Genomic DNA, 83,612 nt, shown 5'->3' with positions numbered 1-83,612 from the left:
GCGCGCTGCGCCCGCCGCCCGGCTGCCGCTTCCACCCGCGCTGCCCGCACGCCACCGCCACCGCAACCTCAGCCGCCACAGCGCGAGGATCGTCCCAAGGGGAAAGACTAGCGGACCGAACCCCTCCCCATTTGGGGAGGGGTTCGTTTTGTCACGTTGCCGGCAGCACCGTGCCGGAGCAGGCACCGAAGCCGATGCGGGCGCGACCCTCGGCAGTGCACGAGGCGCGGAAGGTGATGGTGTCGCCGTCCTCGACGAAGGTCCGGGTCTCGCCGTTGGCGAGCGTCACCGGCTCCTTGCCGCCCTTGGAGAGCTCGAGCAGGGCACCACCTTCCTCGGGCCGCGGGCCTGACTGCGTGCCGCTGCCGAACAGGTCACCGGGCGCGAGGTTGCAGCCGTTGGAGGCGTGGTGCGCCATCATCTGGGCCCAGGTCCAGTAGGAGTCGCGGAAGTTCGAGCGCGACAGCAGCGCAGGCCCGCTGTTCTCGCGCCGCATGCGCTCGCTTTCGAGCCACACCTCCAGCCCGATATCGATGGCGCCACGTGAGCGATTGTCGGTCGAGTCCAGGTGCGGCAAGGGCTGCGGATCGTCCGCGGGCCGGGTCCATGCCGCGCGGTACGGTTCCAGCGCTTCCAGGGTCACGATCCAGGGCGAGATGGTGGTGGCAAAGCTCTTGGCGAGGAACGGGCCCAGCGGCTGGTATTCCCACGCCTGGATATCGCGCGCCGACCAGTCGTTGAGCAGCACCACGCCGAACAGGTGCTGCTCGGCGCTCTCCATGGCCACGGTGGTGCCCATCGTGGTGCCGACGCCGACGAAGGCACCCAGTTCCAGTTCGTAATCGAGCCGCTTGCAGGGCCCGTAGGATGGCGTGTTGCCGCCGGGCGGCGTCGTCTGGCCCTTGGGGCGGTGGAAGCGCTGGCCGCTCGTGGCGATGGACGAAGCGCGGCCGTGATAGGCGATGGGCAGCCACTTGTAGTTGGGCAGCAGCGGATTGTCGGGGCGGAACAGCTTGCCGACAGCGGTGGCATGATAGATCGAAGTATAGAAATCGGTGAAGTCGCCGATGCTGGCCGGCACTGCCATCTCGGCGTCGCGCTGTGCCACCAGCGCGCCGGCGAGCTTGGCTTGTGCCGGCGCACCGTCGCGCAGGGCGCGCGACAATGCCAGGCGCAGCGCCGACCACGCCTGTGGGCCCATCGCCATGAACGCATTCAGCGTCGCGCCGCTGGCGGCGCGCAGTGCGTTGGCTGCCACGGTGCTGCGGATGGCGCGCGCAACCCGCACGGCCGCGAGATCCAGGATCTGATCGCCGATTGCGACACCGCCGCGGAACGGCTCGTCGCTGCCGGCGCGGCGGAAGACGCCGAACGGCAGGTTCTGGATCGGAAAGTCGGTGTCGCCGGTGTTCGCCGAGTCGACCCAGCTCTTGAGCGCGGGATCATGCGTTTCGTTGAGCGCTGCCATCGATATGTCGTCCATGTGTGAGAGGGAGAGTTCTCCCCACGCCGTGGGGAGATGTGAAAGGACCTCGTTGGATCCCTGTCGGCGCCAAGCGCCGCCCGTTCCCGCAAAGAATGCGGCGGGCTTATGCCTTGAACCGCGCGGTGAGGCTGTCCCAGGTCTTGTAATACTCGAGCTGCCGCTCCGGCGATTCCATCGCGAAGCGTGTCGGCTTCAGCGGGTAGCGGGTCTCGAACATGAAGGCGAGCGTGTTGTCGATCTTGTGCGGCGCCAGTGCTGCGTTGCTCGCCGTCTCGAAGGTCGACGCATCGGGCCCGTGCGCAGTGAAGGCGTTGTGCAGCGACGTGCCACCAGGCGTAAAGCCCTCGGCGCGCGCATCGTACTGGCCATGGATCAGGCCCATGAACTCACTCATCACGTTGCGGTGGAACCAGGGCGGCCGGAACGTGTCCTCGGCCACCATCCAGCGCGGCGGGAAGATCACGAAGTCGATGTTGGCCCAGCCCGGCGTGTCGGACGGCGCCGTCAGCACCGTGTAGATCGACGGGTCGGGGTGGTCGTAGCTCACCGTGCCCATCGTGTTGAAGCGCGCGAGGTCGTAACGATAGGGCGCCAGGGTGCCGTGCCAGGCCACGACGTCGAGCGGCGATCGATCGACGTCGCAGACCCACAGCCGGCCGCCTGTCTTCACCACCATCTCGAAATCGCCGGTGCGATCCTCGTAGGCCGCCACCGGTGTCTCGAAATCGCGTGGGTTGGCCAGACCATTGGAACCCAGCGGCCCGAGATCGGGCAGTCGCAGATGCATGCCGTAATTCTCGCCGACGAAGCCGTAGGACGGCCCGTCGGGCAGATCGATGCGGCAGCGCACGCCGCGCGGCAACACGGCAATCTCGCCGGGCTTGGCCTCGACGATGCCCATCTCGCTGGCCAGCCGCAGCCGGCCGGTCTGCGGCACGAACAGCATCTCGCCGTCGTGGTTGGCGAAGAAGCGGTCGGTCATCGACGCATTGGCGCGATAGACATGCACGGCGATACCAGCCTGCATGCCGGCATCGCCATTGACGGCGAGAGTCGCCAGGCCGTCGATGAAATCGGTGCCGGCCTTGGGCATCGCGAAGCGGTTCCAGCGCAGGCGGTCCGCCGGCATTGGTACCTCTTCCACCGGTCCGCTGCGCCACAGGTGGGTCGCGTAGGGCCTGAACGGCGCGTTCTTCGCCGACGGGCGGATGCGATAGAGCCATGACCGGCGACCAACGGCGCGCGGCGCCAGGAACGACGTGCCCGACAGCAGCTCGGTGTAGAGGCCGTAGGCTGGCTTCTGTGGCGAGTTGCGTCCGACAGGCAGCGCACCGGGCAGCGCCTCGGTCGCGAACTCGTTGCCGAAACCCGTCTGGTAGACCAGCGTCGTGGTGCTGGACGCGGCTGCCGTGCGGCCGTCGGCGATATCGGAAACCGGCATGCTTTGCCTCCCGCAGATCCTGCGCCTGACTACCGCCGGGGGAGGACGATGGCAACCCGGGCTGTCCGCACCCGGGCGACGGTGCGCTCACATATCAGGATGTAACCGTTTCACCGTCGTGAAGGCGTACGGCATGCGAACGCGCCAGGGCCTCGATCTCGCCGTCGCGGTAGCCCACCTCGCGCAGGATCTCGCGCGTGTGCTCGCCCAGTTGCGGTCCCAGGCGACGCACCTCGACTGGCGAGTCGGAGAGCCGCAGCGGGTTGTTGGCGCTCATCACCTTGCCCAGCCCTGGGTAATCCATGGCGACGAAGCTCTGTCGCGCGATGGCGTGCGGATCATGCAGCATGTCGCTGACCGACTTCACCGGTGCGCACGGCACGCCGGCGGGGATCAGGCGCCCCAGCAAGGTCTCGCAGGTTTCGGCGGCAAAGGCTGCTTCCAGCAGCGGCTCGAGCTCGGCCCGGTTGGCGACCCGATCGGTGTTGGTCTTGAACCGCGGGTCGCTCTTCAGCCGCGACAGCCCCACGGCTTCGAGCAGCTTGAGCCAGAACGCGTCCTGCGTGCAGGCTACGTAGAGCGGCTGGGTTTGCGTCGCGAATGTCCGCAGCGGCACCAGCAGAGTATGCGACATGCCCATGCGCCGGGGATCCTCCCCGGTGCGGCCGTAGTTGGTGATCCAATGGCTCATCAGCTGCACGCCGACGTCGTACAGCGCCAGGTCGATGTGCTGGCCGCGGCCGGTGCGGTGGCGTGCCAGCAGCGCGACGGCGACGCCCAGCGCGCCGTACGTGCCGGTGCCCTGATCGATCGGCGCGGTGCCGACCCGGGCCGGCGGTCCGTCCAGATCACCGGTCGCTTCCATGATGCCGGTCTCGGCCTGGATGCAGGGATCATAGCCGCCGCGGCCGCGATAGGGGCCGGTCTGGCCGTAGCCCGAGATCGACAGGTAGACCAGGCCGGGATTGACGGCACTCACGGCGGGATAGCCGAAGCCCAGCTTGGTGATGACGCCGGGGACGAAGGCTTCCATGAACACGTCGGCCTTCTGCACCAGCCGCCACATCACCTGCTTGCCGCCTTCGGACGTCAGGTCGACCGCAAGGCCGCGCTTGTTGCGATTGAGCGAGGGAACCCAGGCGCCACCCAGTTGCGGCCGGAAATGCTCGCCGCCCATCGGCTCGACCTTGATCACGTCGGCGCCCATGTCGCCCAGGATCTGGCCGGCCATCGGGCCCGCCATCGCCTGCGTCAGGTCGAGTACAGAGATTCCCTGCAACGGCAGCATGCATACCTCGCGTTGTCTGTATTTCCGGCCACTGGAGCGTTAGGCTTGCGCCAGTCAACGCAAGACAGCAAGTGTTGCGCGAGATTGCCGTCGCTGGTCCGCTATGCACGATAGAAAGACCTGGTGTCGCTGAGCAAAAAAGAAGACGCGGGAGGGTGACATGAATATCGGAAGGCGTCGTGCCGTGGCGGCGATGACGTCGCTGCTGTGTGCCGGTTCATCCGCCGGATCGCGGGCGCAGGGCCTGTCGGATCGGCCGATCACCATCGTCGTGCCCTTCACGGCCGGTACCGGTATCGACATCCTGGCGCGCCTGGTGGGCGAGCATCTGCGGCAGCGCTGGGACCAGCCGGTGGTGATCGACAACAAGCCCGGCGCGAGCGGCAGCATCGGCACCCAGACGGTGGCGCGTGCCACGCCGGATGGCCACACGCTGATGATGACGGCCAACACGTTCGTCACCAACGTGCCGCTCTATCCTAACATCGGCTACGACCCCGTGGCGGATTTCACGCCGATCGCCAAGGCCGCGACCGGCGATCTGGTGCTGACGGTGAACCCAGCGCTCAAGATCAATGCGGTCGCGGGCTTCCTGCAGCGTGCCCGCGCCGAGCCCGGGACGATGAAGTACGCCTCGCCGGGTGTCGGCACGCCGCAGCATCTCTTCATGGAACTGTTCAAGCTCGCTACCAAGATCGATGTCGTCCACGTGCCTTATCGCGGATCGGCCGGCGCCGTGCAGGACGTCGTTGCGGGTCATGTCGGCACGATGGTGATGCCGCTGCACACGGCGCTGCCGCTGGAGCGCACCGCCAAGATCAAGCTGCTGGCGATCGGCAGCGACAAGCGCTCGCCGCAGGCCAACGACGTGCCGACCTTGATGGAGGAGGGGATCACCGGCTTCAACGTCGATCTCTGGTACGGCCTGTTCGCGCCGGCGCGCATGCCGGCCGATCTCGTGGCCCGGCTCAACAGCGAGGTGAACGCCATCCTGGCGCTGGACCCGGTCAAGGCGGCGCTGCGCGAGCAGGGGCTGGTCCCTGCCGGCGGCCCACCGCAGCCGCTGGCGGCTTTGGTGCGCGCCGATCTCGCCAAGTGGCAAAAGGTCATCCGTGATGCCAACATCAAGCCGGAGTGATGAAGCATGGATGACGTGATCATCGTCGGTGCCGGCATCGGCGGATTGACGCTGGCACTGACCCTGCATCGGGCCGGCATTGCGTGCCGCGTCTATGAAGCCGCCGATGCGATCCGGCCGGTCGGCGTCGGGGTGAACCTGTTGCCGCATGCCGTGCGCGTGCTGAGCGACCTCGGTTTGCGGGACGCACTGGCGCGCGTTGCCGTCACCACGCAGGAGGCGGTCTTCTTCAATCGCTTCGGCCAGTTGATCTACCGCGAGGCGCTCGGCCGCTTTGCCGGTTTCGACTGGCCGCAGTTCTCGATCCACCGCGGCGATCTGCAGGCCGTGCTGCTCGATGCGTTCAAGGTCCGTGTCGGCGCCGATCGCCTGCACCTGGGCTGGCGGTGCGTCGGTGCTGACCAGGATGCGGATGGCGTTTCGGTGCGGTTCTGCCGCGCGGGTGACGATGGCGACCTGCCGGCGCAGCGCGGCGCGGCGCTCATTGCCTGCGACGGCATCCACTCGGTGATCCGCAAGCAGTTCTATCCCGGCGAAGGCGATCCGGTTTATTCCGGTTACAACATGTGGCGCGGCGTCACGCGCTGGCCGCCGTTCCTGTCGGGCGCCAGCATGGTGCGTGCCGGCTGGCTGGCGACCGGCAAGATGGTGATCTACCCCATCCGCGATGCCATCGATGCCGACGGGCGCCAACTCGTGAACTGGGTGGTCGAGATCGAGACGCCGCACTACAAGCGGCGTGACTGGAACCGGCCCGGCCGTCTCGATGACTTCATCGGCGCCGTTGCCGACTGGCATTTCGACTGGCTCGATGTGCCGGCGTTCCTGCGCGCGTCCGACGTCGTGCTTGAATTCCCGATGATCGATCAGGATCCGCTGCCGCGCTGGAGCTTCGATCGCATCACCGTGCTGGGGGACGCCGCGCACCCCATGGTGCCGCGCGGTTCCAACGGCGCCGGTCAGGCGATCCTCGACGCCCAGGTGCTGGCCGACATGCTGGTTGCGCACACCGACCCGGTGCGGGCCTTGCTGGACTACGAGGCGCAGCGCCGCGAGGTGACATCGAACATCGTGCTGACCAACCGGAAGAACCCGCCCGACGCCATCCTGCGCGAGGTCTTCTTGCGTACCGGCGACAAGCCGTTCGAGCGCATCGAGGACGTCATTGCCCGCGAGGAACTGGTGGCGCTGTCGGATGGCTACAAGCGTGTCAGCGGATCGAGCAAGGAGGCGTTGGCCGGATCGGGAAGACCATGATGCCCCCGGCAGCACGGTATGACACCATCGGTGGAGTGAGGTTTCCATGAAGTATGTTGTCCAGCTTCTGGTCATCGCGGGCGCGGCCCTGGTCCTTTCGGCCTGCTCGGCGCCCACCGATCGGCCCACCACATCGGCCGAGACACTGACCGTGCGCGGCGCCCTGACCTACCGCGAGAGGATTGCTGTGCCGCCCGGCAGCGTGGCCGAGGTGACATTGTCCGACGTCTCGCTTGCCGACGCGCCAGCGCGGGTCATCACGCGGCAGACCATCGCCATGGAGGGACGCCAGGTTCCCGTGCCATTCAGCCTGACGGTCGATCGCGCGCAATTGAAGCCGCGGATGCGCTACAGCGTCAGCGGCACGATCCGCGACAGTCGCGGCAACCTGCTGTGGACCACCGATACGATGCATTCGGTGGACCCCGTGTCGCCGGCCAGTGACATGGGCGCGCTGACCATGGTGCGCGTGAGTGCGCCGCCACCGACGGGAACGTCCCCGCTGCAGGGTGCCGAATGGGTGGTCGAGGACATCGGCGGCGGCGGCATCATCGACAATTCGCGGGTGACGATCCGGTTCGGCAATGACGGGCGCCTGAGCGGCCGGGGCGGGTGCAATTCGTACGGCGCGCCCTATACGCTGGATGGCAACAGCCTCAAGATTGGCCGTGGTGTCGCGACCATGATGGCGTGCGCGCCGGCCTTGATGCGGCAGGAGGGGACATTCATACGCCTGTTGGAGCAGGTGCAGCGGTTTGACAGAACGGCCGATGGTGGGCTGGTCTTGGTGGCCGCCGACGGCCGCCGGATTGTCGCTCGACGCTAATGAGAGGAAGAAGTCATGAGCCAGCAGGATGTCACCAACCTGAAGATCAACAGTGACCGGCTGTGGGACAGCCTGATGGAAATGGCGAAGATCGGCGGCACCGACAAAGGCGGCGTCTGCCGTATCGCGCTCACCGACCTCGACCGCCAGGGGCGTGATCTCTTCGTGCGCTGGTGCCGGGACGCCGGCTGCGACATCCGCATCGACCAGGTCGGCAACATCTTCGCGCGCCGGCCGGGCCGGGATAACAGCAAGGCGCCGATCATGACCGGCAGCCATCTCGATACGCAGCCGACCGGCGGCAAGTTCGACGGCTGCTATGGCGTGCTGGCCGGCCTCGAGGTGATCCGCGCGCTCAATGACCATGGCTACGAGACCGAGGCGCCGGTCGAGGTCTCGGTGTGGACCAACGAGGAAGGCTGCCGCTTCGCGCCGGCGATGACGGCGTCGGGCGTGTTCGGCGGCGTATTCACCGTCGACTACGCACTGTCGCGCACCGACCCCGATGGCGTCACCTTCGGCCAGGCGCTGAAGCAGATCGGCTACGATGGTCCGGAGGCGGTCGGCGGCCGGCCGGTCGGCGCCTTCTTCGAGGCGCATATCGAGCAGGGACCGATCCTCGAGCGTGAGGAGAAGACCATCGGTGTCGTGACGGCAGCGCAAGGCCAGCGTTGGTACGAGATCCAATGGACCGGTATGGAGAGCCACGCCGGTACGACGCCGATGGAAGGCCGCCGCGATGCACTGCTGGGGGCTGCGCTGCTGATCGCCGAGGTGCGCAAGATCGGGGCACGTCCCAACGGCCGTTCGACCGTGGGCGTGATCGAGAGCAAGCCGCAGTCGCGCAACACGATTCCCGGCCGCGTGTTCATGACGCTCGATTTTCGCCATCCCGACGACGCAGAACTCTCCCGCATGGATGCGGAGATGCGGGCGGCGGCCGCGCGTATCGCGGCCGAGCATCGGCTTGACGTGAAGATCGAGCAGATCTGGTACTTCCCACCCACACCGTTCGATGCCAAGTGCGTTGCGGCCGTACGCGCCGCGGCAGGGAAGGCGGGCATGCCGCACATGGATATCGTGAGCGGCGCCGGCCACGACGCCTGCTATGTCGCCAAGGTGGCGCCCACCGGCATGATCTTCGTGCCCTGCAAGGATGGCATCAGCCACAACGAGATCGAGGACGCACGCAAGGAGGACATCGCCGCCGGCTGCCAGATCCTGTTGCAGGCCATGGTCGAGCGCGCCAACGCGTAGGCGCTGTTATCTCAGCGTCGTGCTGTCATCCCGAGCGCAGCGAGGGATCTTCTGCGAATGGAGTCTCCGTTCCCGGGAGATCCCTCGCTGCGCTCGGGATGACGGTAGTTACAATCCGGTGCGCTGCACACCGATGCGAGCGTCACATGTCGGTGTGACGGTGTCGGCCGATGTTCGTCGATCGGCCGGCATAGAGGAGAGTGGCGCGTCCCAAGACAAAGGAGGGAGCCATGATGCGTTGGGGTGCGCTGGTTGCGGGCGCCGTCATAGCGATGTTGTCGGCCGAGGTGGTGGCGCAGACACAGAGCCCGCCGCCGCCGGTGCGCGAGATCACCAAGATCGCGGGCGACGTCTATCGTTTCCGCAACAACTTCCACTACTCGGTCTTCGCCGTGACGCCAGCCGGCGTGATCGCCACCGACCCGATCAACGCCGATGCCGCCAAGTGGCTGAAGGCTGAAATCAAGACCCGCTTCAATCAGCCCATCAAGTACGTGATCTATAGCCACGACCATGCCGACCATGTCTCGGGCGGCGAGGAATGGGCCGACACCGCGACCGTGATCGCGCATGCCAACGCCAAGGACATCATCATCGGCGAGAAGCGGCCGACGGCGGTACCGCACGTCACCTTCAGTGATCGCATGGAGCTGGAGCTGGGTGGCACGGTGGTCGAGCTGATCTATGTCGGGCGCAATCACTCGAACAATTCGCTGGTGGTGCGCTTTCCCAAGGAGAAGCTGATCTTCGCCGTCGATTTCATCCCGGTCGGCGCCGTCGCCTTCCGCGATTTTCCCGACGCCTATCTCACCGACTGGATCGAGTCGTTGCGCCGGGTAGAGGCCATGGAGTTCGACACCTTGGCGCCAGGCCATGGGCCGCTGGGCAACAAGCAGAGCGTCGTCAACTATCGCACCTACATGGAAGATCTCTACACGCAGGTTCTGGCCGCCGTGCGCGCCGGCAAATCGGTCGAGGAGATCAAGGCAGCGGTGAACCTGTCGAAGTACGAGAGCTGGGCCGGCTACAAGGACATGGCGGCGCTCAACATCGTCGGCATGTACCGCATGGTGACGTCCAACCGGCGGCCGAACTGAGAATGCCGTCATCCCGAGCGCAGCGAGGAATCTTGCGTTGGCGCAAAGATCCCTCGCTGCGCTCGGGATGACAGGGCCTACGTCACTTCAGGAACGGATTGTCCCCGCCACGACCCTTGCGGCGGGGCGGAAAGTTTTCGGCGAGATAGTCGATGATCAACGCCCGGTCGGCATCGTCGGGTTTGGCCATGCCATGGCGATCGATCATCAGCTGGAACGAGGCCTCCCACAGTTCCCGGCTCATGCCTTGCTGCTTGATCAGCGCGGTGCCGTGGCAGGCGGCGCACATGTAGAACGTCTCCTCCTGTCCCTTGCCCGGCGGCAGAGTGTCGACCGTGTCCTGGTGGCTGGCATCGGGCGGCAGGCTGCGCGGGATCGTCCCTTTGGCCAGGGTGCCGCCGCGTGTCGTGGCGGCCTGTGGCGCCGAGGATGCGGGTGTCGGGCTGGCCGGTGCGGCTTGCGGGATCTCGACACGCGGCCGCAGGCCGGCACCGCGGTCCACCAGCAACGCCACGGCCAGTGCCAGGATCGAGACAGAGACGGCGGTGATCGGCTTCATAAGCTCAATCCTCCCCAACGAAGTTGGGGAGGTGCCCCGAAGGGGCGGAGGGGAGCCGACGTGGTCTCAGTAGTAACGAGACTACGTCGGTTCCCCCTCCGGCCTTCGGCCACCTCCCCCAGCGAAGCTGGGGGAGAGATCACGTTTCGACCAGCACGGCGACGCGGCTGACCGGGTTGCCGCCATAGCCTTGCGGATTCCAGTGGCCGGCCTGGAACGGTTGCGTGGCGCCCTTGCTGTCGGTGGCCTTGCTCCAGATCTCGTAGTAGCCGGCGCTGGGCAGATCGATCGACGCCGTGAAGCGCTGCCAAGCGAATTTGTTGGCCGGCGCCTTGACATCGGCCTTCTTCCACGTGGCGCCATAGTCGATCGAAATCTCGACCGATTGCACGGTGTTGTCGCCGGCCCAGGCATGACCGCGCAGGTCGATCTTGCGCGTGCCGCCGGCCAGGCGTGTGCCGTGCGCCGGGAACGTGACGATCGAGCGCACCGGCATCGACTCGAGGATGACCGTGTCCTTCTCGTCGCCCTTGCTGCCCGGCACGATCGGCTTCTTGCTCATGCGGTATGAGAAGCCGCCCATGCCCGGCCCATCATGTTCCTTGTCGCGCACCCAGATGCGGTTCAGCCACTTGGCCGATGTCGAGCCGGCCCAACCCGGCACGATCAGCCGCGCCGGCGCGCCGTGGATCAGCGGGATGTCCTTGCCGTTCATCTTGAAGGCGATGATGGTGTGTTCCTCCATCGCCTTCTCCAGGCGCACGCCGCGCGAGATCGAGGGCTTGGTGGCATCGCCCGACAGATGCGGATCGGCGCCGTAGTGGCCGGTGTAGACCGCGGTCGACTTCAGGCCGGCCGCCTTCAGCACGTCGGCCAGTCGCACGCCGGTCCACTCGGCACAGCCCGCCCCGCCATTGGTCCACTGGTTGCCGCGCGCTTCGGGCACGAAGAACGACCGGCCGTTGCCGCCGCATTCCAGCATCAGCTTGTGCGTGACCTGCGGGAAGCGCGTCATGAGATCGCCGAGCGTGATGTCCAGCGGCGTGTTCACCTCGCCGTCGATCTTGATCTTCCACGCCTTGGGGTCGCTCGGCATCGATGCCGGATCGGGTGTCAGCCCGTTGTTGCGGACGAAGAACTTCTCGGTCGGCGTCACCTCGTCGTCCAGCAGGTGGGCGGGCGTCTCGGCCACCACGGGCTTGTCACCCAGGACGACCAGGTCAGCCTTGCCGTCCATCTTGAGGATCTTGGGGCCCTTCTCGGCCGGCGGCCCGGCCTGCGCCTGCTGAACGGGCTGTGCCATCGCCGCCGGCACCAGGCCGGCCGGCATGGTGCCGGCGAAGGGAATGGTGCCACCCACGGCCGCCCCCATGCCGGCCAATCCGGCGCCGCGCAGGAAACCACGGCGCGAGGCATCAGCGCGACGATCGAAGACCAGCGCGTCGGCGCGCTCCGGATCGTCGGCATAGAGCTCATGAAGCCCGCGTTCGCGTTTGCCCGTCATCCTGTTCCCTCCCTTGGTATGGCGACGTCACCGCTGCGCACTATAGAGGAAATCGTGCCGTCAATCAGAGCGCGGCGAAAGGCCCAGGGTTCCGTTGCCAACGGGGATCAACTTACTTTCCGTACCTGGAACAAAAACAAAGTCATGCGGCGCGTGCGGCGGCCTGCACATCGCGCATCTGCCGCTGGCGCGTACGGTTCATCAGCCAGCCGGCGATCACGACGGCAATCGCCACCACGGTCACGATGATCGTGGCCAGAACGTTGACCTGCGGGCTGACCCCTAGGCGCACGCTGGAATAGATCAGCATCGGCAGGGTCTGCGACTGTGGCCCGGCCACGAACTGCGTCAGGATCAGATCGTCCATCGACAGGGTGAAGGCGAGCAGCCAGCCCGAGACCAGGGCGGGTGCGATCAGCGGCAGGGTGATGGTGCGAAACACCGTGAATGGCCGCGCGCCGAGGTCCATGGCCGCCTCCTCGACGGAGCGATCGAAGTCGGCGAGCCGCGACTGCACCACGACGGCCACAAAGGCCAGCGAGAACGTGATATGGGCGATGGCAATGGTGGTGAAACCGCGCTCGGGCCAGCCCAGCAGCTGATCCAGGGCAACGAAGAGCAGCAGGGTCGCGATGCCCATGATCACCTCGGGCATCACCAGGGGCGCCGCGATCAGGCCGGCGAACGCCGTGCGGCCGGCAAACCGCGGATAGCGCGCCAGGGCGAAGCCGGCCATGGTGCCCAGCACGGTCGCGACGCAGGCGTTGACCAGCGCGATCTGGAACGACAACAGCGCCGCATCGAGCATGGTCTCGTTGCGCAGCAACTCGCCCCACCATTTGAGCGAGAAGCCGCTCCACACCGTGACCAGCCGCGACTCGTTGAACGAATATACGATCAAGGTGAGGATCGGCACGTAGAGGAACGCGTAGCCGAAGGCCAGAGCGACGAACAGCAGGCGGGGCATGCGGTCGGTCATCGCGCGCCTTCGACTCCGTCATCCCGAGCGCAGCGAGGGATCTCCTGCGATTGACGCACGTGCGCCCTTTGCGGGAGATCCCTCGCTGCGCTCGGGATGACAGTGTGCAGCATCGTCATCATCATCGCGCCATCTCGCGGGCACGGGCACGTTGGAACAGCACGATGGGCGCCACCAGCACCACCAGCATGACCATCGCCACGGCCGACGCCGCCGGCCAGTCGCTGTTGGAGAAGAATTCATCCCACAGCACCTTGCCGATCATCAACGTTTCGGTGCCGCCCAGCAGGTCGGGGATCACGAACTCGCCCACCGCCGGGATGAACACCAGCAGGCAGCCGCCCATGATGCCGGGCAGCGACAGCGGCAGCGTGACGGTGAGGAATGCACGCTCCGGCCGGGCACCGAGATCGGCCGCCGCCTCGAGCAGCGATCGGTCGAGCTTCTCCAGCACGGCGTAGAGCGGCAGCACCATGAACGGCAGATAGGCGTAGGCGATACCGAGATAGATCGCCCATTCCGTGCCCAGCAGGGTGCCCGGGTCCTCGACCAGGCCGCTGCCGCGCAGCACCTGATTCAGCAAGCCGTTCTCCGACAGGATGCCCTTCCAGGCATAGATGCGGATCAGGAATGACGTCCAGAACGGCAGGATCACCGCCATCAGCAAAGGCCCGCGCCAGCCGGCCGGAGCCCGCGCGATTCCGTAGGCCATCGGATAGCCGATCAGCAGCGTGATCAGCGTGGCGATGGCCGCGATCCGCAGGGAGTTCAGGTAGGCGGCGGGATAGAGCGCGTCGGCCGCCAGTTGGGTGTAACTCCTGCCCGAGCCGGACAACGTTACCGGCGGCACCGTGTCGGGCGTGTTGTCGGCGAAGCTGATGGCGGCAACGATGATGAAGGGTGCCGCGAAGAACAGCAGCAGCCAGAGATAGGGCAGGGCAATGACGATCCGCCGACCCCAGTCGGCGCGGGATACGCCGATCGTGCTCATCGCGGCATCACCACGACGGCTTCGGGCGCCCAGCCGACCCGCACAGGATCGCCGCGGCCGATCGCACCCGCGGCGCGCCGGTCGGCGTTCATGCGCGTGATCTGTATGGCGGCACCTGACTGCAGTTGGACATGGAAGATCGACTCGTCGCCGAGATAGACGATATTGCGCACCGTCCCGGCCAGGCCGCTGCCGACATCGCTCGTGGACAGCGACAGCTTCTCCGGGCGGATGACGATGGCGACCGGACCCGCCGCTGGGCCCTCGCTCGCCGTGGCACTGATCTCGCCGCCCAGCGGTTCGCAGCGGATGCGCAGCCGATCATCGGCGCGGCCGACGATCTCGCCGTCGAAGATGTTGGCCAGCCCGATGAAGTCGGCGACGAAGCGGCTGTTGGGCTGCTCGTAGATTTCGGCCGGTGCGCCGACCTGCACGATGCGGCCGTGGTCCATGACGGCGATGCGGCTGGCCATGGTCATCGCTTCATCCTGGTCGTGCGTCACCATGACGAAGGTGATGCCCAGCCGCCGCTGCAGCTCGACCAGTTCCAGCTGCGTGCGCTCGCGCAGCTTGCGGTCGAGCGCGGCCAGCGGCTCGTCGAGCAGCAGCACCTTGGGCCGCTTCACGATGGCACGTGCCAGCGCCACGCGCTGGCGCTGGCCGCCGGACAGCTGGTGCGGCTTGCGCTGGGCCTGGGTGCGCAGCTCGACCAGATCCAGGGCCTGCGCCACGCGTTCCTCGATCTCGGCCCTGGGCAGGCCCTCGCGCTCCAACCCATAGGCGACGTTGCGCGCCACGCTCATGTGCGGGAAGAGCGCATAGGACTGGAACATCATGTTGACGGGCCGCGCATAGGGCGGCACGGCGGTCATGTCGACGCCGTCGATCACGATGCGTCCCTCGGTCGGCACCTCGAAGCCGGCCAGCATGCGCAGCAAGGTGGTCTTGCCGCAGCCCGAACCGCCCAGCAGGGCGAACAGCTCGCCGGCGCCGATCTCGAGATCGACACCCGCCACGGCCGTGACGTTACCGAAGCGTTTGACGACACTCTCGATGCGGATGAAAGGAGACGTGGTCACGATGCGGACGTCGTCCAGGGCGCTCGCTCTGTCATTCCGAGCGTAGCGCGGGGTCTTTCAGCGGTGCGCAGACGATTCATGGGGAAAGATCCCTCGCTGCGCTCGGGATGACGGTGAAGACGCCGTTCGTACCATCATCGACCCGTCTTGATGTTGGTCCACAGCCGCGTGCGCAGCCTGGTCTGCTCCTGGTCACCCGGGCTGATGGTGAACAGCTTGGCGCGCACGGCTTCGGGCGGATAGATCAGCGGATCGCCCGATACGTCCTTCTTCATCAGCGGCACGGCGGCCTTGTTGCCGTTGGCGTAGCCGACGGCATCGCTGGAGGCGGCGGCGACCTTGGGGTCCAGGAGATAGTCGATCCAGCGGTGCGCCTCGTCGACGTTCTTGGAGTCTTTGGGGATCGCCATCACGTCGATCCACAGCTGCGAGCCTTCCCTGGGGATGCTGTAGGTGACTTTGACCGCCTCGGGCTTGGCCTTGGCGCCGCGGTCGCGTGCCTGAAGGATGTCGCCGGAGAAGCTGAAGGCGACACAGATGTCGCCGCGCGCCAGCGAGTCGATCATCTCGGCGCTGGTGAATTTGCGGATCGAGGGGCGCACCTTACGCACGACGTCGGCCGCCTTCTCCAGATCCTCAGGCTTCTTGCTGTCGGGATCGAGGCCGAGATAGAGCAGCGCCGCCGGCAGCACGTCCGTCGGGCTGTCGAGCAGCATCACACCACAGTCCTTGAACTTCGCCACGATCTCGGGGTCGAAGATCAGCTTCAGGCTGTCGACCGGCGCGTCGGGCATGCGCTTCTTGACGGCCTCGACGTTGTAGCCGATGCCGGTGGTGCCCCACATCCAGGGCACGCCGAAGGCGTTGCCGGTATCGTACTTGGCCAACGCCTTCATGATGTCGGGATCGAGATTGCCGTAGTTCTTCAGCTTCGCCTTGTCGAGCGGCCGGAACAGGCCGGTGGCCATCTGGCGCGCGAAGTGCGGCGACATGGTCGGCGTCACGACGTCATAGCCGGACCGGCCGGTCTTGAGCTTCGCGTCGAGAATCTCGTTGGTGTCGTAGGTCGTGTAGTTGGCCTTGATGCCGGTCGCCTGCTGAAACGCCTTGGGCGCATCCTCGGCGATGTAGTCCGTCCAGTTGTAGACGTTCACCACCTTGCCCTGCGACCAGCCGTCGGTAGCGACCAGCGCCAGCGCGAGCGCGGTCGCGAGGGAAAGGAAGCCATGCCTCATTTTCGGGAGCACTCCTCTGGCGACAACCGGATCCAGCCGATGTTTGCGACGCAACGCAGCGAAACGCAACACCGCTCTTCGCCGCTCTGTCCCTTCTCCCGCGAGCGGGAGAAGGTGGCCGCTACGCAGTGGCGGCCGGATGAGGGTTACCGGACTCCGCCCGCCGCATCTGTAGTCCCTCGCGGGCGAGGGGAATGCGCTCTCACACCCCGAGATATCGGTGCTGCAGTGCCTCGTCGCCGGCCAATGCGGCGGAGGTGCCGCTCCAGACGACGCGGCCTTTCTCGACGATGTAGTGCCGATCGGCGAGCGCGATCAGGGCGCCGACATTCTTGTCGATCACCAGGATGGCTTGGCCGTCCTCCTTCAGGCGGCGCAGGCAGTTCCAGATCTCCTGGCGGATCAGCGGCGCCAGACCCTCGGTCGCCTCGTCGAGGATCAGCAGCCGTGGGTTGGTCATCAGCGCGCGGCCGATGGCCAGCATCTGCTGCTCGCCGCCGGAGAGCTGGTTGCCCATGTTGGTCTGCCGCTCGGCCAGCCGCGGGAAGAATTCGAAGACGCGCGGCAGGGTCCATGGGCTGGGGCGCGCGTCGCGATTGGCTGCCGCCGCCACCAGGTTCTCGCGCACGGTGAGGTTGGGAAAGATCTGCCGGCCTTCCGGTACCAGCCCAAGGCCCAGCCGGGCGATGCGATGTGATGGCAGGCCGGCGATGTCCTGCGCGCCCAGCCGGATCATGCCCGAGCGGGGCGCCACGATGCCCATGATGGAATGCACCGTCGTCGTCTTGCCCATGCCGTTGCGGCCCATGAGCGTGACCACTTCGCCGGCGCCGATCGCAAACTCCATGCCGAACAGTACCTGGCTCTCGCCGTACGCCGTGGCAAGTCCGCTCACCGTCAGCATGGCCGGCTCCTGAACCATCACGTGCCCTCCGACTCGCCGAGATAGGCCGTGCGCACCTCGGGATTGGCGCGGATCTCGGCCGGTGTGCCGGTGGCGATGGCGCGGCCGTAGACCAGCACGGTGATGCGATCGGCCAGCGCGAACACGGCATCCATGTCGTGCTCGATCAGCAGCATCGTGCGCTGCCCGCGCAGGCCGCGCAGCAGGTCGACCATGCGTGCCGACTCCTCGGGCCCCATGCCGGCCATCGGTTCATCCAGCAACAGCAGGCGCGGGTCGCACGCCAGCGCCATCGCCACTTCGAGCTGGCGCTGCTCGCCGTGCGACAGGCTGGCAGCGGGATCGTCGGCCCGATGCGCCAAGCCGACCGCCTCCAGCGCCGCGCTTGCCGGTCCGCGCAGCGAGCGATCGGACCGCGCCGGCTGCCAGAACCGGAACGAGTGGCCCTGGCGCGCCTGCTCGGCCAGCGCCACGTTGTCCAGTGCCGTGAAATCGCGCAGCACGCTGGTGATCTGGAATGACCGGGCCAGTCCCAATCGTACCCGCGCCGCCGCCGGCAGCGCGGTGATGTCGCGATCGGTGAATGTGATGCGACCGGCATCGGGACGCAGGAAGCCCGAGAGCTGCGCGATGAGCGTTGTCTTGCCGGCACCGTTGGGGCCGATCAGGGCATGCACTTCACCGTCGCGCACGTCGAGCGACAGGTTGTCGGTGGCCACCAGCCCGCCAAAGCGCTTCACCAGGCCCTCGACCTTCAGCATGGCCTCAGCCATGGCGGGGCCTCCCGAACAGGCTGTCGATGCCGCCGCGGGCGTAGAGCACCACCAGGATCAGGATCGCGCCCAGCGCGATCTGCCAGTACTCGGCAAGCCGCAGCCAGGACTCCAGGGCGCCGGCACCGGGGCCCAGGACGGCGGCCACGCCGTCATGCAGCCAGGTGAGGACGACCTTCAGCAGGCCGGGCAGGAACTCCTCCAGCAGCAGGAAGGCGACGGCGCCATAGACCGGGCCGAGCAGGCTGCCCATGCCGCCCAGCACCACCATGACGATCAGGTCGCCCGAGCGTGTCCAGTGCATCATGGCCGGCGAGATGAACTCGGTGTGGTTGGCGAGCAAGGCACCGGCCAGGCCGCAGATGGCGCCGGCGATCACAAACGCGGTCAGCCGATAGCGGAACGTGGGCATGCCCAACGCCTGCATGCGCTGTTCGTTGGACTTGGCGCCGCGCAGCGCCATGCCGAAGCGCGAGTTCACCAGCCGGTGCACCAGGCCGAGCACCAGCAGCAGCACGACGAACGAGACGACATAGAAGGCGGTGGTCTTGTCCGGGCCGCGCGTGGGCAGCAGGCCGGCAAAGTCGCTGCGCCGGTTGATGGTGAGCCCGTCGTCGCCGCCGTAGGGTTCGAGGCCGACGCCGACATAGTAGACCAGCTGTGCGAAGGCGAGCGTGATCATGATGAAATAGACGCCGCGCGTGCGCAGCGACAGCGCACCGATGGCGAGTGCGAACAGGGCCGACAGTCCGATCGCGACCGGGAACTGCAGGAAGCCGTTGGTCACGCCATGATGCGCCATGATGCCGACCGCGTAGCCGCCTAGTCCGATATAGACGGCGTGGCCGAAGCTCACGATGCCGCCATAGCCCAGGATCAGGTTCAGGCTGATGGCGGCGATCGCCAGGATCAGCACGCGCGTCATCAGGGTGAGCGCGAATTTCTGGCTGATGATGCCGGCGGCATCCAGCCACGGCGCGTACAACGGCAGCAGCCCCAGCAGCACCAGAACGAGTGCCGCGATGCGCCCGCGCCAGGTCGCGAACGGCGTCAGGAGCTCGGTCATGCTCAGCCGCGCGCCCCGAACAGGCCGGTGGGGCGCCAGACCAGCACGCCAGCCATCAGCAGGTAGATCGCCATCGAGGACAGCGCCGGCGCCGCCGTATTGGCCGCCGTCACCGACAGGAAGCTCTTCAGCAGATCAGGCAGCAGCGCGCGGCCCAGGGTGTCGATCATGCCCACGATCATGGCGGCGATGAAGGCGCCCTTGATCGAGCCGATACCGCCGATGACGATGATGACGAAGGCCAGGATCAGGATGTTGTCGCCCATGCCGATCGACACGGTCACGATCGGTCCCGCCATCAACCCGGCCAGCGCCGCCAGTACCGCGCCCAGGCCGAACACCAGGGTGAACAGCGCCTCGACGTTGATGCCGAGCGCGCCGATCATGGTGCGATTGGAGGCGCCGGCGCGGATCCACATGCCGGTGCGGGTGCGTGTCACCAGCCAGTACAGGAACAGCGCCACGGCGGCGCCGACCACGATCACCGCGAAGCGGTAGGTCGGGTAGGGCAGGTCAGGCGTCAGATAGATCGGCTGGTTGAGCCAGGCCGGCAGCGGGATGCGCCGTCCGTCCGGCCCCCACACCGCCCGCACCAGGTCGTTGGCGATCAGGATCAGCCCGAAGGTGGCCAGCACATGGTCCAGGTGGTCGCGTCGGTAGAGCTTGCGCACGACGACGATCTCGACCACGACGCCCAGCAACAGGGCAGCCGGCAGCGCCAGCAATGCGCCCAGAACGAAGGAGTCGGTCCAGGCAGTGAAGCTGGCGCAAAAATAGGCACCGAACATGTAGAGCGAGCCGTGCGCCAGGTTCACGAGATCCATGATCCCGAACACCAGCGTCAGTCCCGCTGCCAGCAGGAACATCAGCAGGCCGAGCTGGATGCCGTTGAGCGTCTGTTCGATCAGTAGGGTCATGGCTCTTCCACCTCCCCCCTTGTGGGGGAGGTCGGCGGCGCGCAGCGCCGACGGGCGGGGGGTGTGCAAACAGGATGCCGCATACGGCGACCCCCCTCCCTATCCCTCCCCCACAAGGGGGGAGGGGACATGAGGTGCGCGTCGTCGATCGCGATACGCCTCACTTCATCTTGCACTTGTCGCCGTAGGCGTCCTTGGCGTCCTTCATGGCAACGCCCACCGTCTTCAGCGTGAAGTTGCCTTCGGCGTCCTTCACCGTGTCCTGGATGTAGAAGTTCTGGATCGGGAACTGGTTGTTGTTGAACTTGAAGTCGCCGCGCAGCGACTTGAAGTTCGCCTTCTTCACCTCGGCGCGGACCTTGTCCTTGTTGGACAAGTCACCCTTCACCGCCTCGACCGCCGAGGCGATCAGCATGATCGTGTCGTAGCTCTGGGCGCCGTAGAAGGACGGATAGACGCCGTGCTTCTTCTTGAAGTCGGCGACGAACTTCTTGTTCTGCTCGTTGGGCAGGTCGTTGACCCAGGACTGCGCACCGGGCACGCCGAGCGCCAGGTCCTTGAGCTGCGGCAGCGACAGCGCGTCGATCACGAACGCGGTGTACAGCGGGATCGTGCCCTTGAGCCCGGTCTGGGCGTACTGCGACAGGAACTGCACGCCGTGCGCGCCGGGGAAGAACGTGAAGACCGCATCGGGCTTGGCGGCGCGCATCTTCGACATCTCGGCCGAGAAATCGAGCTGGTCAGGCCACTTGGTGAGGTCCTCGCCGACGATCTCGCCTTTGAAATAGCGCTTGAAGCCGGCCAGCATGTCCTTGCCGGCGGCGTAGTTGGCGCTGATCAGGTAGACCTTCTTGATGCCCTTGTCCTGGACGAACTGGCCCATGGCGCTGGGCGTCTGGTCGTTCTGCCAGGAGGTCGAGAAGTAGTTGGGATTGCACAGTTCGCCCGCGATCTGCGACGGGCCGGCGTTGGAGCTGATCAGGATGGTGTCGCCGTCGTCCGTCACCGTCTTCAGCGAGGCCAGCAGCACGTTCGACCAGATATAGCCGCCGACGAAGTGCACCTTGTCCTGTTGGACCAGCTTCTCGGACTTCTGCTTGCCGACCTCGGGCTTGAACTGGTCGTCTTCGTAGATCACCTCGATCGGCTTGCCGGCCATCTTGCCGCCCAGGTGCTCGACCGCCAGCTCGACCGAGCGACGCATGTCCTGGCCGATCGAGGCCTGCGGGCCGGAGTAGGTCGAGACAAAGCCGATCTTGATCGATTGCTGGCCCCAGGCCGGAGCCGACAGCACACCCAACAGCGCCGCCGAGGCGAAAAGCCTGCTCTTCATGGCGGAAGTCTCCCTTCAATGCGTGACACATGTCCCGCCACGTGACGCGGGCGGGTTTGGCTGGGCGGTATAGAAGCGGAAAACCAGTGGGGTAACAAACATTTTCGCGTCTCAGTGCAAGGCAAACACCTAAGGCTGCGTGCAGCCCCAGCCTTCCGTCAAACGTCGGCCGGAAAGGTAACGATGGTTTGGCATGTGAAGCGCGCCACGGGACCCTATATTGCATAGGATGGCGGCAGCGCGACCGACTGGTCGGGTCTGTCCAGTGTCGGCGCCGCGCGCTGTCCTTGAGGCCACCCATGCGTATTCAGGCCGGATTCGAGCTGATCTACGATTGCCCGAAGCCCACGCCGATGCTGCTGACGCTGAGCGTGCACCCCTCGCGCGTGGCCGACCTCGCCAACCCGGACCAACTGGCGTGCGCGCCCTCCCTGCCGCTGCGTGAATATGTCGACGGTTTCGGCAACCGATGTCATCGTATCGTGGCGCCGGCCGGCCGGCTGAGTCTTGCGGGCAACTTCGTTATTCACGACACCGGCCTGCCGGACGCCGTTGTGCCCCATGCCCGGCAGAGCGAAGTCGCCGATCTGCCCGACGAGACGCTGATCTTCCTGCTCGGCAGCCGCTACTGTGAAACCGATCGCCTGTCAGATGCGGCCTGGTCGTTGTTCGCCGCGACGCCGATGGGCTGGACCAAGGTCCAGGCGATCTGCGATTTCGTGCACCGGCACATCGCCTTCGACTATGCCCAAGCACGGTCCAACAAGAGTGCGCTCGACGTGTTCCGTGAACGCACCGGCGTATGCCGTGACTTCGCCCACCTCGCGATCACGCTGTGCCGCTGCATGAACATTCCGGCGCGCTACTGCACGGGCTACCTCGGCGACATCGGCGTTCCCCGGGATCCGGCGCCTATGGATTTCAGCGCCTGGTTCGAAGCCTGGCTCGACGGCAGCTGGTACACCTTTGATGCCCGCCACAACAGACCGCGTATCGGCCGCGTCCTCATGGGCCGCGGTCGCGACGCGACCGATGTGCCGATCAGCAATGCCTTTGGTGCCAACATCCTGGCCGGGTTCAGGGTATGGACGGATGAAGTGGCGGGGTAGGATCATCGTCTGGATTGGTCGCGAAAGGACGTCCAGCTGCACCGTTTCGTAGTACCATTGGGCCATGTTCATCCGTTCCGACCAGGCCGGCCCGATCTATCAGCAGCTCTACCGCCGCATGCGCGAGGCGATCCTGCGCGGCGAGCTGCAGCCGGGTGCACGGCTGCCGGCGACCCGGACCCTGGCCGAGGATGCCGGTGTGTCGCGCAACACCATTCTGCTGGTCTATGACCAGCTGCGCGCCGAAGGCTATGTCGAGGGCCATGTCGGTGCCGGCACGTTCGTGGCGCGCGAGCTGCCTGACGACGTGCTGCGGCCGGCGCCGCGGACGGCCCGCGTCGACGAGGCGGCGCCGCCGCCTCTGGGAATCTCGGCCTATGCCAACCGGGCCCGGATCATCCTGTCGCCGGTGGCGGCGCCGTCGGCGGCCAACCTGCGCTACGATTTCCGTTACGGGCTCCCCGGGGTGGCGGAATTCCCACGCGACATCTGGCGCCGGCTGCTGGCGCGGCAGGCCAAGCGCTTTTCGTCCGAGACGTCGCGCTATGCCGACCCGGCCGGACTGCCGCGCCTGCGCCAGGTGATCGCTGAATATCTGCGCCGCGCCCGGGCGGTCGACTGCGACGAGAGCCGGGTGATCGTCGTCAACGGCTCGCAGCAGGCGCTCGACCTGATCGCCCGCACGCTGATCGATCCCGGCAATCGGGTTTTGGTCGAGGATCCGCATTATCTCGGCGCCCGCGAGGTGTTCCAGGCCGCCGGTGCACGCCTGGTACCCTGTCCGATCGACGACGACGGCCTCGATATCGAGCGGGCGCCCAAGGCCGCGGGCCAGGCCCGGCTGGCGTACGTCACGCCCTCGCATCAATTCCCGACCGGCGCCGTGATGCCGCTGGCGCGCCGCCTCGCCCTGCTGGCGTGGGCGCGCAAATCCGGCGCCTACGTGATCGAGGACGATTACGACAGCGAATTCCGCTATGGCGGGCGGCCGGTCGAGGCGGTGCAGGCGCTCGATACCACCGGCCAGGTGATCTATGTCGGCACTATGTCCAAGACGCTGTTCCCGGCGTTGCGGATCGGCTTCCTGGTGCTGCCGTCGCCCCTGGTGAAGCCGGTGCTGGCCATCAAGCACCTGTCGGACCGTCACACGGCCACACTGCAGCAGTCGATCTTGGCCGACTTCATCGGCGAGGGGTACTTCGAGCGCCACGTGCGCCGCGCCCGCACCCAGAACGCGCGCCGGCGCGCGGCGCTGCTCGATGCCCTGGCCCGCATCTTCGGCGACAAGGTGGTCGTACAAGGCTCTAACGCCGGCCTGCATCTGGTGGCGTGGTTTCGCGATCGGCCGGCAGTGGATACCGCCAGGATCGTCGACGCGGCCGCGGCGGGTGGCATCGGTGTCTATCCGATCAACCCGTACTACCTGAGCGAGCCACCCTCGGCCGGCCTGCTGCTGGGCTACGCCGCCATGAGCGAGCGCGAGATCGACGCCGGCATCCGCCTGCTGGGTCGCGTGCTGGGGTAGGGAGGCGAACAGTGGGGGCGTTCTTGCATATGGTGGTGCAGGCACACTATATACGACTACAGTAGTCATATGTCAGGTGCCGCGATGCGCGAGATCCAGTTGCGTGACGCTAAGGCCACTCTGTCGGCTGTCGTCGACGAGGCCAAACAGGGAAAACCCGCGGTCATCACGCGCCACGGAAAGCCGCAGGCGGTGATCATGAGCTATGAGGAATGGCGTCGGCTGTCCGATGTGCCGTCGTTTGGCCGGCTGCTGATGGCGGCGCCCGTCGAGAAGGGCGACCTGCCGACCCGCAACCGCAGTCGTCTGCGTTCGGCCGACCTTTGAGTCCGTATGTATCTGGTCGACACCAACGTCATATCGGCCGCAGCGCCCGGACGGGTGGCGGCGTCCGACGTGCAGGACTGGATGGATGCGCAGTCGGCAGCCTTGTTCCTGTCCGTGATAACAATTGCCGAGATCGAAGACGGAATTGCCAAGGTCCGGCGCGAGGGAGCAACGCGCAAGAGCGCACGTCTGACCGCATGGTTGGAGACAGTCCTGCATCTCTACGGCGATCGAATCCTACCCTTTGATACAGCAACGGCACGGATTGCCGGCGCACTGTCCGACCGTGCGCATGGCAAAGGTCAAGCGCCGGGCTTCGCCGATATCGTGATCGCCGCTACTGCGCGCCGCCACGGGCTGACGGTCCTCACGCGCAACCTCAGGCATTTCGGACCTTTGGGCGTACCGGCCATCGACCCGTTTGCCGCATTGCCCTCACCGTGATGGGCGTCATCGGCATGGGGGTTTATGCCAGCGCCGCCACGTCCACCTGATTGGTGTTGTAGGTCGTGGCGCCGCACGGGGCCGAGCGGTCGGCGGTCACCGCATTGGCGCAGCCGCTGCGGTCGGTGCCGTCGCCATCGGGCGCGAACCAGGCGCCTTCCTTGATCGACACCACACCGGGCGCCATGCGGCTGGTGACCTTCGCCGGCAGCACGGTGGCACCATACGCGCTGAAGACCCGCACCAACTGGCCATCCTTGATGCCGCGCGCCTTGGCGTCGGCCGGGTTCAGCCACACGTCGTCGGGGTCGACCCGCGCCAGGTCGGTCTGGTTGCCGTGGATCGAGTGGGTGCGCGCCCGCGACTTGGGGCTGCACAGGCTGAGCGGATAGCGCGCGTCAGGCTCGACCGGCGGGATCCAGGTCGGGATCGGCGGCATGGCGCCCAGCCCATAGGGATCGGGGTTGGCCGCCATCGCCATCGAGTAGACCTCGATCTTGCCCGAGGGCGTCGAGAATTTGTGGTTGTCGGGATCGCGGATCTGCTTGGCGAAGGCGACGGCGTCCTCGGGCGCCGCGAACCGCGCCACGCCCTTGTCCATGAACGCCTCGAAATCGTCGACGGCGTCCTTGGTGAGTTCGCGCAGCCAGTCGATCTCGTCGGTGTCGTTGTAGCCTTCGATGCCGACGCGGTGTGCGAGGTCGGCAAAGATGTCGATATCGTTGCGGCATTCATACATCGGCGCGATCGCCTGCTTCATGAAGATCGCGTAATGCCCGGCGCCGGCCCACGGCGTGTGCACGTCGTTGCGTTCCCAGAAGGTGGTGGCGGGCAGCACGATGTCGGCATGTTGTGCCGTGGGCGTCAGGAAGTGGTCCTGCGCCACGATGAACTCGACGCCATCCAGCGCCGCCGCCATCTTGCCGGCATTGGGCGCCTGGTTGAAGAGGTTGCCGCCCACCGAGTAGATCAGCTTGATGTCGGCGGGATAGCCGCCGGCCTTGCCGCGCGCCAGCAGGTCGGCGAGCAACGGTGAGGAGACCCGGGCGTCGATCGGGTTGTTGCCCGTCGGCAGGCTGCGGATGCCGGCCCGACCGGTGGCGCCATTGCTGACGCCGGAATTGCCGCCGACAACGCCGGTATTGCCGGTGATCGCTGCGAGCGCGTAGGCGGCGCGGTGGAACTGCTCGCCAAAGGCCGTGCGTCCCGGCGCGTAGCCGCACTGCAGGGCCGCCGGCTTGGTGGTGCCGAACTCGATGGCCAGACGCCGGATCGTCTCGGCCGGTATGCCGGTGATCTCGGCGGCCCATTCCGGCGTCTTGGGAACGCCGTCGTTCAGGCCCAACAGGTAGGAGCGGTATGAAGCGCCCACCGGCGCGCCTTCAGGCAGGTGTTCCTCGTCGAAGCCCAGCACGTAGCGATCGCAGTAGGCCTGGTCGTGCAGGCCTTCGCTCACGATCACGTAGGCCATGGCGATCAGTGCCGCGGCATCGGTCGAGGGTCGGATGAAGATGTGCTCGTCGGCCAGCGCGCTGCTGCTGCGGGTCCGCCGCGGATCGACGCAGACGATGCGCGCGCCCTTGTCCTTGGCCCATTTCAGGTAGCGCTGCGTGCCGGTGCCGAACGTGCCGTCAGCGGGGCTCCAGCCCCACATCAGGATCAGCTTGGAGTTGACGTAATCGGTCGGCTCGCGGCCCGACGACTTGTAGTCGGCCTTGGCGCCGAACGTCATGTGCACGGCAAAGACCTCGGCCTCCGCCGACATGTTGGACCACAAATCGGTGTAGCCGCCGAACATGTTGAGGAAGCGCTTGGCGGCGCCGCGGCCGTGCAGCATCGAGAGGCTGCCCGAGCGCGAGCCGTCGAGGATGGCAGCGTTGCCGTACTGCGCCCGCACCCGCAGCATCTCGCGTGCCACGGTATCGAGTGCCTCGTCCCACGAGATGCGCTCGAACTGGCCCGAGCCGCGCGGGCCCGTACGCCGCATCGGGTACTGCAGGCGGTCGGGATGGTAGGTGCGCTCGATCTGGCCGACACCACGGGCGCAGGCCGGCAGCGGCGGCAGCTCGGGATTCCATCGGCCGGGATCGGTCGAGATCTTCACGATCTTGCCGTCGGCGACGTGCGCGTTGACCACGCAGCGTCCACCGCAATTGTGACCGCAGGTGCTGGTGACGATGGTCTCGCCTGGCCGCGGCTTCAGCCGCGGTTGCTGGTAGAGGGTGGTCGCCTGTGTCATGGGCCTACCTTAACACCATCTCGTCGGCCGTCGAACCGTTCAAGGTTCGATGGCTGCCGAAGCATTTCCTCCCCACGCAGTGGGGAGGTGCCCCGAAGGGGCGGAGGGGACCTGACGTGGTCCCTTGTAACTGAGACCACGTCGGGCCCCATCCGGTCTTCGGCCACCTTCCTCACTTGCGTGGGGAAGGGAACTACTCTGCCGCCACCTTGCGCGGCGCGGCCGTCACGTCGCCCAGCTCGGTCATCAGCGTCTCGAGCTTCTTTGCATCCTCGCGCGAGAGCATGCTGATCGGTGGTCGCGGCTTGCCGACCGGGCGGCCCAGGATCTCGAATGCGGTGTGGCTGGCGCGCACGAGGCCCTTGTCGCGCGTGAAGGTGGCGATCGGTGCCAGGCGGTACCACAGGGCGCGCGCGGCATCGATGTTGCCGGCGCGCACCAACCGGAACAGCTCCACGCAATGGCGCGGCGTGATGTTGGCCAGACCCGACGTCCAGCCCTCGGCGCCGATCATCAGCATCTCGAACGCCGCCGCATCACGGCCGGCGAAGATGCGCAGGCGGCCGGGTAGCATCTGCGCCAGGATGCTGGTGCGCAGCAGGTCCGGCGACGCCTCCTTGATGCCGAAGATGTTGGGCGTCTCGACCAGCTGCGCCACGACATGCGGCTGGATGTCGACACCGCTCAGCCGTGGATTGTTGTACAGCATCAGCGGCAGGCGCATCGAGCCGGCGATGGTGCGGTAGTGCGCCAGCAGCTCCTCGTCGTTCAGCAGCCAGTAGGTGATCGGCACCACCAGGACGGCATCGGCGCCCACCTGCTCGGCATGGCGCGACAGCCGCACGGCCTCCGCCGTGGTGATGGCGCCGGTGCCGACCATCACCGGGACGCGGCCGGCGACGTGGCGCACCAGCACTTCGGCCGCCATGCGCCGCTCGTCCTCGGCGAACGAGCCGATGGCGCCGGTGCTGCCGAACAGGGTGAGGCCGTCGATGCCGGCGGCGATCTGCTCGTCGGCCAGGCTGCACAGCCGCGCGCCGTCGATCGAACCGTCCGCCGTCGTCGGTGTCAGCAGGAAGCTGACGACGCCGGTGATGGGCTTGGTCATGGGTGTCTCCTTCAAATCAGCGCAGGGGTGAGAAGGGTGCCGGCACCATCAGCCGGTTTTCCTGGTGCACGATCATCGGCCGCACCTGGCGGGCATAGGCTTCCCACGCCGGGTCGGCCCGCAAGGCGGTGCGCCGGCGCGTGCGGTCGGCGAGGTCGTCGAACGCAACCATGTGGACGACCTGGTTCAAGGTGCCGACCTCGGTGGCGAAAATGCCCACCACGCGGCCCATGGTCTTCAGGTAGATGTCGGCGCCGTGTTCCGCCTCGATGCGGAAGTAGTCGGCAACCTTGCCGGGTTGCAGGGTGTAGATGCGTTCCTCGACGATCATGCCGTGTGGCCTCGATCCGGCTCTGGTTCAGGGAACGCCAGCGTCCCTGGATCGGCGCCACGGACCAAGAACCAATGCCGTGAAAGTACGCCGGGCCATTGGCGGTCGCCGGCCCGGGCCGGGACGGGCGATCCAGTCGCGGGCGGATGCAATTTGCCTTGTCGAGCCCGCCGCAGGGCACTTATCGTCGGTTGCAGTCGAAGAGAATCGTGCAGTCGATGGGAGCGCCGTGATGTACAAGACCTACACTGTGGCCCTGGGCGGCGGCGGGGCTGCACCCAAGATCGATGACACGGTCCCCGCCATTGTGCAGGGGCCGCTGATCCGGTTGAACCAGCAGGATGTCGTCAGCGGGCGGTGGTTCGCCGGCGCGGGCCATTCGAAAACGGGTGCGTTCTCGCACCTGGGGTCGATCGGCACGGCCGGACTGTCGCATTGCATCGGCGTCTGCGCGGTCTGGAACAAGATTGGAAACACGTTCTCGCAAGGCTACTGCGCCCACCTGAGCTCGGTGAACGGTACGGCCTACAATGCCTGCCTCGCCGACCTTCAGGGCTTTGCCCAGCACGATCCCTGGGTCGCGGTCTCGTTTGGCAACACCGGCAATTGGGCCAGGAGGCTCGCCGACGCGTTGAATCAACGCGGCATCGACGACGACCACATCTGGGTCTACCAGCGTGCCCACGGCTCGAACACCTTCGGTGTCGATAAGTTCGGCAATTTCGGCGAGATGTAGGATCAGTCCCGCAGCGTGATCAGCACCGGCTGGTGGTCGGAGACCTGCGTCTGCGTATCGTAGACGACGTCGGTGACACGCGGCGCGAGGTCGTCCGTCACGAAGATGAAATCGCAACAGTGTGGCTGGCCTGCGACCTGCTCGTAGATGCAGAACGACAATGGATGCGCTGCGCCGGGGTTGCGTAGCGTCCAGGCATCAACGAAAGACGGTATTCCGTCGCTGAACGGTACTGACAGACGCCCATAGGACGGATCGCTCGTCTGCATGTTGAAGTCGGCGGTCAGGATCGCGGAGCGGGTCGCCGGATAGGGCCGGAACATGCTGTCGGCCGGCAGCGGCGGCTGCGCGGCGCGGGCTGACGCCTGCCGGTGGATGTCGCGAATGCCCTCGACCGAGGCGGCCCGTAGCTTGGGCGAGTAGTATTCGAGATGCGTCGTCATCACCCGCACCGGTCCGAACGGTGCCATGACGACGGCCTCGATCAGCATGCGCGGCATGCTGCGGGTGGCGTCGGCCTCCCACGGCAGGATGTGGCGCAGCACCTGGCCCACCGGCAGGCGGGAGAGCACCATGTTGCCGAACCGCTTGCGCCGCCCATCGGAGGCCGGCACGTCGACGCCGATTCCGTCGATCGCGGTATAGCCCGGCAGCAGGCGCGCGATCTCCGCGAACTGGTCCTCGCCGCGGTTGGCCTTCAACTCGGGGAAGTTGTCGGCGACCTCCTGCAGGCACAGCACGTCGAAGTCAGCGATGCGCCGGGCGTCGGCGATGATGCGCGCCAGATCGTTGCGGCCATCGATGCCGACGCCGAACTGGATGTTCCAGGTGATGAGTTTCATGTCCGCGTTCTATCGAATGCCGGCGCGCATGAAGCTCTGCACGAACTGGCGCTGGAACAGCAGGAAGGCCAGCAACAGCGGCGCCGAGGTGAGCAGCGTGGCGGCGCAGATCACCGACCAGTCGATGCCCTGGTCGCCCGACGAGAAGACCTGCAGGCCGACCGTGAGCGGGCGGGATTCGACGGAGTTGGTGACGATCAGTGGCCACAGGAAATTGTTCCAGTGGTAGCTCACCGACACCAGGCCGTAGGCGATATAGACCGGCCGCGCCAGCGGCACGTAGACCTTGAGCAGGACCTGCACCGCGTTGGCGCCTTCGACCCGGGCCGCATCGTCCAGTTCCCTGGGCACGGTCTTGAACGTCTGGCGCAGCAGGAACACGCCGAACGCCGAGGCGATGTAGGGGAGCGCGATCGCCGGGATCGAGTCGAGGATGCCGAGCCGGCTCATGGTGCGGTAGTTCTCGACGATCAGCACGTCCGGCATGATCATCAGCTGCACCAGCACCAGCATGAAGGCGATCTCGCGGCCGGGAAATTCGTAACGCGCGAAGGCGTAGGCGGCCAAGGTGCAGAGCACGAACTGGCTGACCAGGATCAGGGTCACCAGCAGGAACGAGTTCAGGAAGTAGCGTGCGAAGGGGGCTGCTGCCCAGGCGCGCGCGAAGTTCTCCAGGCTGAGCGGCGCATCGAGCGTGAAGCGGGCCGAGAATTCGGACGGATGGAATGCCGTCCACAGCGCGTAGAGCAGGGGCAGGACCCAGAGGAACGCCAGCAGGCCGGCGCCGGCGCTCTCGACGAGACGGGCAAAGCCCCGCGGTTCGTAGGGATCGATGCGCATGGGGCCGCTCATCGGTAGTGCACCCGGCGCTCGAGGAAGAAGTACTGGCCGAAGGCCAGCGCGGCGAGGATCGCCAGGAGCACTGCCGTGATCGCCGCGGCGTAGCCGGTGTCCCAGAAGCTGAAGCCGACCTGATAGAGGTGGTACAGCAGCAGCGACGTGGCATTGTCGGGGCCGCCGCGGGTCATGACCACGATGTGGTCGATCGTACGGAAGGCGCCGATCACGGCGTTGACCAGCACGAACAAGGTCGTGGGCATCAGCAGCGGGAACTGCACCCGGCGGAAATAGGTCCAGCGCGAGGCGCCTTCCAGCGCCGCGGCTTCGGCCAGATGCGGCGGGATCTGCTGCAGCGCGGCCAGGTAGAAGATCATGAAGAAGCCGGCCTCTTTCCAGATCGCCACCACGATCACGCAGAGCAGGGCCGTGCTGGGGCTGCCGAGCCAGTTGTGCGAGGGCGCACCGAAGGTGCCCAGGACCTGCTCCAGCAGGCCGTATTGCGGCGTGTAGAAGAACAGCCAGATGTTGGCGACCGCGATCATCGGCAGGATGGTCGGCGTGAAGAACGCCATGCGCACCAGCGTGCGCCCCACGATGCGGTCGTTGACCCATACCGCCATCAGGATGGCGAGCGCGATCGACAGCGGAATAGTGCCCACCGCGAACCACAGGCTGTTGACCAGCGAGGTCCAGAACACCGGGTCCTCGACCATGACCTGGTAGTTGTCGAGCCCGACGAACACCGAGCCGCGCGCACCGCGTGGCGTCGACCAGAAGCTGTCGATCAACGTCGCGACGGCGGGAAAGTGCGTGAACAGCACCAGCAGCGCCATGGCCGGCAACAGCAGCAACCAGCCATGGATGGCGGCCATTCCCTTCTCCCCGCGTAGGCGGGGAGAAGGTGCCCCGGAGGGGCGGATGAGGGGCTTGTCTGTGGATGAAGCGGACACGGCTCTGATTGCTTGTGCGAGATTGTGGAAACGCCGCGAAGCCCCTCATCCGGCGCTTCGCGCCACCTTCTCCCCGCCGGCGCGGGGAGAAGGGATTCACTTCTTGTACGGCCGCAGGATGCGGGTGGCCTCGGCCTGGGCATCCTTCATCGCCTGCTCCGGCGTCTTGGCACCGGTCAGCGCCGCCTGCAGGCCATCGTTGAGCGCCTTCGTCACGCGCTGGTTCTCGTGCGTCGACAGCTCGGCGACCGCGTGCGGCAGCTGATCGCGGGCCACGGCGGCGGCCGGAAAGCCCTCGACATACTTTTTCATCACAGGCGTGTCCCAGGCATCGGGACGTACCGCGACGTAGCCGGTATCGATGCCCCATTGCGCGGCGCGTTCGGGCGTGGTGATCCACTTGATGAAGGCCAGCGCCGCGTCGCGCTGCTGCGGCGTCGATTTCTTGAAGACGTAGAAATTGCCGCCGCCGGTCGGGCTGCCGCGCCGCTTGCCGGCCGGCAGCATGGCCACACCGAAATCGAACTTGGCATTGTTGCGCACGTTGGTGAGGTTGCCGGTGGTGGTCCACATCATCGCCGTCTTGCGCTCGAAGAAGTCCTTGGGCGTCGTGCCCCACTCGACGATGCTGGGCGGATGGACCTTCTGTTTGCGGCTGAGGTCGACCCAGTACTGCAGCGCCTGCGCCACCTCGGGCTTGTCGTAGTAGGTGGTGTCGCCGGCCTGGTTCATCAGCTCGACGCCGTTCTGGGTGGTGAAACCCTGGAACAGCCAGTAGGGGAAGCCCGACGACGGCACCTGGATGCCCCATTGGCTGGTATTGCCGGCGGCGTCGCGCTTGGTGAGCTTCTCCGCCATGACAGCCTGCTCGGCCCAGGTCGCCGGCGGCTTCTCGGGATCGAGCCCGGCTTCCTTGAACAGTTCCTTGTTCCAGTACAGCACCACGGTCGAGCGCTGGAACGGGATGCCCCAGGTCTTGCCGCCGGTCTGGCTGTTGAACATGAAGGCGGGGTAGAAGCTCTTGATCCAGGCCGCGTCGGTGGCGCCCTTGGCCAGGTCGTCGAACGGGACGATGGCATCCTCGTCGATCAGGGTGAACATGTCGGTCGACAGCAGCACCGATGTCACCGGCGGCGTACCGCTCTTGTGCGCGGTCAATGCCTTGACGATGGTCTCCTGGTAGGTGCCGGCATAGATCGGCTTGACCTTGATGCCGGCGTGCTCCTTCTCGAAATCGGCGGCCAGGCCGTCGATGATCTTGGTGATCGGGCCGCCGACGGCGACGGGATAGAAGAACGAGACCTCGACCGTCCCCTGCGCGGTGGCTGGTGCCGCGACCAAGCCGCCGGCGACCGCGGCTGATCCGCCGATGAATGAACGTCTGCGCATGTGTGCCTCCGTTGTTCGCTCTTTCGTTATTCCACCCGTAGTCCCGACACCGCATCGAACCAGTGCCGGCTGCCGGGTTGCCAGTCCAGCCGGACGGCGGCGCCCGGTGCCAGGTCGATCCGGCCCGGCAGGCGGGCCATCATCTCGCTGCTGCCGACGCGGGTCTGCACCAGCGTGTCGGCGCCGAGATACTCCGTCGCGGTCACGCTTGCCGGCACGCCGCCGCTCTCGACCAGGCGCACATGCTCGGGGCGCACGCCCAGCATCAGGCTCGAACCGGCCGGCGCTCCCTGGAGCGGGTCAGCGCTACCGGCCGCGGCGATGGCGTCGGCGGGAATCACGTTCATTGGCGGCGTGCCCACGAAACGCGCGGTGAAGATGGTGGCCGGCCGTTCGTAGAGCGCCGCGGGCGCCCCGTCCTGCTCGATGCGGCCGTCCTTCATCAGGATCACCTGGTCGGCCATGGTCATCGCCTCGACCTGGTCGTGCGTGACATAGGCCATGGTGATGCCCAGCCGCTGCTGCAGGGCGCGGATCTCGCGGCGCATCTCGGCCCGCAGCTGCGCATCGAGGTTCGACAGCGGCTCGTCCATCAGGCAGACCGGTGTCTGGGCCACGATGGCGCGGCCCAGTGCCACGCGCTGCTGCTGGCCGCCCGACAGCTGCGAGGGCTTGCGGTCGAGCAGTGCCGCCAGGCCCAGCATGTCGGCCGCCCGCTTCAGGCGGGCGGCGCGCTCGCTGGCCGGCACGTGGCGCACCTTCAGGCCGAAGATGATGTTTTCGGCGACGCTCAGGTGCGGAAAGAGGGCGTAGGACTGGAATACCATCGACACGTTGCGGGCTGCCGGCGGCAGGTTGGTGACATCGCGTCCCAGGATTTCGATCTGGCCGGAACTGGCGCTGTCGAGGCCCGCGATCAGCCGCAGGGTCGTCGACTTGCCGCAGCCCGATGGGCCCAGCAGCACCAGCAACTGCCCTTCCCGGGTCGTGAAAGTGGCATCATCGAGCGCCCGGACGGTGCCCCAGACCTTGCTGACCTCACGCAACGTGATTGCCGACAACCCATCCCCCGCCGCCGGCGTTGTTCGCCCGCTTGCCCGTGACCGCGTTGACGCTCACCCTAGCGCACCCGGTGCCGGCGGCAAGGGGAGGCTGTCGAGGAACCTGCAGGCCGTCCGCGCGTTGATAATGTCCAGAGTCATGATTGTTCGTCACCGCCGTCTCAATTTCTGTCGCGAACCCGCTGTAAGCGCGCTCCTTCTCCTGTTGCCGGTATCGTTTGTGGCCGTGCCCGGTGCGTGGGCGGCCGATGGCGGCACGGGCTCGGAGCACACGGTCGCGATCTTCATCGCCCAGATCATCGTGCTGCTGCTGGTCGGCCGTCTGCTGGGTGAGGCGGCCCAGCGGATCGGCCAGCCCGCGGTCATGGGCCAGCTCATTGCCGGCATCCTGTTGGGCCCGTCGTTATTCGGCGCCGTCCTGCCCGACCTGCAGCAGGCGCTGTTTCCCAAGACCGTCGAGCAGAAGAGCATGCTCGATGCCGTCTCGCAGCTGGGTATCCTGCTGCTGCTGCTGGTCACCGGCATGGAAACCGACATGTCGCTGATCCGCCAGGTGCGGCGCGCGGCGTTCAGCGTGTCGGTCGCCGGCATCACCGTGCCGTTCGCCTGCGGCTTCGCGCTGGGTGAACTGTTGCCGGATGCCATGGTGCCCGATCCCGGCAAGCGCCTGCTGACCTCGCTCTTTCTCGGTGTTGCGCTCTCCATCTCGTCGGTGAAGATCGTGGCGGTGGTCGTGCGCGAGATGAACTTCATGCGCCGCAACGTGGGGCAGGTGATCCTGGCCGCGGCCATCATCGACGACACCATCGGCTGGATCATCATGGCGATGGTGTTCGGCCTGGCGCTGCACGGCGGTGTCGACGCAACGACCCTGGCCCGCAGCGTGGTCGGCACCCTGATCTTCCTGGCGGCCAGCTTCACCTTGGGCCGGCGCCTGGTGGCCTTCCTGATCCGGTGGACCAACGACAATTTCGTGAGCGACGCACCCGTGATCACGATGATCATCATCGTCATGGGCCTGATGGCGCTGGCAACGCACTTCATCGGCGTGCACACGGTGCTGGGCGCCTTTGTCGCCGGCATCCTGGTCGGCCAGTCACCCATCCTGACACGCCATATCGACGAGCAGCTGCGCGGGCTGATCACGGCGCTGTTCATGCCGATCTTCTTCGGTTTGGCCGGGCTGAGCGCCGACCTGTCGATCCTGCGGGATCCGGCGCTGGTGGCACTCGGCCTGGGGCTGGTCGGGATCGCGAGCCTGGGCAAGTTCGCCGGCGCCTTCATCGGCGGCACGATCGGCGGCCTCAGCCTGCGCGAATCGCTGGCGCTGGCCTGCGGCATGAATGCGCGCGGATCGACCGAGGTCATCGTTGCCACCATCGGCCTGTCGATCGGCGTGCTGGACCGCACCCTGTTCAGCCTGATCGTGGCGATGGCCGTCATCACCACCATGGCCATGCCGCCCATGCTGCGGTGGGCGCTGGCGCGCCTGCCGTTGAAACCGGACGAGGCCGAGCGCCTGGAGCGCGAAGCCCGCGAGGCGCGCGGATTCGTGCCGCGGCTCGAGCGGCTGCTGGTGGCGGCCGACGACAGCGCCAGCGGCAAGCTCGCCTCGCGCCTGACCGGCCTGCTGGCCAGCGCCCGCCGCGTGCCGGTGACGATCGTGAAAGTGCCGGCTGCCGTGGCACCGGAGCAGCCGGAGCCGGCGGACAGCGTGAAGGCGATCGCACAGGAGGCGGCGGACAACGCGCCGCCGCCGGTCCCGGACGACAAGCCGGTGGTTCCCGCCGACATCACGACGCGCACGATCACGGTACCGGCGGCTGAAGGGATCGCTGCCGAAGCGAAGAAGGGCTACGACCTGCTGGCGCTCGGCATCGATGAGGCGCTGCAGGAAGACGGCGAGATCAACCCGCTGGTCGGTGCGATCGCCGCCGGCTTCGAGGGGCCGACCGCGATCGTGGCGGCGCGGGGGCCGCACGCGCAGGATCCGGCCGGCTACCACCTCAACATCCTGGTGCCGATCAACGGCACATCGTACGCCGCGCGCGCCAGCGAGGTGGCGCTGGCCATCGCCCGCGCCCAGCGCACCTCGGTCACGGTGCTCTTCGTCTCCCAGCAACCGCAAGGATTATCGCGTCAGCAGCGCCTGGGCCGGCACCTGGGCACCGACAACGCCGAAGACGCCATCCTGCGGCATTTCGTCGAACTGGCCGAGCAGTACGAGGTGCCGGTGCGCACCGCGGTGCGCGGCGGCGTGCCGCCGGCGGCCGCCATCCTGCAGCAGATCCGCCGCGGCGATCACAATCTTGTCGTGCTGGGCGTGAGCCCGCGCACGGGTGATGCGCTGTCCTTCGGGCCGATCGTCGCGGCGCTGTCGGCGCAGTGCCAGCGCTCGGTAATGTTCGTGTCGAGCTGAGCGTTATCCCTCGAGCAGCTCCGCGCGCAGCCGCGCCCGGCCGGCGCTGTCGAGGCCCAGCGCCGTTTCGAGGAAGGTCTCGACCTCGCCGTGGTTCTCGCGTAGGGCGGCGAAGGCGGCCTCGAGGTAGTCGATGCGCGCCTCGATCAGGGCGGCCCGCGTGGCCGCGTCGAGCTCGGGGTAGCGGCCGACATGGCCGGTCCAGACGGCGTTGGTGTGGAGATAGTCCTCGATCACGGTGTCCCACGGCACGCCCAGCGCCGTCAGCAGCAGGGCGGCGGCGAAGCCGGTGCGGTCCTTGCCGGCGGTGCAGTGGAACACCAGCGGCCGGCGCGTGCCGTCAGACAGGGCCGCGAACAAGGTGCGGAAGGCGACAGCGGCGCGTTGCGGATAGTCGCGATAGTGCGACGTCATCAGCCCAATGATCAGCTCGGGCGTGGCGCGACCCTCATCCAGGGCGAGGCGCAGATATTCCCCCACCCGCGGCTCGATGGCGGCGGCCAGAATCTCGGCCGGCAGGCCGGCGATCGCGTGCGGCGTCTCGGCCGCTTCATTGAGGCCGCGCAGATCCACGATCGTGCGTACACCCAATGTACCCAGCGTCTGGCGATCTGCCGCCGTCAGGCCACCCAGATGCGCCGAGCGGAAGACCAGGCCATGCCGCACGCGGCGGCCGTCCACGGTGCGATAGCCGCCGAGGTCGCGGAAATTGGTGCAGCCTTCGAGCGTGACGATGCGGGGCAGGGAAGCGATGTCGGTCATGACGACACCTTGTGCCACACGGGTTGCCGTGCGGTAGCGCCGGTCATGCAAGTCTGTCACCCGCGAGGCGGGGATGACGTGTGCCGGCTGAACACAAATCTGAAACCGTCGGCTGGCACACTGCCGGGTTATGGCTTTGGCTCGGATGGCGTCGTGGGGCCGAAAAAGCCGATCACGCGGCGCAAGGTGTGGTCGTCGGCGAATTCGACGATGTCGATGCCCTCGACCCGCACCGATCCATCGGCCAGCACGCGTTTCCAGTCGAACCGCAGCACGTCGTGATGCACATCCAGTGCCGTCGTGCGCACCACGACCGAGCCGGGCAGGCGGGCCAGCACGCCCTCGATGTGATTGCTGAGCGCCTGGCGGCCGACCGCATGCACCGTCGGGTCGGTGTATTGCGTCGCGTCGGTCCAGATCGGCGTGAGCATGTCCTGCCGCCGCGCGGCCTGTGGCTCGTTCCAGGCGGCGCAATAGAGGTCGATGCAGTCGTCGAGTGTCATGGTGCGTCTGTGCCATAGATGCGCGTGCAGGCCAATCGCGAAGGCGGGCTGCTTCTGGATGCGGTGCGGGCGGCGCGATATCGTGCGTGAACCACAAATCGAGCGGGAGACACGGATGATCGGCAGGTTGAAGGGGCTGCTTGTCCTGGCGCTGCTTTGCGGCACCGCAATCGGCGCGCTGCCGGCGGGCGCGCAGTCCGAACCGGAGGTCAACGCCAGGCTCGACAGCCTGTTCGGCGATCACAAGCCCTATCGCGCATTCTTCATCGATCTGAAGGCGGCGGTCGTGGCGGGCAACAAGCCGGCGGTCGCCGCCATGATCGCCTATCCGCTGACCATCAGGAGCGGCGGCAAGGACGTCGCCTTGCGCGCCGCGCCGGATCTGCTCGCCCGCTACGACCAGATCGTCACGGCCCGGGTTGTCGCGGCAGTGCGCAAGCAGACCTACGAGACTCTGTTCGCCCGCGACACCGGCGTGATGATCGGCGACGGGGAGGTCTGGTTCAGCGGCATCTGCAATGACAACGCCTGCCAGCGGCAGACGGTCAAGGTCATCGCCATCGCCCCCTGACCCGGCGCCGGTTGCGGCGTGCGCGGCCGTGGCCTACACCTGCGATGTCGCGGCTGGCGGACGGCGCGCGCGAGGCGTCGACCCCGGAACCATTCAGGGAGGCGGCGATGAAGTTCACGGTCGGGCTCAAGGACAAAGGCAGGGCGAACCACGTCGCGGTCGACGCCGAGGACGCGCTGATCGCAGCCCTGAAGGCTAAGACAGAACATCCCGATGCCCGTATCACTTACGTGCGGCCGCAGAACCGCCGCGGCGATACGCGCCACCCGCCGGAGACGCAAGCAGCCGACAAGCATTGAGCGATTGCTGCGGCGCACGCGGGTGACGAGGCGTGTCCGTAATGACGGCAGCTTCGGAAATAGTCATGCCTTTGGCATGTACTATGCGACGACTTTTTCGATTCTCATAAATTACTGCGCAACCACTTTTAATGCTTAATAAGGCACTTCCTGGCTTTTCCTATCTATTTTCCATCAACCTGATACGGTGCTGAACAGCGGGCGAACATGTTGTCCCGCTTGTCAACAGGAGGCTATCAATATGGCTGGTCAAGCCAAGAAGGTATGGGAGAATCCGATAGCGAAAGAGCACATGGTCGGCCTTGGTATCGGCATCATCGCCACGGCCATCTTCTGCTTTGGTTATCCCGGTTGGTTCATGTCACGCAGTGCTGCTGCGGACCACCGCAAGGCGGACGGCGACAAGATCCGGGCGGAATATTGCCTCGCGTCGTACCTCAGCTCGGGTGTCTCGGCGGCCGACGCGGCCAAGGTCAGGAGCAAGGGCGGCGGGGAGCAGGCCGAGATCTTCGTCAATGCCGGTCATGCGCCTGACGTGGATGCCGGCAGGGCCTGTGGCAGGGCGCTGGATCAGCTCTCCACCGAAGCGCAGATCGACGGCGCCATCAAATCGGCCATGGCAGCCGCCGAGGCGCGCACGGCAAGGATCGCCGCCGCCAAGGAAAGCGGCAGCAAGAAGAACTGACGGGTGACGTGTCGAGGGCTCTGAGCGCGAGTGTTCGGAGCCTTTTCTTTGTCCGCGGATCCTCCTGGATCGCTCCAGCACCGCGGCGCCGTTGTCAAACGCGGTCGCAATCAGATGTCGAGATCGACGAAAATCGCGGCGTGGTCGGACGCGCCTTCCGATGATTGCGTGATCTCCGGGTAGGTCTCCCACGCGGTTGGCCGTGTGACCCGGCTGCCCCACAGTCCTTTGCGGAAGACGCCGCCGCCGCTGACGTGCGGCAGCAGGCTTTTCGAGACCAGGACGTAGTCGAGCCGGTTACGCAGGCCGCACGCGTCGAACGTGCCCGGTCGGCTGCCGACATCGAAGCTGTCCAGCGTGTAGCAGGGGATCAGCGGGCTGTTGGCGTTGACCAGGGGGCGCAGGTTCGCGGCGAACGCGCCTTCCTGGGCCGGGCCTTCGTTGAGATCGCCGGCGACCACGACGTGCTGCCCCGCTGCGACCAACCCGTCGGCGATGCGGCGCACTTCCGTCGCCTGCAGCTTGCGGCGCTCGCCGCCGCCGCCCGATTGCGATTTGAAGTGGTTGAGCAGCACGTGGACGGTGGTGCCGGCGGGTGTCACGATCTCGTATTGCGGGCAGTCGCGGTCGAAGATCGGCTTGCCGTTGCTCAGCGCGTCGACGTTCGACCGGATCGAGGTGATCGGGAATCCGTCACGGGTCATGATGCCGACGTCGATGCCGCGATCGTCATTGCCGTCGACCAGCATCACATGGCGGTAGCGTGTGTCCAGCAGCTCGCGGTTGAACCGGGCCAGTGCCGGCCGGTCCTCGGCCTCGACGACGCCCATGATATCGGCGTCGAGATCATGGATGACACGCGCCGTCATGCGCGTCGCGGTCTCGTCCACCTGTTCGGTCGCCAGCTCGACCCAGCCGATCCAGTCGGCGCGGCCGGTTGCGATGATCTCGACGCTCTGGGTCGCATCGACGGGCTCGCGATCGAAGGCGCCGCGATTCTTGCGCAGCCAGGCCCATCGGGGATCCTTGGTCAGGTTGCGCCGGATCGCCTGGTGCTTGTTGCGTGAGTAGATCTCGAGCTTGACCAGCAGGTCGCGGATGCGCCGCTTGGTCGTCGCGCTGTAGGCGTCCAGGGCGAACAGTTCGTTCACCTCCTTGTACGCGGCCAGGATCGGGCGGCCCTCGGCCCAGGTATCGCCGTTCAGCGCCTTGGGACGCTGGAACAGGTTCTCGACATTGAAGGAAGCGATGCGAACCACGGTGCCGGCTCCTTCCGAGGGCGTTCTTCACGACTTCCGGCGCCATCGTACGCCGTTGCGCAGAGCGGTACGTCATCCGATCGTACGATGCTCATGCACAGCCTAAGGCGCGAATGCTGCAGTTGCGCTACCGGGGCAGCAGGCCTGCGTCGGCGGATTGGCCCGCAAAACGACGCATTCCGGCGCTTGAACGATCGGGAAGCGCCTACAGTGTAGTCTTGCGATGCGTCCACTCCGGATCACCTTGGAAGTCCCGCGCCGATGGCGCGCGCTGGTGCGCTCGCGCGAGACCAGCCTCGTCGTGCTGGCCGCCGTCATCGGCGTCGCCGCCGGTCTCGTCGTGAGCGCCATGAGCGTGGGTGTCGATGTCCTGCACCGCCTTTTCTTCGACCTGTCGCCCGGCCAGCGCCTGTCGGCGCACCAGCTGCTGGATCCGCTGCGGGCGGTCGCCGTGCCGCTGGCCGGCGGCCTGCTGTTCGGCCTGGCGATGGCGCTGATCGCGCGCTGGCGCGCCGGCCGCGAGGTCGATCCGATCGAGGCCAACGCCTTGCACGGCGGCCGCATGTCGTTCCGCGGCAGCCTGCTGGTGGCCGTGCAGACCCTCTGGTCCAGCGGCGTCGGTGCCTCGGTCGGCCTGGAGGCCGGCTACACCCAGCTCGCTGCCGGCATCGCCTCGTCGATCGGACGCAAGTTCCGCCTGCGCCGCGGCGATCTGCGGGTGCTGGTCGGCTGTGGTGCCGCCGGCGCCATCGCCGCCGCCTTCGGGGCACCGCTGGCCGGCGCCTTCTACGCCTTCGAACTCGTCATCGGCAGCTACTCGGTGGCGAGCCTGGCGCCGGTCGGGCTGGCGGCCCTGCTCGGGCATGTCGTCGCCCAGGCGGTGTCGCCGTCGTCACAGGGCATCGTCGTTGCCAGCACGTCGACCATCGCCGGTCATGACCTGGTCATCGCCGGCATCCTGGGCCTGCTGGCGGCCGGTCTCGGCATCGCGCTGATGCGCGGCGTGTCGTTCTGCGAATCCTTGTTCGGACGCGCGCGCATCCCGGCACTGCTGCGGCCGGCGATCGGTGGCCTCCTGGTCGGGCTGCTGGCGCTGGTATCGCCGCAGGTGATGTCGTCGGGCCATGGCGCCCTGCATCTGGCCGGCGTGCTGGACCGCTCGCTGTGGGCGATCGCGCTGGTGTTCGTGCTCAAGGCGCTGGCGTCCATGGTGTCGCTGGGATCCGGCTTCCGCGGCGGCCTGTTCTTTGCCTCGCTGCTGCTGGGTGCGCTGGGCGGCCAGCTGTTTGCCTCGGGGCTGGGGGCACTCTGGCCGTCGCTGGGCCTCGACGCCGGCGTCTATGCCATCATCGGCATGGGCGCCCTGTCGGTCGCCGTGATCGGCGGGCCGCTCACCATGACCTTCATTGCGCTGGAGACCACCGGCAATTTCTGGCTGACCACGGCAGTGCTGGTGGCCGTGATCATCGCCACCCAGGTGACGCGCGAGACGTTCGGCTATTCGTTCGCCACCTGGCGCTTCCACCTGCGCGGCGAGACCATCCGCAGCGCCGCCGATGTCGGCTGGATCCGCGACCTCACGGTCGACCGCATGATGCGCCACGACGCGCGCACGGTGCCCGTCGACATGCGCCTGCCGGCCTTTCGCGACGCCTTTCCGCTGGGCGCCGCGACGCAGGTGGTGGCTATCGATGCCGATGATCGCTACGCCGGACTGGTGATGGTGGCCGAAGCCCATGCGGCGGAACTGGCGGACAGCGGCACGGTCGGCACGATCCTGCACCATGCCGACGACGTGCTGCTGGAGCACATGACCATCAAGGAGGCGGTGGAGTTGTTCGATCGCACCGAGGCCGAGGCGCTGGCCGTCGCCGACGGGCGCGAGACGCGCCGCGTGGTCGGCCTGCTGACCGAGGCGCACGCGCTGCGCCGCTACGCCGAGGCGCTGGAACTGCGCCGCCGCGACGTGCTGGGGCAGGTGTGATTTGTTTCTTCCCGGCAAGCTGGGGAAGCCAACAGCCTCTCACTCGTCAGTGATGCAGCTGTCATCCCGAGCACAGCGAGGGATCTTCTGCAAGTGACGCAGGGTGCGCCTGCATCGAAAGATCCCTCTCCTGAGCCTGTCGAAGGGGCACTCGGGATGACAGTCCCACTCGAGCGATAGCGGGTACTACCGCCCCTGCAGCGCTTCCCAGACCCGCTCGGGCGTGGCCGGCATGTCGATGTGCTTGCCATCAAGCGCATCGACCAGGGCGTTCATCACCGAGGGCAGGGAGCCGGCGCAGCCGGCTTCGCCGCAGCCCTTGGCGCCCAGCACATTGGTGGTGGCCGGCACCGAGTGATAGGCGATCTGGAACGAGGGCACGTCCGACGCGCGCGGCAGCGCGTAGTCGGTGAACGAGCCGGTAATGAACTGGCCGTCCTCGCTGTAGACCGTGCGCTCGAACAGCGCCTGGCCGATGCCCTGCACGACGCCGCCGTGGCTCTGGCCCTCGACCAGCAGCGGATTGATCACCGTGCCGAAGTCGTTGACCATGGTGTACTTCACCACCGCCACCGTGCCGGTGTCGGGATCGACCTCGACCTCCGCCACATGGGCGCCGTTGGGATAGGCCGACGGCGCCGCCTCGTGCACGTGGCTGACGTCGAGCGTCGTGGGCACGCCCTCCGGCAGGGTCATGCCGCCGCGCAGTTTCGCGGCCAGGCCCATGATCTCGATGCTGCGGTCGGTGCCCACGATGGTGAAGCGGCCGGCCTTGAACTCGATGTCGGCGGCCGATGCTTCCAGCGCCACGCCGGCGATCTGCTTGCCCTTGTCGATCACCTTGTCGGAGGCTTCGACGATCGCCGCACCGCTGGCCATGATCGACTTCGAGCCGCCGGTGCCGCCGCCGGCGATCAGAAGATCGCTGTCGCCCTGGATCAGCTTGACGCGCTCGAACGGGATGCCGAGCTTCTCGTGCAGCACCTGCGCGAACGCCGACCAGTGGCCCTGGCCGTAGTCCAGGGTGCCGGTGATGATGGTGACGTCGCCGTTGGCCTCGAAGCGTATGCCGCCCATCTCCTTCATCGGCGGCGCCGTGACCTCGAGGTAGTTGCCGACGCCCAGCCCGCGCAGCTTGCCGCGCCGCGCGCTCTCTTCCTTGCGGGCGGCGAAACCCGCGATGTCGGCCAGCTGCAGCGCCTCGTCCAGCAGCGCGGTGAACTCGCCGCTGTCGTAGGTGGTGCCCGACGCGGTCTTGTACGGCATCTCCTCGGGCCGGATGTGGTTGCGCCGGCGCAGCGCCAGGTGGTCCAGCCCCATTTCGCGCGCCGCGGTGTCGATCAGGCGCTCCATGAAATAGTTGGCCTCGGGCCGGCCGGCGCCGCGATAGGCGCCCACCGGCGAGGTGTGGGTGAACACCACCTTCGAGGACACCTCGATCAGCGGCGTGCGGTAGATGGCGGCGAGGTTGCGGGTGACACCCATCGAGCCCATCAGCGGCCCGACATTGGCGAGGTAGGCACCGACATTGGCGTAGCCGGTCAGCCGCACGGCGAGGAACGTGCCGTCCTTGTCCAGCGCCAGTTCGCCGTCGAAATCATGGTCGCGGCCGTGCTGGTCGGACAGGAAGCTGCCGCTGCGCTCGTCGGTCCACTTCACCGGCCGGCCCAGCAGCTTGGCGGCGTGGAACAGGCCGGCATACTCGGGGTAGGGCGATCCCTTCATGCCGAACGAGCCGCCGACATTGCCGGTCAGGATGCGCATCTGCGCCGGCTTGATCTTCAAGAGATCGGCCATCTGGTGCTTCAGGCCGAAAGCGCCCTGGTTGCCGGCATAGAGCGTGTAGCGGTCGCTGGCGGCATCGTACTGCGCGAGCGCCGAGCGCGGCTCCATGGCGCAGACCACGATTCGGTTGCTGACCAGCCGCAGGCGCGCCACGTGCGCGGCCTGCGCGAAGGCGGCGGCGACCTTCTCGGCATCGCCATAGTGGTAGTCGACGCAGATGTTGCCGGGCGCGTCGTCGAACACCTGCGGCGCGCCGGCCTGGGCGCCGGCACGCGCGTCGGTCACCGCCGGCAGCGGCTCGATGTCGACCGTGACCGCCTCGGCCGCGTCCTTGGCCTGCGCCACGGTCTCGGCCACGACGAAGGCCACCGGATCGCCCACGAAGCGCACCTTGTCGGTGGCCAGCGAGTGGCGCGTCGGCGTCTTCATCGGCGTGCCGTCGCGGTTGGGCACCGGGATCAGGGTCTTGAGCGGGCCGTAGCCCGCGGCGTCGAGATCGGCGCCGGTCCACACGCCCAGCACGCCGGGCATGGTCCTGGCCTGCTCGGTATCGATGCCCTTGATGATGCCGTGCGCCACCTGGCTGCGCACCATCACGCACCAGGCCTGGCCCGGCAGGTTGAGATCGTCGGTATAGCGGCCCTGGCCGCGCAGCAAAGTCGGGTCTTCCTGGCGCGGCACCGGCTGGCCGATGCCGAATTTCAACGAATCAAGCGTGCTGACGTACGACGGCGCGTTCATGGATCCGTCCAGAATGTGGGATTGTGCGATGCACGGGATGTGCCAAGGATATCGCGCCGGCCAGCCTGGCCCTAGTGATAACTGCCCGTGCAAGGTCGCTATGACTCAATGAGCGTACAGGTGACAGACCCATGACACCGCCGCGTCCTATATCCGTAACCGCCGTCGGATGGCTGATCATCGCGATGGCGGGGCTTGCCGCCGTCGGTCTCGTGGCGAGCGCGCTCATCCCTCATCTTCGACACGAGATCGTGAACAGTCCTTTCGTGCGCGGCGGCTGGCTGCCGCTGGCGGCGCAGCTGGGACTGACGGTGGTCGATCAGGTCGTGCGCCTGGTCTGTGGCGTCGGTGTTCTGAAGCGAAGCGACTGGGCGCGCTATCTTTATCCGGGGTGGTCCGTCCTGATGGTGCTGATCGCGGCGGCGACCGGCAGCGTCACGATCATGATGCTGCCCGGCCTGTTGATCGTGGCACTGCTGACGGTTTTCCTGTTCCGCGCCGACGCGACCGCCTGGTTCAAGGGTACGGCGTCGCCGGCGCCACCAACGCCGTTGCCGGCCGGAGCGCCGCCGCCCTGGCCGACAGCGCCACCGTCGCCGGCTTCCATGGCGCGCAAGGTGCTCGCGATCATCGTCTACGTCGCAGCCGGCTTCGCCGTGTACTTCCTGACGCTGCTCAGTTTCGCGCCAACGCCACCGGGTGAGAAACTGGGATTGGTCGCCGTCCCCTCGGCGATCGCGCTGGTGCTGCTGGTGATCGCCATCCTCATCAACCGCCATTGGCGCTGGCAGCGCACGACGGCCATCACCCTGCTGTCCGGCGCCGGCTTCACGGCCTTCGTCGGCATCGTCCTCGTGACCGTGTCGTCGATTCCCGACGTCCGCGACAGGATGGAGAGCGACCCGCGCGCGCTGCTGGGTGGCACCGATATCGTCATCGGCGGCATCGTGCTGGGCGCCATCCTGCTGGCGGCTGTGCTGCTCTTCTGGTCGGCGCCGCCGCGGCGAACCTGACGGCCACAACGCCGCCTACAGGTGCCGGCCGATCAGCTCCTTCATGATCTCGTTGGAGCCGCCGTAGATGCGCGACACGCGCGAGTCGGCGTAGGCGCGGGCGATCGGATACTCCCACATGTAGCCGTAGCCGCCGTGCAGCTGCAGGCAGCCATCGACGACGCGCGACTGCAGGTCGGTCAGCCAGTACTTGCACATCGCGGCCCGCTCGACGCTGAGCTCGCCCGCCAGGTACGACGTGATGCAGTGATCGAGGAAGATCCGCGCCACCGTCACATCCGTCTTGATCTCGGCCAGCCGGAAGCGGTTGGCCTGGAAATCGGCGATCGGCCGGCCGAAGGCCTTGCGCTCGCGCGTGTAGGCGAGCGTCCAGTCGAGCGCCGACTCCATCACGGCGACCGAGCCCACGCCGATGATCAGGCGTTCACGCGGCAGTTCCTGCATCAGGTAGGCAAAGCCACGGCCTTCCTCGCCCAGCCGGTTGGTCACCGGTACGCGCACCTGCTCGAAGAACAGCTCCGAGGTGTCCTGCGCCTTCATGCCGATCTTGTCGAGGTTGCGGCCGCGCGAGAAGCCGGACCGGTCGGTCTCGACGATGATCAGGGTCACGCCCTTGGCGCCGGCTGAAGCATCGGTCTTGGCCACCACGATCACGAAGTCGCAGAGCTGGCCGTTGGTGATGAAGGTCTTCTGGCCCGAGATCACGTAGTGATCGCCGTCGCGGATGGCGGTGGTGCGCACCGCCTGCAGGTCGCTGCCGGTGCCGGGCTCGGTCATGGCGATGGCGCCGACGGCATCGCCGCTGGCCATGCGCGGCAGCCAGTGCTGCTTCTGGTCCTCGCTGCCGTAGTTGAAGATGTAGCGGGCGACGATGTCGGAGTGCACGCGAAAGCCCGGCCCGGTATGGACGCCGCGCATCATCTCTTCGGTCAGCACGGCGCCCATCAGGAAGTCGCCGCCGCCACCGCCGTACTCGGCCGGGATGTCCGACAGCAGGATCCCGGTCGCGCCCGCCTTGCGCCACAGGTTCCGGTCGACCACGCCGTCCTTCTCCCATTGCGCATGGTAGGGCGCGATTTCCTTGTCGATGAACCGCCGCACGGTGGTGCGGAACTGCTCGTGGTCCTCGGTGAAGTAGGCGCGTCGGGTCATGGTCTCTTCCATAAACTTATTGACCAGAAAATAAATAAATGAGAGTCTGGTCGCCGTCAACCCCGGAGGGTGGAACGGCACATGGATGCGATCACCGCACCGACCGACGGCGAGGCGCCAGGCAGGCGGACGCGGCGCAGCCAGGCCCAGCGCCGTGCCGAGGCCGAGCAGCGCCTGCTCGAGGCGGCGGTCCGCATCGTCGCCGAGCGGGGGCTCGATGAGTTCACCCTGGCCGATGTCGGCGAGCAGGCCGGCTACAGCAGCGGCCTGCCGGCGCACTATTTTCGCACCAAGAACGAGCTGATCGCCGCCGTGGCGGCGCACATTCGCGACTGGGTCTTTGCCGGCATCCGCGACCATGCCGGCCGGCGGCCGGGACTGGGCGGCCTGATCGCCGGCATCCGGTTCTATTTCGATGCCGCCGGCGACAACCCCGTGATGATGCGGGCACTGCACACGGTACTGGCGGGGGCGCTGCACAAGCCCGCGGTGGCGGCGGCGATCGAGGCCCTCAATCGGGACTCCGTGGCGGTCGCCGAAGCCAACATCCAGGCCGGCATCGAGGCAGGCGAGATCCGCCGCGGCCTCGACGTGCATACCGAGGCCGTCCTGATCCTGGCCGCCGTTCGCGGTGCGATCGCACAGTGGCTGATCGATCCCGGAACGGTCGACCTGGCGGCCGCGCGCACGGTATGCGTGGCATCACTGCGCCAGCGCCTGGGGCGCTGATCGACGTTCCGTTGCGAGGAGGGAACACATGAGCGAGGCTTGGATCATCGACGCCTGCCGCACGCCGCGCGGCATCGGCAAGGTCGGCAAGGGCGCCCTGGCGGACATCCACCCGCAGCAGCTGGCGGCCACGGTGCTGAAGGCGATCGCCGAGCGCACCAAGATCGACACCGGCGATGTCGACGACATCATCTGGGGCACCAGCTCGCAGCGCGGGCCGCAGGGCGGCGACCTCGCGCGCATGGCCGCGCTCGACGCGGGCTACGACGTGCGCTCCAGCGCCGTGACGTTGGACCGCTTCTGCGGCTCGGGCATCACGTCGGTCAACCTCGCCGCCGCGTCGATCATGTCGGGATACGAGGACCTGGTCGTTGCCGGCGGTACGGAAATGATGTCGATGGCGGGTCGGCGCGGCGAGGGGCCGATGATGCTCGACGCCGGCAACCTGCGCCTGCGCGCGCGCCATCCGCAGGCGCACCAGGGTATCACCGCCGACGCCACGGCGACCTTGGAGGGCGTCACCCGCGAGCAGGCCGATCGCATGGGCCTGGTGAGCCAGCAGCGCGCCGCCAAGGCGATTGCCGGCGGCCACTTCGACAAGAGCCTGGTGCCCGTGTACCGCGAGGACGGCAGCCTGGCGCTCGACCGCGACGAATACCCGCGGCCGCAGACCACGCTGGAAGGCCTGGCCGGCCTGAAGCCCGCGTTCGAGGTGACGGCGGATGTGGCGCTGGACGAGCAGGGCACGACATACCGCGGCCTGATCCGCCAGAACTTCCCCGATCTCGACATCAAGTTCATCCACCACGCCGGCAACTCGTCGGGTGTGGTCGACGGTGCGGCAGCGATCCTGCTGGCATCGCCCGCTTACGCCAAGGCGCACGGATTGAAGCCGCGGGCGCGCATCGTGGCGATGGCCAACATGGGCTGCTCGCCGACCCTGATGTTCAACGCCCCGGTGCCGGCGACCCGCAAGGTGCTGGCCAAGGCCGGCCTGGGCATCGAGGACATCGACCTGTTCGAGGTCAACGAGGCCTTCGCCGTGGTGCCCGAGGTCTACGTGCGCGAACTGGGTGTCGATCGCGAGAAGATGAACGTGAACGGCGGCGCCATCGCCCTGGGCCATCCCATCGGCGCCACCGGCGCCATCCTGATCGGCACCGTGCTCGACGAACTCGAGCGGCGCGACCAGCGCCGCGGCCTGGTGACCATGTGCGCCGCCGGCGGCATGGCCCCCGCCATCATCATCGAGCGCATCTGACGCCACCGCAGCGAAGGCCCCCGCGGTGCGTCGGTCGAATGGCGTGCCCTGAACAGGCAAAGCCTCACCACAGAGACACGGAGGGCACAGAGGGGCACAGAGAGAGCTGAAGCAGGCCTTCGGTGTGTGCTGCTTTTTCCCCTCTGTGGACCTCTGTGCCTGAACGAGAGCTGGCCAAGGCGGCGCGACCACACGCTGGGGGCGCGCCACTCTGTGGCGCGTCATGTGCTGATCCAGACGCAGACATGGCCGCGCACTTCATCGTGTCAATGTGCGACGTGCTGCAGTGCGAGGCGATCCGCGGCAGCTGGGCAGATCTCGGACGCCGACCAGGCCATGCGCCGTACGTGGCAGTGCGAGAGGCCGAAAATTCCGACCGACGTTGTCGGATGGCGCTGCCGTCATTCGTCCTTCGCCTGCAGGCACCCCGGGCGGCGCGAAGAATCGCCTGCAAAAGACGCACGTGACGGCAGCCGCGGGGGATGGAGAGGAGCCATGGCCAAGACCGACTTCCAGTCCGTGGACCAGTACATCGCCGCCCAGCCCGAGGCCGTGCGCGGTACCCTCGAACGCGTGCGCGCTATCTCCGCAAGGCCATCCCGAAAGCCGAGGAGGTGATCTCCTATCAGATCCCGGCATACAGGCTGCCCGGCGGGGTGGTGGTCTACTTTGCCGGATGGAAGCAGCATTATTCGCTCTATCCCGCCACGGATCATGTCGTCGGAACGCTCAAGGCCGAGCTTGCCGCCTACAAGATCAGCCGCGGCACGATCCGATTCCCGCTGTCCGAGCCGGTGCCGGCGAAGCTGATCGACCGTATCGCCCGGCTGCGCCTTCAGGAGATCGCCAGGCCGCCAGAGCGGAAGGTGACCAAGACGCGCTAGACGCCGATCAGATTGCCGATGGTGGATGGCCGCGCCTCCTCCGTTTGGAGGATTTCCCGGTGCCGGTGTTCTGCTAGCGATGTGTCGGGGGAACCGTCCCGGTTCTCCATCCGCAAGGGAGCCAGCGGCGGCGTCCGCCGTCGTGTGGCGTGGGGTACTCGAACCCTCGGCCTCCGCCACACCCTTGCGGACCGCTTATCATCCTCGATCTGCGCCGCCGCCGTGACGATGCCGGCGCCGGCCGTTCACGTGTGCTTTCCGCCGTTGTGACTCGCCTGGAGTCGCCGCGACGGTGATGGCGCAGACCTGGGTTTCACGGGTTGTAGAACCCGCACCATGCTTTCCCCGTTGATCACCAAAAAACGTCGCTGCAACCCACTGCATCCTCCACCTGGATGATGCGGCGTCGATTTCCTCCGCCGAAGAATGGTGCCGCGCGTAAGTAGATGGCGTGGATGGCAAGTTGTCATCCAAATGCGTGACAAAACATGGAATAAATCCGGACCAAATTCCGGTTGGATAGTCAATAGAAATACGAGTAAGAATTGCATGACATTGGGGGCTTTATAAAAAACAGCCAGTAGTCGTCTTGCGTTGCAGATGCGACGGCTATCGCGCTTTGGGGAGGCGCCAATGGAGTTCCGTGCAAACGGAAAGCGCGTATCCTTGCTCGCGGCCATTTGCGTGCTCGCGAGCACCGCGTTCGCCCTGGCCCAGGAACGGCCGGCACCGCTGACGTTCATCGTGACCAGCGACATCGGACCTCACGATGTCAGGAGCGGGGTTACCCGCGTGGTCGAGGCGGTCGCCAGTATTGCGCCCGCTGCCGTGCGCGGCGACGTCAAGGTGCAGGGCGATCTCGCGTTCTGGACTGAAAGCGAACGTCTCAGCCTGCTGCCCGGTTCGAGTGTCTGGGGCGAACTGGAGCGCCGCGACCCGCAACTGGTGTGCGCCTTCGCCAGCGATCGTGCCAGATGCGATGCCGGTCGGCGCGCGGGCGAATTCTATCTGCCTCGGCTGCAGATCGTGCCCATCCCGACGACGCGTGTCGTAACCGTGTCGGGATTGAAGATCAGTAGCCGTACAGGGGATATTGCGACGGACCTCAAGCGCAGCATCTGCCAGGTGCACGTCGGCTGGAACTTCTACGCGACATCCGATCAGTCGGTCGACGATTGCTTCGTCCGTGTGGTGCCCCAGGCGGGTGGCCCCTATGGCCACGGCAGGGTGTGCGACAACACCAAGCTCAAGCCGAACACGAAATGCCCGCCGGAAAACATCGTATGGGAAATCGTCCTGCGCGTGACCAGCTTCGCGGTCGTCATCGATGGGCCGCTTGAGAAGCGCGAACGTCAGCGTTTGGTGGCGGCTGTACAGGACCTCAACATCAAGCGCACGCCCAAGAGCGGCTTCTATGGCCGCGTTGCGGTCTACGACGAGGCGCCCGGCGGCCAGAACCTGCACCAGGCCGGTGATGGGCACAATCAATGCATCGCGGCCGAGTTGTACGACAAGGTCGGCAGTACCGAGGAATGGACCCGCCTGCGCCAGCAGATCACGTTTCCCAATCCACCGCCGTCAACCAGGTCAGGCCGCACGGCACTGATCATCCTGGACCAGAACTACGATGCGCAATGCAAGAGCGTCGACGCCTCCCGCTGGTCCCGCGAGAAATGCGCCGTGGAGACGCAGGCGCTCAAGGCTCATCCCTTCCTGAGCGGTCAGCCGGTCAGCCGCTATCAGCCGGACGGCTGCCAGGGGCCGCGGCCGTCGTTCGACCATTCGGTATCGGTCGCCGGCCTGGTGGCGGGCGGCATCGCTGCGGCGACCGGCGGTATCCTGTCGGTGGGTGACCTGTCGCACGCCAGAACGCGTTTCGCCGATACAAAGGCGTATGCGTATCCTTATATGGGCACCATTCCGATCACGGCGCCGCTGGCCGACCGGTTCCTGTGGCTGCTGCCGCTGCAGATCACCAACGGTTTTGCGGAAGCGAAGTTTGCCGACCTTCTGGGCGTGACCGTCGGCAACGGACGTCTCTACAAGGGGGACAACAACCTCGTCTTTGCGTCCGTGCCGCACGACAGCGGCGGCCAGTGTCCCGAGAACGCATCGAGCGTGGATTGGAGTGTCGATCTCGCGACCGCGCGCTGCCGCTGCATGCCGGCCTGCCTGGGCCGCATCGATGCCGGCATTGTCGTGGCGCCATTGACCAAGGCGGGCAAACCGCTGCGGCTGACGCCGGACGGCGCCAACTACCTGCTGGGGCCGGGTGTCGCCCAGATCGCGGCGCCCGCCGACGGCTTGATCACGCCGTCGTTCGCCGAGGATGCGCCGGTGTTTCGTTATCGCTCGGGATCGTCGCTTGCCGCGGCGGTGGCCGCTTCGGCCGCAGGCCTGTACTGGCATCATGACCGGGATGCCGATCCGCTCGCCGTCATGGCGCGCCTTTTTTCGACGGCGGACATCGACGATCCCGAACTGGTGGACGTTGTCCGCTTCGGAAAACTGAACCTGACCCGATTGATGCTCCCGACAATCAACCCCATCGATGCCGAGGAGGAGCTGCTCGTTCAACGCCCGACCAGCAACCAGGAAGCCGCCGATGCCCGCCTGCCGGTCGAGCGCGTCAAGTTCGACTTCGAGACCGGTCTGTCGACCGCCACGGAGAAGATACGGCTGTGCCAGATGGAGGAGGGCAGTGCCTACCTCATCCTGGTGAAGAATCTGGCGACGGGTTCGGACCCGGTCTGTGTGCCGCTCAATCGGATGCTCAGGTTGCGCATGACCGTGGACAGCAGCGGCAATCCGGTGGCGTCTGCCGTCTTCTGGAATGGACGCGGCGTGTATCCGGCCGTGCGCATCCTGCGCAACCGCTACCTCTATGGCTGCTCGCTCGCGCCGCAGATGGCGCAGGGTGATAAGCCCGCCTGCCTGAGCCGCAAGACGGACAAGGATCCGGTCGGCCTTGATATCAGGGACACCGACATCCTGTTTCCCATCAGCTTCTCGTACCGCTGAGCCGCGCGATGAGGCGACGTGCCATACTGGTGGTGATCGCTGCCGCAGTGCTGGCGGTCATGGCGCCGGGCCCTGGCTGGGCCCAGGCACTGGCACGCTATGACGTCATTCTGAAAGGCGGCACGATCACGCCGTCCAGCGGGCCGGCCCGTGTGCTGTTGGCGCCGCAGGACGTGCCGGGATACCAGCGCTTCGAGCTGGTGGGGTTGACCGATCCGCAAGGCGACTGGCGGATCGAAATCACGACGCCATCGGGGCAGCAATACGCAATCGATGCCGCTTCCGTGGGCCAGTACCTGGCATACGGCAATGTCATCGAAATACCGGTGCGTCAGGCGGGAACGGTCGAGATTGTCGGCAATGCCGCGGCGCCGCGGATACGGTACCTGGCGATGCTGCGCCAGCGCCCGACGGGGGCGAACCTGTTTCCCTTTGGCGAGGTGAATCTCGATCCGGTGTCGAGCTGGTCGGCCGATCTGCGCACCCGGTTCGCACCGGCACTCGCCTTCATCGAAACCACCAGTCCCGTCGATCGCATCGCCTGTTCGGCATCGCAGATCAGCCCGGGCGTCTACCTGACGGCATTGCATTGCCTGGGCCCTCAGGTTGGCGCCACGTGCGCGCCGCACCCGTCGACCACCATCCGGGTGCATTTCGGTGCCGCGATCCTGGACGGCAATGGGCGCCCGACGGCGGCGGCGCGCGCCGGCAGTCAGATCGCCATGCCGGTTTTCTGCGGCACCGGCACGGCTGCGATGGCGCATCCCTGGCCGCTGGACTATGCCGTCGTCATGACGCCGTCGGCGTTTCCCGGCAGCGCGCCGGTGCGCGTCTCCCGGGATTTCGGCGGCGGCAACGCCAACCTCGTCGTCGGCGCCTACCTGCCGCTGTGGGGCTCCGGCATGCAGGGCGGCGTGAATCGCGACTTCGCGCCGGGCCTGTACCTCTCGCGCGATCAGGAATGCCGGGCGTACGCGGCGCAGAACGCCTACTGCCCCGCCGGCCACGTCGCGCATCACTGCGACACCGAGCCCAGCATGAGCGGATCGCCCGTCTTGCGCCGCGATACGTTGCAGCTGGTCGGTGTCCACTACTTCGGGTCGGCGCGGCCGAACTGCGCCGTACCGTGGCCTCTCGTGATCGAGCACATGGAGAAGACAGCGAGCACCAAGGTTCAGAAGCAGATTGTCGATGCACTGAAGCAATAAACACTGGGGTTTAGGGGGACAACATGAGGATGAGCACAGCAGGCACCGCCATGGCGGTGCTGGTGGCAGCGGCTGCTTGCGCGCCGCGCGAGGCCTACAAGGGCCCCATCGCGGACTTTGCCGAGGCGCACGACCGGCTGTCCAAGGCGGTGAAGATCGAGGTCGACAACGCGGCGACGACCGCGCGGATCGTGCATGTGCGCAAGCAGGTCTTCTCGGTCGTCGAGCAGGCCGGCCAACCCAACATCCAGCTGTTCTCCGCGATGCGGTTCGCGTGCGTGCCGCTGGTGGCGAAGAAGAACGCGGAATTCCAGCGCGACTTCATTGCCGCGACGGCCAGCAACCTGAAGCAGATTTCCGCGCCGCCGCCGGAGAAGTTCGAGGACCTGGTGAAGCAGCTGGGCGAGCGCTATGTGGTGCGGCCCGACCTGGCCTTCGATGCCACCGAGGCCGAGGGCGAGTGCGTGACCCTCTACCGCAGCCCCGACAAGTGGATGGCGCGCTATCCGCGCGCCGAGGGTGCGGAATCCATCGCCGCCGTGGTGGGCGCGGCCAAGGTGCTCTACAGCCTGATCTCCACGTTCGGCCAGATCGCGCTCGCCGAGGTCGATGACATCCGGCGTGCCCGGGCTTTGGCGAACTTCTTCAACGACGAGGCCAGCGTCGCGCAGCTGAAGGCCGGCAACGCCGCCCTGCGCGACATGCTGAAACGTCGCCTGGCCGTCGACCGCGCCGTCGCGCACACGGCCTACGAGGCGAAGCACGCCGAGCTCGACAAGGCCGTGCGGGCGCTGAGGGCGGGCAACGACGGCAAATGCGGTCCCTGGCGCGGTGCCGGCCCGGGCCTGAACAGCACCGCGTTGCCCGAGGATCCCCGCTTCCGCGCCTGCTTCGATGCTCTCTGGGCCGGCCTCGAACCCAAGCTGGAAGCCGCCCTGAAGGCTGCCGCCGACTACGATGCGTTGCTGGTTGCCGTCGAGGACAAGGCTTTCGCCGATCTCGACAAGGCGATCGACAAGATGAAGCTGCTGGCCAACGGCAAGATCGACAACGTCGACGAGCTGATCGCCTTCCTGTCGGCCGCGATCCGCATCATCAAGGCCGTCGAGCAGATCAAGCAGACTGCCGAATCCGACGATACCAAAGCGAAGATCAAGCAGATCAAGGACGCCCTGGCAAAGTTCCATTGATCCGCTGTCCGGCCACCTCGGAATGGCAACGCGCGGACTGATGTCCGCGATTGTCGGTCCAAGCGCGGCGAGGGATCGTGTAGGCCCCTGTCGGTAGTCACGGGTTCTGGCGGCGCGCCGCGGCAAGAAGGCGTCCGCGCCCTCCTGTGCCGGCTTTGGGGGCGCCGGCGCCGTGTTGATGCCCTCGCACAGTGGTACTGCCGATCACCGCGTCAGCGATGTCGGCCTGTGCGCATGGCTGCGCTTGCTACTTCGTAGCGGCCTTCACGGCCTCAAATGCCCGATCGGCAAACTCGCCCAAAGATCCCTTCTGCTTCCGGTAGTCGATCCCCTGGATGACGCTAACCGTCGTGCCATCGACAGCGATGCATTGCGCGACAAATGCCCCGCTGCCATCGCGTCCACCAACGACGGTAGCGAGTTGCCCCGGATAGTTTTTCACATCAACGCGCAGACCGGCTTGTCGTGCTGTCTGGGCCACGGCGTTGCTGCAGGTCTCGATGCTGAGTCGTGCGGCGGGTGTACGTTCAACATGATAGGTCAAATTGAAATCGACATTTTGGGCCAGGCCAGGGCCGGAAAATCCAAGGAGGCTGACAGCAAATGGCAGCAGAATGGCACGTGTCATCCAGAAATCTCTCATCAGGCAGCAGAGCGAGCGGAAATGTGACCGTCGCAACGGTGCGACATTGCACGCGCGGGACACTGGAAAGGTATTGCGGCAGGGATATGGCAGCCCGTGCGCCGCCGCATCAGCCTCCTGGCGGCTGTACCGCGCGGCGCGTGAAGTCGGCGTATCAGGCCGCCAGCTGCAGGACCCTGCGGTGGATCGCTCAATGCCGGTAAGGGAGATCATCAATAGCGCTGACGCCAACAGCGCAGGATCATTCGCTGCGCTCAGAGGCTGTGATCTCATCGCCGCGCGCTGTCATTCCGAGCGTAGCGAGGAATCTTTCAGCAGTTTTTCGCGCTGTTCGCGGCCGAAAAGATCCCTCGCTACGCTCGGGATGACAGGCGTGGGCTCAAAAAATCACAGGCTGTCAGCTGAGTCGTTTCAGAACGTGACCTGCTCTGGATCCTTTCCCGGTATCCGTCTTCGGTGAAGAGAAGTTCCGGCAGAAATGATCGCGATGTCGCTCCTGGCGCAGGTCGTTTCGCTCCAGACCAAGAACGCCCGGACGCTCGATTCTATAGTGCCGGTCTCGGTGTGGTGCCGATGATTTCGGTGCCGCACAGGCATGAGGCTCGCGCGTCCGTGCGAGCGAGCCAGGATGAAATCGCCGTGGGAGTTCACATGAAGAAGCAAACGCGAAAGGCAACACCTCGCAGTGCCGGCTCGTTGGCGGTCCGTGCGATCGGCGCGGTGATCACGTTGTCGACGGTGCTGACGATGATGGCCGCGCCGTCAGTCGCGCAAACGGTAAAATCGTGCGAGGAACTTGGCGGCACGCCCACCACCTCCATGCCGGGCTGCAATCTCAAGGCAGGAACCATGCCGTTCGAGGCCACGTTCACCGGCAAGTTCGAGAAAACTATCCGGCACAGCGCGCCGGGTGCGGTATTCAAGATCACCAGCAGGTTCGATCGCCCGGTCAAGATCAACAGTGCCCAGGTCTACGTCTACGACAAGGCCGGCAAGCAGGTCACGTTCATCATAGGGGACCGCAAGCCGATCTACCTGCAAGACAGCACTGCCGGCTTGATCGAGATCGCGCCCGGCGAGACCAAGACCTTCGTGCACAGTGTCCGCCAGGAGCATCTGCCGTCCGACATGGGGGCGCTGGAAGTCGCGTTCCTGGCGTGGACGACGATGGACGGCAAGACGACATTCCAGCTCCAGCTCGACTCCCGGCAGTTCGAGGTGCGGCCCAAGGGTGGCTGGAAGTAGCACCGACCCACGATTCCAGGTGGGGCAAGTGACGGTCCACCCGTCGCGGCAGGGCCGATAGCCCTGCCGCCCCCATCAGGTCCGCAACTTGAATCGCTGAATCTTCCCTGTCGCCGTCTTCGGCAGCTCCCCCACATACTCCACCCAGCGCGGGTACTTGTAGGGCGCCAGGGTCTTCTTGCAGTGCGCCATCAGCGCGTCGGTGAGTTTGGCACCGGCGTCGTTTCCGGGCTTCAGCACGATGAAGGCCTGCGGCTTCACCAGGCCGTCGGCGTCGGCGCGGCCGACGACGGCGCTTTCCAGCACGGCGGGGTGGCCGATCAGGCAGCCCTCGATCTCGACCGGCGAGCACCAGATGCCGCCGACCTTCAGCATGTCATCGCTGCGGCCTTCGTAGATGAAATAGCCGTCCTCGTCCTGGCGGTAGGTGTCGCCGGTGTCGAGCCAGCCGCCGACCATGGTCTCGGCCGTCTTCTCGGGCTTGTTCCAGTAGTAGGCAGCCGCCGACTCGCCCTTCATCCACAGCCGGCCGCTGTCGCCCGGCTTCACCGTGCTGCCGTCGGGATCGCGGATCTCGGCGACGTAGCCGGGCACGGCGCGGCCTGAGGTGCCGGGTCGATGATCGTCGAGCCGATTGCCCAGGAAGATGTGCAGCATCTCGGTCGAGCCGATGCCGTCGAGGATGATGGTGCCGGTCCTGTCCTGCCAGCGCCGGAAGATGTCCGACGGCAGCGCTTCGCCGGCCGAGACGCAGGCGCGCACCGAGCTGAAGTCGACAGCGCGCGTCTCGAGCGCCGCCAGCTGCGCGGCGTAAAGTGTGGGCACGCCGAAATAGAGCGTCGGGCGGAAGGCCTCGATGTTGGCGAAGGTCGAGTCGGGCGTCGGTCGCGCCGGATCGAGCACCGCGGTGCCGCCGACCCACAACGGGAAGGTCATGGCGTTGCCCTGGCCGTAGGCGAAGAACAGCTTGGCGGCGGAATAGCAGATGTCGGCCTCGGTGACGCCCAGGGTGCGCACGCCGTAGAGCTCGCTGGTCACCACCATGTCGCGCTGGCGGTGCACGGCGCCCTTGGGCCGGCCGGTCGAGCCCGAGGAGTAGAGCCAGAAGCAGTCGTCGGTCGGCTTGGCCGGATGCGGGGCGAGCGCCGGGCCGGTGGCATCGGCGCCGATGCTGGCGTCGTCGGTCACCTTCAGCGCCGGCGGTGCCTTGGCGCCGAGCTGGGCCAGCGCCGGTTCGACCTCGGTGGCGAACTCGGGCGAGTAGGCGACCAGGCGGCAGCCCGAATCGTCGATCATGTAGGCGTAGTCGGCGGCGCGCAGCAGGGTGTTCAGCGGCACCGGCACGATGCCGGCCTTGATGGCGCCCCAGAACAGATGGAAGAATGCCGGGCAGTCCTTGACCACCATCAGCACGCGATCGCCGGGCTTCAGGCCGAGCGCCAGCAGGGCACGGCCGGTGGCATCGACGCGCTGCGCCAGCTGGGCGTAGGTGACGGTCTCGCCCGTCGTGCGGATCGCCGCCTTGCCGCCGCGGCCCTCCGCGACATGCCGATCGATGAAGGGCACGGCGACATTGAACGACGCCGGGATCGTGATCGTACCGTCATCGCCGATCGTGACGTTTCCAATCATCCGCCCTGCCATGACGCTGCCTCCGATGGATTGTTGGGGATTCGTTAAGTCTTTGCCACGGTTCGGGCAAGAACCCTCTCCGCCCGCGACCGCGGGGGGAGAGGGAGGGGCCCATGCCGAAGGCATGGGAGGGTGAGGTGGGTGTTGGAGCCTGACGAGATTTTCCTGGCGAGGCCGCGTCTGGGTGAGGCACCCACCTCACCCTCCCATCGCGCTGCGCGCGACGGGTCCCTCCCTCTCCCCCCACGTCGTGGGCGGAGAGGGTATGATCGCTTGACATCGTTCATACGCTGGAGCCCGCCATGGCTGATTCGTATAACCTGCAGCGCTTCGTCGAGGCGCAGGAATCCGTCATCGAGCGAGTCCTGTCCGAACTGCGCGACGGCCGCAAGCGCAGCCACTGGATGTGGTACATCTTCCCGCAGGTCAAAGGGCTGGGAACCAGTGGCACCGCCTGGGACTTTGCCATCGGCTCGCGCCAGGAAGCGGTGGCGTACCTCAAGCACCGCGTCCTGGGACCGCGGCTGCGCGACTGCGCCCGGCTGGTGCTGGCGATCGATGGCCGCACGGCGCAGCAGATCCTCGGCACGCCCGACGACCTGAAGTTCCGCTCGTCGATGACCCTGTTTGCCGCCGTGGCGGCGGACAATGCCGTCTTCGTCGATGCGTTGCAGAAATACTTTGACGGCGCGCGCTGCGACTACACGCTCGACTTCCTCGAGCGGTACTGAGGTGCACGTCTGGCGACTGTCATTCCGAGCGCAGCGAGGACTCTTTCGGCGCTGCCGGGATCGCTCTTGGCGAAAAGATCCCTCGCTGCGCTCGGGATGACAGCCTGACGCCCATTTTTTTCGGGGGCCGATTTTTGGACTCCTTGATGCTCCTTGGGGCGTGCCCATATGGGCCGCACGCCGCCTTGCGGCGGGCGTGGTGATTGCCGGAGGCTGCATCAGGACAGGAGTCACGGCGATGATGGCGTGCGGTAACAAACGACAAGTCGAGCCGACATCACGCGCACGGATATTTGTTTGTTGTGATTGTTGTCATTGTTGTCACGCGTTTTGAGACCCGCGAAATGTCCCCGGGGACGCGGCCAGACGCTGTGTCGTCCCGAGCGCAGCGAGAGATCCAGGCGTGGCGCTCGGGGTGATAGCGGAGCAGGCCGGAGGGCAGCCGACGACGTGGACTCGGCAACATCGTCGGTTCCGTCGCGCCCTTAGTTGAACCGCACGTACTGGAAGTCGCCGGGCTGGTTGTTGATGCCGCGGGCGGGTGGGGCGATCCAATGGGCGTACTTGCCGGGCTCGATGACGGCAGCGCCCATCAGCGACTGCACGAAGGCGCGGTCCTCGTCGGTCGGCAGCCAGCGGCCGGCGTTGGCCGTCCACTCGGCCTCGCTCACCACCTTGCCGTCGGGCGACACGCGCACGTCGGCGAAGGCGCCGATGCGGCGGTTGAAGGTGCGGTGCGGCAGCTTCAGCTCGAACGGGATGCCGGCGCGCTCGATCACCTTGTTCCAGCGCAATACGCCGCGGGCGCAATCGTCGATGTAGTCCTGGCGCAGCCGCTCGTTGAGCGCCGACAGCGCCGGCACGCTGCGGTTCACCAGCTGGCCGTCCGCGAGGCCGAAGATGTCGTAGGCGGCGTCGCCCAGCTTGTGGTCGTCGTCGATCTTGGTTTCCAGGAACCGGCCCTTCAGGCCGGCGGTGTAGTAGTTGGCGGCGTTGGTCGACGCCTCCTGGCCGAACAGGTCGAGCGAGACGCTGAAATGGAAGTTGAGGTACTTCTGCAACGTGGCGAGGTCGATGCCGCCCAGCGCGCGCACGTCGTCGGTCTTGTGCTCGCGCATCAGCTCACAGGTGCGCTGCACGATGCGCCCGACACCGGTCTCGCCCACGAACATGTGGTGCGCTTCCTCGGTCAGCATGAAGCGGCAGGTGCGCGACAGCGGATCGAAGCCGGATTCGGCCAGCGAGGCGAGCTGGTACTTGCCGTCGCGGTCGGTGAAGAAGGTGAACATGAAGAACGACAGCCAGTCCGGTGTCGCCTCGTTAAAGGCACCCAGGATGCGCGGCTTGTCGGGATCGCCCGAGTGGCGTTCCAGCATGGCCTCGGCTTCCTCGCGACCGTCACGCCCGAAATAGGCGTGCAGCAGGTAGACCATGGCCCACAGGTGGCGGCCTTCCTCGACGTTGATCTGGAACAGGTTGCGCAGGTCATAGAGCGAGGGCGCGGTCTTGCCCAGCAGCCGCTGCTGTTCGACCGAGGCGGGCTCGGTATCGCCTTGCGTCACGATCAGGCGGCGCAGGGTGGCGCGGTGCTCGCCCGGCACTTCCTGCCAGGCCGGCGTGCCCTTGTTGTCGCCGAAGGCGATGGTGCGTTCGGCCTCGCGCTCGGCCAGGAAGATGCCCCAGCGGTACTCCGGCATCTTCACGTAGCCGAAATTGGCCCAACCGTTGGAGTCGGTCGAGATCGCGGTGCGCAGGTAGACGTCATAGGCGTGCGTGCCGTCGGGCCCGAGGTCCTTCCACCAGTCGAGGAAGCGCGGCTGCCACGCCTCCAGCGCCCGCTGCAGCCGGCGATCGCTCGACAGCTCGACGTTGTTGGGAATCCGCTCGCTGTAGTCGATGGCCATCATCAGCCTCCTGTGCGTCGATCGCGAAGAGAAGAAGAGAAGATTCACCGCAGAGGCACAGAGAACACAGAGAAACACAGAGGATACCGACCATGGGATACCCAGGGCGCGCCAACGGCGCGCAATCTTTCTCTCAGAGAATGCCTCTGGCGCACCGCCGGCGCGCAAATCTCATTTCTTCTCTGTGTTCCTCTGTGTCCTCTGTGTCTCTGTGGTGAATCTTCTCTTCGTCTCTCTACTCGTGCCTCAAACCCGTCCCTTGTCGTACTGCGCCTTGCGGCCCGAGCCGTAGAGCTGCAGCGCACCCTCGGGCCCCACCGCGTTGGGGCGCTGGAAGATCCAGTTCTGCCACGCCGTCAGGCGGGCGAAGATCTTGGTCTCCATGGTCTCCGGCCCGCAGAAGCGCAGGTTGGCTTCCATGCCGGTCAGACCGTCGGGCGAGTAGCTGGCGCGCTCCTCGATGGCGAGCCGCACCTCGTCGTCCCAGTCGATGTCGTCGGGGGTGAACGTGATCAACCCGCGCTCGTCGGCCGTGGCGGCATCGAGGTCCTTGCCGATCTCGGCCTTGAGCGCGTCGGCCGCCTCGGGCTCGGCGAGGAAGCGGCTCTGCAGGCGGCTCAAGCCGTTGCCCATGGGCAGCGGTCCGAAGTTCATGCCGGTCAACCGCACCGTGGCCTCGGGCAGGTTGCTGCCCTCCAAGGTGCCGTCGAGCATGAAGGAACGGTCAGCCGCCAGCACCAGTTCGAGCAGGGTGCCGGTGAAGCAGCTGCCGGGCTCGACCAGGGTGATCAGGCTGCGCGAACTCACGTCGATGCGCTTCAGCGTGCGCTTCCAGTAGAGCGTGATCTCGCGCACCAACCAGTGATCGGCGTTGTCCAGCAGCAGCGCGTCGTGGGCCGCGACCCGGTCGGCGTCGCCCGCGGTATGGAACACCCAGGTGCCGATCTCGCCCTCGTTCAGGCGCAGATGCAGGATGGCGTCATCCAGCGCCCGGCACAGTGCGAGCGACCACGACGCATCGCCCTGCGCCTGCAGCGCGGCGGCGTCCTTCGGCGGTGGCGCGTCAGGTGCCTGGATGCGGAAGTGCGCCGCGCGCACCTCGCGATCGATCTCGATGGCGAGGTGCGGGTAGCTGATGCGATCGCCATCGATGGTGCGCTGAAGCGGGCTGAGCGCGATGCCCTTGGCGCCGGCGCCCGCCGCCGCCTTGGCTGCCAGTGCCTCGGCGCGCGCCTGCACTGTCTCGTCGAGCTTGCTGCGCGGCACGACGGCGTCGACCAGGCGCCAATCGGCAGCGCGCTTGCCGCGCACGCCTTCGCTCACGGTGCAGAAGAAGTCGGCGCGGTCGCGGCGCACCTTGCGCTTGTCGACCAAGCGCGTCAGCCCGCCGGTGCCCGGCAGCACCGCCAGCAGCGGCAGCTCGGGCAGGGAGACCGCCGAGCTGCCGTCGTCGGCCAGAACGATCTGATCGCAGGCCAGCGCCAGCTCGTAGCCGCCGCCGGCGGCGGTGCCGTTGATGGCGCAGATGTAGCCCTGGCCGGAGAACTCGGTGGCGTCCTCGATGCTGTTGCGCGTCTCGTTGGTGAACTTGCAGAAGTTCACCTTATGCGCATGCGAGGACACGCCCAGCATGTTGATGTTGGCGCCCGAGCAGAACACGCGGTCCTTGGCCGAGGTCACCACCACGGCGGCAACCTCGGGATGCTCGAAGCGCAGGCGCTGGATGGCGTCGTAGAGCTCGATGTCGACGCCCAGGTCGTAGGAGTTCAGCTTCAGCCGGTAGCCCGGCTTCAGGGTGGCGTCCTCGCGCACGTCCATCGCCAGGGTCGCCACGCGGCCGTCCACCGAGAGCTTCCAGTGGTTGTAGCCCGCGGGCGCCGTCCGGAAATCAACCGTGGGCTCTGTCCCGTTGCCTGCCATGGGGTCCGCTCCCGATGGTTCGTTGGTGAATTGTGTAATTCGGTACTCAAATACGTATTTACTTCTACGCCCGTCTCGCCCACCTTGTCAACCGGCCTTTCCGGGCCTCAGTGGAGCACCCATGGCGTTGAAAAAGCAGAAGAGCGCGGAAGCGGTGGCCACGCCGGTCCTTGGTGTGCGCATCCGGGCGGCCGAACCGGCCGATCTGCCGGGGGTCATGGCCATGGACCAGCGCATCACGGGGGTGGCGAAGGCATCGTACTGGCAATGGGCCCTGGCGCACTATGCCGGCGGCACGGCCGACCGCACGTTCCTGATCGCGGAGGCGCCTGATGGGGCGCTGGCCGGCTTCATCATCGGCGAGGTGCGCGCCTGGGAGTTCGGCGCGCCGCCGGTGGGCTGGGTGTTCGCCATCCAGGTCGACCAGACGCTGCGGCTGGGTGGCGTCGGCACGCAGCTGTTCGACACCTTGCTGGCGCGCTTCCGCGCCGCCGGCGTCGATCGCGTGCGCACCCTGGTCGATCGTCGCGATCACCTGATCCTCTCCTTCTTCCGCAGCCAGGGCATGACCGCCGGTCCGTCGCTGCAACTCGACCTGGAGCTCGATCATGAGCCCGGGAGCGCGGGCGTCCCGCCCGCATCAGGCGAAAGCCCTGCTTTCGCTCGACATGAGCGGGCCAGAGGCCCGCGCTCCCAGGGAAGCCAATCATGAAACTCCAGATGGGCACGCGGCTGGGGCTGTACGCGGCCTTGGAGCTGGCGCGTGATCCGACACAGCGCCTGTCGGCGGCCGATCTCGCACGCATGTTCGGCGTCTCGGCGCACCACCTGGCCAAGGTGCTGCGCGACCTGGCACGCGCGGGCCTCGCCGAAGCCGAACGCGGCGCTGCCGGCGGCTATCGCTTCGCGGGCAACGCCAAGCGCACGACGCTGATGGACGTGGTCGCTCTGTTCGAGACCGAGCCCGGCAACCGCGCCGCCGAGCCGGGCGACGACACCGATGTCGGCCAGGCCCTGGGCCGCGTGCTGAGCGAGATCGACGAGATCGCCGAGGCCACCCTGCGCTCAATCAGCCTGGAGACGCTGCTGCGCCAGATGACGCGCGTGCCGCCGTCGGTGCGCGGCGATGCGCGCGAGCAGCCGCACCAGAGAGATGGCGCGTGACGGTGTCGGTCTGGCGGGTACCCGTCTATCTGCCTTATCTGCAGCCGCCGTTGACGGCGGCTGCGATCGACGATGCCGAAGCCAGGCTCGGGGTGACGCTGCCTGCTGCGTACCTGGATCTGCTGCGCGAGCAGAACGGCGGCTATGTCCGGTATACGTGGCCCGACACGGTCTCGCGGTCCGTCATCTTGGCTGAGAGGAGGCTTCGCATGAGGGCATTGTTCGGCGTCGGTGTGGCCGTCGTCGCGTTGGTCGTTGCCGCCCCTGCAAGGGCTCAGCAATCGTCCGGCCCTATCGAGATTGAAAGTGCGCTGGAGGGCCGCAAGACGATCACGCCCGACTGGCAAACCATCAATGCCCAGCCGCTGGGTAGCCGCGGCAATCCGGTGCGCGTGCATCAGCCTCGGGGCCAGCATGCCTACCTGCAGCGATTGGCCTGTCCCAACGGCAGCGCGCCGGCGTTCCGGCGCGTCGGCTCGTTCGGTGTCGGTCCATACTCGACGATCATCGACGGCTACGACGTCGACTGCGGCGGCACCAAGTCGGTCCTGTTCATGGACATGTACCACCCGGGCTACAGCGAACGCCGCCCCGTCCCGGGCTTCACGATCCGGGCGCCATAGTCAGTGACGGTTTGTCAGTGTGCCGGCGGACGGGCGCCGCGACCATGCATTCCACAGGCCGGAGAAGCGGCCTGTCCAACTGGATCTGAATGCATCGATTTCTTGGGAGAGAGTCTTGAGCGCACCCTTGAGATAGCCGTTCGTCGTTGTCAGCTGCGCGATCTGATCGTTGCGGTAAGCGATCTCGCCGGCGCGCTGTTCGGCCGTCGCCTGCGCTGCCGCAAGCGCGAGTTCGAGTTCCGCCAGGCGCTGATCATGAGCCGCAGTGTCGAGGGCATATTGTTGCGCCTGGGCCTCGGCGTGTGCGTGGCACGTCGCCAGTTGTTGCGCCTGGGCCTCGGCGTGTGCGTGGCACGTCGCCAGTTGTTGCGCCTGGGCCTCGGCGTGTGCATGACTCGTCGCCAGTAACCGCACATCTTCGGGACTCGGCTCGACGCTTCGCCGCTCGCCCGTGGTCGCATCGTAGATGTTGCGGCAAGGCGTGTGCTCATGCAGGCGTGCTGCCGGCTGCGGGCTGTCGCCGCCGTCGCGGCGAAAGACGGCGACGAAATCGTTCCAGCCGTCCTTTTGCCGTTCGGCCACGAACGACTCGACAAGGCGCACCGACCAGGGCTCGCCTGCCGTGAGCTGCTGCAGGGCGATGCCGGCATCGGGATAGAACCGCCAGCAGTCGATGGGGTAGCCATGCACAGGTCCGTTGGACGGCGCGTTGATGTAGACGTAGCCGCCCGGCCGGGTCACGCGGCAAATATTCGCGAACGTTCGCCAGAAAAGACGGTCGTGCTCGAACACCGAACTGGCGACCACCACGTCGACGGCATTGTCCTGCAGCGGGATGTCGGTCCCCGGCGCGGTGACGATGTCGACCCCTGGCCAGGTTCGAGATCGAGTCCGATGTAGGTCGCCGCGTCCGGCGCCGCGTCGCGCAGCGACCCGTTGACGTTCATCGCGCCGATTTCAAGGATCGTGCAGGGCGTGCGTACATAAAGCTGGAAGAACGATGACCCGATGGCGAACGCTGTATCATGCATCGCTACACCTAAGCCCGACGATGGCCGGCAACGCTATTACGTTTGAGTGGGTGTTGCCAGTTGGCCCCGATCCGGTTTGGCAACAAAGCGATAGAACGCTTCTTTAGTGTGCAGAATAATGACAGCGCACATCGTCGGGGATCGCGACCGGTCAGTCGCGACCGGAAGTGGCCGCGGTCCACCCGTCGCGCGTCTGCGGCAGCTTCTTGCCCAGGATGGCACCGGCAACGACGTTGCGCAGCACCTCGGCGGTGCCGCCGCCGATGGTGAACATGCGGACGTCACGCGCCATGCGCTCCAGCGGCAGCTCGCGCGAATAGCCGCGGGCGCCGAAGACCTGCAGCGCGTCGTTGACGGTCTGGATCGCGGCCTCGGCGGTGAAGACCTTGGCCTGGGCCGCCATCAGCATGTCGGGGAAGCCATCGCTACCGCTGCGGGCCGCCTTGTAGACCAGGGCCTGCGAGGCGGCGAGCCGGATCGACATGTCGGCGAGCTTCCACTGCAGGCCCTGGAATTCGTTGATCGGGCGGCCGAACTGCTCGCGCTTCTCCGACCAGTCGAGCGCCAGCTGATAGGCGCCCTGGGCGATGCCCAGCGCCACCGTGGCGGCGCCGACGCGCTGGCTGTTGTAGGCGTTCATCAGGTCGGCGAAGCCCTTCTTCAGGCCGCGTGGCGGCATCACCAGGGCAGACGGCGGCAGCTCCATGTCCTCGAAGGCGATCTCGGCCTCGGGGATGCCGCGCAGCCCCATGGTCGGTTCGCGCTTCACGATGCTGAGGCCGGGCGTTTCGTCGCGGATGGCAAGGAAGCCGCCGATGCCCTCGTCGTTGCCCTGGGCGTCGAACACGTGCGCGAAGATCAGGTGCAGGCGCGATACGCCGCCGCCGGTGATCCAGTGCTTGCGGCCGTTCACCACGAAGCGGTTGCCGCGGCGGTCGGCGCGCGTGGTCATGGCATTGGCATCGGAGCCGGCGCCGGGCTCGGTGATGCAGATCGCGGGCTTGTCGCCCGACAGCACGAGGTCGGCGGCCAGCCGTTTCTGGTCCTCCGAGCCATAGGCCATGACGGCGCTGATGGCGCCCATGTTGGTTTCGACCGCGATGCGGCCGGTGACGGCGCAGGCCGACGACAGCGCCTCGATCACCAGCACGGCATCGAGCCAGCTCTTGCCCTGGCCACCGTGGCGGGTGGGGATCGTCATGCCGAGCAGGCCGGCCTCTTTCAGCAGCGCGACATTGTCCCAGGGATACTGCTCGCTGCGATCGACCTCGGCGGCGCGCGCCGTGATCGGCCCGCGCGCCAGTTCCAGGGCGCGCGCCTGCAGGGTCTTCTGGTCGGCGCTGAGGTCAAGCGGCATGGAGGCTATCCTGGTGCGTGTTTCTCGTCATTCCGAGCGCAGCGAGGAGTCTCCATAAAACGGAGACTCTTTTTCGAGGAGATGTCTCGCTGCGCTCGACATGACAGTTTTGACCAACCATCACGCGGCCACCACCGCGGCGCGCTCGCCGCAACTGTAGATCACGGCCGGCTCGGCACGGCCGCGCACGGTTACGGTGCCGATGCTGTTGAAGATGAAACGCTCGCCGCAGCGCTGGCGCGTGGCGTCGGATACCAGGATGCGCGTGCCGTGCGTCTTGTTGAGCTCCTGCAGGCGCGCGGCGGTGTTCACTGGATCGCCCAGCAAGGTATAGCTCAGCCGGTCGCCGGCGCCGACCGTGCCGCCGATCACCAGGCCGGTGTTGATGCCGATGCGCGTGCCCAGCGCCACGCCGCCGGCGAACGTGCGGCCGGTTACGAGCCGGTCGATCTCGACAGCGGCGGCGACGGCAGCGTTGGCGTGGTCCTCGTTGGCCAGCGGCAGGTTGAAGCTGACCAGCAGGCCGTCGCCGATGAAGTTGTTGACCACGCCGCCGTTGCGCTGGATCGGCTCCAGGATCAGCTCGAGGTATTCGTTCACCGCTGCCACCAGGGTATCGGCCGGCAGGCGCTCGGCGATACCGGTGAAACCGTCGATGTCGGTGAACAGCACGGTGGCATCGCGCGCCTCGGCCTGGATACGGTTGCTGTCGCCGGTCTGCTGGATCAGCGCTGTGGCCACACTCTCGCTGACGTACTTGCCGAAGGTCTCGCGGATGCGTTCGCGGTCGCGCAGGCCCTCGACCATGCGGTTGAAGGCGCTGGTCAGCGCGCCGATCTCGTCGTTGGACGTCACCGGCACGCGCATGGTGAGGTCGCCATCAGCCACCTTGGCCATGCCGCCGGTCAGGAGGTTTACCGGCCGCAGCAGGCTGCGGATCACGAAGAAGATCGCCACCGCCATCGCCAGCAGCGAATCGACGACGTCGACCATGACCTCGGTGCGCAGCTTGTCGCCGTCGTAGCTATGGATATCGATCAGGATGGCAGCCAGCGGCGCCACGGCGATCACCAGCAGCGCGACGCCGAGCTTCGAGGCGTAGCGGCCGTAGTAGAGCTCCAGGTTGCGGCCGAAGTGGCGGAACAGGAAGACACACAGCTTGGCGAGATAGTCGCTGGCGAGAAAGTACGTGTAGGTGAAGAAGAACAACGTGACGATGATGATGGTCGCGATGCCGTCGGCCAGCGGCGGCCACGGGAATGCATCCGACTCCGCCGGCAGGAACCAGGGCGCGTAGATGCGAAAGGCCCACAGGGGCAGCATCAGCAGCCCTATGTTGCGGGCCGAGATGATGGGTAGCTGGGTCAGCGGTCGCTGGATATCGTCGAAGCTGTTCTGGCCGTGCAAGAAGCGGTCGACGGGGGCAAAGACGGTGCGCGCCAGCAGCAGGTTCACCACCAGCAGGACCAGGGCACCGGAGATCAGATTGCGCGGCATGACGCGCCAGGCATCGGCCACGACGCAGTACAGGACCGTCATCGCCGCATCGATGAGAAACACCGACGACATCATGAAGAAATACCGGCGGCGGATGCCGGCGATCTCGGAGGGGGTCGGCGGAGGCAACGCGCTCATGTCTCTACCTTAATCACCTCCGGGCCGGGTGTCTCGGCATGCAGACGTGCCACCTCTGCGGCACGGTGTTCCAGCACGGCCCGCTGGTTGATGTATCCCTTATCCGTGATCTCGTTGGCGTCGATGCCGGGCGGCGCCGCCAGGATCAAGGCGCAGGCGATGCGTGTGGAACTGCCGGCGTGAGACCGGTTGTGTGCCGCAAGGCCGCGTGCGATGGCATCGCGCACCTCAGGGCGGCCGATCAGGTCGGCCAGGGTCGCTTTCGGCCCGGCGTCGGCGCACAGGGCGGCACAACCGGCCGGGTTGGGGAAGATCAGCAGCCCGATGGCATCGCGATCCTGACCGGTGACGACACAATCCTGGATCACCGGCGCGCCGGCGGCGATGGCCGCCACCCGCAAGGCGCCGACATGCACCCATGTGCCGGAGCTGAGCTTGAAGTCCTCGGCGACGCGGCCATCGAAGACGATGCCTTTGGCCGGGTCGGCCTCGTCGTGCAGGCGACCGGCATCGCCAATACGATAGAAGCCCTCGGCGTCGAAGGCCCCGCGTGTCTTGGGCGCATCACGCCAGTAGCCCGGGGTTACGTTGGGTCCACGCACGCGCAGTTCCATCTTGCCGGCATTGGGTGTCAGCAGGATGTCGGTGCCGGGGACCGGCAAGCCGATGATGCCGGCGCTGTCGATACGCCAGTGCACCGCGGTGGCGCACGGTGCCGTCTCGGTCGAGCCCCAGGCCGACACCATGGTGGCGCGCCGTCCCGTGGCGGCGACGGACAGCGCCTCCAGCCGTTCCCACAGGTTCTGCGGCAGGGCGGCACCGGCGTAGAGGATCAGGTCGAGCTGGCTGAAGAACCGGTCGCGCAGGGTTTCGTCGCGCTCGAGGAAGGGGATCACCATGTCGAAGCCGCGCGGCACGTTGAAATAGAGCGTCGGTGGCATGTCGCGCAAATTGGCCACAGTGCGCTCGATCAGGCCCGGCGCCGGCTTGCCCTCGTCGATGACGTAGGTGCCGCCATGGTAGAGCATCATGTTGAAGTCGTGGTTGCCGGCGAACGTGTGGTTCCACGGCAGCCAGTCGACCAGGACCGGCGGCCGGTCGCGGCCCATGAAGCGGTAGGTCTGTGCGATCGCCTGCTGGTTCGAGCACATCATGCGCTGGGTGTTGATCACACCCTTGGGCAGGCCGGTTGAGCCGGAGGTGAACAGGATCTTGGCGACGGTATTGGGCGTGATGGCGGCGAACGCTGCATCGACGGCAGCGTCGGGTCGAGTGGCCAGCAGATCGGCGAGGCCGACCACGACTTCGACACCGTCGAGCAGCCCTGCGGCGCGCAACGCGGTCAGCGCCTTGGCATAGGCCGCGCTGTCATCGACGAACAGCAGCCGCGGCGTCAGCAGGCGCACGACATGCAGCAGCTTGCTGAAATCCTGCGACATCAGGGAGTAGGCGGTCGACACTGGTGCCACCGGTACGCCGACCTGCATGGCACCGAGCGCCAGCAACGCGTGGTCGATCGAATTGCCCGACAGGATCGATACCGGCCGTTCGACCGAGCATCCACGCGCCAGCAAAGCCGCGCCGAGGCTGCGCGCGGCGCGCGCGGTGTCGGTATAGGTCACACGCCGCCAGCCGCCGTCCGCCGTGCGCTCGACCAGGAACACGCGATCGCCATTCTCGCGCGCCTGTTTGTGCAGCATGTCAGGCACCGACCGGGGCGCCTCGGCCAGTGCCACCGGCGAGCGCAGCAGCAGGCCGCCGTCCGGCCGGCGCTCGACGCTGACAGCGGGTGGCGCCAGGTCGATCTCGGCAAAGGGTGCTGCCAGCACGGCGGCACGGTCCGGCAACGACATCTTCATCCTCGTTTTCTTCCTCCTGGGAGCGCGGGCGTCTCGCCCGCATCAAGGCGAAAGCGCTTCGCCTGACATGAGCGGGCCGAAGGCCCGCGCTCCCAGGGATCACAGCCCCAAATACGCCTGCCGCACGCCGTCGTTGTCCAGCAGTTCGGCGCCGGTACCGCTCAGCACGATGCGGCCGTTCTCCAGCACGTAGGCGCGATCGGCGAGTTTCAGCGATGCCATCACGTTCTGCTCGACCAGCAGGATCGTGAGCCCTTCGCCATGCAACTGGCGCACGACGCGGAACACTTCCTGGGTCATCGCCGGCGACAGGCCCAGCGACGGCTCGTCGAACATGATCAGCTTGGGCTGGCCCATGAGGCAGCGGCCGATCGCCAGCATCTGCTGCTCGCCGCCGGACAGCGTACCGGCGGCCTGCTTGCGCCGCTCGGCCAGCCGCGGAAAGAGGGTGAAGATGCGCTCCAGGGTCGCTTTCTCCAGGGCGCGGGCGCGTTTGGGGGCGGCGCCCATCTCGAGGTTCTCCAGCACCGACAGGTTGGGGAACACCTGGCGGCCTTCCGCGACCTGCCCGATGCCGCGTTCGACCACGTCATGGCTGGGGCGGCCGGTGATGTCGATGCCCTCGAAGGTAATGCGGCCGGCCGACGGGCGCTGCATGCCGTGGATGGTGCGGATCAGCGAGCTCTTGCCGGCACCGTTGGCGCCGACGATGACCACGATTTCGCCCGGCTCGGCATGCAACGACACGCCGGCCAGGGCCTGGGCGTCGCCGTAGTGCAGGTCGAGGCCGGACACGTCGAGCATGTCAGTGACTCTCCTGGCCGAGATAGACCTCGAGCACAGCGGGATCCCGGGTCACGGCCTGCGGCGTGCCCTCGGCGATCTTCTCGCCATGGTGGAGCACGACGATGTGCTGGCTGAGCGCCATCACTGCGCGCATGACATGCTCGATCAGCAGGATCGTGATGCCGGTGCGGGCGTTGAGGTCCTTCAGGAAGGCCACCATCTGGTCGGTCTCGGTTGGGCGCAGGCCGGCCATGACCTCGTCCAGCAGCAGCAGCCGCGGTCCGGTGGCAAGCGCGCGCGCCACCTCCAGGCGCTTGCGGTCGGGCAGGGTGAGGTTGACGGCGCGCACATGGCGCCGGTCGTCGAGGCCGAGATCGCGCAGGATCTGGCGCGCCGCGGCCCGGGCCTCAGGTACGTGCGACGTGCGCGCCAGCGCACCGATGGTGACGTTCTCCTCGACCGTGAGCCCCATGAACGGCTTCACGATCTGGAACGTGCGGCCGATGCCGGCGCCGCAGATCTGGTCGGGGCGCAGGCCCGCGATCGAGCGGTCATCGAGGCGGATGTCGCCGGTGTCGGGCGCGAAGACGCCGGCGATCATGTTGAAGCACGTGGTCTTGCCGGCGCCGTTGGGGCCGATCAGGGCATGAATGGCGCCGCCGGGGACGTCGAAGGCGACATCGCTCACCGCGCGCAGGCCGCGGAAGCTCTTGCCGATGCCGCGCACGGCCAGATGCGCGCCGCTCACGGCCGGTCCTCGCGTTGCCGATCGAAACCGAGGCGGCGGGCCAGCCATGGCCAGACGCCGTCGCGGCGGAACATCACGATCAGCAGCAGCGCGATGCCGTAGCCGATCTGCTTGAGGCCCGCGGTCTTGACGTCCCAGGTGTTGGCCAGCCACTCGGCCAGCGACGTGAACAGATCGCCCAGGCCGACCAGCAGGGCGGAACCGATGATCGGCCCGAACAAGGTGCCCAGGCCGCCGATGATCGGCGCCAGGGTGACCTCGATCGAACGGCCCATCGAAAAGGCCGATTCGGGAAACAGGCTCTTGTAGTAGAACGCCGACCACACGCCGCCGATCGCCGTCAGGCCGGCCGAGATCAGGACCGCCAGCAGCTTGGTGCGCAGCACGTTGATGCCGGCGGCCTGGGCCGCTTCGGGGTCCTCGCGGATGGCGAGCCAGTAGTAGCCCAGCCGGCTGGTCAGCAACCAGCGGCACAGCACGAAGACCGCGGCGGCCAGGGCCAGGATCACGTAGTAGAACAGCAATGGGCTGCCCTGCAGGTTGAACGCGCTGCCGTCGGCCTCGACCTTGAGGAACAGGCCGCCCGAACCGCCGACCCACTTGAAATGATCGAACAGGATGCGGGTGAATTCGGCGAACGCGATGGTCAGCAGCGCGAAGTAGACGCCGGCCAGCGAGAAGCGAAAGCCCAGGAAGCCGATCAGGCCGCCGGCCAGCATGGCGGCAGCGACGGCGACGAAGACACCGAGCCATGGCCCGATGCCGAGGTTGACGTAAAGCGCCGCCGCCACATAGCCGCCCAGCCCGAGATAGATCGCATGGCCCAGCGACAGCTGGCCGGCGAAGCCCATCATGATGTTCCAGGCCTGGCCGATATAGGAGAAATAGACCACCAGGATCAGGATCGACAGCCAGTAGTCGCCGGCCGACATGAAGCGCAGCAGGAACGGCGCCACCACCAGCAGTGCCGCCAGCAGGCCGAGCGCGCCCAATGCGCGGGCCGGTACGCCGTCGGTCAGCCGCCGCCAGATGCTCATGAGCGGCGCGCGAGCAGCCCTTGCGGGCGCAGCAGCAGGACGATGATCAGCAGGCCGAAGCTGAAGACGCTCTTCAGCGACGGCTGCAACAGCACGCCGGCGACGGCCTCCGACACGCCGATCAGCAGGCCGCCGGCCAGCGCGCCCGACATGCTGCCCAGGCCACCGACGATGACGATGACGAAAGCCAGCAGCGTGTAGTCGATGGCAAGGAAGGGATGCACCTGCACGATCAGCAGCATCAGCGCGCCGGCGGCGCCGACGCAGGCGGCGCCGATGCCGAAGGTGAGGGCATAGAGCTGCCGCACGTCGAGGCCGACCACGAGGGCGCCGATATGGTTGTCGGCGGCGGCGCGGATCGCCTTGCCGGGGCGTGTGCGGGTGAAGAACAGCCACAGCAGGCCGGCCACCACCAGGGCGGCCAGCGCGGCGTAGACCCGTACGGCATCCAGTACCAGCGGGCCGATGTTGAAGGAGTCGAACATGTAGTCGACCTGCACGCCGTGCGTGTCGGGCCCGGCGATCGCGAGGCAGGCGTTGACCAGCAGGATCGCCACCGCCAGCAGCAGCATGAACTGCATGTGCTCGGGCAGGCCGATGAAGGGGTTGATCACCGTGCGCTGCAGGACGTAGCCGAACACGAACAAGGCAGCGGCGACGGCGGGCAGCGAGACCAGCGGATCAAGCCCCAGCCGGTCGAACGCCAGCCAGGCGAGGTACATGCCCACCACCATCATTTCGCCGTGGGCGAAGTTCACCACCCGCATGACGCCGAAAATGACGGATAGCCCCAACGCCATCAGCCCATAGACCATGCCGGTCAGCAGGCCCATGGCGATGGCTTGCAGGAGCGTGACGACGAACTGTCCCGGATCAGCCGACATGGTGGGCTGCTTAGCAGGGCGTGCGCGGACAGGGAAGGGCAGCGGGCAGGCGGCAGCTCACCGGCCAGCCCTTTGACGGATCGTGAACACCCCTGCCTCCCGAAGCTTGTCTTTTTGATCGCGGATCCTTAATCGGCCTTATCGCGGCAGCGCACACCCTGTCAATTTCAGGTTGGTCACAGCCGATCACGATGGCCTGGAAACCGCATGAACGACACCGCTTTCGACCTCGACGCCTATCTGGGCCGGATCGGCTACCGGGGGCCGCGGACGGCAACGCCGGACACGCTGCGCGCGCTGCACGACCTGCATCCGCGTGCCATTGCGTTCGAGAATCTTGATCCGTTCCTGAACCGTCCTGTCGCGCTCGATCCGGCCGCTCTGCAGCGCAAGCTGCTGTCAAGCGGCCGGGGTGGCTACTGCTACGAGCAGAACCTGTTGTTCAGCCACGCGCTGGCGGCCCTGGGATTTCGCGTGGCCGGGCTGGTGGCGCGGGTCGTCTGGAACCAGCCGGGCGATGTCGTGATGCCGCGCAGCCACATGCTGCTGCGTGTCGAGCTTGATCGCACGACCTACATTGCGGATGTCGGGTTCGGTGGCATGACATTGACAGCGCCACTGCGGTTGGTCGCCGGCCTCGAGCAAGAGACACCCCTGGAAGCGAGCCGCCTCGTTGAGGCGGATGGTGCGTTCACGTTACAGGCGAAGATCGGCGGCGCCTGGACGAGCATCTATCGCTTCGATCTGCAGCAGCAGGTCCAGGCCGACTATGAGATCCTGAACTACTTTCTTTCGACCCATCCGTCGTCGCACTTCGTCACCAACCTCATTGTCGCCCGGCCTGTGGCCGATCGCCGGCACGCGCTCTTCAACCGTCGGCTGACCACCCACCACCGCAATGGTACCAGTGAACGGCGGGAGCTTGCGAACGCGGTGGAACTCGGCGCCGTGCTGGACTCGCTCTTCGGCCTTGTGTTGCCCTCCGCCGTGACGATCGATGACGTCTGGGCCCGCCTGAAGGGCTAGCTTGTGCCGGCGGCCCGGTGATACCCGAGGCTGGCGCGCAGCAATTCTCGCGAGTAGGGGTGCGACGGCTCGCCGTGTCGCAATGCGTCGACGGTCATCTCCTCGACGATGGCGCCGCCCTGCATCACTGCCAGCCTGTTGCAGAGGTGGGCCACCACGGCGAGGTTGTGGCTCACCAGGATCAGGGTCAGATCGCGGGCGGTCCGCAACCGGGCCAGAAGGTTCAGCACTTCGGCCTGGATCGACACGTCGAGCGCCGATGTCGGTTCGTCCAGCAGCAGGATCGACGGCTCGAGGATCAGAGCGCGGGCGATGGCGACGCGCTGACGCTGGCCGCCAGAGAGCTGGTGCGGGTAGCGGAAGCGAAAGCGCGGACCCAGCCCGACGTCATCCAGTGCGCGCGCGATGCGGGCCTCGGCATTGTCCAGTCCGTGGATGGCGATCGGCTCGGCCAGGGTACGGTCGACCGTGTGACGCGGGTGCAGGGATCCGAACGGGTCCTGGAACACCATCTGCACCTGGCGATAGAAGGCCTTATCGCGCATCGGTCCGATCGCGCGCCCGGCGATTTCGATGCTGCCGGTCCAGTGCGGGTTCAGCCCGCTCAGCACGCGCAGCAGGGTCGACTTGCCGCAGCCTGACTCGCCCACCAGGCCAAAGATGTCGCCGGCCGCCACGGTGAACGACACGTCGCTGACCGCCCGCACGTTGCCGAAGCTGACATCGAGATGGCGGACGCTGATCATCGGCGCGTCGCCAGCCAGGCCGGATCGCGCGTCAGCACCGGCAGGTCGCGGCCGGCGGTGTCGATCGTCGGCAGCGCGGCGAGGAGTCCGCGGGTATAGGGATGGGTCGCCTGGTGCAGGGCTGATGCCGGCAGCGTCTCCATGATCTGTCCGCCATACATGACCAGCACGCGATCACAGAACGAGGCGACGAGGTTGAGATCATGGCTGATGAACAGCAGGCCCATGCCGCGGCGGGTGACGAGATCGTCGAGAATGGCCAGCACCTGCATCGATACCGTGACGTCGAGCGCCGAAGTCGGCTCGTCGGCGATCAGCAGGTCCGGCTCGGGGATCAGCATCATGGCGATCATGACCCGCTGGCCCATGCCGCCCGACACTTCATGCGGATAGAGATCGTAGACGTGCTCGGGATCCCGGATGCGCACATCGGCCAGCATGTCGAGTGCACGGCGCCGGGCCTCGCTGCGGCCGACACGGTGATGCATGCGATAGGCTTCCGCGATCTGGCGGCCGACGGTCATGACCGGATTGAGCGAGAACTTGGGGTCCTGCATGATCATGGAGACACGGCGACCCCGCACGCTGCGCAGCGCCGCCGCGTCGGCACCCAGGAGATCGAGGTCGCCCAGGGCCAGCCGGTCGGCGGTGACGGTTGCCGATGCCGGTAGCAGGCGCAGGGTGGCGCGGCCCGTCACCGACTTGCCCGATCCCGATTCGCCCACGATGCCCAGTCGTTCGCGGCCGACGTCGAAATCGATGCCCCGCACCGCCTCGACGATCCCCCTCGGCGTGTCAAAACGCACACAGAGGTTGCGGACCGAGAGGAGCGGCGGCTGAGCCATCAGGTCTGCTTCGGGTCGAGCACGTCGCGCAAGCCGTCGCCCAGCAGGTTGAATCCGAGGCTGGCGACAAAGATCGCGATACCCGGCATCGTCGCCACCCACCATTGTTCGAGGATGAAGCGACGGCCGGTGGAGATCATGGCACCCCACTCGGGCGATGGCGGCGTCGCGCCCAGGCCGAGGAAGCCCAAGCCGGCCGCGGTGAGGATGATGCCTGACATGTCCAGCGTGACGCGGGCGATGACCGACGACAGGCACAGTGGCGCGACATGGCCGAAGATGAGCCGCCCGGTCGACGCACCCTGCAGGCGCACGGCGGCGATGAAATCCGAATTGCGGATGGCCAGCGTCTCGGCCCGTGACAGTCGCGCATAGGCGGGCCACGCGGTGAGCGCGATGGCGATGACGCCGTTCTCGATGCCGGGCCCCAACGCGGCCACAAACGCCAGCGCCAGGATAAGCCGCGGGAAGGCCATGAAGATGTCGGTGAATCGCATCACGATGCGGTCGAACCAGCCGCCGATGTAGCCCGCGGCGCAGCCGACAACGAGGCCGAACGGCGCCACCAGGATGACCACCGCGACGACCATGCCCAGGGTGATGCGCGTGCCGTAGACGATGCGCGAGTAGATGTCGCGCCCCAGTTCGTCGGTGCCGAACCAGTGTGCCGCATCGGGCGGCCGCAGGCGGATGTCGAGATTCTGGGCCGCCGGATCATGCGTCGCCAGCAGCGGTGCCGCGATGGCCACGATGATAAGCACCAGCGAGACCGCAAGGCCCGCGACCGCCAGCCAATTGCCCCGGAACGACAGCCATTGCAGGTAGAGCCGGCCCAGGCGTGCCTGGCGTCGTGAGGTTGGCGTGTCGGCGACCAGCCAGGCGCGCAGGATGGCGGCGCGGCTCATCGCGTCCTCGGGTCGACCACGCGATAGATCAGATCGCATGCCAGGTTGAGGCCGAGATAGACGGCACCGACCACCAGCGTAGCGCCCAGGACGGCGTTCATGTCGGCGTTGAGCAGCGAGACGGTGAGATATTGGCCCAGGCCCGGCCACGAGAAGATGGTCTCGGTCAACACCGAACCCTCCAGCAGGCCGGCGTAGGAGAGGGCAATCACTGTGATCAACGGCACGGTGATGTTGCCGAAGGCATGGCGCCATACCACGCGCGCCTCGGACATGCCTTTGACACGCGCCGTGGTGATGTATTCCTGGCGCAGCTGTTCGAGCATGAAAGCGCGGGTCATGCGGGCAATGTAGGCCAGCGAAAAGTAAGCCAGCACACCGGCCGGCAGCAGGATGTGGCCAACGGCGTCGCGGAACACCTCCCACTCGCCCTGCATCGCCGAATCGATCAGCAGCATGCCAGTGACCGGCGTCACGATGTCGTCGAACGCCACGTTGATGCGCCCGGGGCCAGGCACAAGATGAAGTTTGGCGTAGAAGACCAGCAGGCCGACCAGGCCCAGCACGAAGACAGGAACCGAGTGCCCGATCAAGGTGAGGAACCGGATCGCCTGGTCGATCTTGCCGCCCTGGCGGACGGCGGCCAGAACGCCCGCCGGTATGCCGGCGGCGACGCCCAGGATGGTGGCGATGGTGGCCAGTTCCAGGGTAGCCGGGAAGAAGCGGGTGATGTCCTCGAGGACCGGTCGGGAGGTCATCACCGAGCGACCGAAATTGCCCGACAGGATCGCTGTGCAATAGCGGAAGAACTGTTCGTAGAGCGGCCGGTCGAGGCCCAGCTCCAGGCGCACGCGCTCATAGACATCGGCTGACGCCTGGTCGCCGACGATGGCGATCACCGGGTCGATCGGCATCACCCGGCCGATCAGGAACGTGACCAGCAGCAGACCCAGGAGCGTGAGCGGCAGGGTGACCAGCCAGCCGCCGAACGAGGCGAGTCGCGTGCGCCGCATGCGCTTGCCGCGCCGATCAGGTCTTTGTCGTCTCGCGGTAGTAGATGCGGTCGTTGATGGGGCCGATATCGAGTCCGCTGACACTGGCGCGCATGGCGGCCACTTCGATCGCCTGCAGCAGGATCATGAAGGGCGACGAGCGCTGATGCTCGCGCTGCAGTTCGATATACATTTCGGCCCGTTTCTCGGCGTCGCGTTCACGCACCGCCGCTGCCACCTTGGCGTTGAGCTCGGGCACGCTCCAGGAATTGCGCCACGCCAGGGTCTTGGCGCGTGCATTGTCGCTGTTGTCCGGGTTGGAGACGAAGGCCTCGGTGTTGCTGTGCGGGTCCATGTAATCGGGCGACCAGTACAGCATCAGCATCTCGTGCTGGCGCGCCCGCATGCGGGTGATGACCTGGCGCTGTTCGCCCGGCTGCAAGGTGAGCTTGACGCCGACCTGGGCGAAGGTCGCCTGGATGGCCTGGGCGATATCCGCCCAGGGCTGGATGTGGCTGTAGTCGAGCGTGACGGTGAAGCCGTTGGGCAGGCCGGCTTCGGCGAGCAGGGCCTTGGCGCGGGCCGGATCGAAGCGGAAAGGCTTGTCGTCGATTGCCCCCAGGAAGCCCAGCGGCAGGAAAGCCTGATGGACGTCGTAGGTGGTCGAGACGATGTTGCGCTGAATGGCGTCGTAGTCGATCGCGAATTTCAACGCTTCGCGCACCTTCGGCTTGGCCAGCTCGGGATGGCGCTGGTTCATGCACATATAAATCACGGCCGCCTTGCGCGAACGCTGCACCTTGTAGGCTGAATCGCTGGCCAGCGACTTCAGCTGGTCGGGTCCGAGATTGCGCGCGATATCGACATCGCCGCGCTGCAGCAGCAATAGCTGACTTGCCGGCTCGGCGACGTGTCGGGTAACCACCCGACGGTTCTGGACCTTTCCCGGGTAGTGAGGATTGGCCTCCAGCGTGACCGTCTCCGACGCGCGCCAGGCGCGCAGCGTATACGGACCGGATCCGGCCGAATGGGTCTTGAGCCAGCCGTTGCCCCAATCGTCGCCCTGCTTGTTGGCCTCGACGATCTTACTGTCGACGATGGCGCCGACGTTGGCCGACAGGCAGTAGTGGAAGAAGCTTGGTGAAATCGGCTCGCCGATGGTGATCACCACGGTGCGCTCGTCGGTGGCGCGGATCATCTGCGTGGCGTTCTGCGCATTGAGGCCGAACTGCGTGAGGATGAAGGCCGGCGTCTTGTTCAAGGTCACGGCGCGGCGCAGCGAGTATTCGGCATCCTTGGCGGTGATGGGGTTGCCGCTGGCGAACTTGCGCCCTGTCTTGAGGCGGAAGGTATGGGTGAGGCTGTCGGATGAGACCTCCCACGACTCGGCGAGTTCGCCCACGATCTTGTCCGGCGCCGTGTTGTGCGTCGTCAGCAGCTTTTCGTAGATGTTGGTGGTCGTCTCGTTGCCTTTGAACTCGAACGACTCGTGCGGGTCGAGGCTGATGATGTCGTCGAGCTGCGCCGCCATGACCAGCGTATCGCGCGGTGTCTGGGCCAGGGCATCGCGCAGGGGCCAGATGGCCGGGGCTGCCAGCAGGGACGAAGCAAACGTACGACGACGGATCATGGCCGGTACCTCCAGACACAGGCGTCTGCGACAGGCGGTCAGAGTAGTGAGACCTGTCGGTGGGTACCACAAGTTTGTTGCCTTACCTTTCTCCCCCCGCAGGCGGGGGAAAGGATTCAGGTCCTCACAGCCTCGCCCGGTCGTGCGGGGCCGTGTAGTCGACCGGCGTGCCCTTGGGGATGATGCCGGTGGGGTTCAGGCGTCCGATCGACCAGTAGTTGGCGATGTAGTGGCGCGGCTTCACGGTCGCGGCGATGCCGGGGACCTGGTAGAGCTCGCGCATGTAGCCCGACAGGTTGGGATAGTCGGCGATCCGCTGCCGGTTGCATTTGAACAGCGGGAAGTAGGCCACGTCGAAGCGTACCAGGGTCGGGAACAGGCGCCAGTCGGCCTCGGTGATTTGTCTGCCGACCAGATAGCGCTGCCGGCCGAGGCGGGCCTCGAGCTCGTCCAGAGCTTCGAACAGCGTGTCGTAAGCCGCATCGTAGGCCGCCTGCGAACGCGCGAAGCCGCAACGATAGACGCCGTTGTTGATCCGTTCGTACACGAAGTCGTTGACGTGGTCGATCTCGGCCCGCAGCGGCGCCGGATAGAAGTCCGTGTCGTCATTCGCGATATGGTCGAACGCGCTGTTCAACATGCGAATGATGTCGGACGACTCGTTGTTGACGATGCGCCTGGTGTGCGTGTCCCACAGCGTCGGCACCGTGACCTTGCCGGTGTAGTGCCCATCCGATGCCGTGTAGGCCTGGTGCAGGTGATGGAAGCCGTTGACCGGATCGGGCGTGCTTTCGGGCAGGTCAGGGCGCGTGCCGAAGGCCCAGCCTTCATCGTCCATGCCGGTGGAGTAGGCCACGCTGATGGCGCCCTCCAGGCGTTTCAGGGCCCGGTATATCAAGGTGCGATGGGCCCAGGGGCAGCCGTAGGCGGCGTAGAGATGATAGCGACCGGCTTCGGCCTTGAACCCGGTGGCGCCATCGGCGGAGATACGATCGCGGAACCGGCTGTCGGCACGCTTGAATTCGCCCGACGGGCCGATCTCCTGGGGCAGTTCCTCCTGGGCTCGCCAGACGCCGTCGATCAGAACACCCATGGCAACCTCCATACGAACGCTGATGCCCGCGATCGCAGGATCACGGGCATCGCACTGGCTGTTGGAATGCGTGCGCTAGGCTGCCGCCGAGTGGGCGCCGCGACCAAAGATCTTGTCGAGCATCTCCGGCGCCGCCTTGTCGAAGGCCGTCGTCTTTGTTCGCACATCCTCGACCGCGGCCAGGGCTTTGACGACAGCGGGTCGCGAGGCGATCGCGGCGACCCAGGCCATCAGCTTGGGATAGTCCTGTTCGGCCGCCTTGCCGAGAAACATGCCCACCCCGCGGGCCCAGGGGAAGGTCGCAATGTCGGCGATCGAATAGTCGGCACCGCCCAGCCACGGCGCTGCACTCAAGCGCTGCTCCAGGACGTCGAGGACGCGCCGCACCTGCGTGCGGTAGCGATCGACCGCGTAGTCGTTGCCCTTGGGCGCGAAGCGCATGAAGTGCACCAGCTGACCGAACATCGGCCCGACGCCCGTCATCTGCACCATCGTCCACTGCAGCGCGTCATAGCGCGCGACGCCATCCTTGGGCAGGAACTGGCTGGTCTTGTCGGCAAGGTAGATCAGGATCGCACCGGACTCGAAGACCGTATAGGGCCGCCCGCCGGGGCCTTCATGGTCGACGATCACCGGCACCTTGGCGCTGGGATTGAGCTTGGTGAATTCCGGCTTGAACTGGGCGCCGCCGAACACGTCGATCGGGATCACCTTGTAGGGGAGCTTCATCTCCTCCAATGCCAAGTAGATCTTCACCACGTTCGGGCTGCCCATGCCATAAAGATCGATCATCAATCCCTCCACCGACGATAGCTGCTGCATCGCGTGCCGGCCGGTTGCCATCTCCGAGGCATTCCATGCCGATCGCTACAGAAATCAATCCCGCGCTTGCACCGGCCTGTCAACCGATTTATTGATCGATCGTCACAGAAAGGAAATCAGGATGGCGGAACGCGGCCGTCCACGCAGTTTTGATCGTACGGCGGCGCTGCGTCAGGCCATGGATCTGTTCTGGAAGCGGGGGTACGAAGCCACCTCGTTGTCCGATCTCACGGCGGCCATGGGCATCAGTTCGCCGAGCCTTTACGCCGCTTTCGGCTGCAAGGAAGCGTTGTTCCGCGAGGCTGTCGCGCTCTACAAGACGACCGAAGGTGTTGGCGCGCGACGCGTCCTGACCGAGGCACCGACGGCGCGCGCTGCCATCGAGGCCATGTTGCGCGCGGCGGCCGAACGGTTCACGCAGCCCGGCAAGCCGCATGGCTGTTTCGTCGTGCTGGGCGCCGTGAATTGCAGCGAGGAAAGCGAGCCTGTGCGGCGACATCTCGCGGAGTACCGGTCCGCCATGCTCGACGGGGTGCGCCAGCGTCTCCAGCGCGGCGTTGACGACGGAGAACTGCCCCGCCAGTTCGCGGTCGATGCGGCGGCGACGTTCTACGTCACGGTGCTGAACGGACTTTCCCTGCAAGCGCGTGATGGTGCATCGCGCGCTGCCCTGAACGAGATCGTCGATTGCGCCATGGGGGCCTGGGATGGCCTCCTGGGAGCGCGGGCGTCCCGTTCGCACGCACCCATGACGAAGCGCGGAGCGACCCAGCCTGCCGCTCCCCTGCGGGTGGGACGCCCATAGGCGCTAACTTACGATAAACGGCGGGAAGGATCTCCTGCGTCGCCGTCGTGGC

At 66.7% G+C, this 83,612-nt stretch carries 75 protein-coding genes and 1 pseudogene; 30 read left to right on the top strand and 46 right to left on the bottom strand.

Features of this window, described 5'->3' with window-relative positions; all coding sequences use genetic code 11:
* Window positions 1–151 precede the first annotated feature (151 nt).
* From fahA to FQU96_RS39430, 3 genes are all read right to left on the bottom strand, one after another.
* Window positions 152–1,468 (bottom strand): fumarylacetoacetase, encoded by a 1,317-nt coding sequence (fahA, locus tag FQU96_RS39440; RefSeq protein WP_146546919.1) that lies wholly within the window; start codon window positions 1,466–1,468, stop codon window positions 152–154.
* A 121-nt stretch (window positions 1,469–1,589) separates the two neighbouring features.
* Window positions 1,590–2,927 (bottom strand): homogentisate 1,2-dioxygenase, encoded by a 1,338-nt coding sequence (hmgA, locus tag FQU96_RS39435; protein WP_146546918.1) that lies wholly within the window; start codon window positions 2,925–2,927, stop codon window positions 1,590–1,592.
* Between the two features lie 94 nt (window positions 2,928–3,021).
* Window positions 3,022–4,215: a CaiB/BaiF CoA-transferase family protein gene (locus tag FQU96_RS39430; protein WP_146546917.1), complete on the bottom strand. Its 1,194-nt coding sequence runs from the start codon at window positions 4,213–4,215 to the stop codon at window positions 3,022–3,024.
* Window positions 4,216–4,375: 160 nt separating this feature from the next.
* On the opposite strand from FQU96_RS39430, the gene FQU96_RS39425 reads away from it, so the two are divergent.
* The 5 genes from FQU96_RS39425 (at window position 4,376) to FQU96_RS39405 (ending at window position 9,790) form a co-directional block, all read left to right on the top strand.
* Window positions 4,376–5,353: a tripartite tricarboxylate transporter substrate binding protein gene (locus FQU96_RS39425; RefSeq protein WP_146546916.1), complete on the top strand. Its 978-nt coding sequence runs from the start codon at window positions 4,376–4,378 to the stop codon at window positions 5,351–5,353.
* A 6-nt stretch (window positions 5,354–5,359) separates the two neighbouring features.
* The gene (locus FQU96_RS39420; RefSeq protein WP_146546915.1) at window positions 5,360–6,610 is read left to right on the top strand and encodes a flavin-dependent oxidoreductase; all 1,251 of its coding nucleotides are present in this window, start codon (window positions 5,360–5,362) and stop codon (window positions 6,608–6,610) included.
* Between the two features lie 46 nt (window positions 6,611–6,656).
* Window positions 6,657–7,436: a YbaY family lipoprotein gene (locus tag FQU96_RS39415; protein ID WP_146546914.1), complete on the top strand. Its 780-nt coding sequence runs from the start codon at window positions 6,657–6,659 to the stop codon at window positions 7,434–7,436.
* A gap of 15 nt (window positions 7,437–7,451) precedes the next feature.
* A complete protein-coding gene (locus FQU96_RS39410) occupies window positions 7,452–8,693 on the top strand; it encodes a Zn-dependent hydrolase (protein ID WP_146546913.1) in 1,242 nt (413 codons plus the stop codon).
* A 230-nt stretch (window positions 8,694–8,923) separates the two neighbouring features.
* On the top strand, window positions 8,924–9,790 hold the full coding sequence (locus tag FQU96_RS39405; protein ID WP_146546912.1) for an MBL fold metallo-hydrolase: 867 nt from the start codon (window positions 8,924–8,926) through the stop codon (window positions 9,788–9,790).
* Window positions 9,791–9,872: 82 nt separating this feature from the next.
* Here the strand turns inward: FQU96_RS39405 and FQU96_RS39400 are convergent, their stop codons facing one another.
* The 11 genes from FQU96_RS39400 to FQU96_RS39350 all read right to left on the bottom strand — a co-directional run bounded on the left by FQU96_RS39400 (window position 9,873) and on the right by FQU96_RS39350 (window position 21,130).
* Window positions 9,873–10,349: a hypothetical protein gene (locus FQU96_RS39400; protein WP_146546911.1), complete on the bottom strand. Its 477-nt coding sequence runs from the start codon at window positions 10,347–10,349 to the stop codon at window positions 9,873–9,875.
* 139 nt (window positions 10,350–10,488) lie between these two features.
* Window positions 10,489–11,853, bottom strand: coding sequence for a sulfite oxidase (locus FQU96_RS39395; RefSeq protein WP_146546910.1), 1,365 nt, complete (start codon window positions 11,851–11,853; stop codon window positions 10,489–10,491).
* A gap of 142 nt (window positions 11,854–11,995) precedes the next feature.
* On the bottom strand, window positions 11,996–12,832 hold the full coding sequence (locus tag FQU96_RS39390; protein WP_146546909.1) for an ABC transporter permease subunit: 837 nt from the start codon (window positions 12,830–12,832) through the stop codon (window positions 11,996–11,998).
* A 121-nt stretch (window positions 12,833–12,953) separates the two neighbouring features.
* The gene (locus tag FQU96_RS39385) at window positions 12,954–13,823 is read right to left on the bottom strand and encodes an ABC transporter permease (protein ID WP_146546908.1); all 870 of its coding nucleotides are present in this window, start codon (window positions 13,821–13,823) and stop codon (window positions 12,954–12,956) included.
* Window positions 13,820–14,902 carry an ABC transporter ATP-binding protein gene (locus FQU96_RS39380; RefSeq protein ID WP_255468847.1) on the bottom strand — a complete coding sequence of 361 codons (1,083 nt, stop codon included), beginning with the start codon at window positions 14,900–14,902 and terminating at the stop codon, window positions 13,820–13,822. Before FQU96_RS39380 ends, FQU96_RS39385 begins: the two co-directional genes overlap by 4 nt.
* A gap of 134 nt (window positions 14,903–15,036) precedes the next feature.
* A complete protein-coding gene (locus FQU96_RS39375; protein ID WP_146546906.1) occupies window positions 15,037–16,137 on the bottom strand; it encodes a polyamine ABC transporter substrate-binding protein in 1,101 nt (366 codons plus the stop codon).
* Window positions 16,138–16,339: 202 nt separating this feature from the next.
* Window positions 16,340–17,059 (bottom strand): ABC transporter ATP-binding protein, encoded by a 720-nt coding sequence (locus FQU96_RS39370; protein WP_255468846.1) that lies wholly within the window; start codon window positions 17,057–17,059, stop codon window positions 16,340–16,342.
* Entirely contained in the window at window positions 17,059–17,814 is a 756-nt protein-coding gene (locus tag FQU96_RS39365; RefSeq protein WP_218575058.1) for an ABC transporter ATP-binding protein, read from the bottom strand. Before FQU96_RS39365 ends, FQU96_RS39370 begins: the two co-directional genes overlap by 1 nt.
* Window positions 17,807–18,880: a branched-chain amino acid ABC transporter permease gene (locus FQU96_RS39360; protein ID WP_146546905.1), complete on the bottom strand. Its 1,074-nt coding sequence runs from the start codon at window positions 18,878–18,880 to the stop codon at window positions 17,807–17,809. The genes FQU96_RS39365 and FQU96_RS39360 overlap by 8 nt, the downstream gene beginning before the upstream one ends.
* A 2-nt stretch (window positions 18,881–18,882) precedes the next feature.
* Entirely contained in the window at window positions 18,883–19,797 is a 915-nt protein-coding gene (locus tag FQU96_RS39355; RefSeq protein WP_146546904.1) for a branched-chain amino acid ABC transporter permease, read from the bottom strand.
* A gap of 160 nt (window positions 19,798–19,957) precedes the next feature.
* Window positions 19,958–21,130: an ABC transporter substrate-binding protein gene (locus tag FQU96_RS39350; RefSeq protein ID WP_146546903.1), complete on the bottom strand. Its 1,173-nt coding sequence runs from the start codon at window positions 21,128–21,130 to the stop codon at window positions 19,958–19,960.
* Window positions 21,131–21,429: 299 nt separating this feature from the next.
* On the opposite strand from FQU96_RS39350, the gene FQU96_RS39345 reads away from it, so the two are divergent.
* From FQU96_RS39345 to FQU96_RS39330, 4 genes are all read left to right on the top strand, one after another.
* Window positions 21,430–22,239, top strand: coding sequence for a transglutaminase family protein (locus FQU96_RS39345; RefSeq protein WP_146546902.1), 810 nt, complete (start codon window positions 21,430–21,432; stop codon window positions 22,237–22,239).
* Window positions 22,240–22,303: 64 nt separating this feature from the next.
* The gene (locus tag FQU96_RS39340; protein WP_146546901.1) at window positions 22,304–23,764 is read left to right on the top strand and encodes a PLP-dependent aminotransferase family protein; all 1,461 of its coding nucleotides are present in this window, start codon (window positions 22,304–22,306) and stop codon (window positions 23,762–23,764) included.
* A gap of 84 nt (window positions 23,765–23,848) precedes the next feature.
* Window positions 23,849–24,091, top strand: a complete 243-nt coding sequence (locus FQU96_RS39335) for a type II toxin-antitoxin system Phd/YefM family antitoxin (protein ID WP_146546900.1) — start codon at window positions 23,849–23,851, stop codon at window positions 24,089–24,091.
* A gap of 6 nt (window positions 24,092–24,097) precedes the next feature.
* On the top strand, window positions 24,098–24,535 hold the full coding sequence (locus FQU96_RS39330; protein ID WP_146546899.1) for a type II toxin-antitoxin system VapC family toxin: 438 nt from the start codon (window positions 24,098–24,100) through the stop codon (window positions 24,533–24,535).
* Window positions 24,536–24,557: 22 nt separating this feature from the next.
* Here the strand turns inward: FQU96_RS39330 and FQU96_RS39325 are convergent, their stop codons facing one another.
* The 3 genes from FQU96_RS39325 to FQU96_RS39315 all read right to left on the bottom strand — a co-directional run bounded on the left by FQU96_RS39325 (window position 24,558) and on the right by FQU96_RS39315 (window position 28,213).
* The gene (locus FQU96_RS39325) at window positions 24,558–26,774 is read right to left on the bottom strand and encodes a molybdopterin-dependent oxidoreductase (RefSeq protein ID WP_146546898.1); all 2,217 of its coding nucleotides are present in this window, start codon (window positions 26,772–26,774) and stop codon (window positions 24,558–24,560) included.
* 193 nt (window positions 26,775–26,967) lie between these two features.
* Window positions 26,968–27,882 carry a dihydrodipicolinate synthase family protein gene (locus FQU96_RS39320; RefSeq protein WP_146546897.1) on the bottom strand — a complete coding sequence of 305 codons (915 nt, stop codon included), beginning with the start codon at window positions 27,880–27,882 and terminating at the stop codon, window positions 26,968–26,970.
* A 16-nt stretch (window positions 27,883–27,898) separates the two neighbouring features.
* Window positions 27,899–28,213, bottom strand: a complete 315-nt coding sequence (locus FQU96_RS39315) for an NIPSNAP family protein (protein WP_146546896.1) — start codon at window positions 28,211–28,213, stop codon at window positions 27,899–27,901.
* A 232-nt stretch (window positions 28,214–28,445) separates the two neighbouring features.
* Between FQU96_RS39315 and FQU96_RS39310 the strand changes: the two genes are divergently transcribed.
* The gene (locus FQU96_RS39310; protein WP_146546895.1) at window positions 28,446–28,949 is read left to right on the top strand and encodes a hypothetical protein; all 504 of its coding nucleotides are present in this window, start codon (window positions 28,446–28,448) and stop codon (window positions 28,947–28,949) included.
* Window positions 28,950–28,951: 2 nt separating this feature from the next.
* Here FQU96_RS39310 and FQU96_RS39305 read toward each other — a convergent pair whose 3' ends face one another.
* The 5 genes from FQU96_RS39305 to FQU96_RS39285 all read right to left on the bottom strand — a co-directional run bounded on the left by FQU96_RS39305 (window position 28,952) and on the right by FQU96_RS39285 (window position 34,031).
* Entirely contained in the window at window positions 28,952–29,791 is an 840-nt protein-coding gene (locus tag FQU96_RS39305; RefSeq protein ID WP_146546894.1) for an endonuclease/exonuclease/phosphatase family protein, read from the bottom strand.
* A gap of 9 nt (window positions 29,792–29,800) precedes the next feature.
* Window positions 29,801–30,631 (bottom strand): carbohydrate ABC transporter permease, encoded by an 831-nt coding sequence (locus tag FQU96_RS39300; protein WP_146546893.1) that lies wholly within the window; start codon window positions 30,629–30,631, stop codon window positions 29,801–29,803.
* A gap of 8 nt (window positions 30,632–30,639) precedes the next feature.
* On the bottom strand, window positions 30,640–31,503 hold the full coding sequence (locus tag FQU96_RS39295) for a carbohydrate ABC transporter permease (protein ID WP_146546892.1): 864 nt from the start codon (window positions 31,501–31,503) through the stop codon (window positions 30,640–30,642).
* 174 nt (window positions 31,504–31,677) lie between these two features.
* Window positions 31,678–32,970: an ABC transporter substrate-binding protein gene (locus FQU96_RS39290; protein ID WP_146546891.1), complete on the bottom strand. Its 1,293-nt coding sequence runs from the start codon at window positions 32,968–32,970 to the stop codon at window positions 31,678–31,680.
* A gap of 26 nt (window positions 32,971–32,996) precedes the next feature.
* Window positions 32,997–34,031, bottom strand: coding sequence for an ABC transporter ATP-binding protein (locus FQU96_RS39285; protein WP_146546890.1), 1,035 nt, complete (start codon window positions 34,029–34,031; stop codon window positions 32,997–32,999).
* 220 nt (window positions 34,032–34,251) lie between these two features.
* On the opposite strand from FQU96_RS39285, the gene FQU96_RS39280 reads away from it, so the two are divergent.
* On the top strand, window positions 34,252–36,450 hold the full coding sequence (locus tag FQU96_RS39280; protein WP_255468844.1) for a cation:proton antiporter: 2,199 nt from the start codon (window positions 34,252–34,254) through the stop codon (window positions 36,448–36,450).
* A 3-nt stretch (window positions 36,451–36,453) separates the two neighbouring features.
* Here FQU96_RS39280 and FQU96_RS42395 read toward each other — a convergent pair whose 3' ends face one another.
* Window positions 36,454–37,212, bottom strand: coding sequence for a tyrosine-protein phosphatase (locus FQU96_RS42395; protein ID WP_178131093.1), 759 nt, complete (start codon window positions 37,210–37,212; stop codon window positions 36,454–36,456).
* A gap of 128 nt (window positions 37,213–37,340) precedes the next feature.
* The gene (locus FQU96_RS42390; protein WP_178131091.1) at window positions 37,341–37,715 is read right to left on the bottom strand and encodes a nuclear transport factor 2 family protein; all 375 of its coding nucleotides are present in this window, start codon (window positions 37,713–37,715) and stop codon (window positions 37,341–37,343) included.
* A gap of 115 nt (window positions 37,716–37,830) precedes the next feature.
* Here FQU96_RS42390 and FQU96_RS39270 point away from each other — a divergent pair, with 115 nt between their 5' ends.
* From FQU96_RS39270 to FQU96_RS39260, 3 genes are all read left to right on the top strand, one after another.
* Window positions 37,831–38,286: a hypothetical protein gene (locus FQU96_RS39270; protein WP_146546887.1), complete on the top strand. Its 456-nt coding sequence runs from the start codon at window positions 37,831–37,833 to the stop codon at window positions 38,284–38,286.
* Between the two features lie 107 nt (window positions 38,287–38,393).
* Window positions 38,394–38,585 carry a hypothetical protein gene (locus FQU96_RS39265; protein ID WP_146546886.1) on the top strand — a complete coding sequence of 64 codons (192 nt, stop codon included), beginning with the start codon at window positions 38,394–38,396 and terminating at the stop codon, window positions 38,583–38,585.
* Between the two features lie 241 nt (window positions 38,586–38,826).
* Window positions 38,827–39,270 (top strand): hypothetical protein, encoded by a 444-nt coding sequence (locus tag FQU96_RS39260; protein WP_146546885.1) that lies wholly within the window; start codon window positions 38,827–38,829, stop codon window positions 39,268–39,270.
* Between the two features lie 110 nt (window positions 39,271–39,380).
* Here the strand turns inward: FQU96_RS39260 and FQU96_RS39255 are convergent, their stop codons facing one another.
* Window positions 39,381–40,529, bottom strand: coding sequence for an endonuclease/exonuclease/phosphatase family protein (locus FQU96_RS39255; protein ID WP_146546884.1), 1,149 nt, complete (start codon window positions 40,527–40,529; stop codon window positions 39,381–39,383).
* 223 nt (window positions 40,530–40,752) lie between these two features.
* Here FQU96_RS39255 and FQU96_RS39250 point away from each other — a divergent pair, with 223 nt between their 5' ends.
* Window positions 40,753–42,513 (top strand): chloride channel protein, encoded by a 1,761-nt coding sequence (locus FQU96_RS39250; RefSeq protein WP_146546883.1) that lies wholly within the window; start codon window positions 40,753–40,755, stop codon window positions 42,511–42,513.
* 186 nt (window positions 42,514–42,699) lie between these two features.
* On the opposite strand, the gene FQU96_RS39245 is transcribed toward FQU96_RS39250, so the two are convergent.
* Window positions 42,700–45,039: a xanthine dehydrogenase family protein molybdopterin-binding subunit gene (locus FQU96_RS39245; RefSeq protein ID WP_146546882.1), complete on the bottom strand. Its 2,340-nt coding sequence runs from the start codon at window positions 45,037–45,039 to the stop codon at window positions 42,700–42,702.
* 131 nt (window positions 45,040–45,170) lie between these two features.
* On the opposite strand from FQU96_RS39245, the gene FQU96_RS42385 reads away from it, so the two are divergent.
* A complete protein-coding gene (locus tag FQU96_RS42385; RefSeq protein ID WP_178131089.1) occupies window positions 45,171–46,052 on the top strand; it encodes a hypothetical protein in 882 nt (293 codons plus the stop codon).
* A 15-nt stretch (window positions 46,053–46,067) separates the two neighbouring features.
* On the opposite strand, the gene FQU96_RS39230 is transcribed toward FQU96_RS42385, so the two are convergent.
* Window positions 46,068–47,204 carry an acyl-CoA dehydrogenase family protein gene (locus tag FQU96_RS39230; RefSeq protein WP_146546879.1) on the bottom strand — a complete coding sequence of 379 codons (1,137 nt, stop codon included), beginning with the start codon at window positions 47,202–47,204 and terminating at the stop codon, window positions 46,068–46,070.
* 81 nt (window positions 47,205–47,285) lie between these two features.
* Here FQU96_RS39230 and FQU96_RS39225 point away from each other — a divergent pair, with 81 nt between their 5' ends.
* The 7 genes from FQU96_RS39225 (at window position 47,286) to FQU96_RS39200 (ending at window position 55,497) form a co-directional block, all read left to right on the top strand.
* A complete protein-coding gene (locus FQU96_RS39225) occupies window positions 47,286–47,933 on the top strand; it encodes a TetR/AcrR family transcriptional regulator (protein ID WP_146546878.1) in 648 nt (215 codons plus the stop codon).
* Window positions 47,934–47,961: 28 nt separating this feature from the next.
* Complete coding sequence (locus tag FQU96_RS39220) at window positions 47,962–49,194, top strand: acetyl-CoA C-acetyltransferase (RefSeq protein WP_146546877.1); 1,233 nt, start codon at window positions 47,962–47,964, stop codon at window positions 49,192–49,194.
* A gap of 495 nt (window positions 49,195–49,689) precedes the next feature.
* Window positions 49,690–49,812, top strand: a complete 123-nt coding sequence (locus FQU96_RS42965; RefSeq protein ID WP_255468843.1) for a hypothetical protein — start codon at window positions 49,690–49,692, stop codon at window positions 49,810–49,812.
* Window positions 49,809–50,078, top strand: coding sequence for an iron chaperone (locus FQU96_RS39215; RefSeq protein ID WP_218575056.1), 270 nt, complete (start codon window positions 49,809–49,811; stop codon window positions 50,076–50,078). Before FQU96_RS42965 ends, FQU96_RS39215 begins: the two co-directional genes overlap by 4 nt.
* Before the next feature lie 633 nt (window positions 50,079–50,711).
* Window positions 50,712–53,099, top strand: coding sequence for a hypothetical protein (locus tag FQU96_RS39210; protein WP_146546876.1), 2,388 nt, complete (start codon window positions 50,712–50,714; stop codon window positions 53,097–53,099).
* An 8-nt stretch (window positions 53,100–53,107) separates the two neighbouring features.
* On the top strand, window positions 53,108–54,307 hold the full coding sequence (locus FQU96_RS39205) for a serine protease (protein WP_146546875.1): 1,200 nt from the start codon (window positions 53,108–53,110) through the stop codon (window positions 54,305–54,307).
* Window positions 54,308–54,336: 29 nt separating this feature from the next.
* Entirely contained in the window at window positions 54,337–55,497 is a 1,161-nt protein-coding gene (locus FQU96_RS39200) for a hypothetical protein (RefSeq protein WP_146546874.1), read from the top strand.
* A 247-nt stretch (window positions 55,498–55,744) separates the two neighbouring features.
* Here FQU96_RS39200 and FQU96_RS39195 read toward each other — a convergent pair whose 3' ends face one another.
* On the bottom strand, window positions 55,745–56,125 hold the full coding sequence (locus FQU96_RS39195; RefSeq protein ID WP_146546873.1) for a DUF6180 family protein: 381 nt from the start codon (window positions 56,123–56,125) through the stop codon (window positions 55,745–55,747).
* A gap of 666 nt (window positions 56,126–56,791) precedes the next feature.
* On the opposite strand from FQU96_RS39195, the gene FQU96_RS39190 reads away from it, so the two are divergent.
* Window positions 56,792–57,385 carry a hypothetical protein gene (locus FQU96_RS39190; RefSeq protein ID WP_146546872.1) on the top strand — a complete coding sequence of 198 codons (594 nt, stop codon included), beginning with the start codon at window positions 56,792–56,794 and terminating at the stop codon, window positions 57,383–57,385.
* Between the two features lie 75 nt (window positions 57,386–57,460).
* On the opposite strand, the gene FQU96_RS39185 is transcribed toward FQU96_RS39190, so the two are convergent.
* The gene (locus FQU96_RS39185; protein ID WP_255468842.1) at window positions 57,461–59,029 is read right to left on the bottom strand and encodes a benzoate-CoA ligase family protein; all 1,569 of its coding nucleotides are present in this window, start codon (window positions 59,027–59,029) and stop codon (window positions 57,461–57,463) included.
* Window positions 59,030–59,319: 290 nt separating this feature from the next.
* On the opposite strand from FQU96_RS39185, the gene FQU96_RS39180 reads away from it, so the two are divergent.
* Window positions 59,320–59,748, top strand: coding sequence for a DUF1810 domain-containing protein (locus tag FQU96_RS39180; RefSeq protein WP_146546871.1), 429 nt, complete (start codon window positions 59,320–59,322; stop codon window positions 59,746–59,748).
* 485 nt (window positions 59,749–60,233) lie between these two features.
* Here the strand turns inward: FQU96_RS39180 and boxB are convergent, their stop codons facing one another.
* Window positions 60,234–61,652 carry a benzoyl-CoA 2,3-epoxidase subunit BoxB gene (boxB, locus tag FQU96_RS39175; RefSeq protein ID WP_218575055.1) on the bottom strand — a complete coding sequence of 473 codons (1,419 nt, stop codon included), beginning with the start codon at window positions 61,650–61,652 and terminating at the stop codon, window positions 60,234–60,236.
* A gap of 246 nt (window positions 61,653–61,898) precedes the next feature.
* Window positions 61,899–63,572 carry a 2,3-epoxybenzoyl-CoA dihydrolase gene (boxC, locus tag FQU96_RS39170; protein ID WP_146546869.1) on the bottom strand — a complete coding sequence of 558 codons (1,674 nt, stop codon included), beginning with the start codon at window positions 63,570–63,572 and terminating at the stop codon, window positions 61,899–61,901.
* A 121-nt stretch (window positions 63,573–63,693) separates the two neighbouring features.
* On the opposite strand from boxC, the gene FQU96_RS39165 reads away from it, so the two are divergent.
* The 3 genes from FQU96_RS39165 to FQU96_RS39155 are packed head-to-tail and all read left to right on the top strand — an operon-like array spanning window position 63,694 to window position 65,359.
* Window positions 63,694–64,284 carry a GNAT family N-acetyltransferase gene (locus FQU96_RS39165; protein WP_146546868.1) on the top strand — a complete coding sequence of 197 codons (591 nt, stop codon included), beginning with the start codon at window positions 63,694–63,696 and terminating at the stop codon, window positions 64,282–64,284.
* Window positions 64,281–64,736 carry an Rrf2 family transcriptional regulator gene (locus FQU96_RS39160; protein ID WP_146546867.1) on the top strand — a complete coding sequence of 152 codons (456 nt, stop codon included), beginning with the start codon at window positions 64,281–64,283 and terminating at the stop codon, window positions 64,734–64,736. The genes FQU96_RS39165 and FQU96_RS39160 overlap by 4 nt, the downstream gene beginning before the upstream one ends.
* The gene (locus FQU96_RS39155; RefSeq protein ID WP_146546866.1) at window positions 64,733–65,359 is read left to right on the top strand and encodes an SMI1/KNR4 family protein; all 627 of its coding nucleotides are present in this window, start codon (window positions 64,733–64,735) and stop codon (window positions 65,357–65,359) included. The genes FQU96_RS39160 and FQU96_RS39155 overlap by 4 nt, the downstream gene beginning before the upstream one ends.
* Here FQU96_RS39155 and FQU96_RS39150 read toward each other — a convergent pair.
* The 8 genes and pseudogenes from FQU96_RS39150 to FQU96_RS39115 all read right to left on the bottom strand — a co-directional run.
* Window positions 65,360–66,223: pseudogene (locus FQU96_RS39150) on the bottom strand (methyltransferase domain-containing protein); the annotation flags it as partial. It abuts the gene before it with no gap.
* Between the two features lie 318 nt (window positions 66,224–66,541).
* The gene (gene acdA, locus FQU96_RS39145) at window positions 66,542–67,747 is read right to left on the bottom strand and encodes a 3-sulfinopropanoyl-CoA desulfinase (protein ID WP_146546864.1); all 1,206 of its coding nucleotides are present in this window, start codon (window positions 67,745–67,747) and stop codon (window positions 66,542–66,544) included.
* Between the two features lie 120 nt (window positions 67,748–67,867).
* Complete coding sequence (locus tag FQU96_RS39140) at window positions 67,868–69,382, bottom strand: adenylate/guanylate cyclase domain-containing protein (protein WP_146546863.1); 1,515 nt, start codon at window positions 69,380–69,382, stop codon at window positions 67,868–67,870.
* Complete coding sequence (locus FQU96_RS39135; RefSeq protein ID WP_146546862.1) at window positions 69,379–71,235, bottom strand: feruloyl-CoA synthase; 1,857 nt, start codon at window positions 71,233–71,235, stop codon at window positions 69,379–69,381. The genes FQU96_RS39140 and FQU96_RS39135 overlap by 4 nt, the downstream gene beginning before the upstream one ends.
* 105 nt (window positions 71,236–71,340) lie before the next feature.
* Complete coding sequence (locus FQU96_RS39130) at window positions 71,341–72,045, bottom strand: ABC transporter ATP-binding protein (protein ID WP_146546861.1); 705 nt, start codon at window positions 72,043–72,045, stop codon at window positions 71,341–71,343.
* 1 nt (window position 72,046) lies between these two features.
* On the bottom strand, window positions 72,047–72,775 hold the full coding sequence (locus FQU96_RS39125) for an ABC transporter ATP-binding protein (protein ID WP_255468841.1): 729 nt from the start codon (window positions 72,773–72,775) through the stop codon (window positions 72,047–72,049).
* A complete protein-coding gene (locus tag FQU96_RS39120; RefSeq protein WP_146546859.1) occupies window positions 72,772–73,812 on the bottom strand; it encodes a branched-chain amino acid ABC transporter permease in 1,041 nt (346 codons plus the stop codon). Before FQU96_RS39120 ends, FQU96_RS39125 begins: the two co-directional genes overlap by 4 nt.
* Entirely contained in the window at window positions 73,809–74,696 is an 888-nt protein-coding gene (locus FQU96_RS39115) for a branched-chain amino acid ABC transporter permease (RefSeq protein ID WP_146546858.1), read from the bottom strand. The genes FQU96_RS39120 and FQU96_RS39115 overlap by 4 nt, the downstream gene beginning before the upstream one ends.
* 207 nt (window positions 74,697–74,903) lie before the next feature.
* Here FQU96_RS39115 and FQU96_RS39110 point away from each other — a divergent pair, with 207 nt between their 5' ends.
* Window positions 74,904–75,722: an arylamine N-acetyltransferase gene (locus FQU96_RS39110; protein WP_146546857.1), complete on the top strand. Its 819-nt coding sequence runs from the start codon at window positions 74,904–74,906 to the stop codon at window positions 75,720–75,722.
* Here the strand turns inward: FQU96_RS39110 and FQU96_RS39105 are convergent.
* The 7 genes from FQU96_RS39105 to FQU96_RS39075 form a co-directional block, all read right to left on the bottom strand.
* On the bottom strand, window positions 75,719–76,468 hold the full coding sequence (locus FQU96_RS39105) for an ABC transporter ATP-binding protein (RefSeq protein WP_146546856.1): 750 nt from the start codon (window positions 76,466–76,468) through the stop codon (window positions 75,719–75,721). The genes FQU96_RS39110 and FQU96_RS39105 overlap by 4 nt on opposite strands.
* A complete protein-coding gene (locus FQU96_RS39100) occupies window positions 76,465–77,313 on the bottom strand; it encodes an ABC transporter ATP-binding protein (protein ID WP_146546855.1) in 849 nt (282 codons plus the stop codon). The genes FQU96_RS39105 and FQU96_RS39100 overlap by 4 nt, the downstream gene beginning before the upstream one ends.
* Window positions 77,313–78,218, bottom strand: coding sequence for an ABC transporter permease (locus tag FQU96_RS39095; protein WP_146546854.1), 906 nt, complete (start codon window positions 78,216–78,218; stop codon window positions 77,313–77,315). The genes FQU96_RS39100 and FQU96_RS39095 overlap by 1 nt, the downstream gene beginning before the upstream one ends.
* A complete protein-coding gene (locus FQU96_RS39090) occupies window positions 78,215–79,231 on the bottom strand; it encodes an ABC transporter permease (RefSeq protein ID WP_146546853.1) in 1,017 nt (338 codons plus the stop codon). Before FQU96_RS39090 ends, FQU96_RS39095 begins: the two co-directional genes overlap by 4 nt.
* Before the next feature lie 16 nt (window positions 79,232–79,247).
* Window positions 79,248–80,840, bottom strand: coding sequence for an ABC transporter substrate-binding protein (locus tag FQU96_RS39085; protein WP_146546852.1), 1,593 nt, complete (start codon window positions 80,838–80,840; stop codon window positions 79,248–79,250).
* Window positions 80,841–80,964: 124 nt separating this feature from the next.
* Complete coding sequence (locus FQU96_RS39080; protein WP_146546851.1) at window positions 80,965–81,933, bottom strand: glutathione S-transferase family protein; 969 nt, start codon at window positions 81,931–81,933, stop codon at window positions 80,965–80,967.
* A 75-nt stretch (window positions 81,934–82,008) separates the two neighbouring features.
* Complete coding sequence (locus tag FQU96_RS39075; RefSeq protein WP_146546850.1) at window positions 82,009–82,725, bottom strand: glutathione S-transferase family protein; 717 nt, start codon at window positions 82,723–82,725, stop codon at window positions 82,009–82,011.
* Between the two features lie 151 nt (window positions 82,726–82,876).
* On the opposite strand from FQU96_RS39075, the gene FQU96_RS39070 reads away from it, so the two are divergent.
* Window positions 82,877–83,560 carry a TetR/AcrR family transcriptional regulator gene (locus FQU96_RS39070; RefSeq protein ID WP_146546849.1) on the top strand — a complete coding sequence of 228 codons (684 nt, stop codon included), beginning with the start codon at window positions 82,877–82,879 and terminating at the stop codon, window positions 83,558–83,560.
* Window positions 83,561–83,612 lie beyond the last annotated feature (52 nt).

It is taken from the genome of Reyranella sp. CPCC 100927 (genome assembly GCF_007859315.1).
Classification (GTDB): Bacteria; Pseudomonadota; Alphaproteobacteria; order Reyranellales; family Reyranellaceae; genus Vineibacter.
The sequence above is the reverse complement of the archived record's forward strand: the minus strand, read 5'-3'. Positions and strand labels throughout refer to the sequence as shown.

Coding starts and splice junctions, on each gene's coding strand:
- FQU96_RS42395 (WP_178131093.1), bottom strand. CDS start 37,212: ATGACCGACATCGCTTCCCTGCCCCGCATCGTCACGCTCGAAGGCTGC.
- FQU96_RS39165 (WP_146546868.1), top strand. CDS start 63,694: ATGGCGTTGAAAAAGCAGAAGAGCGCGGAAGCGGTGGCCACGCCGGTC.
- FQU96_RS39415 (WP_146546914.1), top strand. CDS start 6,657: ATGAAGTATGTTGTCCAGCTTCTGGTCATCGCGGGCGCGGCCCTGGTC.
- FQU96_RS39115 (WP_146546858.1), bottom strand. CDS start 74,696: ATGTCGGCTGATCCGGGACAGTTCGTCGTCACGCTCCTGCAAGCCATC.
- FQU96_RS39385 (WP_146546908.1), bottom strand. CDS start 13,823: ATGAGCACGATCGGCGTATCCCGCGCCGACTGGGGTCGGCGGATCGTC.
- FQU96_RS39395 (WP_146546910.1), bottom strand. CDS start 11,853: ATGACGGGCAAACGCGAACGCGGGCTTCATGAGCTCTATGCCGACGAT.
- FQU96_RS39330 (WP_146546899.1), top strand. CDS start 24,098: ATGTATCTGGTCGACACCAACGTCATATCGGCCGCAGCGCCCGGACGG.
- FQU96_RS39220 (WP_146546877.1), top strand. CDS start 47,962: ATGAGCGAGGCTTGGATCATCGACGCCTGCCGCACGCCGCGCGGCATC.
- FQU96_RS39410 (WP_146546913.1), top strand. CDS start 7,452: ATGAGCCAGCAGGATGTCACCAACCTGAAGATCAACAGTGACCGGCTG.
- FQU96_RS39075 (WP_146546850.1), bottom strand. CDS start 82,725: ATGATCGATCTTTATGGCATGGGCAGCCCGAACGTGGTGAAGATCTAC.
- FQU96_RS39105 (WP_146546856.1), bottom strand. CDS start 76,468: ATGATCAGCGTCCGCCATCTCGATGTCAGCTTCGGCAACGTGCGGGCG.
- FQU96_RS39295 (WP_146546892.1), bottom strand. CDS start 31,503: ATGGCCGCCATCCATGGCTGGTTGCTGCTGTTGCCGGCCATGGCGCTG.
- boxC (WP_146546869.1), bottom strand. CDS start 63,572: ATGGCAGGCAACGGGACAGAGCCCACGGTTGATTTCCGGACGGCGCCC.
- FQU96_RS39310 (WP_146546895.1), top strand. CDS start 28,446: ATGTACAAGACCTACACTGTGGCCCTGGGCGGCGGCGGGGCTGCACCC.
- FQU96_RS39085 (WP_146546852.1), bottom strand. CDS start 80,840: ATGATCCGTCGTCGTACGTTTGCTTCGTCCCTGCTGGCAGCCCCGGCC.
- FQU96_RS39205 (WP_146546875.1), top strand. CDS start 53,108: ATGAGGCGACGTGCCATACTGGTGGTGATCGCTGCCGCAGTGCTGGCG.
- FQU96_RS39230 (WP_146546879.1), bottom strand. CDS start 47,204: ATGACCCGACGCGCCTACTTCACCGAGGACCACGAGCAGTTCCGCACC.
- FQU96_RS39195 (WP_146546873.1), bottom strand. CDS start 56,125: ATGACACGTGCCATTCTGCTGCCATTTGCTGTCAGCCTCCTTGGATTT.
- FQU96_RS42390 (WP_178131091.1), bottom strand. CDS start 37,715: ATGACACTCGACGACTGCATCGACCTCTATTGCGCCGCCTGGAACGAG.
- FQU96_RS39350 (WP_146546903.1), bottom strand. CDS start 21,130: ATGAAGAGCAGGCTTTTCGCCTCGGCGGCGCTGTTGGGTGTGCTGTCG.
- FQU96_RS39090 (WP_146546853.1), bottom strand. CDS start 79,231: ATGCGGCGCACGCGACTCGCCTCGTTCGGCGGCTGGCTGGTCACCCTG.
- FQU96_RS39080 (WP_146546851.1), bottom strand. CDS start 81,933: ATGGGTGTTCTGATCGACGGCGTCTGGCGAGCCCAGGAGGAACTGCCC.
- FQU96_RS39425 (WP_146546916.1), top strand. CDS start 4,376: ATGAATATCGGAAGGCGTCGTGCCGTGGCGGCGATGACGTCGCTGCTG.
- FQU96_RS39430 (WP_146546917.1), bottom strand. CDS start 4,215: ATGCTGCCGTTGCAGGGAATCTCTGTACTCGACCTGACGCAGGCGATG.
- FQU96_RS39180 (WP_146546871.1), top strand. CDS start 59,320: ATGGCTGATTCGTATAACCTGCAGCGCTTCGTCGAGGCGCAGGAATCC.
- FQU96_RS39265 (WP_146546886.1), top strand. CDS start 38,394: ATGAAGTTCACGGTCGGGCTCAAGGACAAAGGCAGGGCGAACCACGTC.
- FQU96_RS39365 (WP_218575058.1), bottom strand. CDS start 17,814: ATGGCTGAGGCCATGCTGAAGGTCGAGGGCCTGGTGAAGCGCTTTGGC.
- FQU96_RS39225 (WP_146546878.1), top strand. CDS start 47,286: ATGGATGCGATCACCGCACCGACCGACGGCGAGGCGCCAGGCAGGCGG.
- FQU96_RS39185 (WP_255468842.1), bottom strand. CDS start 59,029: ATGGCAGGGCGGATGATTGGAAACGTCACGATCGGCGATGACGGTACG.
- FQU96_RS39325 (WP_146546898.1), bottom strand. CDS start 26,774: ATGACACAGGCGACCACCCTCTACCAGCAACCGCGGCTGAAGCCGCGG.
- FQU96_RS39210 (WP_146546876.1), top strand. CDS start 50,712: ATGGAGTTCCGTGCAAACGGAAAGCGCGTATCCTTGCTCGCGGCCATT.
- acdA (WP_146546864.1), bottom strand. CDS start 67,747: ATGCCGCTTGACCTCAGCGCCGACCAGAAGACCCTGCAGGCGCGCGCC.
- FQU96_RS39190 (WP_146546872.1), top strand. CDS start 56,792: ATGAAGAAGCAAACGCGAAAGGCAACACCTCGCAGTGCCGGCTCGTTG.
- FQU96_RS39355 (WP_146546904.1), bottom strand. CDS start 19,797: ATGACCCTACTGATCGAACAGACGCTCAACGGCATCCAGCTCGGCCTG.
- boxB (WP_218575055.1), bottom strand. CDS start 61,652: ATGGCCATCGACTACAGCGAGCGGATTCCCAACAACGTCGAGCTGTCG.
- FQU96_RS39315 (WP_146546896.1), bottom strand. CDS start 28,213: ATGATCGTCGAGGAACGCATCTACACCCTGCAACCCGGCAAGGTTGCC.
- FQU96_RS39245 (WP_146546882.1), bottom strand. CDS start 45,039: ATGAACGCGCCGTCGTACGTCAGCACGCTTGATTCGTTGAAATTCGGC.
- FQU96_RS39375 (WP_146546906.1), bottom strand. CDS start 16,137: ATGAGGCATGGCTTCCTTTCCCTCGCGACCGCGCTCGCGCTGGCGCTG.
- FQU96_RS39390 (WP_146546909.1), bottom strand. CDS start 12,832: ATGACCGACCGCATGCCCCGCCTGCTGTTCGTCGCTCTGGCCTTCGGC.
- FQU96_RS39070 (WP_146546849.1), top strand. CDS start 82,877: ATGGCGGAACGCGGCCGTCCACGCAGTTTTGATCGTACGGCGGCGCTG.
- FQU96_RS39335 (WP_146546900.1), top strand. CDS start 23,849: ATGCGCGAGATCCAGTTGCGTGACGCTAAGGCCACTCTGTCGGCTGTC.
- FQU96_RS39260 (WP_146546885.1), top strand. CDS start 38,827: ATGGCTGGTCAAGCCAAGAAGGTATGGGAGAATCCGATAGCGAAAGAG.
- FQU96_RS39345 (WP_146546902.1), top strand. CDS start 21,430: ATGCGTATTCAGGCCGGATTCGAGCTGATCTACGATTGCCCGAAGCCC.
- FQU96_RS39100 (WP_146546855.1), bottom strand. CDS start 77,313: ATGGCTCAGCCGCCGCTCCTCTCGGTCCGCAACCTCTGTGTGCGTTTT.
- FQU96_RS39095 (WP_146546854.1), bottom strand. CDS start 78,218: ATGAGCCGCGCCGCCATCCTGCGCGCCTGGCTGGTCGCCGACACGCCA.
- FQU96_RS39360 (WP_146546905.1), bottom strand. CDS start 18,880: ATGACCGAGCTCCTGACGCCGTTCGCGACCTGGCGCGGGCGCATCGCG.
- hmgA (WP_146546918.1), bottom strand. CDS start 2,927: ATGCCGGTTTCCGATATCGCCGACGGCCGCACGGCAGCCGCGTCCAGC.
- FQU96_RS39120 (WP_146546859.1), bottom strand. CDS start 73,812: ATGAGCATCTGGCGGCGGCTGACCGACGGCGTACCGGCCCGCGCATTG.
- FQU96_RS39140 (WP_146546863.1), bottom strand. CDS start 69,382: ATGAGCGCGTTGCCTCCGCCGACCCCCTCCGAGATCGCCGGCATCCGC.
- FQU96_RS39135 (WP_146546862.1), bottom strand. CDS start 71,235: ATGTCGTTGCCGGACCGTGCCGCCGTGCTGGCAGCACCCTTTGCCGAG.
- fahA (WP_146546919.1), bottom strand. CDS start 1,468: ATGGCAGCGCTCAACGAAACGCATGATCCCGCGCTCAAGAGCTGGGTC.
- FQU96_RS39305 (WP_146546894.1), bottom strand. CDS start 29,791: ATGAAACTCATCACCTGGAACATCCAGTTCGGCGTCGGCATCGATGGC.
- FQU96_RS39110 (WP_146546857.1), top strand. CDS start 74,904: ATGAACGACACCGCTTTCGACCTCGACGCCTATCTGGGCCGGATCGGC.
- FQU96_RS39340 (WP_146546901.1), top strand. CDS start 22,304: ATGTTCATCCGTTCCGACCAGGCCGGCCCGATCTATCAGCAGCTCTAC.
- FQU96_RS39370 (WP_255468846.1), bottom strand. CDS start 17,059: ATGGTTCAGGAGCCGGCCATGCTGACGGTGAGCGGACTTGCCACGGCG.
- FQU96_RS39270 (WP_146546887.1), top strand. CDS start 37,831: ATGATCGGCAGGTTGAAGGGGCTGCTTGTCCTGGCGCTGCTTTGCGGC.
- FQU96_RS39420 (WP_146546915.1), top strand. CDS start 5,360: ATGGATGACGTGATCATCGTCGGTGCCGGCATCGGCGGATTGACGCTG.
- FQU96_RS39405 (WP_146546912.1), top strand. CDS start 8,924: ATGATGCGTTGGGGTGCGCTGGTTGCGGGCGCCGTCATAGCGATGTTG.
- FQU96_RS39400 (WP_146546911.1), bottom strand. CDS start 10,349: ATGAAGCCGATCACCGCCGTCTCTGTCTCGATCCTGGCACTGGCCGTG.
- FQU96_RS39290 (WP_146546891.1), bottom strand. CDS start 32,970: ATGCGCAGACGTTCATTCATCGGCGGATCAGCCGCGGTCGCCGGCGGC.
- FQU96_RS39250 (WP_146546883.1), top strand. CDS start 40,753: ATGCGTCCACTCCGGATCACCTTGGAAGTCCCGCGCCGATGGCGCGCG.
- FQU96_RS39320 (WP_146546897.1), bottom strand. CDS start 27,882: ATGACCAAGCCCATCACCGGCGTCGTCAGCTTCCTGCTGACACCGACG.
- FQU96_RS39160 (WP_146546867.1), top strand. CDS start 64,281: ATGAAACTCCAGATGGGCACGCGGCTGGGGCTGTACGCGGCCTTGGAG.
- FQU96_RS39300 (WP_146546893.1), bottom strand. CDS start 30,631: ATGCGCATCGATCCCTACGAACCGCGGGGCTTTGCCCGTCTCGTCGAG.
- FQU96_RS39130 (WP_146546861.1), bottom strand. CDS start 72,045: ATGCTCGACGTGTCCGGCCTCGACCTGCACTACGGCGACGCCCAGGCC.
- FQU96_RS39200 (WP_146546874.1), top strand. CDS start 54,337: ATGAGCACAGCAGGCACCGCCATGGCGGTGCTGGTGGCAGCGGCTGCT.
- FQU96_RS42385 (WP_178131089.1), top strand. CDS start 45,171: ATGACACCGCCGCGTCCTATATCCGTAACCGCCGTCGGATGGCTGATC.
- FQU96_RS42965 (WP_255468843.1), top strand. CDS start 49,690: ATGGCCAAGACCGACTTCCAGTCCGTGGACCAGTACATCGCCGCCCAG.